Origin of the sequence: Halococcus thailandensis JCM 13552, assembly GCF_000336715.1 — an archaeon.
Lineage (GTDB): Archaea > Halobacteriota > Halobacteria > Halobacteriales > Halococcaceae > Halococcus > Halococcus thailandensis.
Genome location: NZ_AOMF01000174.1, coordinates 56,674 through 170,785, shown reverse-complemented (window position 1 = coordinate 170,785; position 114,112 = coordinate 56,674). Strand labels below are relative to the sequence as shown.

General features: G+C 65.2%; 104 protein-coding genes, 2 tRNA genes and 3 pseudogenes (1 of these 109 cut by a window edge). 55 read left to right on the top strand and 54 right to left on the bottom strand.

Translation table 11 applies throughout. The annotated features are described in order from the left end of the window. Positions 1-164: 164 nt before the first annotated feature. Positions 165-1,037 (top strand): annotated as a pseudogene (locus tag C451_RS18425) (electron transfer flavoprotein subunit beta/FixA family protein). After that, on the top strand, positions 1,034-2,161 hold the full coding sequence (locus C451_RS18420) for an electron transfer flavoprotein subunit alpha/FixB family protein (RefSeq protein ID WP_007742952.1): 1,128 nt from the start codon (positions 1,034-1,036) through the stop codon (positions 2,159-2,161). Before C451_RS18425 ends, C451_RS18420 begins: the two are co-directional and overlap by 4 nt. Before the next feature lie 708 nt (positions 2,162-2,869). Here C451_RS18420 and C451_RS18415 read toward each other — a convergent pair. The 13 genes from C451_RS18415 to C451_RS18355 all read right to left on the bottom strand — a co-directional run bounded on the left by C451_RS18415 (position 2,870) and on the right by C451_RS18355 (position 14,601). After that, complete coding sequence (locus tag C451_RS18415; RefSeq protein WP_007742951.1) at positions 2,870-3,736, bottom strand: universal stress protein; 867 nt, start codon at positions 3,734-3,736, stop codon at positions 2,870-2,872. Between the two features lie 112 nt (positions 3,737-3,848). Beyond that, on the bottom strand, positions 3,849-4,496 hold the full coding sequence (locus tag C451_RS18410; RefSeq protein WP_007742950.1) for a TetR/AcrR family transcriptional regulator: 648 nt from the start codon (positions 4,494-4,496) through the stop codon (positions 3,849-3,851). A 130-nt stretch (positions 4,497-4,626) separates the two neighbouring features. Beyond that, on the bottom strand, positions 4,627-5,715 hold the full coding sequence (locus tag C451_RS18405; protein WP_007742948.1) for a Gfo/Idh/MocA family protein: 1,089 nt from the start codon (positions 5,713-5,715) through the stop codon (positions 4,627-4,629). Positions 5,716-5,779: 64 nt separating this feature from the next. After that, positions 5,780-5,971 carry a hypothetical protein gene (locus C451_RS18400; protein WP_007742947.1) on the bottom strand — a complete coding sequence of 64 codons (192 nt, stop codon included), beginning with the start codon at positions 5,969-5,971 and terminating at the stop codon, positions 5,780-5,782. 1 nt (position 5,972) lies between these two features. Further along, positions 5,973-7,154, bottom strand: coding sequence for an ABC transporter ATP-binding protein (locus C451_RS18395; RefSeq protein ID WP_007742946.1), 1,182 nt, complete (start codon positions 7,152-7,154; stop codon positions 5,973-5,975). A 6-nt stretch (positions 7,155-7,160) separates the two neighbouring features. Continuing rightward, on the bottom strand, positions 7,161-8,096 hold the full coding sequence (locus C451_RS18390; RefSeq protein WP_007742945.1) for a carbohydrate ABC transporter permease: 936 nt from the start codon (positions 8,094-8,096) through the stop codon (positions 7,161-7,163). Between the two features lies 1 nt (position 8,097). Further along, on the bottom strand, positions 8,098-9,078 hold the full coding sequence (locus tag C451_RS18385; RefSeq protein WP_007742944.1) for a carbohydrate ABC transporter permease: 981 nt from the start codon (positions 9,076-9,078) through the stop codon (positions 8,098-8,100). Further along, a complete protein-coding gene (locus tag C451_RS18380; RefSeq protein ID WP_007742943.1) occupies positions 9,078-10,523 on the bottom strand; it encodes a substrate-binding domain-containing protein in 1,446 nt (481 codons plus the stop codon). Before C451_RS18380 ends, C451_RS18385 begins: the two co-directional genes overlap by 1 nt. An 84-nt stretch (positions 10,524-10,607) precedes the next feature. Next, positions 10,608-11,066 carry a universal stress protein gene (locus tag C451_RS18375; RefSeq protein WP_007742942.1) on the bottom strand — a complete coding sequence of 153 codons (459 nt, stop codon included), beginning with the start codon at positions 11,064-11,066 and terminating at the stop codon, positions 10,608-10,610. Between the two features lie 55 nt (positions 11,067-11,121). Next, positions 11,122-11,598: a hypothetical protein gene (locus C451_RS18370; protein ID WP_007742940.1), complete on the bottom strand. Its 477-nt coding sequence runs from the start codon at positions 11,596-11,598 to the stop codon at positions 11,122-11,124. Positions 11,599-11,691: 93 nt separating this feature from the next. Next, positions 11,692-12,351, bottom strand: a complete 660-nt coding sequence (locus C451_RS18365) for a hypothetical protein (RefSeq protein ID WP_007742939.1) — start codon at positions 12,349-12,351, stop codon at positions 11,692-11,694. A 199-nt stretch (positions 12,352-12,550) separates the two neighbouring features. After that, positions 12,551-13,591, bottom strand: a complete 1,041-nt coding sequence (locus C451_RS18360; protein WP_007742938.1) for a dipeptide epimerase — start codon at positions 13,589-13,591, stop codon at positions 12,551-12,553. After that, positions 13,588-14,601: a DUF1611 domain-containing protein gene (locus C451_RS18355; RefSeq protein ID WP_007742937.1), complete on the bottom strand. Its 1,014-nt coding sequence runs from the start codon at positions 14,599-14,601 to the stop codon at positions 13,588-13,590. The genes C451_RS18360 and C451_RS18355 overlap by 4 nt, the downstream gene beginning before the upstream one ends. Before the next feature lie 99 nt (positions 14,602-14,700). On the opposite strand from C451_RS18355, the pseudogene C451_RS23865 reads away from it, so the two are divergent. Next, positions 14,701-15,024, top strand: a pseudogene (locus tag C451_RS23865) (metal-dependent hydrolase); the annotation flags it as partial. A 237-nt stretch (positions 15,025-15,261) separates the two neighbouring features. Here C451_RS23865 and C451_RS18345 read toward each other — a convergent pair. Then, positions 15,262-15,885, bottom strand: a complete 624-nt coding sequence (locus tag C451_RS18345; protein ID WP_049913217.1) for a DUF7282 domain-containing protein — start codon at positions 15,883-15,885, stop codon at positions 15,262-15,264. Between the two features lie 108 nt (positions 15,886-15,993). Here C451_RS18345 and C451_RS18340 point away from each other — a divergent pair, with 108 nt between their 5' ends. Continuing rightward, positions 15,994-17,085: a CNNM domain-containing protein gene (locus C451_RS18340; RefSeq protein ID WP_007742935.1), complete on the top strand. Its 1,092-nt coding sequence runs from the start codon at positions 15,994-15,996 to the stop codon at positions 17,083-17,085. 10 nt (positions 17,086-17,095) lie between these two features. On the opposite strand, the gene C451_RS18335 is transcribed toward C451_RS18340, so the two are convergent. Both C451_RS18335 and C451_RS23015 read right to left on the bottom strand, forming a co-directional pair. Continuing rightward, the gene (locus C451_RS18335; protein ID WP_007742934.1) at positions 17,096-17,569 is read right to left on the bottom strand and encodes a YbaK/EbsC family protein; all 474 of its coding nucleotides are present in this window, start codon (positions 17,567-17,569) and stop codon (positions 17,096-17,098) included. 38 nt (positions 17,570-17,607) lie between these two features. After that, positions 17,608-17,781 (bottom strand): DUF7331 family protein, encoded by a 174-nt coding sequence (locus C451_RS23015; RefSeq protein WP_162832758.1) that lies wholly within the window; start codon positions 17,779-17,781, stop codon positions 17,608-17,610. 148 nt (positions 17,782-17,929) lie between these two features. On the opposite strand from C451_RS23015, the gene C451_RS18325 reads away from it, so the two are divergent. Both C451_RS18325 and C451_RS18320 read left to right on the top strand, forming a co-directional pair. After that, positions 17,930-18,547 carry a DUF7547 family protein gene (locus C451_RS18325; protein ID WP_007742932.1) on the top strand — a complete coding sequence of 206 codons (618 nt, stop codon included), beginning with the start codon at positions 17,930-17,932 and terminating at the stop codon, positions 18,545-18,547. A gap of 54 nt (positions 18,548-18,601) precedes the next feature. Continuing rightward, positions 18,602-19,114, top strand: coding sequence for an HTH domain-containing protein (locus C451_RS18320; RefSeq protein WP_007742931.1), 513 nt, complete (start codon positions 18,602-18,604; stop codon positions 19,112-19,114). On the opposite strand, the gene C451_RS18315 is transcribed toward C451_RS18320, so the two are convergent. From C451_RS18315 to C451_RS18300, 4 genes are read right to left on the bottom strand one after another with little or no spacing between them, the layout of a single operon-like run. Continuing rightward, positions 19,111-19,506: an OB-fold domain-containing protein gene (locus tag C451_RS18315; RefSeq protein WP_007742930.1), complete on the bottom strand. Its 396-nt coding sequence runs from the start codon at positions 19,504-19,506 to the stop codon at positions 19,111-19,113. The genes C451_RS18320 and C451_RS18315 overlap by 4 nt on opposite strands. Beyond that, complete coding sequence (locus C451_RS18310) at positions 19,503-20,660, bottom strand: thiolase family protein (protein ID WP_007742929.1); 1,158 nt, start codon at positions 20,658-20,660, stop codon at positions 19,503-19,505. Before C451_RS18310 ends, C451_RS18315 begins: the two co-directional genes overlap by 4 nt. Positions 20,661-20,703: 43 nt before the next feature. Continuing rightward, positions 20,704-21,021 (bottom strand): hypothetical protein, encoded by a 318-nt coding sequence (locus C451_RS18305; RefSeq protein ID WP_007742925.1) that lies wholly within the window; start codon positions 21,019-21,021, stop codon positions 20,704-20,706. Then, entirely contained in the window at positions 21,021-22,607 is a 1,587-nt protein-coding gene (locus C451_RS18300) for an acyl-CoA carboxylase subunit beta (RefSeq protein WP_007742924.1), read from the bottom strand. Before C451_RS18300 ends, C451_RS18305 begins: the two co-directional genes overlap by 1 nt. Positions 22,608-22,901: 294 nt before the next feature. Between C451_RS18300 and C451_RS18295 the strand changes: the two genes are divergently transcribed. From C451_RS18295 to C451_RS18270, 6 genes are all read left to right on the top strand, one after another. After that, a complete protein-coding gene (locus C451_RS18295; RefSeq protein WP_007742923.1) occupies positions 22,902-24,068 on the top strand; it encodes an alpha-1,4-glucan-protein synthase in 1,167 nt (388 codons plus the stop codon). Positions 24,069-24,182: 114 nt separating this feature from the next. Further along, positions 24,183-24,656: a cupredoxin domain-containing protein gene (locus C451_RS18290; protein ID WP_007742922.1), complete on the top strand. Its 474-nt coding sequence runs from the start codon at positions 24,183-24,185 to the stop codon at positions 24,654-24,656. Positions 24,657-24,794: 138 nt separating this feature from the next. Next, positions 24,795-26,072 (top strand): extracellular solute-binding protein, encoded by a 1,278-nt coding sequence (locus C451_RS18285; protein ID WP_007742921.1) that lies wholly within the window; start codon positions 24,795-24,797, stop codon positions 26,070-26,072. Between the two features lies 1 nt (position 26,073). After that, positions 26,074-27,678: an ABC transporter permease gene (locus tag C451_RS18280; RefSeq protein WP_007742920.1), complete on the top strand. Its 1,605-nt coding sequence runs from the start codon at positions 26,074-26,076 to the stop codon at positions 27,676-27,678. After that, complete coding sequence (locus C451_RS18275; RefSeq protein WP_007742919.1) at positions 27,668-28,831, top strand: ABC transporter ATP-binding protein; 1,164 nt, start codon at positions 27,668-27,670, stop codon at positions 28,829-28,831. The genes C451_RS18280 and C451_RS18275 overlap by 11 nt, the downstream gene beginning before the upstream one ends. Next, the gene (locus tag C451_RS18270) at positions 28,831-30,870 is read left to right on the top strand and encodes an ArnT family glycosyltransferase (protein ID WP_007742917.1); all 2,040 of its coding nucleotides are present in this window, start codon (positions 28,831-28,833) and stop codon (positions 30,868-30,870) included. Before C451_RS18275 ends, C451_RS18270 begins: the two co-directional genes overlap by 1 nt. Here the strand turns inward: C451_RS18270 and C451_RS18265 are convergent, their stop codons facing one another. From C451_RS18265 to C451_RS18255, 3 genes are all read right to left on the bottom strand, one after another. Further along, entirely contained in the window at positions 30,871-31,563 is a 693-nt protein-coding gene (locus C451_RS18265) for a dolichyl-phosphate hexose transferase (RefSeq protein ID WP_007742916.1), read from the bottom strand. It abuts the gene before it with no gap. 48 nt (positions 31,564-31,611) lie between these two features. Next, the gene (locus C451_RS18260; RefSeq protein WP_007742915.1) at positions 31,612-32,697 is read right to left on the bottom strand and encodes a hypothetical protein; all 1,086 of its coding nucleotides are present in this window, start codon (positions 32,695-32,697) and stop codon (positions 31,612-31,614) included. A 121-nt stretch (positions 32,698-32,818) separates the two neighbouring features. Beyond that, positions 32,819-33,100, bottom strand: a complete 282-nt coding sequence (locus tag C451_RS18255) for a transcriptional regulator (RefSeq protein WP_080503562.1) — start codon at positions 33,098-33,100, stop codon at positions 32,819-32,821. Positions 33,101-33,276: 176 nt separating this feature from the next. Here C451_RS18255 and C451_RS18250 point away from each other — a divergent pair, with 176 nt between their 5' ends. After that, positions 33,277-34,407, top strand: coding sequence for a DUF1616 domain-containing protein (locus C451_RS18250; RefSeq protein ID WP_007742913.1), 1,131 nt, complete (start codon positions 33,277-33,279; stop codon positions 34,405-34,407). Next, positions 34,400-35,005, top strand: a complete 606-nt coding sequence (locus tag C451_RS18245) for a metal-dependent hydrolase (RefSeq protein WP_241431257.1) — start codon at positions 34,400-34,402, stop codon at positions 35,003-35,005. Before C451_RS18250 ends, C451_RS18245 begins: the two co-directional genes overlap by 8 nt. Positions 35,006-35,026: 21 nt before the next feature. Here C451_RS18245 and C451_RS18240 read toward each other — a convergent pair whose 3' ends face one another. Further along, complete coding sequence (locus C451_RS18240) at positions 35,027-36,031, bottom strand: GNAT family N-acetyltransferase (protein ID WP_007742911.1); 1,005 nt, start codon at positions 36,029-36,031, stop codon at positions 35,027-35,029. Then, positions 36,028-37,671, bottom strand: coding sequence for an alkaline phosphatase family protein (locus C451_RS18235; protein ID WP_007742910.1), 1,644 nt, complete (start codon positions 37,669-37,671; stop codon positions 36,028-36,030). Before C451_RS18235 ends, C451_RS18240 begins: the two co-directional genes overlap by 4 nt. Before the next feature lie 188 nt (positions 37,672-37,859). Between C451_RS18235 and C451_RS18230 the strand changes: the two genes are divergently transcribed. The 9 genes from C451_RS18230 (at position 37,860) to C451_RS18195 (ending at position 46,641) form a co-directional block, all read left to right on the top strand. Continuing rightward, positions 37,860-39,407, top strand: coding sequence for a flippase (locus tag C451_RS18230; RefSeq protein ID WP_007742901.1), 1,548 nt, complete (start codon positions 37,860-37,862; stop codon positions 39,405-39,407). A gap of 148 nt (positions 39,408-39,555) precedes the next feature. Next, a complete protein-coding gene (locus C451_RS24130) occupies positions 39,556-39,678 on the top strand; it encodes a hypothetical protein (protein WP_275039340.1) in 123 nt (40 codons plus the stop codon). Next, positions 39,675-40,265 (top strand): acyltransferase, encoded by a 591-nt coding sequence (locus C451_RS18225; RefSeq protein WP_007742900.1) that lies wholly within the window; start codon positions 39,675-39,677, stop codon positions 40,263-40,265. Before C451_RS24130 ends, C451_RS18225 begins: the two co-directional genes overlap by 4 nt. Continuing rightward, on the top strand, positions 40,262-41,344 hold the full coding sequence (locus tag C451_RS18220) for a DegT/DnrJ/EryC1/StrS family aminotransferase (protein WP_007742899.1): 1,083 nt from the start codon (positions 40,262-40,264) through the stop codon (positions 41,342-41,344). Before C451_RS18225 ends, C451_RS18220 begins: the two co-directional genes overlap by 4 nt. Further along, positions 41,341-42,312 (top strand): Gfo/Idh/MocA family protein, encoded by a 972-nt coding sequence (locus tag C451_RS18215; protein WP_007742898.1) that lies wholly within the window; start codon positions 41,341-41,343, stop codon positions 42,310-42,312. The genes C451_RS18220 and C451_RS18215 overlap by 4 nt, the downstream gene beginning before the upstream one ends. Continuing rightward, positions 42,309-43,667 carry a nucleotide sugar dehydrogenase gene (locus C451_RS18210; RefSeq protein WP_007742897.1) on the top strand — a complete coding sequence of 453 codons (1,359 nt, stop codon included), beginning with the start codon at positions 42,309-42,311 and terminating at the stop codon, positions 43,665-43,667. The genes C451_RS18215 and C451_RS18210 overlap by 4 nt, the downstream gene beginning before the upstream one ends. Then, a complete protein-coding gene (locus C451_RS18205) occupies positions 43,660-44,697 on the top strand; it encodes a glycosyltransferase (RefSeq protein ID WP_007742896.1) in 1,038 nt (345 codons plus the stop codon). The genes C451_RS18210 and C451_RS18205 overlap by 8 nt, the downstream gene beginning before the upstream one ends. After that, the gene (gene wecB, locus C451_RS18200; RefSeq protein WP_007742895.1) at positions 44,694-45,758 is read left to right on the top strand and encodes a non-hydrolyzing UDP-N-acetylglucosamine 2-epimerase; all 1,065 of its coding nucleotides are present in this window, start codon (positions 44,694-44,696) and stop codon (positions 45,756-45,758) included. Before C451_RS18205 ends, wecB begins: the two co-directional genes overlap by 4 nt. Next, positions 45,751-46,641: a polysaccharide deacetylase family protein gene (locus C451_RS18195; RefSeq protein WP_007742893.1), complete on the top strand. Its 891-nt coding sequence runs from the start codon at positions 45,751-45,753 to the stop codon at positions 46,639-46,641. The genes wecB and C451_RS18195 overlap by 8 nt, the downstream gene beginning before the upstream one ends. Before the next feature lie 21 nt (positions 46,642-46,662). Here the strand turns inward: C451_RS18195 and C451_RS18190 are convergent, their stop codons facing one another. Further along, on the bottom strand, positions 46,663-48,195 hold the full coding sequence (locus tag C451_RS18190) for an aldehyde dehydrogenase family protein (protein ID WP_007742883.1): 1,533 nt from the start codon (positions 48,193-48,195) through the stop codon (positions 46,663-46,665). A gap of 247 nt (positions 48,196-48,442) precedes the next feature. On the opposite strand from C451_RS18190, the gene C451_RS18185 reads away from it, so the two are divergent. Beyond that, on the top strand, positions 48,443-50,170 hold the full coding sequence (locus C451_RS18185) for a carbon starvation CstA family protein (protein ID WP_007742876.1): 1,728 nt from the start codon (positions 48,443-48,445) through the stop codon (positions 50,168-50,170). Positions 50,171-50,196: 26 nt separating this feature from the next. On the opposite strand, the gene C451_RS18180 is transcribed toward C451_RS18185, so the two are convergent. From C451_RS18180 to C451_RS18170, 3 genes are all read right to left on the bottom strand, one after another. Then, positions 50,197-50,778, bottom strand: coding sequence for a hypothetical protein (locus tag C451_RS18180; RefSeq protein WP_007742869.1), 582 nt, complete (start codon positions 50,776-50,778; stop codon positions 50,197-50,199). An 84-nt stretch (positions 50,779-50,862) separates the two neighbouring features. Beyond that, a complete protein-coding gene (locus tag C451_RS18175; protein ID WP_007742868.1) occupies positions 50,863-52,428 on the bottom strand; it encodes a succinic semialdehyde dehydrogenase in 1,566 nt (521 codons plus the stop codon). 57 nt (positions 52,429-52,485) lie between these two features. Further along, positions 52,486-53,283: an RIO1 family regulatory kinase/ATPase domain-containing protein gene (locus tag C451_RS18170; RefSeq protein WP_007742867.1), complete on the bottom strand. Its 798-nt coding sequence runs from the start codon at positions 53,281-53,283 to the stop codon at positions 52,486-52,488. 96 nt (positions 53,284-53,379) lie between these two features. Between C451_RS18170 and C451_RS18165 the strand changes: the two genes are divergently transcribed. Beyond that, positions 53,380-54,519, top strand: a complete 1,140-nt coding sequence (locus tag C451_RS18165; protein WP_007742866.1) for an acyl-CoA dehydrogenase family protein — start codon at positions 53,380-53,382, stop codon at positions 54,517-54,519. 1 nt (position 54,520) lies between these two features. Here C451_RS18165 and C451_RS18160 read toward each other — a convergent pair whose 3' ends face one another. Continuing rightward, positions 54,521-55,042 carry a GNAT family N-acetyltransferase gene (locus tag C451_RS18160; RefSeq protein ID WP_007742865.1) on the bottom strand — a complete coding sequence of 174 codons (522 nt, stop codon included), beginning with the start codon at positions 55,040-55,042 and terminating at the stop codon, positions 54,521-54,523. 112 nt (positions 55,043-55,154) lie between these two features. On the opposite strand from C451_RS18160, the gene C451_RS18155 reads away from it, so the two are divergent. The 3 genes from C451_RS18155 to C451_RS18145 all read left to right on the top strand — a co-directional run bounded on the left by C451_RS18155 (position 55,155) and on the right by C451_RS18145 (position 57,742). Beyond that, positions 55,155-56,129 (top strand): NAD-dependent epimerase/dehydratase family protein, encoded by a 975-nt coding sequence (locus tag C451_RS18155; protein ID WP_049913213.1) that lies wholly within the window; start codon positions 55,155-55,157, stop codon positions 56,127-56,129. A gap of 68 nt (positions 56,130-56,197) precedes the next feature. Continuing rightward, positions 56,198-56,953: an SDR family oxidoreductase gene (locus tag C451_RS18150; RefSeq protein ID WP_007742863.1), complete on the top strand. Its 756-nt coding sequence runs from the start codon at positions 56,198-56,200 to the stop codon at positions 56,951-56,953. A gap of 99 nt (positions 56,954-57,052) precedes the next feature. Next, complete coding sequence (locus tag C451_RS18145; RefSeq protein WP_007742862.1) at positions 57,053-57,742, top strand: sugar phosphate isomerase/epimerase family protein; 690 nt, start codon at positions 57,053-57,055, stop codon at positions 57,740-57,742. Here the strand turns inward: C451_RS18145 and C451_RS18140 are convergent. After that, entirely contained in the window at positions 57,739-59,082 is a 1,344-nt protein-coding gene (locus tag C451_RS18140; RefSeq protein ID WP_007742861.1) for a sulfatase-like hydrolase/transferase, read from the bottom strand. The genes C451_RS18145 and C451_RS18140 overlap by 4 nt on opposite strands. A gap of 95 nt (positions 59,083-59,177) precedes the next feature. Here C451_RS18140 and C451_RS18135 point away from each other — a divergent pair, with 95 nt between their 5' ends. Further along, positions 59,178-60,191 (top strand): NAD(P)-dependent glycerol-1-phosphate dehydrogenase, encoded by a 1,014-nt coding sequence (locus tag C451_RS18135; protein WP_007742860.1) that lies wholly within the window; start codon positions 59,178-59,180, stop codon positions 60,189-60,191. A 39-nt stretch (positions 60,192-60,230) separates the two neighbouring features. On the opposite strand, the gene C451_RS18130 is transcribed toward C451_RS18135, so the two are convergent. After that, entirely contained in the window at positions 60,231-62,192 is a 1,962-nt protein-coding gene (locus C451_RS18130) for an AMP-dependent synthetase/ligase (protein WP_007742858.1), read from the bottom strand. A 620-nt stretch (positions 62,193-62,812) separates the two neighbouring features. On the opposite strand from C451_RS18130, the gene C451_RS18125 reads away from it, so the two are divergent. The 3 genes from C451_RS18125 (at position 62,813) to C451_RS18115 (ending at position 64,190) form a co-directional block, all read left to right on the top strand. Further along, positions 62,813-63,397 (top strand): 2Fe-2S iron-sulfur cluster-binding protein, encoded by a 585-nt coding sequence (locus C451_RS18125; protein WP_007742857.1) that lies wholly within the window; start codon positions 62,813-62,815, stop codon positions 63,395-63,397. Between the two features lie 44 nt (positions 63,398-63,441). Next, positions 63,442-63,514 (top strand) — tRNA-Arg (locus C451_RS18120). 76 nt (positions 63,515-63,590) lie between these two features. Beyond that, positions 63,591-64,190 (top strand): TetR/AcrR family transcriptional regulator, encoded by a 600-nt coding sequence (locus tag C451_RS18115; protein WP_007742856.1) that lies wholly within the window; start codon positions 63,591-63,593, stop codon positions 64,188-64,190. A 169-nt stretch (positions 64,191-64,359) separates the two neighbouring features. Here the strand turns inward: C451_RS18115 and C451_RS18110 are convergent, their stop codons facing one another. Next, positions 64,360-65,559: a hypothetical protein gene (locus C451_RS18110; RefSeq protein WP_049913212.1), complete on the bottom strand. Its 1,200-nt coding sequence runs from the start codon at positions 65,557-65,559 to the stop codon at positions 64,360-64,362. Between the two features lie 177 nt (positions 65,560-65,736). Here C451_RS18110 and C451_RS18105 point away from each other — a divergent pair, with 177 nt between their 5' ends. The 3 genes from C451_RS18105 (at position 65,737) to C451_RS18095 (ending at position 69,110) form a co-directional block, all read left to right on the top strand. Beyond that, positions 65,737-66,900, top strand: a complete 1,164-nt coding sequence (locus C451_RS18105; protein WP_007742854.1) for an enolase C-terminal domain-like protein — start codon at positions 65,737-65,739, stop codon at positions 66,898-66,900. 515 nt (positions 66,901-67,415) lie between these two features. Next, positions 67,416-68,276, top strand: a complete 861-nt coding sequence (locus C451_RS18100) for an MBL fold metallo-hydrolase (RefSeq protein ID WP_007742853.1) — start codon at positions 67,416-67,418, stop codon at positions 68,274-68,276. A 42-nt stretch (positions 68,277-68,318) separates the two neighbouring features. Then, a complete protein-coding gene (locus C451_RS18095; RefSeq protein WP_007742852.1) occupies positions 68,319-69,110 on the top strand; it encodes an SDR family NAD(P)-dependent oxidoreductase in 792 nt (263 codons plus the stop codon). A gap of 107 nt (positions 69,111-69,217) precedes the next feature. Here C451_RS18095 and C451_RS18090 read toward each other — a convergent pair whose 3' ends face one another. Next, positions 69,218-69,412 carry a cold-shock protein gene (locus C451_RS18090; protein WP_004052044.1) on the bottom strand — a complete coding sequence of 65 codons (195 nt, stop codon included), beginning with the start codon at positions 69,410-69,412 and terminating at the stop codon, positions 69,218-69,220. A gap of 608 nt (positions 69,413-70,020) precedes the next feature. Between C451_RS18090 and C451_RS18085 the strand changes: the two are divergent. Both C451_RS18085 and C451_RS18080 read left to right on the top strand, forming a co-directional pair. Beyond that, positions 70,021-70,359 (top strand): annotated as a pseudogene (locus tag C451_RS18085) (selenium-binding protein SBP56-related protein); the annotation flags it as partial. After that, positions 70,360-70,680 (top strand): 2Fe-2S iron-sulfur cluster-binding protein, encoded by a 321-nt coding sequence (locus C451_RS18080; RefSeq protein ID WP_007742849.1) that lies wholly within the window; start codon positions 70,360-70,362, stop codon positions 70,678-70,680. A 95-nt stretch (positions 70,681-70,775) separates the two neighbouring features. Here C451_RS18080 and C451_RS18075 read toward each other — a convergent pair whose 3' ends face one another. The 3 genes from C451_RS18075 to C451_RS18065 form a co-directional block, all read right to left on the bottom strand. Further along, a complete protein-coding gene (locus tag C451_RS18075; protein WP_007742848.1) occupies positions 70,776-71,972 on the bottom strand; it encodes an AI-2E family transporter in 1,197 nt (398 codons plus the stop codon). A gap of 252 nt (positions 71,973-72,224) precedes the next feature. Continuing rightward, positions 72,225-72,299: transfer RNA gene (locus C451_RS18070), tRNA-Glu, on the bottom strand. A gap of 51 nt (positions 72,300-72,350) precedes the next feature. Beyond that, a complete protein-coding gene (locus tag C451_RS18065; protein ID WP_007742843.1) occupies positions 72,351-74,318 on the bottom strand; it encodes a 3-hydroxyacyl-CoA dehydrogenase/enoyl-CoA hydratase family protein in 1,968 nt (655 codons plus the stop codon). 168 nt (positions 74,319-74,486) lie between these two features. On the opposite strand from C451_RS18065, the gene C451_RS18060 reads away from it, so the two are divergent. Next, positions 74,487-75,641 carry an acyl-CoA dehydrogenase family protein gene (locus C451_RS18060; protein WP_007742841.1) on the top strand — a complete coding sequence of 385 codons (1,155 nt, stop codon included), beginning with the start codon at positions 74,487-74,489 and terminating at the stop codon, positions 75,639-75,641. Between the two features lie 367 nt (positions 75,642-76,008). On the opposite strand, the gene C451_RS18055 is transcribed toward C451_RS18060, so the two are convergent. Both C451_RS18055 and C451_RS18050 read right to left on the bottom strand, forming a co-directional pair. After that, positions 76,009-76,806, bottom strand: coding sequence for an enoyl-CoA hydratase/isomerase family protein (locus tag C451_RS18055; protein ID WP_007742835.1), 798 nt, complete (start codon positions 76,804-76,806; stop codon positions 76,009-76,011). After that, positions 76,803-78,407, bottom strand: a complete 1,605-nt coding sequence (locus tag C451_RS18050) for a long-chain-fatty-acid--CoA ligase (protein ID WP_007742834.1) — start codon at positions 78,405-78,407, stop codon at positions 76,803-76,805. The genes C451_RS18055 and C451_RS18050 overlap by 4 nt, the downstream gene beginning before the upstream one ends. Before the next feature lie 166 nt (positions 78,408-78,573). Between C451_RS18050 and C451_RS18045 the strand changes: the two genes are divergently transcribed. Next, complete coding sequence (locus C451_RS18045) at positions 78,574-79,971, top strand: cryptochrome/photolyase family protein (RefSeq protein WP_007742833.1); 1,398 nt, start codon at positions 78,574-78,576, stop codon at positions 79,969-79,971. Here C451_RS18045 and C451_RS18040 read toward each other — a convergent pair whose 3' ends face one another. Further along, complete coding sequence (locus C451_RS18040) at positions 79,972-80,961, bottom strand: TSUP family transporter (protein WP_007742832.1); 990 nt, start codon at positions 80,959-80,961, stop codon at positions 79,972-79,974. Between the two features lie 163 nt (positions 80,962-81,124). Here C451_RS18040 and sod point away from each other — a divergent pair, with 163 nt between their 5' ends. Beyond that, positions 81,125-81,736: a superoxide dismutase gene (gene sod / locus C451_RS18035; RefSeq protein ID WP_007742831.1), complete on the top strand. Its 612-nt coding sequence runs from the start codon at positions 81,125-81,127 to the stop codon at positions 81,734-81,736. Positions 81,737-81,805: 69 nt separating this feature from the next. On the opposite strand, the gene C451_RS18030 is transcribed toward sod, so the two are convergent. Genes C451_RS18030 through aglG form a run of 3 tightly spaced genes read right to left on the bottom strand, consistent with a single transcriptional unit; the run spans position 81,806 to position 84,810 of the window. Continuing rightward, positions 81,806-82,780, bottom strand: a complete 975-nt coding sequence (locus C451_RS18030) for a deoxyhypusine synthase (RefSeq protein WP_007742830.1) — start codon at positions 82,778-82,780, stop codon at positions 81,806-81,808. A 60-nt stretch (positions 82,781-82,840) separates the two neighbouring features. Then, on the bottom strand, positions 82,841-83,866 hold the full coding sequence (locus C451_RS18025; protein WP_007742829.1) for a rhamnosyltransferase WsaF family glycosyltransferase: 1,026 nt from the start codon (positions 83,864-83,866) through the stop codon (positions 82,841-82,843). Beyond that, the gene (gene aglG / locus C451_RS18020) at positions 83,863-84,810 is read right to left on the bottom strand and encodes a glucosyl-dolichyl phosphate glucuronosyltransferase (RefSeq protein WP_007742828.1); all 948 of its coding nucleotides are present in this window, start codon (positions 84,808-84,810) and stop codon (positions 83,863-83,865) included. The genes C451_RS18025 and aglG overlap by 4 nt, the downstream gene beginning before the upstream one ends. Before the next feature lie 113 nt (positions 84,811-84,923). Between aglG and C451_RS18015 the strand changes: the two genes are divergently transcribed. The 5 genes from C451_RS18015 to C451_RS17995 all read left to right on the top strand — a co-directional run bounded on the left by C451_RS18015 (position 84,924) and on the right by C451_RS17995 (position 90,553). Then, positions 84,924-87,968 (top strand): oligosaccharyl transferase, archaeosortase A system-associated, encoded by a 3,045-nt coding sequence (locus C451_RS18015; protein ID WP_007742815.1) that lies wholly within the window; start codon positions 84,924-84,926, stop codon positions 87,966-87,968. Continuing rightward, positions 87,965-88,903, top strand: a complete 939-nt coding sequence (locus C451_RS18010) for a DUF368 domain-containing protein (RefSeq protein WP_007742813.1) — start codon at positions 87,965-87,967, stop codon at positions 88,901-88,903. Before C451_RS18015 ends, C451_RS18010 begins: the two co-directional genes overlap by 4 nt. A 77-nt stretch (positions 88,904-88,980) precedes the next feature. Beyond that, positions 88,981-89,391 carry a hypothetical protein gene (locus C451_RS18005; protein ID WP_007742812.1) on the top strand — a complete coding sequence of 137 codons (411 nt, stop codon included), beginning with the start codon at positions 88,981-88,983 and terminating at the stop codon, positions 89,389-89,391. A gap of 48 nt (positions 89,392-89,439) precedes the next feature. After that, positions 89,440-90,069 carry a transcriptional regulator GfcR gene (gfcR, locus tag C451_RS18000; protein WP_007742811.1) on the top strand — a complete coding sequence of 210 codons (630 nt, stop codon included), beginning with the start codon at positions 89,440-89,442 and terminating at the stop codon, positions 90,067-90,069. Positions 90,070-90,079: 10 nt separating this feature from the next. Beyond that, a complete protein-coding gene (locus C451_RS17995; RefSeq protein WP_007742809.1) occupies positions 90,080-90,553 on the top strand; it encodes a hypothetical protein in 474 nt (157 codons plus the stop codon). 209 nt (positions 90,554-90,762) lie between these two features. On the opposite strand, the gene C451_RS17990 is transcribed toward C451_RS17995, so the two are convergent. The 6 genes from C451_RS17990 to C451_RS17965 all read right to left on the bottom strand — a co-directional run bounded on the left by C451_RS17990 (position 90,763) and on the right by C451_RS17965 (position 97,240). Next, a complete protein-coding gene (locus C451_RS17990) occupies positions 90,763-91,731 on the bottom strand; it encodes a carbohydrate kinase family protein (RefSeq protein WP_007742807.1) in 969 nt (322 codons plus the stop codon). 72 nt (positions 91,732-91,803) lie between these two features. After that, on the bottom strand, positions 91,804-92,643 hold the full coding sequence (locus C451_RS17985; protein WP_007742806.1) for an ABC transporter permease subunit: 840 nt from the start codon (positions 92,641-92,643) through the stop codon (positions 91,804-91,806). Between the two features lie 108 nt (positions 92,644-92,751). Next, entirely contained in the window at positions 92,752-93,756 is a 1,005-nt protein-coding gene (locus C451_RS17980) for a Gfo/Idh/MocA family protein (protein ID WP_007742804.1), read from the bottom strand. A gap of 56 nt (positions 93,757-93,812) precedes the next feature. Beyond that, positions 93,813-94,925: a Gfo/Idh/MocA family protein gene (locus tag C451_RS17975; RefSeq protein ID WP_007742802.1), complete on the bottom strand. Its 1,113-nt coding sequence runs from the start codon at positions 94,923-94,925 to the stop codon at positions 93,813-93,815. A 364-nt stretch (positions 94,926-95,289) separates the two neighbouring features. Beyond that, entirely contained in the window at positions 95,290-95,859 is a 570-nt protein-coding gene (locus C451_RS17970; RefSeq protein WP_007742800.1) for a hypothetical protein, read from the bottom strand. A 418-nt stretch (positions 95,860-96,277) separates the two neighbouring features. Next, positions 96,278-97,240 carry a sugar phosphate isomerase/epimerase family protein gene (locus C451_RS17965; protein WP_007742799.1) on the bottom strand — a complete coding sequence of 321 codons (963 nt, stop codon included), beginning with the start codon at positions 97,238-97,240 and terminating at the stop codon, positions 96,278-96,280. Between the two features lie 119 nt (positions 97,241-97,359). Here C451_RS17965 and C451_RS17960 point away from each other — a divergent pair, with 119 nt between their 5' ends. Then, entirely contained in the window at positions 97,360-97,680 is a 321-nt protein-coding gene (locus tag C451_RS17960) for a DUF5789 family protein (RefSeq protein ID WP_007742798.1), read from the top strand. Here C451_RS17960 and aglJ read toward each other — a convergent pair. Further along, on the bottom strand, positions 97,677-98,711 hold the full coding sequence (gene aglJ, locus C451_RS17955; RefSeq protein WP_007742797.1) for an S-layer glycoprotein N-glycosyltransferase AglJ: 1,035 nt from the start codon (positions 98,709-98,711) through the stop codon (positions 97,677-97,679). The two genes, C451_RS17960 and aglJ, sit on opposite strands and share 4 nt — an antisense overlap. A gap of 260 nt (positions 98,712-98,971) precedes the next feature. On the opposite strand from aglJ, the gene C451_RS17950 reads away from it, so the two are divergent. Next, entirely contained in the window at positions 98,972-99,835 is an 864-nt protein-coding gene (locus C451_RS17950) for a TrmB family transcriptional regulator (protein ID WP_007742792.1), read from the top strand. 26 nt (positions 99,836-99,861) lie between these two features. Then, entirely contained in the window at positions 99,862-101,262 is a 1,401-nt protein-coding gene (locus C451_RS17945) for a sulfatase-like hydrolase/transferase (RefSeq protein WP_049913227.1), read from the top strand. Between the two features lie 15 nt (positions 101,263-101,277). Here the strand turns inward: C451_RS17945 and C451_RS17940 are convergent, their stop codons facing one another. From C451_RS17940 to C451_RS17930, 3 genes are all read right to left on the bottom strand, one after another. Next, entirely contained in the window at positions 101,278-102,219 is a 942-nt protein-coding gene (locus tag C451_RS17940) for a hypothetical protein (RefSeq protein ID WP_049913226.1), read from the bottom strand. 65 nt (positions 102,220-102,284) lie between these two features. Further along, a complete protein-coding gene (locus C451_RS17935) occupies positions 102,285-103,703 on the bottom strand; it encodes an oligosaccharide flippase family protein (protein WP_007742787.1) in 1,419 nt (472 codons plus the stop codon). Between the two features lie 9 nt (positions 103,704-103,712). Next, a complete protein-coding gene (locus tag C451_RS17930; RefSeq protein WP_007742783.1) occupies positions 103,713-105,080 on the bottom strand; it encodes a sulfatase in 1,368 nt (455 codons plus the stop codon). A 101-nt stretch (positions 105,081-105,181) separates the two neighbouring features. Between C451_RS17930 and C451_RS17925 the strand changes: the two genes are divergently transcribed. Then, positions 105,182-106,129 carry a glycosyltransferase family 2 protein gene (locus C451_RS17925; RefSeq protein ID WP_007742782.1) on the top strand — a complete coding sequence of 316 codons (948 nt, stop codon included), beginning with the start codon at positions 105,182-105,184 and terminating at the stop codon, positions 106,127-106,129. 33 nt (positions 106,130-106,162) lie between these two features. On the opposite strand, the gene C451_RS17920 is transcribed toward C451_RS17925, so the two are convergent. Next, on the bottom strand, positions 106,163-107,116 hold the full coding sequence (locus C451_RS17920; RefSeq protein WP_007742781.1) for a sugar kinase: 954 nt from the start codon (positions 107,114-107,116) through the stop codon (positions 106,163-106,165). 83 nt (positions 107,117-107,199) lie between these two features. Between C451_RS17920 and C451_RS17915 the strand changes: the two genes are divergently transcribed. The 6 genes from C451_RS17915 to C451_RS17890 form a co-directional block, all read left to right on the top strand. Continuing rightward, positions 107,200-108,108: a dihydrodipicolinate synthase family protein gene (locus tag C451_RS17915; RefSeq protein WP_007742780.1), complete on the top strand. Its 909-nt coding sequence runs from the start codon at positions 107,200-107,202 to the stop codon at positions 108,106-108,108. A 46-nt stretch (positions 108,109-108,154) separates the two neighbouring features. Continuing rightward, positions 108,155-109,390, top strand: a complete 1,236-nt coding sequence (locus C451_RS17910) for an HAD family hydrolase (RefSeq protein ID WP_007742779.1) — start codon at positions 108,155-108,157, stop codon at positions 109,388-109,390. Between the two features lie 45 nt (positions 109,391-109,435). Beyond that, complete coding sequence (locus C451_RS17905) at positions 109,436-110,674, top strand: mandelate racemase/muconate lactonizing enzyme family protein (protein WP_007742778.1); 1,239 nt, start codon at positions 109,436-109,438, stop codon at positions 110,672-110,674. A 175-nt stretch (positions 110,675-110,849) separates the two neighbouring features. Beyond that, positions 110,850-112,220 (top strand): ABC transporter substrate-binding protein, encoded by a 1,371-nt coding sequence (locus C451_RS17900; protein WP_007742777.1) that lies wholly within the window; start codon positions 110,850-110,852, stop codon positions 112,218-112,220. Beyond that, on the top strand, positions 112,198-113,244 hold the full coding sequence (locus C451_RS17895; protein WP_080503561.1) for a carbohydrate ABC transporter permease: 1,047 nt from the start codon (positions 112,198-112,200) through the stop codon (positions 113,242-113,244). Before C451_RS17900 ends, C451_RS17895 begins: the two co-directional genes overlap by 23 nt. Continuing rightward, positions 113,241-114,112 carry the 5' portion of a carbohydrate ABC transporter permease gene (locus tag C451_RS17890; protein WP_007742775.1) on the top strand. Its footprint extends 64 nt past the window's final position, so the window shows 872 of its 936 coding nt (coding positions 1-872); its start codon is at positions 113,241-113,243; its stop codon lies beyond the right edge, outside the window. The genes C451_RS17895 and C451_RS17890 overlap by 4 nt, the downstream gene beginning before the upstream one ends.

Here is a 114,112-nt window from a genome sequence, read left to right as displayed (position 1 = left end):
CGCAGCAGGACAGCAGTGTGCGAGGATCGGCAGTTGCTGGTACAGTCACCACAACGGGTGGCTCGGCGATGGCGTTTGCATCCGAAATATCGATCGCGAGCGCGCGGACTGCAAGATGTCGCACACACCGGTATCGTTAATAGCAAGAGGAAACGAACGACTGTATGAAGGTTCTGGTGGCAGTGGCGGAGGTGGCCGACGTCGAGGACGAGTTCGAAATCGACGGGCTGGCCATCGACGAGCAGTACCTGAACTNACTACGCCGTCGAGGCGGGCGTCCAGCTCCAGGAAGCGGGCGACGACGTCGAGGTGGTCTCGGTGACGATCGGGCCCGAGCGCGCCGACGAGACCATCCGGATGGCGCTCGCCAAGGGTGTCGATCGCGCCGTCCGCGTCTGGGACGACGAACTCGAAGAAACGGAGTATCTCGACAGCGAGACCAAAGCCGACGTCCTGGCGGCCGTCGTCGAGGACGAACAGCCCGATCTCGTGCTCACTGGCGTCCAATCCGACGACACCGCCTTCGGTGCTACCGGTGTCGCCCTCGCCGAGGAAGTCGGCTTCGAGTGGGCCGCCGTCGTCAACGATCTGGAGTACGAACCCGGCTCCGATACTGCCTCCGTTCATCGCGAACTCGAAGGCGGTGTCGAGGAGTTCACGGATGTGGAACTGCCCGCCGTACTCACGATCCAGACGGGGATCAACGAACCGCGCTACGCCAGCCTGCGCGGGATTCGACAGGCCCAGTCCAAGGAGATCGCCCCCAAAACCCTCGACGAGTTAGGCCTCGACGCCAGCGTCACCAACAGTTCAGTATCGCTCACACAGCTCTACGNCGACAGGCCCAGTCCAAGGAGATCGCCCCCAAAACCCTCGACGAGTTAGGCCTCGACGCCAGCGTCACCAACAGTTCAGTATCGCTCACACAGCTCTACGAGCCCGAGACCGAAAGCGACGCCACCCTCTTCGAGGGTAGTCCCGACGAGGAAGCCGATCAGCTCGCTGAACTCCTCCGCGACGAGGGGGTCGAAGCATGAGCGACGTGCTCGCCGTCGCCGAACACCGCCGCGGCGATCTCCGCGACGTGAGCTTCGAGCTCGTCACTGCCGGGCGCGAACTCGCCGACGCCACCGGTGGTGACCTCCACGTAGCAGTTATCGGTGGCGATGTCGACGGCTTCGCCGAGGAACTGAACCGCGAGGGTGTCGACGCCATTCACACCGTCAGCGAAGGAGAAGAGTTCAACCACGACGTCTACACGCAAACCGTCGAAGCGCTCTACGACGAACTGGCTCCGGAACTGCTCGTGCTTCCCAACACCGTCAANGAGTTCAACCACGACGTCTACACGCAAACCGTCGAAGCGCTCTACGACGAACTGGCTCCGGAACTGCTCGTGCTTCCCAACACCGTCAACGGGCTCGATTACGCACCGGTTGTTGCTAACAGTCTGTCGCTGCCACTCGTCACCGACGCCATCGACGTCGAGTACGGTGATACCCTCTCGGTCACCCGCGAGATGTACGGCTCGAAAGTCGAAACCGTCGTCGAAGTCGACGCCGACCGGGTGGCGCTCACGATCCGCCCCGGCGAGTGGCCACCCGCCGAGGGTACTGGTGAGGCTACGGTCGACGAGTTCGACGTTGATATCGACGAATCGGCCGTCCGATCGACGGTCACGGGCTTCCAAGAGGTCGGCGGCGGTGACGTCGACATCACCGACGCCGACGTGCTCGTGAGTGTCGGCCGCGGTATCGAGGAAGAGGAGAACATCGCGCTCGTCGAAGAACTCGCTGATACCCTCGGCGCGACGCTCTCTTCATCGCGCCCGATCGTCGACAACGGCTGGCTCCCGAAAAACCGACAGGTGGGACAGAGCGGGAAAGTCGTCACTCCTGATGTCTACATCGCCATCGGGATCTCGGGGGCCGTCCAGCACGTCGCCGGCATGAAGGGTGCCGACACCATCGTCGCCATCAACACCGACGCGAGCGCTCCCATCNACGTCGCCGGCATGAAGGGTGCCGACACCATCGTCGCCATCAACACCGACGCGAGCGCTCCCATCTACGATCTCGCCGACTACGGCGTCGTCGACGATCTCTTCGACGTCGTTCCCGCGCTCATCGAAGCCTTCGGTGGCGAACCGCCCGCGCTCTGAAACGAGGGGGCAGCACTGCTATCGGTATTAGCGAGAATCGATCACCGATTGTACGAAGCCATTTTTCCAAGATTGTCCGGATGGCGGTTTTGGCTTACTATCTTCTACCTATTCAGAATATTACTATGACGGTAAACTGTCTGTTCCTGCTTTCGATCGACTATATGGAATGATTTTCGCGTGATAGATACGCTTTCAAGTAGCACGTGATGAGGAGTTGTTTCGTTGATTCGCGCTCGGAAAATCTCCAGCAACTATCCCTGTAGAACAAGTCGTTGGTACGGTGTACGATCCGATGGTGGATAGCATTCTGTGCTGGAATGCGTTGGTTAGACCAATGGCTTGTGAACATGGTGAAGGGCGTTTAGATGGTCTTTCCAGTGTTATTTACCCGGAACGCTGGATTGTAGAGAGACGTAGATCGTGATATACTCGATGGCGTAGAGTCGGGACGATCGACGACCATCAGTCGAAGCGTCCGTGATACCACTACCGATGCGAAGAGAATGATCGTTGAGTGCTCATTGCACAACTGTGACCTCAGTAGTAACAGTAGTCTTACCATATTTGGAAGTAATCAATTTCAGTTAGTATAGGAACTCCTATCGTTGAGTGAGAGGATTCGTGGATAAGAGGAGGCGTACTAAAACAGTACGAAGGAGTTGCTGTCCCCGCGCGATCTCGTCGTAGTCGAATCGGTGCCGGAAGCTATCGGGTCGTGAGCACCGGAACGTCGCTCGTTCTGACCGTGCGAGCGGTCACGCTCCCGACGAGATAGCGTTCGAGTCCGGTTCGCCCGTGCGTGCCCATCGCAACGAGGTCGATCCCCTCGTCGTCGACGTATCGTTCGATCGCACGATAGGGTGTGCTCTGGCCGACGTCGGTGACGACGTCGATCCCGCGATCCTCGGCCGCGTCGGCGATCTCGGCGACTGCTTGCTCGCAATCGCTCTTCCAGGCTTTGACGATCGAGCCAGTATCGTAGGAGCCGGTGATCGAACTCAGATCGACGACCGACAGCGCGTGGACGGTGCCGTCGTAGCGGTCGGCGATCGCCAGTCCGTGCTCGACGGCGGCGGTCGCGGCGTCGCTGCCGTCGGTCGGGATCAGCACGTCACCGTAGTCGGCGTCCTCGTCCGGTGCTGCACGCGTCGTGAAGACGGGAACGTCGCTCGTTCTGACGACGCGCTCGGTGACGCTACCCACGAACACGCGCTGGAGGCCCGTGCGCCCGTGTGTGCCCATCGCGACGAGATCGGCGTCGTGCTCGTCGGCGTGATCGAGGATCGTCCGGTGGGGAATCCCGTGTTCGACGGTCGACTCGAACGGGATGGCGGCGTCGGTCGCGAGCGCTTCGAGCGATCGGAGGTTCTCGGCTGCGCCCTCGTCGAGCGCGTCGCGTTGCTCGTCGGCGAGCGAATCGAGTCCGGCGAAACCGCTGCTCGACGAGCGATCGTCGACGACGCTCAGGAAGCGCAGATCGCTGTCGAACGCGTTCGCGAGCGCCAATGCGTGTCGTGCAGCCGCTTCTGCCCCCTCACTGCCGTCGGTCGGGACCAAGATGGTGTCGTACATCGAACGTTCTCGACGACCGTTTCGCCTGCGGTGGTTAAATCACACGCGTCTCACGGCTGTGTGGAAAATCGTGTCGTGAACGGTACTGACACCGGCATACGGGTGCACCGTATCAATCGGAAGGCGTTTGCTCGGCGAACAGCGTCTCGTCGAGCCGGTCGTCGATCGCTGCACGCGTGGTGTCGAGGATCGTCTCGTCGCCGAGCACCACCAGCTGCAGGCGCGCGCCGTCGATCATCGTCAACAGCAGCGTCGCGATGTAGTCGGGATCGACGGGAGCGAAGACGCCGTCGTCGATCCCACAGTCGATCACGCGCGCGGTCAGCCGGTGGACGTACGCACGATTCCGGCGGAACTGATCGCGGTAGGCCTCGTTGAACGGGGCCTGCGAGCGGAGTTCGAGCATCGCGATCTGGAAGGACTCGTTGTCGTCGGGCCCGTACAGCAGGCTGTCGATCAGCCCGTCGAGCTGTGTCACCGGATCCGTGATCTCGCTGGCCGCGACCCGGTTCTTGAAGTTCTCCAGGAGATAGGCGAGAAACGACGAGAGGAGATCCTCGCGCGAGTCGTAGTGATAGAAGATCAGCGATTTGCTCTTGTCGAACTCGTCGGCGATCGCCTGCACGGAGAGATCGGCCGCCCCATGCGTACGGAGCGCCCGATAGGTCGCCTCCATGATCGCCTCGTTCGCCGTCCCCGAATCCGCCTGCTCCGCAGTGCCGTCCGCCGCGTCGATGTCGTCCGCGTTCGTCTCACTCACTAACTATCTAGTTAACCAGTCGAGCGGTTATAGTTTGTGTCCCACGTATGGCACACGGCGAGAGACAGAGAGCCGATCGTGATTCGTGGATGCTGGCGGAGAGAACGGAAACCGACGCGTCGCGGTCGGATCAGTCGAGCTCGACCGTGGCGTCCTGCGTCCGGTCGAGGCGCACGGCACGACCGGCGTCGGCCGATCGGTAGATGGCGTCGATGACGCGCTGGACGGTCAGCCCCTCGGCGATCGTGTTCCGTTCGGGCGGCGTCCCACTCTCGATACCCTCGATGAACGCAGCCTGTTCGGCCAGCATGTCGTCGTTCGGACGCGTCGTCACCGTCGTATCGGTGAGATGGTCGACACCGGCGTTGCTGCTCTCGTAGATCGTCAGACTGTTCTCGTTGCGGTCGAACAGCGCACCCGCCTCGGTCCCCCGGAGGAGGAACTCGTGGTTGGTCGGGCGGTTGGTCGCCCACGCGGCTTCGAGGCTCACCGTCGCCCCGTCGGCACAACGGATGAACGCGCTCACCGAGTCGTCGACGTTGAACTCCGACGGGCCGAGATCCTCGCCGAGCATTTCGAGATAGGCGTAATCCTCGCGCGAGCCGAACGCCGAGCGCGTCGTCGCCGACACCTCGACGACCTCCGGGAAATCGAGGAAGAACAGGGCGAGATCGATCGCATGGACGCCGATGTCGATCAGCGACCCGCCGCCCGAGGCCGACTGGCTGGTGAACCACGAGCCACGCCCCGGGATGCCGCGCCGGCGGATGTAGTTCGCCTCGACGTGGCGAGGGGTGCCGAAACGTCCCTCCTCCTGAAAGCTCTTGAGCACCTCGACGGGGTTCGAGAAGCGGTTTTTGAACCCCGTCATGACGAACCGCTCGTGCTCCTCGGCGGCGGCAGCGATCGCCTCGGCGCTTTCGAGCGAGTGGGCGACCGGCTTTTCGAGTAAGACGTCCAGCCCCGCGTCGAGCGCCGCGATGGCGTACTCCTCGTGGAAGCGGTTCGGCGTCGCGACGATCACGCCGTCGGCGTCGTCGAACAGGTCGGTGACGTCGGCGTAGGCGGTGGTCGCGTACGAGTCGGCGAAGCGGCTGCGGGCGTCGGGGTCGATATCGCTACCGACGATATCGGCCCCGTTGTCGACGAGTCGGTCGGCGTGAAATCGCCCGATGTTCCCGAGTCCGATGATCCCAATGGTCGGAGAAGAGGAGGGCATATCCACTAGCTACGGGAGCGTACGTTGTAAGAATACCGCTCTCGCCTCGGTTCGGGGGATGGTCTCAGTACAACTGCTCCTCACGCTCCTCGCGTTCGGCCTCCTCTTTCTCCCGCCGTCGCCCGCGCAGATACTGCCGGGTCAACGGGATGAACTTGTTCTTCACGTCGAGGACGAACGACACCAGCCCGTAGGCCCAGAAGACGAACAGCAGCGACATCCCGCCGACGTAGAGCAGTCCGATATCGGTGACCATCTCAATCGTCCGTCTCGGCCCCCGTTCCGGTCGTTCCCTCGGCCTGTGTCGGCTGGACCAGCCCGTGTTCGAGCGCCTGGCCGGTGTCCGTATCGAACAGATGGAGATTCTCGCGGTCGAACACGACGGAGACGCTGTCGCCGGCCTCGATATCCGAAGCCGGATCGACACTCATCTGGAGCTGATCGCCGGCTTCCGGGTCTTCGAGATCGCTTTCGGCGTCCTCGGTGAGCAGGAGATAGACGAAGATCTCGTCGCCCATCGGTTCGAGCACGTCGACGGTCGTCTCGATCTCGGCGGTGGAGTCGGAGACCGAACCGGCCTCCCCGGCGGGATAGATGTCCTCCGGCCTGATGCCAAGCGTGACCGCATCACCCTCGCCGAGCGCCATCGGCCCGACGTCGAACGCGACATCGACGTACTCGGAGTCGAAGCCGTCCGAATCCACCGTGCCCTCGACGAAGTTCATGCTCGGCGAGCCGATGAACCCCGCGACGAAGAGGTTGTCCGGCTCGTTGTAACAGACCAGCGGCGGATCGATCTGCTGGAGTCGGCCGCCATCGATGACCGCGATCCGATCGGACATCGTCATCGCTTCGGCCTGATCGTGGGTGACGTAGATGACGGTCGTATCGAGCTCGCGGTGGATGCGCTGGAGCTCCGTGCGCATGTGCACTCTGAGCTTCGCATCCAGATTCGCCAGCGGCTCGTCCATGAGGAAGACGTCGGGCTCGCGCACCAGCGCGCGGGCGATGGCGACGCGTTGGCGCTGTCCCCCGCTCATCTCGCTGGGCATCCGATCGAGCATCCCCTGCATCTGGACGATCTCGGCGGCGTTCTCGACGCGGCGATCGGTCTCGTCCTGGTCGAAGTTCCGGAGCCGCAGCCCGAACGAGATGTTGTCGTAGACGTCCATGTGCGGGAACAGCGCGATGTTCTGGAACACCATCGCGATCCCGCGGTCCTTCGGCGGCAGATCCGTCACCTCCCGATCGCCGATGTATATCGTCCCCTCGGTGGGTTTCGTGAGACCGGCGACGGTCTCCATCGTCGTCGATTTCCCACAGCCGGAGGGGCCGACGAGCGTGACGAACTCGCCGTCGGGGATCTCGAGATTCATGTCGTCGACCGCGACGACGTCGTCGTACCGTTTCGTGACTCCTTCGAGCGTGACGTTTGCCATGGTTGATCACTCCTTGAGTGCGCCGCTGGTGAGACCGCTGACGATTCGTTCCTGGGCGATCACCACGAGGATCGCCACCGGCAACACGCCGATGATGCTCGCGGCCGCCATCAGGTTGTACGATGCCGCGTACTGGGTTTGATAGCCGAGAATGCCCCAGACGAGCGGGCCCCAGTTCTGTGCCTGACCGTCGGTCATCAGATACGAGAAGAAGAACTCACTGTAGACGTTGATGAAGGTGAGCACGCCCGCGGTCGCCACACCGGGTGCCGACAGCGGGATGATGACGCGGAAGAGCGCCCCCAGTCGGGTCGTGCCCTCGACGCGTGCGGCGTCCTCCAATCCGTCGGGGATCTGGCCGTAGAAGGTGGTGAGGATGAAGATCGACAACGGCATGAACAGCGCGCTGAGCGGCAGGCCGATGCCGATCGGCGAGTTGAACACGAACGGACTGCTCAACCCCAGGATCTCGACGTTGCCCGTGAAGAGCCGGAACAGCGGCAGGAGGAACGCCGCCGGCGGGAAGTAGGAGATGGCGAGCACGAGGATCATCAGGATACCCCGCCCGGGGAAATCCAGCCGGCCGAAGACGTAGCCGACGAGGCTCGCCAGCACGAGGACGACGACCGTGGTCCCAAGCGCGATGACGAAACTGTTGAACAGGTAGACGTGGAACGGCAGCTGCTCGAAGATGGTGATGAACGCCTCGGGGTTGAACCCCGCCGGAAGCAGTCCCGCCTGGTCGACGAGATCCGTCGGGGTGAGCGCGAGTACCAGCAGCCAGTAGAACGGGAACAGCGTCGTGATCAGGAAGAAGATCGTGACGACGTAGAACATCGCCCGATAGGTCCGATCGGGGTTGCGGATCGACTTCTGTACCCAACGGGTGAACGGGCCGGCGTCGTCCTCGTCGCTCGTCTCGCTCGCCTGTGCGCCCGCCATCTCAGACACCCCCCTCCGAACCCTGCCAGTATCTGACGATGTAGACCGAGACGACGATGCCGATGATCGCCGCCGTCACGAACGCCACCGCCGAAGCGGTCCCGTACCGTCGGGTGCTGAAGGTCGTGACGACCAGACAGGACAACGAGGGGACCGTCGTACAGCTCGCCGTCGTCTCGATCAACCCGTAGATCCGCATCGCGGCGATGGTGCGGAACAACATCGCGACCAGCACCGTCGGCAACACCAGCGGGAACGTGATCGTCTTGAACTGCTGCCACTTCGTCGCGCCGGCGACCTTCGCCACGTCGTAGAGGCTGCGATCGACGCTCTGGAGCCCCGCGAGGATCAACAGCGCCATGAACGCGGTGGTCTTCCAGATATCGGCGAGGATGATGATCGGTAGCGCCTCGGCGCTGTTGACCAGCGGCGACGTCGATCCGCCGAGCGCCTCGACGACGGCGACGCCGGGGCCGATCCCCGACCGGAACAGCAGGTAGAACATCATCCCCTGGATGACGATCGGCACCGCCCACGGGATGATGATGGCGACGCGAACCCAGCGCCGGCCCCGGAACTTCTGATCGAGCACCAGTGCCTGACCGAGCCCGATGATCGTCTCGAAGAAGACGCTGACGATGGTGAAGATGAAGGTCACGATGAGCGCGCTCTGGAACGGTGCGCTCGGATCGAAAAACGGCTGTGGCAGCGCCACGGTATCGAGCTGTCCCGTGAGCAGGTTGATGTAGTTCTCCAGCCCGACGAACTCGCCGAGCTGGGCCGCACCGCTGATGCTGTCGGCGAAGAGCGACATCCGGAAGGTGCTCAACAGCGGCCAGAAGGCGATCACCACGAGCAGGAGGAAGGCCGGTGCCAGGAGCAGGTAGGCGAACGCCGTCTCGCTCAGGTTTTCGAGCCAGCGGACCGCGCGTGCATATACGCCGGAGCGTCGGCCGGCCTCGGTCGATCGTTCAGTTGCCATTATTGGTTGTAGTTCTCGATCGCGGCGAGCTGGTCTTTCAGTTCATTCATCGCCCGTTTCGGCGGTTTATCGCCGGAGAGACCCGCGTGGACCTGCTGGGCGATCTGACCGGACTGTTGTGGCCAGACGACGCTCACGGGGCGCGGAATCGCGTTCTCGCCGGCGACGCGCAGCTGTTCGATGTAGTTGCCGACGATCGGCACCTGTTTCGCCTGCCGCGAGTCGAGCACCTTCTGGTTCGGCGGGAGCCAGCCGGTGAGTTCGAACAGTTTGAGCTGGAAGGACGGCTGGGTCATCGCCTCGATGACCTGAAGCGCCTTCTCGCGCTGGTTCGAGTTCGGATTGACGGTCATGTGCCAGCCGCCGAGGGCGGCCACCGGCCCGCCGATGTTCTTGTAGCTCGATTTGTTCTCGGACACGGCATAGGGGATCGGCATCACGCCGAGTTTCTGCGTGCCGAGCGCGTCGTCGGCACCGGCGGTCGCGATCGCGTACGGCCAGTTGCGCAGCGCGACCGCGCTCCCACCGGTGAACGGGCCCAACGAGGAGTCCTCGATCCAGCCGAGCACCGCATTGGGCGAGATCTGCTCGTAGCCGTCCAGGGTATTGGGTGCGTTCGACCCGAAGATGAACGTCCGCACCATCTTCACCGCATCGACGACCGGCTTCTCGCCCACCGTCACCGGCCGCTTGCCGATCGGGCCGAACAGAGTGTCCCGACCGCCGAAGTACGCCCCGCCCCAGCTCGTCATGAACTCGTTGAAGTCACAGCAGGCGAGCCCTTCGTAGAGGTTCCCCTGGAAGGAGAAGCCGTACTGGAGGCCCGCCTGCTGCTTCGTGTCGGCGACGACCTTCGAGAACTTCTTCCAGCGCATCGACTCCGTCGCCCAGTTCTCCTGTTCGGGGTTGTAGCCCGCCTGTTTCACCAGGTCCTTCCGGTAGAGCATCGTCGGGAAGTCAGGGAACAGCGGTACCGCATAGAGGTCGCCGTCGTCGCCTCTGGCGGTCTCGACGCTGGCCTGGAAGTAGTCGTTGTTGACCTTCTTCAGGACGCGCTCGGGCAGGTTGTCGCTGAGGTTGAGCAGCTGGTCGCGGTTGATGAAGTTGAGCGCCCAGCCGTTGTCCATCATCAGGAGGTCGGGATCCTCGAGCCCGGCCGAGAGCCACCGGGTGTACTGCGACTGGCGCGTACCCGTGTTCTGGGGACCGGCGATGACGTCGAGGTAGATGTCCTTCGACAGCCCCGCGTTCCAGAGCGCTTTCCGTATCGCGCCCGCGTTGTCCGCCCCGGTCGAATCGGTCACCCACCGGACGGTGTTCGCATCCGTTTGGCTGCCGCCGGCGATGCACCCGGCGAGCGCGACCGCAGCTCCCGACGCGCCCGCGGTCCGCAGGAAGGTGCGACGGGAGCGCTCACCACCTCCATGTGTGATGGACTCACGCATCGTCCTGAAATGATATTGCACATATACTTATATCTACTGGGGGCATAGGCAAGCAATCGCCGTCAGACGGACGGATCGGGGCCATCACGACGTATCCGCCCGGACGAACGTCACCGGGCAGGGTGCCGAGAGCATCACCGTCTGCGCCGTCGAGCCGAACACCGCCTTCCCGGCCGGCGAGCGCTGCCGCCCACCGACGATGACCATGTCGGCTCCCGACTCCTCGGCCAACCCGACGATGCTCTCGCCGTGGTCGCCGATCGCACCGCCGACGGCGATATCGACGTCCGCCGCTTCGAGCCGCTCGGCGAGTTCGCGAACCGTCGCGTGGCGACCCGCCACCTCCTGTGGCGACACCTCGGTTGCCGTGGGGTCGAACCCCAACCGATCGACGGCGCGCTCGTACTCCGATTCGGTGAAGACGTGACCCAGAACGACCGTCGCCCCGGATGGACCGGCGATGTCGATCGTCTCCGCGGCCAGCCTGTCGACGCGCTCGGCGTCACTCGGTCCGAGCGCCAGGAGAACGGTTTCGAGTGCCATACCCACACATTCACGAGGTCTTACATAGTTCTATGGGCGCGAGCAGCGGCTGGCTTCACTCTTCCTGAGAGTTCCGGCTCGCCACGCCGCCGATCGTCGGCCAGCACCGACGCAGATAGTTGAGCGCCGCAGCGACTGCGACGAGAGCGTACAGGCCGGCAGCGGCGATGACGAAGAAGCCGTACGGGCTGCCGGGACCGCCGACCGTCGCATCGAGATACGACGCCAGAGCGACCCCCCACTGGCCGGCCAGCAGCCCGATCACGGCGATATCGAGCCAACCCGCGAAGACCTCGTCGAGAACGCGCGCGTAGAGCAGGACGACGATCGAGCCGACGAGCAGCGAGGAGCCACTCAGCGTGACCCACTCGGGTGCGCTGCCCATCCCGATCGCCGAGTCGACGAGATAGAGCCGGTAGGCTTCGAGACAGAGGCCGACCGCGAGGCCGACGTAGCCCGACAGCGCCAGCACGTTGGCGAAGGCCGATCGGGAGTCGATGCGTGTGTGGAGATCAGTCGTGTCCTGTGTCATGCGGTATGGTGGCTGCGGGTCGCGTGGATGATCGGTCGCTCGATGCGAAAAAGTGTCCGGACGCGTCGTCCGGGTCGATCGCGGCGGAGTGCGTTACCCGCTGGTGCCGCTGGTGTTGATGTGCCCGGTCGCGTTGGTGGTCCCGGCGTCGTTGTTGAGCGTCACCTCGAACGATCCTGCCGGGTCGGGTGACGTGTCGGTGGCGGTGCCGCTGCCGCTCGCGCTGTTGGCAGTCACCGTCACCTGAAATTTGACGGTTTCCGTGCCGGACGCCCCATCAGTGACACCGCTCGGGAGGTTGGACTGCGTGAGCGCACCGCTGCTCACGAGGCCGATGCCGGCAAGCGAGATATCCGCGATCCCCTCCGAATCGGAGTTCGAGCCACCAGTTCCTTGGACCGAGTAGCTCGAAACACCGGCCGCGTTTCCGTCACTGACACCGGTCAAATTCTCTGCCGAACTGAGAGATCCACCCGATGGTCCAGCCTTGACATCGATGTCGAACCCGGAGATCCCCGAACTGAAACTCGACCACTCGAGTTTGAGTTTAGGCTCGACAGTCACCTCGGTCACGGCATTGTTGTTGGCCGAGATGGAGAGGTTATCAGCTGATATCGGGTTATCACCAACCGCGGCGAGTGCGGGCTGTGAGGAGTACAGCAGGCTGCCGCCGCCGATGAGACCGATACCGGCAGCCACGCCGGCTCCCTTGATGATGCGTCGTCGACTGAGGAACGTGTTGTTGTCGTCCATTTTTTCTGTTTCGTGGACGGGGTCGAATCTCGGGTCGCCCCAATTCACACGACTTTCGTCGTAATTCCTACCGTCCACTAGCTAAAATACTGCCATATCACATAAATCTTTGCACGCTATCGCTACACAGAACTGTATCGAATCACTGGAAGGCAGCCGATAAGAGGCGTTTCGCGACGATTCCGAGCCGTGTGCCTGCTCAATCGATCGCTCGAGCAGTCGTTCCGGATCGTTCGACACCACGGAGATCGATCTCGCCGCCCTCGATCGGCACTCCCTCGTAGGGATCGTCGGCGAGCAGCAGCGAACCGTCGAGATCGGCGTAGTCGAGCAGCGGTGCGAGCTGGCAGGCGGCGGCGATGGCGGCGTTCGACTCGATCATGCAGCCACACATCACCTCCAGCCCGTGGGCGCGCGCCGCGTGGATCATCCGCGTCGCCTCGCGCAGTCCGCCACATTTCATCAGTTTGATGTTGGCGATGTCGGCACGCTCGGCGACATGAGGGATGTCCGCGAGCGTCACGCAGGACTCGTCGGCGGCGATGGGGAGAGGTGAGCGCTCGTGGACGTACTCGAGCCCCGATCCGTTCTCTGCTGGGACGGGCTGTTCGACGAACTCGACGCCGAAATCGGCGAGCATGTCGATGTTGTCGAGCGCTTCGTGGGGCGTCCAGGCCTCGTTGGCGTCGACGCGCAGGCGGACATCGGGGGCGACGTCACGGATCGCGTCGATTATTTCGCGGTCGCGGTCGGTGCCGAGTTTCACTTTCAGCACCGAGTGACCCGCTTCGACCGCGCTCTCGGTCTTCTCGCGCATCCGCTCGGTGCCGTCGAGCCCGATCGTGAAGGAGGTCGCTGGCGTCGTCTCGGGATCGAGTCCCCAGTAGCGATGGAGCGGGACGTCGAGGCGTTTCGTCGCGAGATCGTGGAGCGCGATCGAGACCGCTACGCGCGCAGCCGGGTTGTCCCGAACGGTGTGGGCCATCCGGCGTTCGATACGTTCCAGCGCGTGCGGATCGCCGACTTCCTCGACGACGGCAAGCAGATCGGGAAGGACGGCCTCGACGGTCGCGGCGGTTTCGCCGTAGTGTTCGGAGGGAGCGGCCGCGCCGATACCTTCGTGCTCGCCGTCCGAGATCCGTACGAGCACGTTTTCGGCAGTCTCCTGCGTTCCACGGGAGATGGTGAACGGGTCGGCGAGATCGAGCGTCAGCCGCTCGAAACTCGTTTCGAGACTCACAACAGCGCCTCCAGCAGCTCGTCGCTGCCGAAGCGGATCGGGTCGCTCGCCGGCACGGAGAGCGTCTGTGAGTAGGCATCGACCGCCGAGCGCGCGCCCTCGTCGGTGTCGAGCGATCGGGTGTTGAGCGCGCCCGCGACGACGTCGGCGTCGTGGACCGGACCGGCGAGGTTCTCGTAGAGATCGATATACTCGGGCAGCGCCGGAAGCGGGGTGTCCTCGTAGCCGTGGATCGCCTCGCGGCCCGCCTCGTGACAGAGCACGAGCTCGTCGGGCATCGCGCCGTGGAGGATGCCACAGGTCACCGCCGAGTAGGCCGGGTGGACGATCGAGCCCTGACCCTCGACGAAGAGGTAGTCGTGATCGTTGCCCTTCTCCAGGATCATCTCCTCGACCGCGCCCGCGGTGAAGTCGCTCACGACGCGGTCGATCGGGTTCCCCCAGCCCGCGATCATGATCCCCGTCTGGCCCGTCGGGACGAACGCGGCGTCCGCGCCCCGATCGAGGGCAGCCTCGTAGAGTTCGAGCGTCGCGGTCATCTTCCCGACCGAACAGTCCGTTCCGACTGTGAGAATCACTTCGGCGTCGACCTCGTCGGCGACCCCCTCGCTCACCGTCAGATCGGGCGACGGCTCGCGCACGTCGCGGAGTTCACAGTCGTTCGCCGCGGCGAGTTCGGCGAACTCCTCGTCGTCGTTCAGGAAGTAGTGCAGTCCGGCGGTGACGTCACAGCCACGTTCCAGCGCGGCCCGGACGTCGGGTCGCCACGAGTCGTCGAAGCCGCCGCCGATCGGTGCAATGCCGACGAGCAGTTCGTCGCAGTCGTCGACGTCATCCATCCCGGCGACGATCGGCGCGTCCTGGACATCCGAGAGGTGATCGCTGACGCGCGTGCCGGCGCGGTCGCGATCGAGCACCGCGACGATCTCCTCGTCGGCGTACCGGAGCATGCTGACGGCAGTTTTCGCGTCTTCTGGGAACTTCTCGTGGGCGAGCAGTGCGACGGTCATGTCTCCCGGGAGGGTGAGCGAGGAGTTAAATACCGACCATCCGGGAGCGCGTCGGACGGCTTCGAAGCGGGTAAGGCGGCGACGGCAGTAACGGGATGCATGTGGCCGTGGGGACATCTCGCCGTCGGCTATCTCGTCTACACCGCGCTCTCGCGCTGGCGCTTCGGGAGGGCGCCGAGCGCCGGGGCGGCGGTCGCAGTCGCCGTCGGCACGCAGTTTCCCGATCTCGTCGACAAACCGCTCGCGTGGACGTTTCACGTGTTGCCGAGCGGGCGCTCGTTCGCCCACTCGCTGCTCACGGCGGCCATCGTCTGTACGCTGGTCTATGCCTACGCCCGCCGGCACGGGCTAGCACGACCGGCGCTCGCCTTCGCCGTCGGTTACATCACTCACCCGTTCGCCGACGCGCTGTCGCCGCTGCTCGGCAGCGAATACGCCTACATCCGTTATCTCGGCTGGCCGGTGCTCGACCAGCCCGCATACGACACGAGCATGGGGTTCGCCATCCACCTACTCGACTTCGAGCTCACGCCGTTCGTGGCGTTCGAGTTCCTCCTCGTCGCGCTCGCGGTGCTGGCCTGGCTTGCGCGACGGCCGACCGGGTCTCGGCGCGCTCCGCGGCTGGTATCGCTCGCAACGAAGTGGATCGGAGGGCTGAGGTTACCGCCGACGCCGGATCACGACCGCGGCGAGTACGATCAGCAAGACAACCACGAGCCCGGCGGCGACGATCGGGACGAGACCGATGTCGAGCGCGCTGTCGGGGGTCGTCTCCTCGCGCTCGACAGAGACGACGGCGCTCTCGGTGATCGTCCCCGTCCCCGCGACGTACGGCCCGTCGACGCTCCCGTTCGATCGGACGAAGTCGAAGCGGTCGTTCCCGTTCGAATCGAAGTGTGCCATCGCGGTCAGCGAGCCGTTCGTCCGCAGGCGCGACTGGTTGAACTCGCGCCCGTCAAGCCCGTAGAGCTGCACGCGGACGTCCTGATGCGGGCCAGCACTGAGTTTCTCGGAGACGCCGATGACGCTGCCGACGGTGTCGTTCGCGTCCGTGAGGTTCGCGTCGTGGATCGCCACGAACCCGCCCTCCGAGAGGTTGACGGAGTTGAGTCGAACGGTCGTCCCGTTCGTGGTCTGATCGGTGAAGACCATCGTCGCGTTCGGCGTCCGCACGCCGTCGCCCTGCTGCGGCTGGACCGGCTGGGATTGGGCCGCTGTCGGGGCGATGGCCATTCCCGCAATACAGAGCAGAACGAGACATGCGGCAGCGAGTGTCGATCGCATACGTCGGCGGAGGTCGGCGGCAGGTAAAAACCGTCGGCCCGCGGCGTCGGACGCCGACCACGATAACCGATGAGAAGGGTTTTGAAACTGAGCCGGAAACGCGGGACGATGGTCGATCTCGCGACGGTTCTCCAGCTCGTCGGCGGTCTCGCGCTGTTGTTCTCGAACGGCTTCTTCGTCGTCACCGAGTTCGCCATGACCCGCGTCCGCCAGTTCCCCGAGGAAGAGTTTCGGGGGCAGCGCGGCCTCGAACGCGCCTGGGAGATGACCGAGGAACTCGAGATCTACCTGTCGGGCTGTCAGCTCGGGATCACGATTTCGAGCGTCGGCCTGGGCGTCGTCGCCGAGCCGGCGCTCGCATCGGTGCTCGATCCCGTCGTACGGGCGACCGGGCTCGCGGGGCTGCTCGGCGGCGGCTCGGACGGGCACACCGCCCTCTCGGTGCTGCTCGCGCTCGTCGTCGTCAACCTCCTCCACGTCATCGTGGGTGAACAGGCACCCACCTACTTCGGGATCGAGCGGACGAAACTCGCCGCGCGCTACGGCGCACCGATCCTCTACTGGTGGACGACGACGCTCGGCCCGATCATCCGGTTCGCCGACTGGGTGGCGAAGGGATTGCTCTCGCTGGTCGGCGTGACGATCACCCGGTCGTGGGCCGACGAAGAGGTCGAAGAGGACGAAAGCCCGCCGACCTCGCGGAGCGAACTTCGAAGTAGAATGGGGTCGGTGCTGCACGAGGGATCGCTCACGGCGGAGCGCGAACGCGAGGTGATCAACGCGCTCGCGATCGGCGAGACATCGGTCGCGGAGGTGATGGTCGAGCGCAGCGGCATCGTCGCGCTCTCGACGGCCGAACCGGTCGACGCGAACCTGGAGCTCATGGCCAAGCGCCAGCACACTCGATTCCCGCTCGTGGACATCGATCTGGAGGGGTTCGTCGGCGTCGTCTACACGCCAGCGGTGCTCTCGGACGTCGATGCCCTCCGGAACGGCGAACGCGACCTCGAATCGCTCGCCACCAGTCCGCTGACCGTCCCGTCCGACATCCCCGTCAGCGATCTCATCGACCGCTTTCAAGCGGAGAACCAGGAACTCGCACTCGTCATCGACACGGACGACGAACGGGTGGTCGGCCTCGTGACCGCGACCGACGCCTTCGAGGCTATCGCGGGCGATATCGAGGATCCGCTCGACTGAATCGTCGGAGCTACTCGGCCACGTCGACGGGCCGTGCGTCGGCGAGTTCGCGGAGGCGCTCGGGCGCGATCGGGAAGACGGCCTCCGGCGTGCCCGCGGCGGCCCAGACGGTATCGAACGCCTGGAGCGTTTCGTCGAGATAGACCGGCACGGACGTATCGTGACAGAACGGCGGGACGCCACCGATCGACCAGCCGACGGTCTCACGCACCGCGTCGGCGTCGGCCATTGCGACCGTACTCTCGTCGACGTCACGAACGGTGGCGAGTTTCGCCTCGCTCACGCGATTGGCCCCGCTCGTGACCACGACGACCGGATCAGGGGTCACGAACACGAGTGAACTCGCTATCTGGGCGACGTCGCAGCCGATGGCCGCGGCCGCGGCGCTCGCCGTCCTGGTTCCGTCGGGGAACTCGTGGACATCGACCGCGATGCCGTACTCCTGCTCGGCCCGCTCGGCGAAGGCTGCTGCCCGTCGATGCATGTCGTGCGTGAGAACGAGCGGGCTAAAAACGGTGGTGGCTACCGTGCGTCGGCGATCGGGACCGCACCGCTCGACTGGAGCCACGCCGTGTGCTCGCGCTCGTCGTAGATGACGACTGCGCCGTCCTCGCGCTCGAAGGCGACGAGGCGTTCTTCGCGTGCCGGTACGCTCGCCGAGGTGTCGGAGGGCGACTCCTGTGGGGACGTGCTCATTGGTTTTGGGTAGTGTCGGTTTTCGGTGCCGCTAGTTGCACCGAGGAGCCACATCGTGATAAACGTTGTCACCATATTCGAAATGCTGCCGGAGGTCGGGAACGATACGGGAACCCGACCTTTTCACGCTGGACCCCGAACTGCGGATATGAGCGACGCGCCACGCGACCCCGAACTCGAACGCCTCGCCGAGGACCTCTCGTCGACGCTCGCCGAACTCCAGAACGAACTCGAAAGGCGCGGGCCGCGCGAACCACCACGTGGACCGTTGGGACTTCCCCGCCCGCCGACGCCGGGCGAACTGCTCGACCTCGCCGACGAGTTCGCGATCCCCGCGCTCATCGCGTTCCTCGAAGCGAACGTCCGGGCGCTCGAAGCGTTCCAGGCCGCCCTCCGACTGGCACGCGCCGGCGAGGAGGTCAGCGAGCGCGGGCGCGAGACGCGACGGCAGGGTGAACGCCTCGGCCGCGACGCGCTCGATCGCCTCGACGACGTACTCGACGATCTGCAGGGCGCGCTCGACGGGCGACCACAGGACCCGACCGCGCGCACGCTCGCCGACGAGGCCCGCGCACTCCGCGACGAGATCGATGACCGACTCGCCGAGGGTGATCGCCGTGTGAATCGTTCGACCCACGACAAACGGTCGATCCCCGCTCGCGACGAACGCGACGAATCGGACGACGACGTCGCCATCGACGTCGACGCCGAGCTCGATTCGATCCGCGATGCGGTCGAGAACGACGACGCAGAGGACGCGGAGTAAACGGTCACTGCGGCCACAAGAGTTTATAGTCTCGATTACATCTCTCCGCATGTGATGGAGGGGGCACGATCGCTGCCGGAGGGGAACGTACAGCTCGAACTGTTCGTGCGATCGTCGGTGCCGGCGGTCGCGCGCGATTCGCAGTCGGGGGTCCGCGAGCGGCTCCGACGACTCGACGCCAATGGGGAGGTCGCTGGCGCGACGGTCCGAACGTGGGAGAAGCGGGTACCGATCGACACCGGCTGCTCCGAACGCGAGACACACCACACGCACGCGTCGTTCGACGACTGGGCGCGCAGACACGGCGTCAGCCTCGCCCCGTTTTTCGACACGCGCGAGTGTCACTCGTCGATCACCGGCGAGTCACACACCGCGCTCGTCCTGCCGGTGATGAGCCTCGCCGTCTACGAGGGCGACCGACTCAGCGCCGTCTTCCCGCACGCCGACGAGGACCGCTCGTACACCGTCAGTGAGGCGCTCGATGCGCTCGAAGGTGACGAAACGACGGCGGAATCGGAAGAGTCCGAAAAATCGACGCGCGAGGAACTGCCGGTTGGCGCGCCCTAATCGGCAGGTTCGAACCGATAGCCGTCCCAGTCTTGACTCGCGGGTTCGCGGATTCCAGCTTCGGGATCCCGTAGTTCCTCGGCATAGACGGGCTGCACTTCGTCACCGATCTCGATATCGTTCGTCGTGAGCTGGCCGAGCGCGCGCACCGATTCGTCCTCGATCTCGAACTCGACGATCGCGAGGTGGTTCGGCTCGCGGACGCCGGGCGGCGTGGCGGTGCTCGTCGTCCACGTGACGACCGTCGCGGTGTGCTCGCTCAGATCTATCGTGCCGGTTCGTTCCGTGCCATCGGGGCCGAGCGGGTGTGGCGGGTAGGTGATCGAACCGTCCGCGTAGCGGGCCGCTGCCATCGCCGGCTCGCCAGCGGCGGAATCGCTCTCGCGGCTCATGCGCCCGCCTCCATGATAGTTGTGATGACACAGTTGCCGAACCCACCCACGTTACACGCGAGCCCGACGTCGGCGTCGACCTGTCGCGGGCCAGCCTCGCCGAGCACCTGCTTGTAGATCTCGTAGCCCTGGGCGACGCCGCTCGCGCCGAGGGGATGGCCCTTCGATTTCAACCCACCGGAGGTGTTGATCGGCAGCTCGCCGTCGCACTCGGTTTTCCCCTCCTCGACCAGCTCCCAGGCAGCGCCCTGTTCGGCGAAGTCGAGCCCTTCCATCTGGAGGAATTCGAGGATCGTGAACATGTCGTGGAGTTCGGCCACGTCGATATCCTCGGGGCCGTAGCCACTCATCTCGTAGGCTTCCTTCCCCGATTCGACCACGCCGCCCATCACCGTCGGTTCCGCGCGCTCGTGGACGACGTGGGTGTCGGTCGCGCCGCCGACGCCGCTCACGAGCGCGTACTCGTCGGTGTATTCCTTCGCGACCGATTCCGGACAGAACATCAGCGCCGCGCTCCCGTCGGTGATCGGACAGAAATCGTACAGACGAAGCGGGTCGGCGACGATCGGACTCTCTAACACTGTTTCGAGATCGACTTCTTTCTGAAACTGGGCGTGGGGGTTGTCGACGCCGTTTTCGTGATTCTTGACCGCGACCTTCCCGAGACTCTCGCGTGGCGCGTCGTAGCGGTCAAGGTAGCGCCGCGCGGTCAGCCCAGCGAAACTCGGCAGCGTCACGCCGTGTTTGTACTCGACGGGGTGGGTCAGCGAAGCGATCACGTCGGTGGCCTCGCCCGTCGAGCGATGCGTCATCTTCTCGCCGCCCACCAAGAGCGTCATCTCGCTCGCACCCGAGGCGACCGACTGCCAGGCGGCGTACATGCCTGCGCCCCCGCTCGAAGAAGTCTGATCGACGCGCTGTGTGTAGGCCGGCAGGCAGTCGAGATCGTGTGCCAGCGCGTTCGGGACGCCGGTCTGGCCCTCGAACTCGCCGCTGGCCATGTTCGAGACGTAGAGATGCTCGACGGCGTCGGGCGCGACGCCAGCGTCGTCGAGACAGGCCGCGCCCGCTTCGGCGAGCAGCCCCTGGATCCACGCTTCGCGCTGTCCGAACTGGGTCATCGACGCGCCGATGACGGCCACGTTCGTGCTCATTTCGTCCGGGTCGTCTCCCGCCCCCGTTATGGATGTTTCGACGCTACCGACGGAGCCGCCCCGCCGTCTTCCACTCTTCGCCGTGGGCGACCCCACGGGGTGGCGTCCGCCCGTCGAGGCGGCCAGAGAGCGACCAGCGATCGCAGTGCTCCGATGGTTCCTCGTCGGCGTTCGCAGCGGCCGCGGCGCGATCACGAAGGTGTGCACCGATGGCAACGGCGATGGCCGCGGCCTCGCCGCGGTCGGCGCTCGCGGGCACCGACAGACTCACATCGTCGAGAACAGCCTCGTTCGTGACCGCTTGCTCGTCGTCCGCGTCGTCCACGTCGTCGGTTTCGGCCAGCAGTGATGTCGCTGTCATCAGAGTTGGATGTTGCCGTGGTCTTTCGGCGGTCCGTCGGTGCGCTTGCGATCGAGGACGTCGAGGTCGCGGATGAGCCGTCGACGGGTCTCGTTCGGCTCGATGACGTCGTCGACGTAGCCGCGCTCGGCCGCCGAGTAAGGGTTGGCGAACTCCTCGCGGTACTCGTCCATCAGCGCCTGGCGGGTCGCCTCGGGATCGTCCGCATCGGCGAGCTCGTCCCGATAGAGGACGTCCACCGCCCCGCGCGGACCCATCACGGCGGTCTCCGCGCCGGGCCACGCGTAGTTCGTATCCGCCCCCAAGAGTTTCGAACCCATCACGATGTACGCACCGCCGTAGGCTTTCCGGAGAATTACCGTCGAGAGCGGGACGGTCGCCTCGGCGTAGGCGTAGATCAGCTTCGCGCCGTGGCGGATGATCCCGTTGTGCTCCTGGTCGGTACCGGGCATGAACCCGGGCACGTCGACGAACGTCAGAACGGGGATGTTGAACGAATCACAGAAGCGGACGAACCGTGCACCCTTCTGGCTCGACTCGATGTTGAGCGTGCCGGCGTTGACCGACGGCTGGTTGGCGACGATTCCGACTGGTCGGCCGTCCATGCGCGCGAGCCCGGTCACGAGCGTGCGCGCGAACCCGCCGTGCGTCTCGAAAAAGGAGCCGTCGTCGACGATGTTCCCGATCACGTTCGTCACGTCGTAGGGTTTGCGCGGCGCGTCGGGCACCAGCTCGCCGACCTCGCAGCGCCGGTCGGGATCGTCCCAGGAGTCGACCCGCGGCGGGGCCTCGACGTTGTTCTGCGGGAGATACGAGAGCAGTCGCTTGATGTCGTCGAGCACCTCCTCCTCGGAGGGGGCGGTCCGGTGGGCGACGCCGCTCTCGTTAGCGTGGGCGCTCGCACCGCCGAGTTCCTCCATCGTGATCTGCTCGCCGGTGACCGTCTCGATCACGTCCGGGCCCGTGATCATCATCTGGGCGGTGTCCTCGACCATGAACGTGAAATCGGTCAGCGCCGGCGAGTAGGTCGCCCCGCCGGCACACGGTCCCATGATCGCTGAAATCTGCGGGACGAGCCCGCTCGCCTTCGTGTTTCGCTGGAAGATCTTGGCGAATCCGGTGAGCGAGGCGATCCCCTCCTGAATGCGTGCGCCGCCGGAATCGTTCAGGCCGATGATGGGAACACCGTTCTCGATGGCCTTGTCCATCACCTTGCAGATCTTGTCGGCGACCGCCTCACCGACCGACCCACCCAGGACGGTGAAGTCGTGGGCGAAGACGAACACCGTCCGACCGTCGACCTCGCCGTAACCGGTCACGACGCCGTCACCGGCGTACTTCTTCTCGGCCATGCCGAAGTTCGTCGACTGGTGTTCGACGAACCGGTCGAACTCCTCGAAACTGTCCTCGTCGAGGAGGTAGTCGATGCGTTCGCGGGCGGTCAGCTTGCCCCGATCGTGCTGGGCGTCGATGCGAGCCTGTCCCCCACCAAGTGCCGCCTCGGTGCGGCGTCGCCGCAGCTCCTCGATCGCCGATTCGTCCAGTGCATCGCTCTCGCCGGCGTTGGCGTCGTCTTCGGCCGCCACGCTACCACCCCATGCTGCCGTTGCTGGCGAGAGTTCGGTCGGTCGGAGAGCCCGGTACGGGCCCGACGGTGCGGCCGCTCCCGCGGGACGCGCCGGTGACCACGCAGGTCTGCGTGTCGAGCGTCATGTCTCTGTGTCGTTGCTCTACGTGTAGCTACCTAAATCTGTGCCACGATAGATCACCGTCGCGACTGTGAACGTACCCGAACCATTCGTTACCATTGAATGGTACTGGCGTTATCGGAGCGACAACGACAGACTCTTTAGGCCGTCCTAAAAACACGCGACATCGCAATGACGGCCGACATCTGTGTGATCGTTCCGACGATACGCGAGTTCGAGTGCGTACGAGCCTACGCCGAAAACGCCCGCAAGCACGGCTTCGACACCGACCGTCTCCACGTCGTGCTCGTGACCGAGGACTTCTGTGACACCGAGGCGATGGCGACGATGCTCGACGAACTCGATCTCGCCGGCGAGGTCTTCGACGGCGCTGCCCGCGAGGAGTGGTACGACGAGCAGTCCGTCACGGAGTTCTCGCATCTCGTCCCCGCCGCGAGCCACGCCCAGACGAGTTTCGGGCTGCTCTACTGCTGGGCGAACGGGTTCGAGTATGGAATATTCATCGACGACGACACCCGCCCGCACATGGACGAGGACTTCTTCGGGACGCATCTCGCGAACCTGAACGATGAACACGAGGTCGAGCGCGTCCGCTCGGACGAGCAGTGGGTGAACGTCCTTTACGAGAACGCCGACGAGCACGGTCTCTACCCGCGTGGCTACCCCTACTCGGCGATGGACGAGGAGGTCGAGACCGACCGAACGCGCGTGACGAACGTCGTCGCCTCGCAGGGGCTCTGGACGAACGTGCCCGACCTCGACGCCGCTCGCATCCTCGCCGACGGCGATCTCCACGGCCAGGCCAAGACGCGGCTCTCGGCCGACGACTTCGGCGAGCCGTTCGTCGCCGCGGAGGGGCAGTATCTCACGGTCTGTTCGATGAATCTCGCCTTCCGACGCGAGGTGATCCCGGCGTTCTACCAGCTCCCGATGGACGACAACCCCTGGGACGTCGGCCGGTTCGACGACATCTGGAGCGGCGTCTTCCTCAAGCGCGCCTGCGACGTGCTGGACACGCAGATCATCACCGGTGGGCCGCTCTGTAAGCACAACAAGGCCGAGCGCTCGACGTTCGACGATCTCCGCTCGGAACTCCCCGCGCTCGACGCCAACGAGCGCCTCTGGCGGGCCGTCGACGACGCGGCCGCGGACGCCGATTCGTACGCCGGTGCCTTCGCCGCGATGGCCGACGCACTCGTCGAACGCGACTGGAGCGACTGCGAGAACGGCGAGTTCCTCCCGTACGTCGGCGAGTACATGCACGACTGGCTGGCCTGTCTCGACGCGCTCGATCCGGGCTCGATCGCCGTACCGGCCGCCGCCAGCGCCGACGACTGAACCGGTAGGTATAACAGCTACCACCCACCACCAATTTTTAGGCTGGCCAAAAATAGCCAGTGACAGACAATGAAAGGACACGATTTCGACAGACGGACGGTACTGAAAGGTGGTATGGCAAGCCTCGCCGCGGCGGCCGGACTCGCCGGCTGTACCGGTGGTGCAGAGTCAGGCAACGACAGCGCCAACGGCAGCGGCGGTGCGAACGGGAGCGGCAACGGCAGCGCAAACGGTAGCAACGCCAGCGGAACCCCGGGTGCCTCCGGCGACCGGAAGGTGCGCGTCGTGCTCGACGAGTGGCAGGTGAAACCCGACGCGAAATCGGTGCCGTCGGGGCAGGTGACGTTCAACGCCGTCAACAAGGGCCACGAGGTCCACGAGCTGGTCGTCAGAGAGCGCAGTGACGACGGTGCCTATGAGGAGCTCGACGAGGTCGACGACATCGGCAAGGGCACGAGCAAGAAGCTGCAGATGAAGCTCGAACCCGGCACGTACGAGCTCGCCTGCCTCATCGTCGAGGAAGAGGACGGCGAGACCGAGGATCACTACAAACTCGGCATGCACGAGACGATCGAGGTCACCAACTAACGACGCCGAGCCACGCCATGGGCATCGCGGTTTCATAACCGATACCAGAAACGACATACCGCCAAGCGGCGTCGCTGGGCGCGACGGATCGACCGTGGAACGACAGGGTTTTTAGGCTGTCCTAAATCATATGTTGCAATGACGCGACGCGCTGGTGACGATCCACGGGCGAACGGCTCCGACGATCACGGCGATTCCGGGCTGGGACGGCGACGGTTCCTCCGCACGTCGGCCGTCGTGGCCGGCGGCGCGCTGGTCGCCGGCTGTTCGTCCGGCGACAGCGGGGCCAACGCGAGCGGTGCAAACGGCTCCAACGCGTCGAGCAACGCCAGCGGCGGGGCGAACGGCACCGTCGGCAACGCCTCCGGCAACGCGAGCGCGAACGGCTCGGTCGGCATCACATCGTTCAGAGGGTCGGGCCCGCTCGTCGAAAGTCGCCCGCCGCTGAAGGGGCCGCGCATCGACGATCTCCCCGACCTCTCGGGGACGCTCAGTGTCTATCTCGGCGGCGGCGAGGGCGGACTCTACACCCAGTTCCTCGATCTGCTGCAGAAGATGTATCCGAAGTTCAACGTGAAGCTCCGGACGGCCTCCTCCTCACAGCTCGCGAATACGCTCATCACCGAGGTGGAGAGCGGCTCGCCGAAGGCCGACGTCTTCTGGGCGGTCGATCTCGGTGCGCTCGGCGTCGTCGCCAACAACGATGCGACGATGAAGCTCCCGAAGAAGGTGGTCAAGCCCGTCCCCAAGTCGTTCCACCCGAACGACCAGTGGGTCGGCGTCGCCGGACGCGCACGGAGCGTTCCCTACAACACGAACAAGCTCTCGGCGAACCAGATCCCGAACAAGGTCCAGAAGTTCACCGATGCCAAGAAACTGCAGGGGTCGATGGGCTGGGCACCGACCTACGGGGCCTTCCAGTCGTTCGTCACGGCGATGCGGCTGCTTCGCGGCAAAGAGCAGACCAAACAGTGGCTCACGGGAATGCAAGAACAGGGGATCTCCGAGTATCCCGACGAGTTCCTCGTCTCGAACGCCGTCGCCGACGGCGAGCTCGCGGCCGGCTTCGCCAACCACTACTACTCGCTGCGCGTGCGGGCCGCCCGCCCGAACGCGCCGATCGAGCTCGCGTTCACGAAGGGTGATGCGGGCGCGCTCATCAACGCCGCCGGCGTCGAGGTGATCAAAGGGACCGAGCGCCGCCAGCTCGCCATGGATTTCATCAAACACCTCCTGACCGCCGAGGCTCAGGAGTTCTTCGCCACGCGGACGTTCGCCTACCCGATGATCCCGGGCGTCCCGCCCGTCGGCGGACTGCCGACGATCGACGAGCTCAACCCGCCGGAGCTGGATCTCGCGAAACTCTCGAACCTCGAACCTACCCTGAAACTCATGCGCGAGACCGGAGTGCTCTGAGATGAGTACCCTCGGCGACGGTCGTATCGACATCGATCGCGGGACCGTCCTCAAAGGGGGGTTGCTCGCGCTCGCCGGCGCGATCGCGCTCGCGGTCGTCGCCCCGATCGCGTGGCTCGTCGTCCGCGCGTTCGACATGGGCATCGAGAGTGCGCTCGCGCTGCTGTCGTCGCCCTCGACGGTCCAGATCACGGTCAACAGCGCGCTGCTCGTGGCTGCGGTCACTGCCGGCTCGGTGCTGCTCGGCGTGCCACTCGCGGTGTTGACCGCACGCACCGACCTGCCGTTCCGACGGTTCTGGACCGTTCTGCTGGCGCTCCCGCTCGTCGTTCCGAGCTATATCGGCGCGTTCGCGTTCGTCTCGGCGTTCGGCCCGCGAGGGACGCTCGCCGACCTGCTCGCCCCGTTGGGTGTCGAATCCATTCCAACGATTTACGGGCTGCAAGGTACAGTGTTGGTCCTCACGCTGTTCGTCTATCCATACGTCTTCCTCACCACGCGCGCGGCGCTGCTCTCCTTCGACGCCAGTCAGATCGAGGCCGCGCGAACCCTGAACCACTCCTATCTCGGAGCCTTTCGCCGCATCGTCCTGCCACAGATCGCGCCGGGGATCGCCGCCGGCGCGCTGCTGGTGGGGCTCTACACGCTCTCCGATTTCGGGACGCCGTCGATCATGCATTACGACGTGTTCACACGCATGATCTTCGTCGAGTACAACGCCTTCGGCCGCGGCCGCGCGGCGCTGCTCTCGGTGCTCTTGCTGGGGCTCACCGTCGCCATCCTCGGCATCGAGTCACGCCTCTCGGCCGACGACGGAAACGCCTACGCCGGCGGACGGCGTGGCTACACCATCTCGCTCGGAGCCTGGAAGTGGCCGGCGCTCGCCTTCTGTACGCTGGTCGTCGCGCTCTGTCTGCTCGTCCCGCTCGGCGTGCTGGCGATGTGGCTGTTCCGCGGCGGGCCGGGTTATTCGGCCGGCGGGTTCGCCTTCGAGTGGTCCTACGGTCTGAACTCCGTCGTCGTCGCGGCGCTCGCGGCGCTCGTCGCGACGGTCGCGGCGCTGCCGGTCGGCTATCTCTCGGCGCGGACGGATGGCCCGCTCACGGATCTGTTCGATCGGATGACCTATCTCGGCTACGCCGCACCGGGCGTCGTCGTCGGCTTCGCGCTCGTCTACTTCGGCGTGCGCTATCTGCCGGGGCTCTATCAGACGCTCCCCCTGCTGATCTTCGGCTACGTCGTCCGCTTCATCCCGCAGGCGGTCGGCACCACCCAGTCGTCGGTGCTCCAGGTCGATCGGTCACTGCTCGAAGCTGCGCGCACGCTCGGCCACTCGCCGCTCGCGAGCTTCCGGCGCGTGACGCTCCCGCTGATCGCGCCGGGTGTCGTCGCGGGTGCGGCGCTGGTCTTCCTGACGACGATGAAGGAACTGCCGGCGACGCTCCTGCTGCATCCCTCCGGATTCAAGACGCTCGTCACCTACATCTGGCAGGTCCAAGACGCAGGATATTACGGGGCGGCCGCCGTACCGGCGCTCGTGCTCGTCGCCGTCTCCGGACTCTCGATGCTCGTCATCCTCACACAGGAGGGCGATGATGTCCGGTAAATCCACTCAGGAACCGTATCCCGAAGCCGCCACCGACCGCTCGCGTGGGGCTGACGCGCCCGACAGCGCGCCGGGAAGCGCCGACACCGCCGACGTGGTGCTCGAGCTCGCCGACGCGAGCAAGGAGTTCGGGGCCGAAACGGCAGTGAACGAACTCTCGCTGTCGGTCCGCGAGGGCGAGCTACTGACGCTGCTCGGCCCTTCGGGCTGTGGGAAGACGACGACGCTGCGGTTGATCGCGGGGCTCGAAACCCCGACGGCGGGAACGATCACTCTCGACGACGAGCGCGTCGCCGACGATACTCACTCCGTCGATCCGGAGGATCGCGACGTCGGCATCGTCTTTCAGGACTTCGCGCTGTTCCCGCACATGACCGTCGAGGAGAACATCGCGTTCGGCCTCACCGACGCCGACGGCGATCGAACGGACGAACGCGTGGCCGAGCTGCTCGAACTCGTCGGTCTCGAATCGTTCGGCGAGCGGACGCCCGATCAGCTCTCGGGCGGCCAGCAACAGCGCGTCGCGCTCGCCCGCGCGCTCGCGCCAGAGCCCGACCTCTTGCTGCTCGACGAACCCTTCTCGAACCTCGACGTGCGCCTTCGCGTGCGGATGCGCGAGGAGGTCCGTCGCATCCTGGAGGCGGCGGGCGTCACCGCCGTCTCCGTCACCCACGACCAGGAGGAGGCGCTGTCTATCTCCGATCGCGTCGCCGTGCTCAACGACGGCCGCCTCGAACAGGTCGGCCGTCCCGAGGTCGTCTTCGAGCAGCCCGAATCGCGCTTCGTCGCCGCCTTCCTCGGTCGCGCGGGTTTCCTGTCGGGCAGCGTCGACGAGGCGGGCGTCCACACCGGCATCGGGAGCTTCGAGACGGCGCGCATGCAGGGGCTCACCGACGACTACGCCGGCACCGACATCGACGTGCTCGTGCGGCCGGACGACCTCCGGGCGAACCCTGTGGCGGACGAGGATGCGGGCAACGGACGGGTCGTCCACCGCCAGTACACCGGCTCGTCGTTCGTCTACCGCGTCGAACTCGATACGGGCGACGTGATCCACTGCGAGCACAACCACACGACCGACATCCACCTCGACCAGCGGGTCGCCGTCTCGTTCGTCGCCGACCACCGGCTCGCGTGGTATCCCGCCGAGTGATGGGACAGCTCGGCGAGCGACTCGACGGACGACGGTTCCGACTCGGAGCGCTCGCCCTCGCCCTGATCGGCGGGCTCGCCGTGTGGATCGTCTCGACGGAGCTCTTCCCGTATCTCTCGCTGAACCACGACGAAGGGGTGTATCTCCAGCAAGCTAGCATGCTGCTCGACGGACAGCTGTTCCTCCGGCCGCCGGTCCCCGAATCGTTCCGACCGTGGTTCTTCGTCGGGAGCGAACAGGGGTTCTACCCCAAGTACGCGCCCGTCGCCGCCGCGATGTTCGCGCTCGGCCGGCTCGCGGGCGACTACACGCTCGCGCTCGTCGCCATCGCGGCGGCGAACGTCGCTCTTCTGGCGATCGTCGTCGCCGAAACCTTCCGCCACGAGGGCCGGCAGTTCGCACGTGCGGCAGGATTGCTCGCCGGCGGATTGGTCCTGTTCTCGCCGCTCTTTCTCATCAACTCGTCGACGTTCCTCTCGTACGCGCCGACGACGCTGTGGAACCTGCTGTTCGCCGCGGCGTATCTCCGTGCCGACCGTACTGGGAATCGAGCGCTGGCGGCGGTCGCCGGACTCGCCATCGGCATCGCCTTCTTCTCGCGACCCTACACCGCCGTGTTGTTCGCCACACCGTTCGTCGTCCACGCGCTCTGGACGCTGCGGGATGGCCGTGACGCCGTGATCCGCAACGGTCTGACCGCCGCCGGTGGGCTGCTCGGCGTGGGCGTCGCGCTCGGTTACAACGCCTTCCTCACCGGCGATCCGTTCACCTTCCCGTACGCGGCGTTCGCACCGCTTGACGGCATCGGCTTCGGGAAGCGAGCGATCCTCGGCCACGCCAAGCAGTATACGCCGACGCTCGCGCTGACGGCGAACGCGAAGGTGCTCGCGACGTTCTTCGGCCGGTGGGGGATCGCCGGCGTGCTCGGAACGGCGCTCGCGGCCTGCGGGACGGTGCTCGCGATCGTCGTCCCGCGAAACCGACTGCACGCCCGGACCGCGGTGCTCGCCGGGCTGTTCGTCTCGATCCCCGTCGGCAACGTCCTCTTCTGGGGCAACTTCAACATTCTCGGCGATCTCGAAGAATCAGGAACGGGACTGATCGCCTTCCTAGGGCCGTACTACCACTTCGATCTACTCGTTCCGACAGCGGCGTTCGCGGCGTACGCCGGCCTCCGCGGCGCGCTTCGACTCAGCCGTCTGCTACGAGCACGTTTCGACGCCCGACAGGCGAGCGTCGCGCTCGCGGTCTGTCTGCTCGTCGCGGGCGTGGCGCTGGCGGGCGTGACGGCGAGTGCGGCGAGCGAACCGCTCGAACGCAACGGCAACGTCACCGGCGAGTACGAGCAGGCCTACCAACCCTTCGAGAATCGGAGTCTGGCGAACGCGCTCGTCTTCCTCCCGACGACGTACGGTCGCTGGCTCAGCCATCCGTTCCAGGCGCTGCGCAACGATCCCGGCTTCGGCGGCGACGCGGTCTACGCGCTCGCCGAACGCCAGTTCGCGGTCGTCGACGCCTATCCGAACCGGTCGTACTACCGCTACGTCTACGACGGGTCGTGGAGCCCGACGACCGGTGACGCCTCCGAGGGTGCCCTCCGACCGATCACGGTCCGCTCGGGCGATCGACTCGCGGTCGACGGAGAGTTCGGGATCCCCGGCTCGCCCGAGAGCGTCACGGTGCGCCTCGCGAACGGCGACAATCAGACGTACTACACGACGACGCGCGACAACGGAACGCTCGACCTCCGGCTCGTCGCTGACGAACGCGCTCGACTCCGCGGGGAGATCACGCCGGTCAACGGGAGTTCGATACCGCTCACCGGTGACACGCTCACGCTGTCGGTGTTCGTCGATAGAGGGCCGACCGGCGGGTTCGGCTACCGCGTCGAGCTTCCGTTCGACCGTTCAGGAACTACGATCCGCGCGCTCACGCCCACGAAAGAGGTCTGTCCGACCTATCGCTGTGGCGGCGGACGCGGGGTGGTCAACGGCACCAGCGACGGCGTGTCGATCGACGCGAACCTCACGGCTGCCTGATTACCGACGGCGCTCTTCGAGACCGACGGTGAGTATCGAGCGCGCGATCTCCTTCCCATCCGAGAGCGGGTCGAGCGTCGTCTCGCCGAGGCGCTCGCCGTACTCGATCGGTGTCTCGTGGACGTCGTAACCGCGCGCGAGCGGGCGGACGAGTAGTTCAGCGGAGAGACCGGTGTTCTCGGTCCACTCGATGTCTTCGATCACCTCGCGTCGATAGGCGCGCATTCCGGTCGTCGTGTCGTGGACGCGCTCGCCGAGCAGGAGGCTCGCCAGCACGGCGAAGGCGTGGTTGCCGAGGCGGTTGAACGGCGGCATCGTCGCGGCCCCGTGGTAGAGGCGATCACCACTGACGACGTCCGCGCCGCCGTTGATCGCGTCAAGGAACTCGGGAAGGGCGTCCATCGGATAGGTGCCGTCGCAGTCGGTCGTGACGATCACCGGGCGATCGGCCGCTCGGAGCGCGCGGGCGACGGCGACGCCGTAGCCCTGTGGCTCCTGTTCGATGACGCGCGCGCCGTGCTCACGGGCGATCTCGGCCGTGCAATCGCTCGATCCGTCGACACAGACCGTCTCGGCAGCGCCATCGGTCGCCTCGTCGATCGAATCGAGCACGCTCTCGATGGCGGCTTCTTCGTTGTACGTACCCATCACGACGCTCACGTCGTCGAAATCGTAGGGTTCGAATGTGCTCATCGACGCGGCTTCGCCCCACCCCTACTTGAGTTTTTAGGCTCGCCGAAATCAGCGGCGGCGAGCGAGCGCGACGCCCGCGAGCGCGAGGACGGCGAGCAGCGCGGCACCCGCACCGAATCCGGGCCCGAACGCGTCACTGCTGTCGGTCTGTGTCGGCGAGCTCGTGCCGACCAGTCCGCCGCCGTCGGTCGCGGTGGCTCCGTCGTCGCTCCCGTTGTCGGCGGTCGTGTCATCGTCCTCGGCAGCCGTCGGCGTGTCGGTCGCGGTCTGCGTGTCGGTTGCGGTCGCCGTCTCAGTCGGCGTCGGGCTGTCGGTCGCGGTTTGCGTGTCGGCCGCGGTCGATCCGTCGGTCGTGTCTGTCGTCGCGTTCGCATCCGATCCGTTCGGCGTCGCCGTGAACGTGCTCACGCCGCCGCTACAGCTACCGGGACTGATCTCGACGGGACTGCTCATGTCGAGCTCGGTCGTCGAGCCGTCGCCCGAGCGGACGATCCAGTTGTCGATCTCGTTGTCGCTGGGCGAGCCGCTCCACTCCTCGAAGGGGTAGCGGTCGACCTCGTCGTTGAACGCGATGTCCGCGGTGATCGTGCTGTAGTCCGAACTCCCCAGTCCGCGGAAGGCTGCACCGTCGGTACGCTCGCCGTTCGAGTTCCACTCGATGTGTGCGCCCGTGTCGGTGTACTCGAAGGTGTCGTCACGGTTGGTGTAGTTGTCGTCCTCGACGGCCCACTCGCCATCGGAGGGGAGTCCCGAGATGTCACCCGTGGCGACGAACCCGTACGGCTCGTTGATCTTGTCGTGGAGGAAGACGAGGCTCAGCCCGTCGCTACCGCGATAGACGAACAGCTGGCTCACCTGGTTCTCCTGGATATCGGTGGTGCCGAGCGAACTGTAGTTCGCCTGATCGTCGAGCACCGTGTAGTCGTAGAACTGCTCGACCGTCTGGCTGCCGTCGCCGAGCGGCGTGACCTCCGTACACGTATCGCCCTGCTGGACGATGAACGTCGCGTTCTCCTGGGCCACCGCCGATCCCGGTACGACGGCGAGCGATCCGACGACCATCACCGTGAGCGCAACGGCAGCGAGCCACGATCGCCCGTGCTCGCCCGCCCGCACTCCCGAACGTTCGCTCATAGAACAGGGTGCTCCGTCCATCTATATAAATGGCGCCTGTCCGTCCCGAACGAGGCTCTACTAGTGGGGGCGAACACCGGTCGATCGGCTCTGCTGCCAGCGAGACGGACGATCGGCGGGCTCAGAGCATGTTCTCGGCTTCGAGACGCTCCCAGACGGCTTCGCCCTTCTCGGTGATGCCGTAGACGCGGCCTTTCTTCTGGTCCTCGGAGACGAGCAGCTCGACCATCCCACGCTCGTCGTCGCGCAGTCCCGACAGCGCCCGCGAGACGTGCGCGATGGCAATCCCCTCGTCGGTGGCGATGCGTGACGGCGTCGCCGGCCCCTCGACCAGCCGCGAGAGTACGTCCACGCGGTACTGCGAGCGAATCACGAAACTGATCGTATCCCAGTCCTCCATCATTTAGCTCCCCTGTTCGTTCCCCTATACACTGGAGAACCATAACAAGTGCGTATCAGTTACCTACAACTACGTACGTTTTGATTATCGAAACACGACTCGCTGGTGGGGTCGCGTGACCGCCGGGCGATGGCGAACGAACACACTCAAGAACCCACCCACCCGAGAGGGCGAATACGGTGTCCCGTGATTCACTCTCGGAGAACACGACGGCCGACCGCTACGCCGAGAGCGCCTCGGCCCTCGGCGGGCTGCCGGGCGACCTCCTGCTCGTCGTCGCCTACGCGCTCGTCGGTGGCGGTCTCCTCGTCGTCGGTCTCCCCTCGACGCTGCAGTTCATCGTCGGGATCCCACTCCTGCTGTTCGTCCCTGGCTACACGGTGCTGTCGGCGCTGTTCCCCGGTCGCCCCTCGCGGAACGCGGGCCAGGTGAGTTCGCTATCGGGCATGACGCGGACGTTTTCGAGCCTACGGTCGATCCAACACCGCGGCGTCCGCTGGGGTGAGCGTGTGGCGCTCTCGTTCGGGCTCAGCCTGTTCCTCGTGCCGCTGCTCGCGCTCGTGCTCGATTTCTCCACGCTCCTGTTCGGCACTGACTCGCCCTACCATACGGGACCGATCGTCGCGGTGCTCGTCGGCTTTGCAGTGATCTGTGCCGCCATCGGGTTCGTCCGCCGACTCGGGCTGCCGCGCGACGAGCGTTTCGGCGTGCCGGTCGGCTACTGGATCGACGACTTCGTCGGCGGGCTCACCGGCTCGTCGGTCGACGCACTTCTCAACGTCGTGCTGGTGCTCAGCGTACTCGTCGGCGCTGCGAGCATGACCTACGCGCTCGCGGTGCCACAGGACGGCTCGTCGACGACGAACTTCGCCGTCGGCACGCAGGACGGCTCCGGGGAGTTCACGGTCGGCGACTATCCGCCGAACATGACCGTCGATCAGCCCCAACAGCTCACCGTCCAGCTCCAGAACCACGAGGGCGAACCGGCGAACTACTCGGTGGTGGCCCAGCTCCAGCGCTACGACGGCGAGGAAGTGCTCACGCGGAACACACTCGAGCGGTTCTCGACACAGACCGTCCCGGAGAACCGGACGTGGCAGCGCCAGCACACCGTCACGCCGAACATCGCCGAGAACGACCTGCAGCTCGTCTACCTGCTCTATCAGGGTGATCCACCGCAGAACCCCACCGAGGAGAACGCCTATCGGTCGGTCCATCTCTCGGTGAACGTTTCGGGTGGCGGTGGAGCCGGTAGTGGCGGAACCGGTGCTGGTGGCGGCGGAGCCGGTGGCGGCAACGGGAGTGCCTGACGTGTTCCCCTGGGGTCACGTCGCGGTCGGCTATCTCTGCTACTCGCTGCTCACCCATCTCCGCGGACGCACGCCGACCGGCGCGGCGACGATCGCGCTCGTCGTCGGCACGCAGTTCGCCGACCTCGTCGACAAGCCGCTGTCGTGGTCGTTCGATCTCCTGCCGGCGGGCGTGCTCGCGCACTCGCTCTTTTTCGCACTCCCGTTCTCGGCGCTCGTGCTCGTCGTCGCCCGTCGCCTTTCGTACACACAACTCGCGAGTGCGTTCGTCGTGGGCTATCTCTCGCATCTCCCGGCCGACGTACTGCCCTCGCTCGCAACCGGCGACCCCTCCTACTGGCCGCTGTTCTGGCCCGCGATGGCTCGCCCGGGCGTCGACGTCTCGGACCCGATCGTCGGCCCCGGAGCCGGTGCGGGACTGCTCGAAAACGCTGCCTACTACATGAGCGACTTCCTGCCGATGCTGTTCAGTCCCATCGGCGTGGCGTACGTCCTGTTCATGGTCGGCGTCGTCGCCCTCTGGCTTTACGACGGGCGTCCCGGTATCGGGATCATCGGGCGTGCCCTCGGCCGGGTGACGGGTCGAAGCTCGCACTGAGGAACATCAGCGACGACGCAATCAGCGAAGAGTCGTATAGGCCGCTCGCGCGAGTCGCATGGTCGTGCCGGCGCGCTCGGCCTCGTGATACGTTCTGAGATCGGGATCGAACTTCGCCTTGTATTTGTTGAGCCGGCGCGAATCCGCACCGACGAGATCGTACGAGTCAATGTCGCGCTCCATCGCGTCTCGCATGATCCACCAGTCGACGTGATCGTTGACGGGGATGGCGGCGTCGTGTTTCGCGCCACCTTGCCAGCGGTGGATCGTGCCCTCGTCTTCGAGCGTGATCATCCCGCCGGCGAATCGGCCGTCGATCCGGCAGACGTACGCGCGCAGGCAGCCCTCCGGCAGGCGCTCGCGCAGGTCAAGGACGAACCCTGGCGTGACGCCGTAGGACTTGTCCTGTGCCTCGTACCGGCGATAGATCTGGGTGACGATGCGCCGGATCGCCCGCTCGCCGCCCTCCTCGATGGTGCAGTTTTCGGGAACTCCGTCGCGGACGTTGCTCCGCGCGTCGCTGCTGAACCGTTTCAACAGTTCGTCCGCGCCGATCGAGAGATCCACAGTGTACGTGTGGCCGAGCGACGCCGCCAGTTCGTTCCATTCGAGCGGGCGGAGATCCGTGTACCGATAGTCACTGCGGACGTGGGTGTAGCGCGGTCCGACATGCTCGTCGACCCACTCGATGCAGCCGTCGACGAACCGCTGATGACGGCGCTCGCGCTTTCGCTGTTTCAGCTTTCCCATGTTCAGCAGCGCCGGCCCGAGATACGGAACCAGGAGATCGGGCGGTGGCGAGAAGGCCATCGGCACCCCCAGTCGCTCGACGGCGAAGATCGGGAAGATCCCCACCGGCTCCTGCCCCTTGAACCCGATCAGGGGGTGCAGATCGGCGTCGGCGTGTGCCGCGAGCGCCGCGAGACTCCCCTGTCGATGGAAGGGGTTCGACTGCGGCGAGCGCTCCACGTAGCTGTTCCACTTGTCCAGATCGTCGTCGGTCGCGCTGCGTATCTCGATGCTCATTCCATATACCCCAGATCCGAGAGTCGGTCCTCGACTGCCTGTTCGTCGGTCGTCTCGCGCGCCTGTCCGTCGTACTCCGGATAGGTCCGCTCACCGGTCGATTCGACGATATCCAGCACTCCGCCATCCATGTGGTCGCCGCGCGGGAGTCCGAGCGACGCGAGCACGGTCGGCGCGACATCGAACAGATGTGCGTCCGCGAGCGATCCGTCGCTATCGATGCCCGCACCCGTCGCGGCGATCATCCCGTCGCGTTTGTGGTTGTAGGGCTCGGTCGGCGGGCCGAACGTCTCTCCACGCAACTGCGTCGAGAGGAACTGGTCGAAATCACGGGGGACGAGAACGATATCGACCGCATCCTCGGCCTCCGAGCCGTGGAAGTAGTCCTCGCGGGGGGCGACGTCGTCGAACGCCGGCTTTCCGTCGGGCGTTTCGAGGGCGGCGAGGCGATCGATGAGTTCCGTCCGGACTTCTTCGTACTCGTCGGCCGGAACGACGCCGTCGGGTTCGCGCCCGGCGACGTTCAGTCGGACGCCACACTCGATATGTGAGCGTGCGTACGCCGTCGAGGCGGGGAAATCCACCCGCTCGGTGCCGGCACGAACCATCGCCTTGGGTGCGTGGGCGACGACGAACTCGGCGAGCCCGAGACGGTCGAGCACGGCGTTGATCCGCTGGCTCGTGATACCCACGCGCGTCAGCCCGCCCATCGCCTTTTCGAGCAGCGCGTCGGTGCCGCTCTCGCTTTCCTCGTCGTCGAAGAACTGCTCGTCGCGGAGCACGTCCCACGAGGGCATCCCGCCGCCACGGGCTGTCTCGACGTAGCCCTCGTCGCGCAGGAGGGAGTTCACGCGCACATCGTAGCCGCTGTATTTTCCGATGCCGTGATCGCTGGCGACGATGACGGTGTCGGGATCGCAGGCATCGAGGATCTCGCCGACCTGCTCGTCGACGGCCTCGTAGACCGCCTGGAGCGCGGCGAAATCGCCGGGACACTCGTGGAAGACGGTGTCCGTCGTCTGGAACTGGACGAAACCGAACGCCGGCGAGAAGCGATCGGAGAGATAGCGGAAGGCCTCGCCGCGCATCCGCGTCACCGTCCGATACTCGTCGATCTTTTCTTCAGTAGTCGCCTCCCTACCGCCGGTGTGGCGCGGATAGACCCGGTACGCCCCGAGTTCCTCGCGGACGTCGTCGAGCAGTCCGTCAGGATGGCAGGTCGGCGAATCGGGCGCGACGTAGCCCGGGATCAACGCGCCGTCGAATTCCTTGGGTGGGTGGGTGACGGGCACGTTGACGACGACGGACGATTTCCCCTCGTCGTCGAGCAGTTCCCAGAGTGCGTGCTCGCGCACGTCGGTCGCGTTCACCACGTCCCAGTCGTAGCCCGAGTAGTCGAGAAAGCCGAAGACGCCGTGGTTGCCGGGGTTCGTCCCCGTGTAGAGCGAGGGCCACGCGCTCGCGGTCCACGGCGGCAGCTGCGATTCGAGCGGGCCGCTCGCGCCGTCCGCGAGGATTCCCTCCAGCGCCGGCAGCTCGGCCCCGCGCTTGTCGAGGCGGTCGAACACCGGCCCGCAGGCCGCATCCAGCCCGACGAGCAGCGTCTCCAGCCCCGATCCGGGGCGACGTTCGTCGTCCATTCGGTGGTGGTAGTCGGTGCGGCGGCCGTGAATCTACCGATGCACGGCGCGGCCGCCCGAGGCGAGAACGAAAGGCTGTTTGGCAGTGCTGGAGTCGGACTGACGTAATGAGTCCCTCCGTACAGTTCACGCGTCGCTCCCGATCGAGATCGGCGCGACCGACATCGGCGGCCTCCGACGGGTACTGAATGGCGAACGAACAGTCGGCGGCCGAGGAGTCGAACCTCTCGTCGCTGGTGTCGAGTGCGAGCCTCATGCTGATCGGCAGTCTACTGGGCGCGTTTTCGAAACTGTTCGAACAGGTGCTGCTCGGTCGCGTGCTCTCCCAGCCCGCGTTCGACGCGTTCAGCAAGGGGTTCTCGATACTGATGCTTAGCTCGACGATCGCGCTCGTCGGCTTCAACGAGGGGATCCCACGCTTCATGTCCCGGTTCGACGACGAGCGCGACGTGCGCGGCGTCTGGGTGACGGGCATCGTCATCGCGGGACTCGCCGGGATCGTCATCGCCGGCGGGCTGATCGCCGGCGGCGACTGGGTGCGGCGCGTGTTCTTCGGTGCCGATTCACCGCCGCTGCTGGTCACATTGTTCGCGATAGCGATCCCGCTCGTCGTCGGGCTGCGCGTCGCCGTTGGCGCGATCCGTGGCCACGAGAACACCATCTACCGGACCTACGCGTACGATCTGCTCTACAACGGCCTGCGCGTCGGCATCCTCCTCGTCCTGCTGTTCGGGATGGGGATGGGCGTGCTCGCGGCGGGCTATGCCTACGTCGCCGCGGCGGTAGTCGCCCTCGTCGTTGCACACATCCTGCTCAACCGACTGCTCTCGCTCCGGGGCCCCTTCCGGACGCACGCGGGCGCGATGGTTCGGTTTTCCCTTCCGCTCGTGGTCGCCTCGGCGGTTTCCTCGATCCTCTCGCAGGTAGACACGCTGATGCTCGGCGCACTCGCGTCGGCCCCGAACGCTGCCGGCATCTACAACTACGGCTATCCGCTCGCGGCCGGGCTACCCGTGATCCTCTCGGTGTTCGGTTTCCTCTATCTCCCGCTGGCCTCACGCCTCGACGACGATAGCAACCGTGAAGAGGTCGATCGCATCTACAAGATCACGACCAAGTGGATCTATATCGTCGCCTTCCCGCTCTTTCTGACGTTCGTCGCCTTCTCCGGCGACGTCGTCGAGATCGTCTTCGACGTGACCGATCCGCGCTCGTCGGCGGCGCTCGCGATCCTCTCGATCGGTTTCTTCACCAGCGCGGCCAACGGGCGGTGTCAGGACACGCTCTCGGCGTTCGGCTACACGACGTATATCCTCGTGGTGAACACCGCTGCAGCCGTGCTCAACATCGTTCTCAACGTCGTGCTCGTGCCGTCGTACGGCGTCGTCGGTGCGGCGCTGGCCTCGGCGCTCTCGTTTTTCTCGCTCAACGCCATCGCCATGCTGGTGCTCTGGCGGCTGTCGGGCATCTCGCCGTTCTCGCGATCGACCGTCAAGACGTTCGTCCTCCTGCCGCTCGTCCTCTTCCCACTCGCGTTCGGGCTGTCGAACGTCGTGGAGCTGTCGGTCGTCACGCTGCCGCTGTTCGCCATCGGTGCCGGCCTCGTCGCGGTGGCGCTGGTCGCCGTCACTGGTTGTCTCCAGGCCGAAGACGAGATCCCGATCGAACAGATCGAGGAGCGCCTCGGCATCCGCGTGCCCGTGATCCGCCGCTACATCCCCTCGCGCCGCGAGTGATCGGCGGCCGGTCACGGATGACGGACGTCAGACGGATAGGCTGCGATTTTCGTCGGATGGGAAAACACATATGTGAGAACGAAGTGTACCTCAATGAGATCGAACACGACCAGTCATTCAATCGCTTCGCTCCACCCACCTCCATCGAATGACAGACCATATCACAGACGACACGACCGCTGAAGACGGCCGCGCCGCCGGGACGGACCCCGTAACCCGCTCGTCCGACGGCACGACGGCCGGCCGACCGACGCCCGGAGATCCCCGATGAGCGACGAGACGCGCGCACGCCTCGGTGCGAACAGTTCCGTCGACGACGGCGCGACCGTCGGCTACGTCCACGACGCCGACGCCCCGCCCGCCGTGATCGGCGACGATGCGACGATCCGTGACGGCACCATCGTCTACGCCGACAGCTCGATCGGCGACGAGTTCACCACCGGTCACAACGCCGTCGTTCGCGAGAACACGATCGTCGGCGACGACGTGCTCGTCGGCACCGACACCACCATCGACGGCTCGTCGACGATCGGCTCACACGTCAGCCTCCAGACCGGGGTGTACGTTCCGACCGAGACGACGATCGGCGATCGGGTGTTCGTCGGACCGCGCGCGGTGCTCACGAACGATCCACACCCTCTGCGCCGCGAGGCGGAGCTCGTCGGCCCGACGCTCGAAGACGACGTCTCGATCGGCGCGAACGCGACGCTGCTGCCGGACGTCACCGTCAGTGAAGGCGCGTTCGTCGCCGCCGGCGCGGTCGTCACGGAGGACGTCCCGCCGGAGACGCTGGCGGTCGGCGTCCCTGCACGCCACGAACCACTGCCGAAAGACCTCACAGGAGCCAACCAACTATGATTCCGATAGCCGACCCGGAACTCGGCGAGCGCGAGAAGGAACGTGTCGTGGACGTTCTCGACAGTGGCCAGTTCGCCGACGGCCCCGAAGTACGCGCCTTCGAGGAGGAGTTCGCCGACTTCTGCGGTGCTGCCCACGGCGTGGCGACGACCAACGGGACGACCGCGCTCCACACGGCCGTCGAGGCGCTCGGTCTCGGGCCGGGCGACACCGTGGTGACGACGCCGTTCTCGATGATCGCCAGCGCGAACGCCATCCGGCTGGCGGGTGCCGAACCGGTCTTCGCCGACATCGATCCCGAAACCTACACGATCGACCCCCACGCCGTCGAGGAAATCGTCCGCGAGCGCGACGTCGACGCGATCATGCCCGTCCATCTCTACGGGTTGCCGGCCACGATGGATCACCTGCTGGAGATCGCCGACGAACACGATCTCCTCGTGATCGAGGACGCCGCACAGGCCCACGGTGCCGAATTCGACGGCGAGCGCGTCGGCTCGTTCGGCGACGCGGCCTGTTTCTCGTTCTATCCGACGAAGAACATGACCACCGGCGAGGGCGGGATGGTACTCACCGACGACGCGGACGTCGCCGAACGCGCGGCGAGCTTCGTCAACCACGGCCGCGACCCCGATGGCGACAGCTACGAACACAACACCGTCGGCCAGAACTACCGCATGACGAGTGTGCTCGCGGCCATCGGCCGTGTCCAGCTCGATCGGTTGCCGAAGTACAACGAGACACGGCGTGCGAACGCCGAGCGGCTCACCGACGAGCTGCCCGACGTCATCGACACGCCCGTCGAACCCGACGGGCGACGCCACGTCTACCACCAGTACACCGTCCGGAGCGAACACCGCGACGCGCTCGACGCGGCGCTCGACGCGGCCGACATCGACAGCGGGATCTACTATCCGATCCCGATCCACGAACAGCCGGCCTACCGCGATGTCGAGCGCTCGCTGCCGGTCGCCGAGCGCGCGAGCCGAGAGGTCCTCTCGCTACCGGTACATCCAAACCTCTCCCCATCGGACATCACGGACATCGTGAACGCTATCGCCACGGAGGTGGTCGAGTGAGTACAGCGCCGACGCGGGTCGGCGTTATCGGCGTCGGCAGCATGGGCCAGAACCATGCGCGCGTCTACGCCGAACTCCCGGACGTCGAGCTCGTGGGCGTCGCCGATACCGACGCCGACCGGGCGCGTGAGATCGCCGCGAGCCACGGCACCCAGGCGCGTTCGCGGGCGGAACTGCTCGATCACGCCGACGCGGTCTCGATCGCGGTGCCGACGGCCCACCACGCCGATCTCGCCCGCGAGTGCATCGAGGCGGACGTCGACGTGCTCGTCGAGAAGCCGTTCGTCGCCGATCCGGAGACCGGCCGAGAGCTCGCCGATCTGGCACACGATCGCGATGCCGTCATCCAGGTCGGCCACATCGAGCGGTTCAACCCGGCCGTGCGCGCCGTCGCCGAGATCCTCGACGAACAGGAGATCATCGCGATCGACGCCCAGCGACTCGGTTCGCCGCGCGAGCGCACCATCGCGGACAACGCCGTGATGGACCTGATGATCCACGACATCGACGTGGTGCTCTCGCTCATCGGCGAGGACGTCACGACGGTGAACGCCCTCGGTGCCGAGGAGAACCGCTATATCGACGCTCAGCTGCGCTTCGACGGCGGCGTCGTCGCCAGCCTCACCGCGAGTCGCGTCACCCAGAAGAAGATCAGACAGCTCTCGATCACGACCCACGAGTGCTGGATCGCCGTCGACTACATCGATCGCTCGGTCGCCATCCACCGCCACTCGCTGCCCGAATACGTCGAGCGAAAGAGTGGGATGCACTACCGCCACGAGGGTGTCGTCGAACGGCCGATGGTCGACAGCGGCGAGCCGCTGAAGGAGGAGCTGGCCTCGTTCGTCGACTGCGTTCGCGAGCGGACGACGCCGCTCGTGACCGCCGAGGACGGCCTCCGCGCGCTGTCGGTCGCCCGCCGGATCGACCGGCTGGCCGACGATCGCATGGAGGCAGAGGTTCGATGAGTCGTGCCGAGTCCGTCGCGCCCTACGGCGGCGCACGCGAGCGCACGCGTGAAGCGTTTCGTGACGGGGAGATCCCCGTCGGAGTGTACGGGCTCGGGAAGATGGGGCTGCCGCTGGCGGCGGCGTACGCCGAGGTCTGTGGCAACGTCGTCGGTGCGGACGCCGACGAGGCGGTCGTCGACGGGATCGAGCGCGGCGAGTGCCACGTCGAGGGCGAACCGGGTCTCGACGCACTCGTCGAACGGCTCGTCGCGGACGACGCGCTCCGTGCGACCGACAACCGCACGGCGGCCGCGGAAGCGTCGGTCCACGTCGTCATCGTCCCGACGCGACTCACCGAGGGAAACGATCCCGACATTTCGATCCTCGAATCCGTCGTCCGGGACGTCGCCTCGGGGCTGTCGGCGGGCGATCTCGTCGTCGTCGAGTGTACGGTACCGCCCAAGACCTGTCGGGAGGTCGTCACACCCCTGCTCGAAGCCGAGAGCGATCTCTCGGCCGGCGAGTTCGGCGTCGCCTTCTGTCCCGAGCGCACGTCGAGCGGGCGCGCGCTCGAGGACATCAGGGGTGCCTACCCGAAAGTCGTCGGCGGGATCGACGACGAGAGCACGCAGGCGGCCCACACCATCTACGAACAGCTCAACGCGAAGGGCGTCATCACCGTCGCGGACGCGACGACGGCCGAAGCGGTCAAACTGTTCGAAGGAGTCTATCGCGACGTGAACATCGCCCTCGCCAACGAGCTGGCCCGGTTCACCGACGAACTCGGGATCGACGTGCGCGAGGCGATCGCGACCGCCAACACCCAGCCGTTCTGTGAGATCCACGACCCCGGCGCGGGCGTCGGCGGTCACTGTATCCCCTACTACCCCTACTTCCTCGCCAACGATCGCGCCGAGGACGCGCCGTTGCTCCGGACGGCACGCGCGGTCAACGACAGCATGCCGGAATTCACGGTGCGGAAACTTCACGAGGAGTTCGAAGCCGAGGGCCGCTCTCTGGACGAGACGACGGTGCTCGTGCTGGGTGTCGCCTACCGGCCCGGCGTCGCCGAGACCGCCGCGACGCCCGCCGGCCCCATCATCGACGGACTCGCGGCCGCCGGGGCCGACGTGCTCTGTGCGGACCCGCTGATCGACGATTTCAATGAGTTCGACGCGACGCCCGTCTCCATCGATGGGCTCACCGATCGCGCGATCGACGGCGTCGTCATGGTGACGCCACACGAACAGTTCGAGCGGATCGACTGGCAGGCCTTCCCCTCGCCGCTGGTCGTCGTCGATGGGCGCGGAGCGCTTGATTTATCAGACACCCCACACAGGGTGTATACGATAGGGAGCGGTCGCGATGTATAACGACAAGCGCGTGGGCGTGGTCATACCAGCTCACAACGAGGAGGCGTTCGTCGGGCGGGTCATCGAGACCCTGCCGGCGTACGTCGATCGCGTCTACGCCGTCGACGACTGCTCGACCGACGACACCTGGGCGGAGATCCAACGCCACGCCGAGCGCGCCAACCGCAACCGTCGAGAGACGACGACGCTCGCCGACGGCGGCGCGACCTTCGAGGGTGTCGTCGAGCCGATCCATCACGAGACCAACCACGGCCGCGGCGGGGCAACCAAGACCGGCTATCGCCACGCCCTCGACGACGATATCGACGTCGTGGCGGTGATGGACGCCGACGGACAGATGAACCCCGACATGCTCGCGCGCATCGTCGAGCCGGTCGCGGAGGGCTGGGCCGACTACGCGAAGGGGACGCGCCTGCTCCACCGCGACCGCAAGCAGATGTCGAACTGGCGGTTTTTCGGTAACTCGTTGCTCACCTACCTCACCAAGATTTCGAGCGGCTACTGGGGGATGAGCGATCCACAGAACGGCTTTACGGCGATCTCGGGCGACGCGCTCGCGCGCATCGACATCGACGGTCTGTACGACGATTACGGCTTTCTGAACGACATGCTCACGACGCTCAACATCCATCAGTGTCGCGTTGCCGACGTCTCCCACCCGGCGGTCTACGGCGAGGAACAGAGCGGGATTCGCTACTCGTCGTTCGTGCCGCGGCTCTCGGTGCTGCTCGCGCGGAACTTCGTCCGCCGACTGGTGGCCCGCTACGTGATCCACGATTTCCACCCGCTCATCCTGCTCTATTCGGCCGGCATCGCCAGTACGATCGTGGGCGCGCTCGGCGGACTGTTCACGCTCGGGACGCTGATCGACAGCGGAGTGGGGTTCGTCCAGGGCGCGCTCTCCCTGCTGTTGCTCATCGTCGGCGTGATCGCGATCGCGGTCGGAATGGCCTACGATCTGGAGACGAACGAGGGGCTGCGCGTGCCACAGTACGAGGGAACGGGCCATGCCGACCGGGAGGGACGATGAAGGTCGTCTCGCTCGTCGGCGCGCGCCCACAGTTCATCAAAGCCTTCCCCGTCTCGCGTGCACTCGCCGATCGCCACGAGGAGGTGCTCGTCCACACCGGCCAACACTACAGCGAGGCGATGTCGGAGGTGTTCTTCGAGGAGCTCGCCATTCCGACACCCGAGTACAATCTCGGCGTCGGCTCCGGCACGCACGGCCAGCAGACCGGCGAGATGGTGACGCGCTTCGGCGAACTCGTCGAGCGCGAGGAGCCCGACGCGATCGTCGTCTACGGCGACACCAACTCCACGCTCGCGGGTGCGCTCGTGACCGCCAAGACCGACGCTCCCCTCGCCCACGTCGAGGCCGGCCTGCGGAGTCACAACGACGCGATGCCCGAGGAGACCAACCGCATCCTCACCGATCACGTCTCCGACCTCCTGTTCGCGCCGACCGAGCGCGGCGTCACGAACCTCGAAACGGAGGGGATCGAGAACGTCCATCTGACCGGCGACGTGATGTACGACGCCATCCTCTGGGCGCGCACCCGCGCGGCCGATCACTCGACGGTGCTCGACGACCACGACCTCACCGCCGGCGAGTACGTCCTCGCGACCGTCCACCGCGCCGGCAACACCGACGATCGTGAGCGCCTCGCGGCGATCATGCGCGCGCTCGGCGCGGCCGATCGTGAGGTGGTCCTCCCGATCCATCCGCGGACGGCCGACTGCCTCGAGACCTACGGGCTCCGCGAGACGGTCGAGCAGCAGTTGACGGTGATCGAACCGCAGGGCTATCTCGACTTCGTCCGCCTGCTCGACGGGGCCGAGCGCGTCGCCACCGACTCCGGCGGCGTGCAGAAGGAGGCGTTCTTCCTCGATACGCCCTGTGTGACCCTGCGCGAGGAGACCGAGTGGGTCGAGACCGTCGACGCCGGCTGGAACACGCTGGTGGGAGCAGACGAGGCGGCGATCGAGCGCGAACTCCACCGGGAGATCACGCTGCCGGAAAAGCCCGAACTCTACGGCGACGGCGACGCCGCCGAACGGATGGTCGCGCTGCTCGAAGAGACCGATGGCTGAGTTCGCACTCTGTCTCACCCACGACGTCGACCGGCCGTACAAGAGCTATCAGGCGATTTCTGACGCGCTGGTCGAGCGCGATCCCTCGCGACTCGCAGGGCTCGCACCCCAGATCAACCCCTACTGGCAGTTCGACTCGCTGATGGAACTCGAGGACGAGTTCGGCGTGCGCTCGGCGTTCTACTTCCTCTCCGAGCGCGGGCTGCGAAACCGTTCCCTCGGGAAATGGCTGCGCCCGCGCTACTGGATCGAACATCTCGGGCGCTACGACGTGTCGGCTCCGCGAATGGCGAGGGTCATCGAGGAGCTCGACGCGGGCGGCTGGGAGGTGGGTCTCCACGGCTCCTACGACTCCTACGATGACCGCGAGCGCCTCGTGACGGAGAAGGAGATGGTCGAACGTGTGCTTGGCCACCCGGTGAAAGGGGGCCGTCAGCACTTCCTCAACCGTGTGCCCGCGACGTGGGACCACCACCGGACGATCGGGCTCTCCTACGACAGTTCGCTCGGATCGAGCACCGAGTACGGGTTCACCCACGGCTACGACCCCATCCACCCGTTCGGCGACGATTTTACCGTCTTTCCGCTGACACTGATGGAGGTCGCGTTGTTCGAACAGCACGACAGCGCCGACGGGGCCTGGGAAGCCTGCGAACGACTACTCACGGAGGCCGCCGCGAACGACGCGGTGATGACCGTACTCTGGCATCCGCGCTATCTGAGCGACGACTTCCCGGGCTACCGGACGCTCTACCGACGGCTCATCGAGCGCGCGCTGGAGCTGGATGCATGGATCGGCCCGCCGGCGGAGTGCCACGGCCGACTCGTCGAGGACGGAGACGATATCGCCGCACTCGATGCAGCCGCGGACACTGCCGACTGACGAAAAAATCGAACCGCTGTCTCAGTCGTCCTTCGTCGTGATGTCGGCCGAGAGACCCTGTGCCATCTGGATCCCCTCGGCGTTGTTGAGCGTCCAGGCGGTACGCTCGGTGACGGCCTCGATGATCTCGCGCGCGCTCGGGTAGCCGTTGCCCGACTTCTTCACGCCGCCGAACGGGAGTTGGATCTCCGCGCCGATACACGGGAGATTGCCGTAGGCGAGCCCGATCTCGGCGTTGTCGCGGAAGTAGTTGATCTCGTGGTAGTTCTCGGAGATGATGGCTCCGGCGAGCCCGTACTCGGTGTCGTTGTGGATCTCGACCGCTTTCTCGATGTCGCCCGAGTAGGGCATGAGCGCGACGTGCGGGCCGAACACTTCTTCGTGAGTGACGCGGAGGTCGGCCTCGGGATCGGCCTCGTAGACGAACGGGCCGACCCAGACGCCGTCCTCGTGGCCCTCAGGGATCTCGCTCTCGTCGAGTTCCGTGCGATCGACGAGCACGTCGACGTCCTCGTCGTAGGCGAGGTCGTTGTAGTCGGTGACTTTGTCCTTGTGTTCGTCCTCGATGAGCGGCCCCATGAACGTGTTCTCGTCCAGAGGGTCGCCGACGGCGACGTCCTCGGCGATGTCGACGAACTGCTCCTTGAACTCGTCGTAGATATCCTCGTGGACGATGATCCGCTCGGAGGAGACACAGCGCTGGCCCGTCGTCTTGAACGAGCTCATCACCGCCGAGTGGACGGCCGTCTCCATGTCGGCCTCGTCGGTGATCACGATGCCGTTCTTCCCGCCCATCTCGCAGGCTGCGAGCTTGCCCGCCTCGCCGCCGACTTTCCCACTGATCTCGTGGCCGACCTCGGCCGACCCGGTGAACAGCACGGTCTGAACGCGGTCGTCGTCGACGATCGCCTCGCCGGCGTCGCCGTAGCCCTGCACCATGTTGAACACGCCGTCGGGGATGCCGGTCTCCGCGAACATCTCGGCGATGACCTGGCCACACCACGGTGTCTGTTCGGCTGGTTTCCAGACGACAGTGTTCCCCTCGACCAGCGAGACGGCCATGTGCCAGAAGGGAATGGCGACCGGGAAGTTCCACGGCGTGATACAGCCGATCACGCCGCGGGGTTTGCGGCGCATGTAGGCGTCCTTGCCGGCGATTTCCGAGGGAACGACGTCACCGTGGGGGTGGCGGGCGTCGCCGGCGGCCCACTCGACCATGTCCCACGCCTCGTTGACGTCGGCTTTCCCCTCGGAGATCTCCTTGCCACACTCCTTGGAGACGATCTCGCCGAGCTCCTCGTGGCGCTCCTTGAGCTCGTGGTAGATCTCCCAGAGATACTCCGCGCGGTCTGTGTAGGAGAGCCCGGCCCACTCCTCGAAGGCGTCGTCGGCGGCCGCGAGCGCACGGTCGACGTCCGCGTCCGTGCCGCGCTGGAACTCGCCGAGGCTCTCGCCCGTCGCGGGATTGGTGCTCTCGAAAGTCTCTGCGCCGTCGCCGTCGATCCATTCGCCGTCGACGTAGTGTTGGGACGGCTCGCTGAGCTGTTGACTCATCTCGGCAAGAATTGCGACCGCCGGGTACAAAAACGTCGCGCTGTCGGAGTGTGTCACCCACCAGCAGGACACGATCGAGCAGCATGCGGTCGTTGACGACGTCAGTACAGACGGACGGTCGAACGACGTTCGCGAGACCACGTTCGGACCCGACCCCGGATAGAGAGTTGTGCACTGTCACACACTATACTATCGAACAGTGTATGGAAACCCTTATCATGAAAGTTGAGTAGTGTACCGTGCACATATGGTTGCACTCATCGGATTGGTCGTCGGCGTACTCGTCCTGTTCAGCGTGGGCTATATCGGCTATTCACGCTATCTCGCCCAATTTATTGGGCTCGACGAGGACGCCGAGACACCGGCACACAAGTACGAGGACGGACAGGAGTACGTTCCGGCGAAGAAACCCGTCCTCCTCGGTCATCACTTCTCGAGTATTGCAGGCGGCGCACCGATCGTCGGCCCGATCACCGCAGGCCTCCTCTGGGGCTGGCTGCCGGCCGTTCTCTGGATCGCCATCGGCAACCCACTGATGGGCGCGGTCCACGACTTCGTCTCGCTCTCGGGCAGTCTCCGCCACGAGGGCCGCTCGATCGGCTCGATCATCGGCGAGTACGTCGGCGAGGAGAGCAAGGATCTCCTGCTCTGGTTCGCCTTCCTCACGATCATCCTCGTCGTCGCCGTGTTCGCCTACGTCGTCGGACTGGTGTTTCAGGAGTATCCGAGCGCCGCGACCGCGAGCATGCTCTACATCGCGCTCGCGCTCGTCTTCGGCGTCTATCTCTACCAGTTCGATCTCCCCTTCGTCCCCGGCACCGTGCTGTTCGTGGCGCTGACGTTCGCCAGCGTCTTCGTCGGACTCCGCTTTCCGATTCAGCTTACACAGACCCAGTGGATCCCGATCGTTCTGGTCTACTCGTTCATCGCGAGCGTGCTGCCCGTCTGGACGCTACTGCAACCGCGTGACTACCTCTCGTCGTTCCTGCTGTACGCCGGCGTCGGCGGCGCGCTGGTCGCGATCATCGTCGGCACGGTGCTCGGCAGCGCGAACGAAGCGCTCGTGACGAACATCCCCGCGTTCACCGGCTTCGGCGGCAACAGCACGCTCGGGGCGTCCAGCCCGCTGTTCCCGATGCTGTTCGTCACGATCGCCTGTGGAACCATCAGCGGCTTTCACGCGCTCGTCTCGTCGGGGACGACCGCGAAACAGTTGAACAAGGAAACCGACGCCCGCCTGATCGGCTACGGCGGGATGCTCGGTGAGGGACTGCTCGCCACCGTCGCGCTGTCGGCGGTCGCGGTCGTGGGCGTCACCGCGGCCGACGCGACCGGCGGCGTCGGGCTCGCGCTCCCGAAGTTCGCGGGTGGCGGTGGCGTGATCCTGAGTAGCCTCGGGATCCCGGCGAGCTTCGGCGCACCGTTCATGGCGCTCGTGATGGTGAGTTTCCTGCTCACTTCGACCGACACCGCGCTCCGGCTCGGCCGCTATCTCTTCGAGGAAATCGTCGGCACGCCCGAAACGACGACCCAGGAGGTGGCTTCGAACCGCTACGCCAACAGCGCTGTCCAGTGTGCGGTCGCCTACGTTCTGATCGCGTCAGGCACGTGGACGCCGCTCTGGCAGCTCTTCGGCAGTGCGAACCAGCTACTCGCCGCGCTTGCGCTGCTCACCGCGACGGTCTGGCTGGCGAACTGGGACGATAGCAAACAGCTCGTCTCGACCGGGGTGCCGATGGTGTTGATGTCGGTCGTGACGGTCTGTGCGCTCGTCTATCTCGAGTTCTATCAGAACCTCTATCAGGGGCTGATCCTCGGCAACGCGGAGACGGCAGCGTGGTCGCTCGGCCTCCAGATCGTCATCGGGACGATCCTCCTCGTGCTCGCGATGGCGCTGTTCCGGCAGGGTCTCGGCAACATCCGGGACGTCCGCGGGCAGAACGTCACCGCTGCCGACGGCGGCACCGACCAGTAGTCGATCCGTTTTTCGCTATCGATCGATCAGTCGAAGATCGCGTCCGCGAGCCGGCCGAAGAGACCACGATCGCGGGTGACGGGCGGTGTCCACGTCCGAAACGCCGCGGCGACGTCGGCCTTTTCGCTCGCGGCGAGTTCCTCGGAGCGTGGAGCAACGACGACGAGATTCACCTCGTAGTGGCCGTAGTAGCCGTACTTGAGCAGCGTTCGGTCGCGGAACCCCGCGACGCGGTCGGCGACCGCTTCCGGGATCGTCGGGGCGACGAAGACGAACGTGAAGTCGGTGCTGTAGTGGCGCTCGTCGGCCTCGATCCAGTCGTCGGCGAGAGTATGTCCGAGATCGATCGCCGTGTCGAGGGTTTCGGCGTCGATCGCGTCGATCCAGCGAACGAAGAGATGTTCGTCCGAGTCGTGTCGGGCGTAGGAGACCGTCGGATGGAGGAAATACTTCTCGCGTTCGAGCGTGAGCCGGCCGTACAGCGTCCACGTCGTGTCCCCGACCGCTCGATCGCGTTCGAGGTCGTAGGAGTTTTCGAGCCGCTCGGCGACCCGTTCGAGATAGTCCGTCTGGACGGGTCGGGACGGTTCGGTGTCGGCGTCAGCCATCGAGTGCGTGTAGCCGTGCTCCGGGGTTGCCCGTTTCGTTTCTCGCTGGATCGGGCAACGAGTTAGTGGGTCGGATGAATCCAGCTATCGAAGCCCAGGAATCCGCTTCAGCACGCGCATCGCGGCCGTCATCCCCGCAGTGTAGAGCTCCTCGGGAACGCCGGCCGGGGCGGCGATCGGTGCGAGGCGCTGTTCGGCCACCGTCTGTGCATCGGTGTATTTGCGAATTCCCTCGCGGCCGTGTCGCCGGCCGAGCCCCGACTCCTTCATCCCACCCATCGGCGCGTCGGTCGAGGCCCACGTCGCCACGTAGCCCTCGTTGATGTTGACGGTGCCACACTCGATCCGGCGAGCGACCGCGTGGCCGAGATCGGAATCCTCGGTCCAGATGCTCGCGTTCAGCCCGCGCTCGGAGTCGTTCGCCAGTTCGATGGCCTCGCTCACCTCGTCGAACTCGTGGATGGCGACGACGGGGCCGAAGGTCTCCTCGCTCGCCACGGTCATCTCGTCGGTGACGTCGGTGAGCACTGTCGGTTCGTAGAAATACGGGCCGACGTCGGGCCGTGCCTCGCCACCCGTGAGCACCGTCGCCCCCTTCTCACGGGCGTCCTCGACGTGGGATTCGACCTTCTCCAGCTGGTCGGCCGAGGCCAGCGATCCGACATCGGACTCGTAATCGAGGCTCGTTCCGAGTTCGAGCTCGTCGACCGCATCGACGAACCGTCGCTCGAACGCCTCGCGGACGCCCGACTGGACGTAGAACCGTTCGAGCGAGATACAGAGCTGGCCAGCGTTGGTGAACGCGCCGCGGATCGCACCCTCGACGGTTTTTCCGAGGTCGGCGTCGTCGAACACGAGAAGCGGGTTCTTCCCACCGAGCTCCATCGAGCAGTCGATCAGGTTCGCTCCAGCTTGTTCGGCGACCGTCCGACCCGTTTCCGTACTCCCCGTGAACATCAGGTAGTCCGAGTTCTCGATGAGCGGCGTACCGATCTCCGAGCCGCGGCCAGTGACGATCTGGAAGACGTCGTCGGGAAGGCCGGCCTCGCGGAGTAGCGAGACGGCGCGCAGTGCGGTGAACGGCGTCTCCTTCGCGGGTTTGAGCACGACGGCGTTGCCGGCGAGCAGCGCCGGAATCGCGTCCGAGACCGCGAGCGTGAGGGGGTAGTTCCACGGTGAGATGATGCCGACGACGCCCTTCGGATGGTGGTGTTCGACGGTCTTCGTCAGCAGCGGGATCGCGCCAGCGCGCCGGCGTGACTGGATGTGTTCGTCGCCGTGATAGGCGTAGTACCGGCTCGTGATGGCGATATCGAGTAGCTCCTCGTAGGCTGCGCGCCGGCTCTTGCCGCTCTCGCGCTGGACGAGATCGAGCAGTTCCGCTTGCTCGTCGAGCACGAGATCGTGATAGCGCTCGACGACGGCTGCGCGCTCGTCGAACGAGCGGTCGGCCCAGGAGGCCTGTGCGTCGGCGGCGCGTTCGGTGGCCACGCGCACGTCCGCCGCGGTGTGGGCGGGCACCGTGCCGAGCTCGTCGCCGGTGTCGGGTGCTTCGACGGCGATCGACTCGCGATCCCCTGCATCCGCCGGGAGCTGGCCGAGTAGATCGGCGAACTCGCTGGGCGGTCGCCGTGTCGTGGTCTCTGCCATACCCCGTTCAGGGGCGACGCTCGGGTATAGCTGTTCCCGGTCATGACCGGGACGGAACTACGCCGCGCGCTTTTCGATCTCGGCACGGAGAACGGCGGCGTCGAAGTCGTGGTCGGGACGCACGCCGACGAAATCGACGAACTCGCGGGCGGCGAGCAGCTCCTCGATACTGTACCGCTCGCTGGCGACGTCGACTGCCGCCCGCCCGCCGAGAGTCGGTTCGAGCACCGCGAGCGCACACGCGAGATCGTACGAACGGGCGTCGACGGAGGCGTCCTCGCGTACGCTCGTCGCATCGATGAAGTACAGTTCGCCGTCGGCGACGAGGACGTTTTCGGCCTGGAGATCACCGTGGCCGAACCCCGCCGCGTGCATCCGCGCGAGCGACGCGACGAGATCCGGCGCGATCGCCGCCGTCTCCGCCGGCGAGAGCTCCGCGAGCGTGCGGAACGCGGGCAGATATTCGAGGACGACCACGCCGAGATCGCCGTGCCCGAACGCCTCGATCGGCTCGGGCGCGTTGACGCCGATCTCGCGGATGCGGCGGGTGGCGGCGAGTTCGTGTTCGGCCATTTCCAGGGGACTGTCGAGGCGCTCGAAGAAGCCCTCGGTGCCGCTCGAAAACATCCCGAGGTTTCGTCCGGCGGTGAACAGCGCGTGGACCAGCGCGTTCTGTGGGCTGATGATCTTGACGAACCAGCGGTCGTCGACGACGCAGGGCGTCGAGAGCCAGTTGTCGCCGTCGAGGAAGTTCACGTGGACGGTCGACTGCCCGTACCGGGCCGCGACCTCCCGACAGACGGCTTCGAGGCGCGACCACTCGACGCGACCGCGGACGAATCGACGGACTGCCACGGCCGAACTCGGACACGGGCGCGTAAAACCCTCGCGTCCGGTGATCACCAATGATCGTTGCCGAGGGTTTTATCCCCCCGCCGTCGTAGTGGCGGTATGAATTTCGACCTGCCCGACGAGCACCGGATGATGCGCGACACGGTCCGGGAGTTCTGCGAGGAGGAGATCACTCCGCTCGCCCAGGAGATCGAGGACGAACACCGCTTCCCCGCCGAGGTGTTCGACGAACTGGGCAAACTCGACGTGATGGGCGTTCCGATCAGCGAGGAGTACGGTGGCCTCGGCGGCGATCAGCTCATGTACTCGCTCGTCACCGAGGAGCTCGGGCGCGTCTCGGGATCGATCGGGCTCTCGTACGCCGCCCACGTCTCGCTGGCCTCCAAGCCGCTCGAACTGTTCGGCACGCACGAGCAGAAGGAGAAGTGGCTCCGCCCGCTGGCCGAGGGCGAACAGATGGGCGGCTGGGCGCTCACCGAACCCAGCAGCGGCAGCGACGCCAGCGACATGGACACCCGCGCGGAGAAAGACGGCGACGAGTACGTCCTCAACGGCACCAAACAGTTCATCACGAACGCGAGCGAGGCCGGCTCCGTACTCGTCAAAGCCGTCACCGATCCCGGTGCGGGCTACGGCGGGATCTCGACGTTCATCGTCGACCCGGACGACGACGGCTTCGAGGTCACGACGATCTGGGACAAGATGGGGCTCAACGCCTCGCCGACGTGTGAGATCCAACTCGACGATGTCCGACTCCCCGAGGATCGCCTCTTGGGGGCGGAGGGTGAGGGCTGGGAGCAGACGAAGAAGACGCTCGACGGCGGACGCATCTCGATCGCGGCGCTCTCGGTCGGGCTGGCACAGGGGGCCTACGAGGCGGCGAAATCGTACGCCACCGAGCGCGAGCAGTTCGGTCAGTCGATTTCGGAGTTCGACGCCGTGCGGAACACGATCGTCGACATGGATCGGAAGATCGAGCGCGCACGCCTCCTCACGCGAAAGGCCGCGACGACCTACGACGCCGGCGCCGACGTCGGCCGCCTGAGCGCGCTGGCGAAACTCGACGCGAGCGAGATCAGCCGCGAGGTCGCCGAGGACGCCGTCCAGGTGCTCGGCGGCTACGGCTACACGACCGACTTCGCGCCACAGCGGTTCTACCGCGACGCCAAACTGATGGAGATCGGCGAGGGAACATCGGAGATCCAGCATCTCGTCATCGGGCGCGAGCTCGGCCTCTGACTCACGCGTACTCGTCGACCAGCAGACCGTAGCGGTGGACGTCGACGAACTCGCCGTCGACGAACGCCTCCCTCCTGAGAACGCCTTCCTCGACGAAACCGACCTTTTCGAGCACGCGCCGCGAGCCCGCGTTGAAGGCGAAGGCATGAGCGACGATCTTGTTGAACCGGCGCTGGTCGAAGCCATATTCGACGAGCAGGTCGGTCGCTTCGGTCGCGTAGCCCTCACCCCAGGCGTCGGGCGTCAGCCAGTAGCCGATCTCCGCACAGCCCCACGACTCCATCACGTCCGAGAGACCGATCGTACCGACCGGCTCGCCGTCGACACAGACGAGCAGCGAGACACCGTCCTCGTTGGCGTTCTCGATCCACTCCTCCTCGTCGCTCTCGCTCACCGGTCCGAACGACCCGATCGGGCGGCGCACCCGCGGGTCGTTCATGTTGCGCTGGAGGAACTCGACGTCCTCCTCCGCGGGCGTTCTGAGCGCGATCGCCTCGCCGTCGAGAAAGACCGGGCCGGGCATACCCGACACATTTCGTCCGGCAGTATCAGTGTTCCGTGCACCCGCCGGCCTGACGAACGAGCACCATCGCCGATTCCCGACGACTTTTGTCCCGGCCACGAGTGGCTCCGGCATGAACGCACTCGTCATCGGCGGCACGCGGTTCATCGGCCGCCACACCGTCACCGAACTGCTCGACAGCGGGTACGGAGTCACGGTGTTCAATCGCGGCACCCACGACAATCCCTTCGGCGAGCACGTCGAACACGTCGAGGGCGATCGCACCGAGAGGGCCGATCTCGAACGCGCCGCCGAGCGCGATCCCGACGTCGTCGTCGACTGCGTGGCTTACCACCCCGGCGAGGTTCGGACGGCGATCGAGCTGTTCGACGACAGCCGGTACGTCGTGATCTCGAGCGGTGCGGCCTACGGGAGCGAGGAAATCCCCAAACGCGAGGGCGAGACCGCCCTCCACGACTGCACCGCCGAGCAGGCGACCGACGACTCACAGGAGACCTACGGCCCGCGAAAGGCCGAAATCGACCGCGTCGTGAGCGACGCCGCTGCCCACGGTGTGGAAGCGATGAGCGTACGCCCGCCGGTGGTCTACGGCCCGCACGACTACACCGAACGGTTCGACTACTGGCTCGATCGGGTCGACAACCACGACCGCGTGCTGGTGCCCGGCGACGGCGACTGTCTGCGCCACCTCGTCTTCGTCGAGGACGTGGCCCGTGCGCTCCGGATCGTCGCCGAGGAGGGCACCCCCGGCGCGGCGTACAACGTCGGCGACCGCCGACTGCCGATCCTCTCGGAGTGGATCGAACTCGTGGCCGACGCGCTCGACACCGAGGTCGATATCGTGACCGCGAACGAGCGCGAACTCGCTGCCGCCGATCTGGCGCTCGACGACTTCCCGCTGTATCGCTCGTACCCACACGTGCTCGATACCCATCGGCTCTCGGCGCTCGGCTGGGAGGCAACACCGATCGAGGAAGCGCTCGCCCGAACGGTCGACGAGCACCGCGCGAGCGATCGGACTGGCCGCGAGAACGGTCCCGACCGCGAGGCCGAAGAGCGCGTGCTCTCGGTGCTCGACACGCTCTGAGGGGAAGAGGGAGGGGAAAGAGACAGAGCCGGGGACAGCTTCATTCGCCCGCCGCGTGTGCTTCGGCCATGGACGATGCGACCGGCGAACTCGACGGAACGGTGGCGCTCGTCACGGGCGCGTCCTCGGGCATCGGCGCGGCCACGGCCGAAACGCTCGCGGCGGCGGGAGCCGACGTCGCGCTCGCTGCACGGCGGGCCGATCGTCTCGAAACGCTCGCAACGGCGATCGAGAACGACGGTGGCACGGCGCTGGCGATACCCACGGACGTCACCGACAGGGCGGCCGTCGAGGAGATGATCGCGCGGACGACCGAGGCGTTCGGCGGGATCGACGCGCTCGTCAACAACGCCGGGGTGATGCTGCCCGCACCGGTCGAACGTGCCGACCGCGACGACTGGCGGCAAATGGTCGAGGTCAACCTGCTCGGGACGATGACCGTCACGCGCGCCGCACTCCCCGCGCTCCGGGCGGGCGACGGTGGCCACGTCGTCGCCCTCTCGTCCGACGCCATTCAGAGCCCGAGCGCACGTTTCGGCGCGTACGCGGCCACGAAGGCGGGCGTCGTGGCGTTCGCCGACTCGCTCCGCGCCGAGGTCGCCGACGACGGCGTTCGCGTGACCGTCGTCGAACCCGGCGTGACCGACACCGAACTCCCGGACCGGATCACGGACGAGGGAACGAAGGCGGACGTCGAAACGCTCGTCGCGTCGATGCGCGCACTCGATGGCGAGGATGTCGCGGCGGCCGTTCAGTACGCGCTCACGCGGCCAGCACACGTGAGCGTCGATCAGCTGACCGTCCGGCCGACCGATGCGGGGTAACGGTCGTGGCAAAAATGTCGGTACCCATATGTAAATAGGGAAATAGCCCTTTCCACTGCAAGTGGTGAGGATAGGGCGATCGGACTAGTATGATGGACAATGTTGATTGCTGGCAAGTGCCCGCCGGAACCGGACGCGCTCGCCGCTGCGGCCGACCGGGGGTTCGAGGCGGTGGAACTGTACCTCGAACGCCACCACCTCGAACCGGTCGAGGAGACGATCGACGCCGTCACCAGCAGCGACGTCCGGATCGTATCGGTACACACGCCACACGTCCCGCTGGCCGAGCGGGAGTATCTCGACCGGACGGACCGGCTCGCGACGGCGTGCGACGCGTACGTCGTCTTCCACTCGCGCTTCGTCAACCACGTCGACACGGCCGACGTCGAGGCGCTCGATCTGCGATCGCCGTATGGCTACGAGAACAAGACCGGCGTGAGCGCCCGCCACCTGCGTCACATGGTCCTCCGACCGGGCCACGACCTCGTTCTCGACGTCGCCCACCTGTTCATGGCCGAGCGGGAGTACCTCGACGAACTGGAGTCGCTCCTCGTGGAGTACGGCGATCGGATCGAGGTGATCCATCTCTGCGATTCGACACCCGTCCAGGACGGACTGGCGTTCGGCGCGGGCGACATCGACATGACGGCGACCGCACGGCTGCTCGACCGTCACTTCGAGGGGATCGTCGTGCTCGAAGTGATGCCCGACGACCAACGGGCGGCGCTCGAAGCGTTCGCCGCGACGCAGTCGAACGACCTCTCGCGGATGATCGCCATCGGCGACTAAGCGTAGCCGAGCTGTTCGAGCTGCCGGCGCGTCGCTTCCGAGACCCCCCGCTCGGAGCGCGCGTCGCGCCGGTCGATGTCCGTGCGGAGCTCGGCGAGACGATCCCGGAGCGCACTCTCGTCGGCGTCACCGACGATACGAAAGCCGTCGTTCGTCTCGTAGCCGTAGGACGAACCGGCCGCAATGCCGAACAGTTCCTCGTCGAATCGGGTCGGATCGTAGCCGAGTCGCTCGACTTTCTCCCGGTTGCGGGGGTTCGGCCCGAGATATTCCACGAGGCAGTCCCGCGGGGTCGGATCCGCGGTGACGGTCGGGCCGCTGAGGTCGAGCAGTCCGTTCCCCCGTGATTCGCCCCCGATTCCCGCGAGATCGAGCAGCGTCCGGTGGACGTCGAGCAGGCTGATCGGCTCGGTGCGGGTCGCGTCGTCGATGCCGTCCCCGGAGATCACGCAGGGGACGTGTGCGAGTTCGGGATACACCCCATAGGAGTGCTGCCAGACGTCGTGCTCGCCGAACAGTTCGCCGTGATCGGAGATAGTAACGACGACGTCGAAATCGTCCAGGAGTTCTTCGTGCATCTCCCGGTACACGTCAGAGAGGTAGCGCACGCTGTCGTCGTAGGCTTGCTTGAGCACGGCGGGATCGGTATCGGGGCCGTCGCCGGCGGTCGCGACGAGGCCGTTGTACTCGGTCGCCGTCTCGTACGGTTCGTCGATCTCTGCGGTCCGGTAGCTCTCGGGCGGGGTATGCGGCATGTGCGCGTCCATCAGGTTGACGAACAGGAACTCGTGGTCGCCGACGTCGGTTCGTCGGACGTAGTCGAGTGCCGCCCGACTCTCGTGGCCCGGCGGTTCGTCGACGCGATCGAGTGCGACGCGCGCCCCGCGCACGAGCGATGGCCACGTCTCGTAGGATTCGGTGAGACAGTCCCAGCCCGCCCGTGCGTACGCGGCCGGTCCCTGAGGCTCGTCGGCGAACGCTTCCCAATCGAAGACGTCGCCCGAGAGCGCGCGGAACTTCCACGTGCCGGTGTACTCGTCGAAGCCGCGATCGAAGCCGAACGGTCTGGCGAGGATGATGTTGCTGGCGAACGCACGCGTCGTGTAACCGGCCTCGCCGAGTTGCTCCGCGATCACGGGCTCCGGACAGTCGAGCGACTGGTTATCGACGTGGACGCCGAGCTCGCTCGGGTACTTCCCGGCGAACAGCGAGGCGTGCACCGGAACCGTCCAGTGGCTCGTCGCCCACGCGTTCGTGAACCTGATCCCCGACAGCCAGTCGAACCGTTCGCGGAAGGTATCGAAGCGCAGCGTGTCCATCACGACGAGTGCGACGTTCATCGGCGGTGCTACCCGCGGGGTACGTATGACTGTTCGCCGGGCGAGAGCCGGCAGCGGAGGACAAACGGTTTGCCGACCCGGCGGCGAGAGGGGCCATGTTCGACAAGACCACGTGGATCCGGCTGCCGCGCAACGTCGTGGTCGGCCACGGCGTGCTCCCGCGGGCGACCGAGGCCATAGCCGAACTCCACCTGACTGGCGATCCCCTCGTCGTGACCAGTCCGACGGCCCGCGAGGTCGCCGGCGAGCGCGTCGTCGACGATTTCGCCGCGAACGGGATGGAGCCGGCGACGGTCGTCGTCGAGCAAGCGAGTTTCGAGGCCGTCGAGCGCGTCATCGAGACCGCCCGCGCCGAGGAAGCAGGCTTTCTCGTCGGCGTCGGCGGCGGCAAACCGATCGACATCGCGAAGATGGCGAGCGACTCGCTCGACATGGGGTTCGTCTCCGTGCCGACGGCCGCGAGCCACGACGGCATCGTCTCCGGGCGCGGGTCGGTCCCCGAGGGCGACTCGCGCCACAGCGTGGCCGCCGAGCCACCCCTCGCCGTCGTCGCCGACACCGAGATCATCGCCGACGCGCCCTGGGAGCTCACCACCGCCGGCTGTGCCGACATCATCTCGAACTATACTGCCGTCCGCGACTGGCAGCTCGCCCACCGCCTCCAAAACGTGGAATACTCGGAGTACGCTGGTGCGCTGAGTCGGATGACCGCCGAGATGCTCGTCGACAACGCCGATTCGATCAAGCGCGGGCTGGAGGAGTCGGCCTGGGTCGTCGTCAAGGCACTCGTCTCTTCGGGGGTGGCGATGTCGATCGCCGGCTCCTCGCGGCCGGCCAGCGGGGCCGAACACCTCTTTTCCCATCAGCTCGACCGAATCGCCCCCGGCGCGGCACTGCACGGTCATCAGGTCGGTGTGGGCTCGATCCTGACGGAGTATCTCCACAGCGGTGAGGAAGGTAGATGGACGAACATCCGCGACTGTCTCTTATACACATCTCTGAGCGNCGCCATCAGAGATGTGTATAAGAGACAGATCCTCGGCAACGGGATGAACGAGAGCGCCGCCCGCGAACTCGCCACGACGACGGGCGTCATCGACCGGGCGTAGACCGCTTGCCGGCTTTTCCACCGATCCAATCGGGGCCCGCTAATCGTCGGCCGCTGGCTGCTCGGCGGCGTAGATGTGGTCGATCCGATCGGCGAAGCGAGTTCTGATATTGCGGCGCTTTTTCTTCAACGACGGCGTGAGAAGGTCGTTCTCGGGCGTCCACGCGGTCGGGACGAGTTCGAAACGCTTGATCTGCTCGTGGGGCTCCAACTCCTCGTTGACGTTCTCGACGTGTGCGTCGACCCATTCGCGAGCGTTCTCGTCGCGACAGAGTGCCGCGCGCTCGCTCGGCAGTTCGACGTTCTTCCGGGCGGCCCACGCGCGCAGTCCCTCGAAGTTCGGGACCACCAGAGCGCTCACGAACTTCTCGTCGTCGCCGAGCACCATCGCCTGTTCGACCCGCTCGGAGGTGGCGAAGGCGTCCTCGATCGGCCCGGGGGCGACGTTCTTCCCCGTCGAGAGCACCAGCAGCTGTTTCAGCCGCTCGTGATAGACGAAATAGCCATCCACATCACGTTCGACGATGTCGCCGGTCCGCAGCCAGCCGTCGTCCTCGAAGTCAGCGTCCGTCTCCTCGGGATTCTCCCAATACCCATCAGTAACGTTCGGCCCACGGACGAGGAGCTCGCCGACATCGCCATCGCGGTCGTACTGATCGGCCGGCAGGACCGACGCGTCGAGTCTCGTCTCGACACCGGTGAGCGCCGGGCCGAGCGTGCCGGGTTTCGGTGCCTCGGGCGGGTTGACCGAGACGACGGGTGCGGCCTCGGTGAGCCCGTAGCCCTCGTAGATCGGCAGATCCATCCCGTCGAACAGTCTGGCGAGTTCGGGCGAGAGGCTGCCGCCGCCGCTGATGAAGAACTCGATGTTGCCGCCCATCGCCTCCTTCACGGTGCTGTAGACGAGGCGATCGGCGAGCGCGCGCTCGAAGCGAAGCGTCCGGCCCGGGTCGTCCCGACGGCTGGTGCGCTTTGCCGCCGCGACCGCGCGCTCGAAGATCCGGCGTCTGATCGCCGAGTCGGCGTCCTCGCGCATCGAGTCGAAGATGCGTTCGTAGATGCGCGGGACGCTGGTTGCCGTCGTCGGCTGGACGGTTCGAATGTCCTCGGCCACCGTGTCGGCGCTCTCGGCGTAGGCGACGGTCGCACCGCTCGCGAACAGGAAGAAGTGGCCCGCGAGGCGCTCGAAGACGTGTGCGAGCGGGAGGAAAGAGAGCGCGACCGTCTCGCGACCCACCGAAGGGAGGTCTGCAGACTTGTCGGGACGATCGCCGAAGCGCTTTCTGAGCTGATTGATGTTCGCACGGAAGTTCCGGTGTGTCATCCTGACGCCCTTGGGCTTGCCCGTTGTACCGGAGGTGTAGATGAGGCTCGCCAGGTCGTCGGAGGTACGCTCGCTCAGCCAGCGCTCGTAGGCCGCGCGGTCGAAGGCCTGTTCGCCGCGCTCGTAGACCTCCGAGATCGTGAACACGCCGTCACGGTCGGTCGAAATATCGTCCAAAACGACGACGAATTCGAGGTCGAGTGCGTCCTCGACGTCGAGCACGCGTTCGAGTCGGTCGCGGCTGTCGACGATCACACCGGTGGCACCGGGATCGTCGAGGAGATACTCCACCTGTCGCGGCGAGGATTCCTTGTACACCGTCGTGACGACAGCGCCAGCGGCCAGCAGGGCGAAATCGGCCTGTGCCCACTCCATGCGCGACGCGGAGAAGATCCCAATTCTGTCGTCGCTCTCGACACCGAGATCGCGGAAACCGGCCGCGAGCGAGCGGACGATCGACTGGAGTTCCTCGTAGCTGAGCGTCACGTACTCGCCGGGGTCGGCGCGTCTGATGACGGTCCCAGCGAGCGAGCGCTCGTGGACGCCGCCCTTGTATCGCTGAGCCGGGCGGTCGGCGTTGCGGGTCGCGCTCCGCTCGAACAGTCGCGGGATGGTGTCGGTGCCGATGACTTCGTCGGTGTGGTCGCGCTCGGCCGCGCGCCAATCCCCGTCGCTCATGGTCGTTGATGTCACGCAGCGACCATAGCTGTTGGCCCGGACACAGGCGGTGAGATTTGACGACGAGGGTGGCGATCGCGCGGCGGTGGCGGTGCGGCCGCCGGACGGCTGCGGTGCTGTGGCGGTACGGACCTGGCGGATGAAGGGCGAGGCACGACCGGCGGGAGTGCCGAGGGCTTCGGCGGTGCCGTGCGGGACGGTTGCGGAGCGGAGCCGTGTCCGCGCAAGCGAAGTGAGCGCGGTTCACGAGAGACGTAGTTCGAGACGCCTTTGGCGTCTCGTCATTGTCGAGCAAAGCTCGACTTGCAGTCAGAACGCATCACGTTCTGACGACATCACGAGAGAGTTCCGCTCTCTCGAACGACTTCGCGTCTCTCTGGCTCTCGTTCACTCCCTGCGGTCGTTCACGAAAACACTGCGATCGAGGGCGTCGACCGAATGAGCGGAAATTTTTGGTCCAGATTTTGCAAGGATTTGAGCGCTGCGAGGCGGCTCCACCGCCTCGGCCCGTGCGAGCGGGCCCTGGCCCGCGAGCAGACGCCACCGGCGCGCACCCCCGCAGCAAAAAGGTGGATGCGGGGAATCAATAGGTAGTTAAACCGCCCTTCCATACGCCGGATATGGTCGAGGCATTCGGGCTGTCGATAGGCGTTCTGCTGGTGCTGATGACGGTGGTGTTGCATCTCTCCTCGGGCACCGAGCGCCCCATCCCTGACGACGTCTCGCAGTCGGTTCTCGAACGGCGTGCCGAGAGCGTTCCGGACACGAACTTCCCCGAGCCGATGAACCGGTCGATCGGTGGCGGTGGGGCACCGGCCGGAGCGATCGGCGGCGAGGGTGGTGCCGAGGGTGAACTCGCCGAGAGCGAGGAGGCCGAGGAGTCCGAGAGTCCGGCCGCCATCCCGGACGACGAGGCCGAGGTGTACGAGGTCGAGTACGAGAAGGAAGGCGAGACGCTCGAAGTGCCCGAAAACCAGACGCTGCTCGAAGCCGGCGAGGAGCAGGGCTGGGACCTTCCCTACGCCTGCCGTGCGGGCCAGTGTCTCTCCTGTGGCGGCCACGTCGCCGACGGCCCCTCCGAGGACTATCTCACCCACGATGGTCAGGAGATGCTCAGCGAGGACGAAGTCGGCGACGGCTACACGCTGACCTGTGTCGCCTACCCGACGTCCGACATGACGCTCGAAACGAACGAAACGCCCTGAGCTATCACAACGCCTAAAGCACCGACCTCCCTCTCCTGTTCTGTGGGCGCGTAGCTCAGTGGATAGAGTTCTTGGTTCCGGACCAAGACGTCGCGGGTTCAAATCCCGTCGCGCCCGTGAGTGAGACGAAGTGATGAGCGAACCGACACGCGGAGCGATGCGTTTTTCCATCTTGACTGAATAGTTAGTTACTATGAGTGCGGACACCGCCCGCAACGAGACACAGATCGATATCATGGAGGCGACGTACCGAGCCCTCTGTGAGCACGGGTACGCCGACCTCACGATCCAGGCGATCGCCGACGAGTTCGACAAGAGCAAATCGCTGCTCTACTACCACTACGACACGAAAGACGAGATCCTCATCGCGTTTCTCTCGTATCTGCTCGACCAGTTCTCCATCGAGGACGCGATCGACAGGGACGAGAGCCCGGACGAACAGCTGTGGACGCTCGTCGACGAATTTCTCCCGGAGTCGCCGCCGGACGAACATCGGGAGTTCCAGCTTGCGCTGTTCGAGCTGCGCTCGCGGGCACTCTCGAAGGCGGCCTACCGCGAGCAGTTCACCCGCGTCGACCGGCTCATCCACGATGCGTTCGTCGACGTGCTCACCGCCGGCATCGACGACGGGAGCTTCCGCGAGATCGGTGTCGAGGAGACGGCCACGCTGCTGGTGTCGACGGTCACCGGCGCGATGTTACGCCGCGTGACGACCGACGACGACGTAACCGCCGCCCGCGAGGCCGTCGTCGATCTCGTCGAGTCACGGCTCATCGCCGACGGAGAGGACTGATCGATCGAGGGCGGGCGACGCGCTCTCTTCTTCATCGTTCGGGCGCGGGTGCTGTTCGTTTCTATATTCGAGTTGCTCGTCGTGAGCCAGTGCTGGTTCATCCGAACGGTAGCCACTTCGTCGTCAACAGCAGCCGAACTGCTCGGGTGTAAGAAGTATCGTCCGCGAGTTACGCGGGCGCGGTCGCGGGTTCGGGCTGGGGTTCGTCGGGCCGGTCGGTGGCACGGACGAGCAGCCCCGTCAGGACGGCGACGCTGGCGACGAAAAACAGCGAGCCGATCGACGAGGAGGGGTCGCCAAAGAGGAGATAGATCGGCGCGCCGGCCGACGGGCCAAGTACGACGACGGCGATCTGCGAGAGCGCCGGCCCGCAGCAACAGCACGCCTGCGGGGCGGCGATGCCGGCGATTCCCGCGCCCGTCTGGGAAGTCCCGCTACCGGACTGGAAGGCGAAGAGTGCCGCGTTCAACCCGATGAGTGTGCCGAACAGGGTGACGAGGAGCACCGTTCCGACTGAGACTACCCCGCCGATCGGCACGTCGGGATACCAGAACTCGACGGCCGGCCACATCACCAGCGGGTCGGCCACCGGCAGCACGGAGACGATCTGCTCCGAGAGCGACACGCCGGTGCCGTCGTCGGGGATCAGATAGAGCATGCCCGACGAGAACGCGAAGAAGAGCACCGAAAGTCCGCCGACGGCGATCCCGAACCGCCGGGCCGTCCGGTCGGCGAGGAGCTGACGGATCAGACCGCCGGCGTCCCGATAGAGGACGTAGCCGAGCCCGACGACGAGGCCGAGAACGATGAGATAGCCCAGCGAGTTCGTCTCGGTGTAGAGCCCGAACGCCGACAGGCCGGGATAGGCGACCCACAGCCCCAGCAGGACGCCGAGACCGGCGAATCGGGGTTGCCGGGACCAGCGGAACTGGCCGACGAGCACGCTCGCGAGCATGATTCCCCCGCCCACGAGCAGCATCAGCGGGGCGTGGATCGCCCGTGGGACGATCGGCTGAGCGGTCAGCCACTCGTAGGGCGAGAGCTGGACGATCCAGATCGCGCCGAAGATCCCCACCACGAGACCGACGATAGTGCCGTGAAGACGATAGCGGGCCGCTGCCGGCCGCAGGCGATGCAGATACTGACTGGCGACGACGATCCCGAGACCGACGACGAGCGGGACGAGCCCGAACCACTGTTCGAGTCTGAACCCGTTGACGGTGACGGTCCCGCCGTGGGCGGAGGCGACCGGCATGGAGCCGAGCCCGGCGACGAGGAGGACGGCCGTGAGCATGGCGCGCCCGAGACGCCGGCTTCCGAGACGGCCGTCCGACCGATCCGTGGCTGTGCGGTCCGTGCTGGAAGTCATTGTTCGGGGGTTGTGTCGGCCGCCATATACGGCCACCGGTTCGACGGACGGGCCAGTGAACGCGGCGCTGACACGTGATCATCGAGATCGGCGGATCGACGAGATCGAGGAGTGCCGACAGCGAAAAGCCGAATGACACAGATGGGTTTTTCTATCACGGTTGTGTAGCGGGCCGTCATGCCGCCGGAAATCACGCGCATCGAAACGACGGAGTTCAGCTACACGCTCTCCGACGTCGGCTCGGACCCAGGGTTCAACCTCGTCTACGAGCCCGGAGAGACCACCGAACGTCGGCTGTTCAGCATTCGTGTCCACACCGACGGGGATCTCACCGGCGAGTTCGTCGGCGGCAACTCGCCGGCGTTCGCCCAGTTCCACGAGGTCGCCGACTATCTCATCGGCAAGAACCCGCTCCGACGCGAGCGCCACTGGTCGGAGATGAAACGCGCGCTCCGAAAATACGACCGCATGGGGATCGGCCCGGTGGACATCGCGCTCTGGGATCTCGCCGGCAAACACTACGGCGCATCCATCGCCGAACTGCTCGGCCAGTATCGCGAGCGCCTGCCCGCCTACGCTTCGACCTACCACGCCGACGATAACGGAGGGTTGGACTCGCCGGAGGCCTACGCCGACTTCGCCGAGCAGTGCGAGGAGATGGGCTACGGCGGGTTCAAAATTCATGGCTGGGGCGGCAGCGACGAACGCCGGGACATCGCTCGTGAGGTCGAGACCGTCCGTGCGGTCGGCCAGCGCGTGCCCGGGATGGATCTGATGATCGATCCGGCCTGCGAGTACGAGACCTTCGGCGACGCGCTGAAGGTGGGCCGCGCGTGCGACGAACAGGAGTTCCTCTGGTACGAGGACCCGTTCCGTGACGGCGGCATCTCCCAGCACGCCCACCGGAAGCTTCGCCAGCAGCTCGACACGCCGATCCTCCAGACCGAACACGTCCGCGGGCTCGAATCGCACACTGACTTCGTCGACCGCGAGGCGACCGACTTCGTCCGCGCCGATCCCGAGTACGACGCGGGCATCACCGGCGCGATGAAGATCGCCCACATGGCCGAGGGCCACGGTCTCGACGTGGAGATCCACTCGCCAGGGCCGGCTCAGCGCCACTGTATGGCCGGGATGCGCAACGCGAACTACTACGAGATGGCGCTCGTCCACCCCGACTGTCAGAACACCGCCCCGCCGATCTACGAGGAGTACGATGACCAGCTCGATTCGATCGACAGCGATGGCACGGTCCCGGTTCCCGACGGACCAGGCCTCGGGGTCGAGTACGACTGGGAGTTCATCGACGAGCACAAAGCCGGCGGACGGACCTACGAATAGGTCGAATTCGGGCGAGCAATCGTATTTTCGGATGTGCCGATGGAAGCGGATCTCCTAACGACGAATCCTGACTCAAATGAGGGACCGCAACTGCCCCGCACCGCCCACTTCCCCAGCCGATTCGCTCACTCCCTTCGGTCGTTCACTCATCCACCGTCAGAACTCCGTCCTGACGAGCCTGCACTCGCCGTGCTCGTGCAGACCTCGCACAGTATTCGCGCTCGGTGCTCACTTCGCTCACGGGTCGTTCCTCCCCGTTCGCATCGAGGTCGTTCGAGAGAGCTTCGCTCTCTCGTGATGTCGTCAGAACGTGATGCGTTCTGACTGCAAGTCGAGCTTTGCTCGACAATGACGAGACGCCGCAGGCGTCTCGAATCACACTCACTACGTTCGTGCCTCGCACCGTTCACACACGACCGCGAGCGCGCGCCGACCGCAGCGGACCACGGGTGGCGCGGACGATCGACGAGAGCCGGCCGGCAGTATATTAGCATCGAGGGCGAAGCCTGCGCGGTATGGTACACTCGACGTGGGGCGACTGGTTCGTACAGGACGAGATCGAGGCCGCCGACCCGGACGGGCTCGCGGTCTGGTATCTCGGCTGTAATGGCTACGTCCTCCGCACCGCCGAAACGACGATCTACCTCGATCCGTATCTCGGCGACGGCTCGCCGCCGCGCACGATCCGGATGATTCCCGTGCCGATGGACCCCGCCGACGCCACGCTCTGTGACGCCGTCCTCGTCACCCACGAGCATATCGACCACATGCATCCGCCCTCCCACCGCGCGCTCGTCGAGGACTGCGGCGGCGACCTCTACACGCCCGCGGCCTCCCAGGACGCGCCGAACTACGACGGTGACGTCGAGGCTCCCTCAGCCGAGACCGTCGCGCCCGGTGACGACCTCACCGTCGGCGATCTCTCGATCCACGTCCGCGGCGCGAACGATCCGGATGCCGAGGAGCCTGTGACCTACGTCGTCGAACACGAATCGGGCACCTTCTTCGCAGCGGGCGATTCACGGCCGGCCGACGAGTTTTCCGACATCGCCGACGAATTCGACATCGATCTCGGCGTGCTCGCCTACGGTACCGTCGGAAATATCTTCCACACGGAGGACAGTCCGCCGGAGACCTACCCGACCGACTGGTACAACGACGGCGAGCAAGTCGTCGAGGCGGCGAACCAGCTCGATCTCGATCGCTTGATGCCCGTGCACTGGGACATGTGGAAGGGCGTCGGCTCCGATCCGAAGATCGTCCACGAGCACGCGGCCTCCTACGAGCACCCGCGCGTCGTCGAGATCGTCTCCATCGGCGATCGCGTGGACGTCGGCGAACCGGGCGTCGTGCAGTTGCAGGACCGCCGCGAGTAGCGCCGGCAGCGGATTTAAGGGGTCGACGTGCGAGCAGGAGCTATGGGAACGGCGACCTTCGATTACAGCGACGAGACCGTGATCGTCACCGGCGGCAGCGCGGGTATCGGGCGCGCCATCGCGCTCGGATTCGGACGCGCGGGCGCGACGGTGATCGTCGCCGACGTGCGCGAGGAGCCAAAGATGGACGGGGAGAGCGTTCCGACCCACCAACTGATCTCGGAATCGGGCAACACTGGCGAGTACGTCGAGACGGACGTCTCGGATCCGGACGAACTCGAATCGGTCGTCGAGGCCGCTCGCGAGTTCGGCGGTGTGGACGTGATGGTGAACAACGCCGGCATCCAGCACTCGGAGGCCTTCCTCGACGTCGACGAAGAGGACTTCGACCGGCTTCACGAGACGAACCCGAAGGGCGTGTTCTTCGGGACGCAGGCCGCCGCACAGGATATGATCGATCGCGACGAACCGGGGAGCATCGTCAACACCGCCTCGATCTCCTCGTGGGTCGCTCAGCACGGGCAGGTCCAGTACGACTCGACCAAGGGGGCGATCAAGATGATCACCAAGGGCACGGCGCTCGAACTCGCCGAGCACGACATCCGGGTGAACGCGATCGCGCCCGGTCAGATCGCCACCGAGTTCACCGAGGGCTGGTCCGACGAGGCCCAGGAAGCTGCCGGCGACGAGGGCGGGTTCATCAAACCCGTTCCGCTCGGGCGGGCCGGCCATCCCGACGACAACGCCGGCGCGGCCCTGTTCCTCGCCAGCGAGAACGCCGCCTACATCACCGGCCAGCTCCTGTTCGTCGACGGCGGCTGGACGGCGATCTGAGCGGTTCGATTTTCCACTGGATTCCGCGATTGGGATGGCCGTCGCTCGGCTTCGAGCTACACGTAAAAATCGATGGTTCGTCGTTCGTCTGCGTCCGCTGAGCGGCGTTACTGTCGGGTAACGTTGGTCGCTCGCGGTCCTTTGTCAGCCTGTTCGATGTCGAATTCGACTTCGGTGTCCTCTTCGAGGTCCGGGCCGCCGATGTCCTCCATATGGAAGAAAACGTCCTCCTCGGAGTCCTCAGTGTCGATAAAGCCGTAACCGCCCGTGTCGTTGAAGAAGTCGACCGTACCAGTTGCCATTGCAAGCAGACCCAACGCCCATCCGGGGATAAGGGTTGTGCGAGGGGCGGTATCACGGACCCGGAGCGTGCGTACCGTGGATCGTCCGGCCGTGGACCGTCTCGGAGTCATCGATGGATCGGGTGACGAGTGCGAATCCGAACCGATCGGAACTCGGAGCGATTCCAAGGGGTCATGACGACGGTCCCCACAGGACGCCGAACGTTCATACCGTACGAAATCGTAACCGAACCATGGCGACAGTGACCTGCGAGGAATGCGGGAACGAGACTGAGTACGACGAGATGGATAGCTCGGATCAGGTGCCGTGTACGCACTGCAACAACGTCATCGACGTCTGATTCTCGCCGGCCGTTTTTCGGCTGTATTCGGACTCGTGTGCTTCGCTCCAGCTAATCGTGAACGTACCGATTGCCGCGAGAGACAGTGCTCGAGTCAGCCACGATCGACGCAGGAAATGGATGTTAAATTATAAATTTAGGTCGACATCTGCACGGATGTCCGCGACATCCTTAATCGATCATCAGGAGATGCCCGACCAAATATGTGGGTTGGTACCATCAAGCACTTATTATCATATCGATGGTACTGCTCGTCACAAGTAGCGACGATTCGTGGATCGGATCTGGGCCGGCGGCAACTTCGGCGACCGACAGTCGATCCAGGGCACGGAGATCCGCGGTGCGCCACAGATGCTCCAGCTCAGCCGCGACGGCCGCCGGCTCTACTGGACCACATCACTGTTTTCGTCGTGGGACAACCAGTTCTACCCCGACATCGCCGACGAGGGCTCGCTGATGATGAAAGCCGACGTCTATCCCGGGGAGGGACGCATGGAGCTCGACGAGGAGTTCCTCGTCGACTTCGGCGACGCACCCGGTGGCCCGGCACGCGCCCACGAGATCCGCTGGCCCGGCGGCGACTGCACGAGCGATGTCTGGCAGTAGATGGTCACCCACGAGGTGACGCTCGACTGGCGCGACGGCCCAATCCGGACGATCACGGTCGCTGCCGACGAAACCGTCATCGAAGCCGCCCGACGGACGGAGCAGACGCTTCCCTATGGCTGTCTGTACGGAGCCTGCGGCACCTGTACGGGTCGACTGATCGCGGGCGATCTCGTCCATACCGAACGAGCGCGTGCGCTAAAACCACACCACAGCACCGAGGGCTACATCCTGCTCTGTATCGCGAAGCCACGATCGGACTGTCACGTCGAGGTCGGGGCGACGGTGCAGGCGGAACTCGTGTCGAACCCCTGGAAATGAGGTACGTGTGAAGAGTGGAACTGGAAGGTCTGGCGGAGAGAATTGTGCAGTACGCATGAGACGACCCACGGTCGTCGCTGTTTTTCAGCCAACCGTCAGTCGGTGGTCGTATCGTCGTTTTCGGGCGACGTATCGGTCGTCTCTCCGGTAGGAGCCTCATGTGCGGACTGTGGGTCGGTTCCGACGCCTTCACCGAGCGAAACGTCCGGAGTGAGTTCCTCGCCGTGGACCAGTTCGGGGAGGATGATCCGAATCGCTTCGAGCATGACGATGAACACGATCGGTAAGAGGAAAAATCCGTACCAGCCGAACAGGATCGGCCCCAGGATGTAGCCGAACATCAACACCAGCATATCGAGCTGTCGACCAGTGATATACGGCTGCAGGAACGTCTGTGGGAGGATATCCAGAATCAAGAAGTACGCTACCAACGCCCCGCCGACGAACAGGAAACTCCCGCCCGAACGCACCGCTTGAGACCCGAGATAGGCGACGATCGGCAGGTAGATCACCTTGCCGACGACGATCGGTATGAGACTGGCGATGCCGGTTAGAACCCCCAACACGAGTACCATCGGCACGTGGAGTGCTTCGGGAGCGAGCAGGTTCGTCACCTCGTAGGTGCCCACCGCGATGACCGACATCGCGACGACGAACAGGAGATTGCCGAAGAACACCGATTCCAGATCCTCGTCGACCGCGATGGCATACGCATACGCGGTGGTATCACGACCGCCGAACAGCTCGCGGAATCCGCGCGAGAGAGCCACATCGTTCTGTAACAGGAAAAACGAAAGCGCGACGACGAGCCCCAAGAAAACGATACCGCCTCCAACTGCTCCGAGGACCTGTCCTCCGAGTTGAACCACGGTTTGAAGCGTCTGCTGGGGTTGGCTGATGAACTGGGTTGGATCGCGGAGCAGCGTAGTGACGGTTTCGCGCTGAGCAGCCGGGAGCGCACTGAGGTCGACGAGCCCAAACGTCGCTGGGCCACCGGTACCGATCGCTTGCTGGAGCTGCTGGAAGAGATTGAAACCGACGTAGCCGATGAGCAGCAGGATCGGAACCACGACCACCAGAACGGTGATGCCCGCTGCAATGCTGTCCGATTCAACCGTCCGCCGCAGACGTCGGTTGACCGGACGGGTCGCGTAGTAGCCGAAGACGCCGAGCACGATCATACCGACGAACGAGTACGCGAGAAACGCTGCGACGATAGTGAGCAGTCCGATGAACAGCCACCAGCCGAGCCGTCTACGGTCGGACAGGGGGCCGAGAATTCTCTCAGACATCCTCCCGAAACGTATCGCCAGCCAGCGGGAAACGGTTGTGCCTGCACGCGCTGATAATGGTTTCCGGAGCCCATTTTGTCGGATCCGACCCATCGGGAGCGCCCTCTCGTTCGCCGACAGGGAATGGACGGAACGGTTCGGGTGTGCGGAGCACGTCTGTGGATCCATCAGTAGTGCTCGCTATCGCTGCGCGCGACTGGCCTGCTCGAATCCGCTCCTCAAGCGCTCTTCGTCACGTCGTTCGCAGAAGAGTGCTCGGTCGGGGATTCGAACCCCGGTCATCGGCTCGAAAGGCCGAAATGATTGGCCGGACTACACCAACCGAGCGAACGCATCCGTTCGTTCCCGATACCGCCTGTTAAGCGTTCCGTTCCGTGGTTACTTCCCCTCGAATTCGGGGTCTGAGTCACCCATGAACGCCGTGACGCCCTCCATCAGGTCGTCGGTGTTGAGCAGGTGGCCGAACGCCTGGGATTCGATCTCGAGGCCGGCCTCGGTGTCCTCCCAGCCGCGCAGCATGGCGCGCTTGGTGAACTCCTGGGCGATCGGTGGCCCGCCCGCGAGATCGGCAGCGAGATCGTGGGCGTGTTCCTCGAGTTCGCCGTTGTCGACGACCTCGGTGAGGAAGCCGTAGTCGGCGATCTCGGCGGCGTCGTAGGTGTCGGCCGTGAGGATGATCTCCTTCGCACGACCCTCGCCGACGATATGCTGGAGGCGCTGGGTGCCGCCCCAACCGGGGAGGAGGCCGAGATCGAGTTCGGGCTGGCCGAACGACGACCGCTCGGAGGCCACCCGGAGGTCGGCACACATCGCGAGCTCCATCCCGCCGCCGAGACAGTGGCCGTCGATGCCCGCGACGACCGGCATCGGACATTCCTCCAGTTTGCCGAAGGTTTCCTTCCCCTTGCGCGAGAGTTCGATCCCGTCGAGCGGGTCGGCGTTCGCCGCCATCGACTGGACGTCCGCACCGGCGGAGAAGGCGTCGTCGCCGGCACCGACGAGCAACACCGCGCGCACGTCATCGTCGTCCTCGAGCACGTCGATCGCGGTGTCGAGCTCGTCGAGGATCTGCGGGTTGATCGTGTTCATCCGATGGGGGCGGTCGATGACGATCCTCCCCACCATGTCGCCGGGATGCTCGATGCGGATGCTCTCGAACTCGACGCCCTCTTCCTCGTCGTCGCTCCCGTAGAACCCCTCGTCGGTGTGCGCTTCGAGCGCGTCGGCGGGTTCGTAGCGCGCCGCGCCGGTTTCCTCGTGGAGTTCGTCGAGCGTCTCGTAGAGCGAGTCGAGACCCGCGCTGTCGGCGAGTTTAGCGGGGCCCTCGGGGAACCCAGCGCCGAGCATGACCGCCTCGTCGATGTCGTCGACGGGCGCGACGTCGTTGCCGACGAGTTTGGCGACTTCGTTGGCCATCACGGCCAGCAGCCTGGCTTCGATCTCCTCGCTGCCGGCGTCCGTGGGAATATCCGCACCGTCGCCGTCCTCGTAGTCGTAGAACCCCTTGCCAGTCTTCTTGCCCAGCTCCTCGGCCTCGACTTTCTCTTCGAGCAACGGGCACGGCTCGTAGGCGTCGCCGAGCGTCTCGTGCATGTATTCGAGCACGTGGAAACCGACGTCGATGCCCACCTGATCGGCGAGTTCGAAGCTCCCCATCGGCAGCCCCAGTTCGAACGTCGTGGTGCTGTCGACCTCGGCCATCGTCGCCACGTCGTCCTCGACGAGCCACGCCGCCTCGTTCATCAGCGGGACCAAGACTCTGTTGACGATGAAGCCCGGACTGTCCTTGCGAACGCGGACAGGGGTCTTGCCGAACTCCTCGGCGAGCGCCTCGACGGTGTCGAGCGTCTCGTCGCTGGTGTGCTCGCCCGAGATGACCTCGACGAGCTGCATTCTGACTGGTGGGTTGAAGAAATGCATCCCACAGAACCGCTCGGGTCGTTCGGTGACTTCCGCGAGATCGGTGATCGATAGCGACGAGGTGTTCGTCGCGAACAGGGCGTCCTCCGGCGCGTACTGCTCGACCTCGCCGTAGACGTCCTGTTTGATCTCCATCTTCTCGGGGACGACCTCGATGATGACGTCCGTTCCCGAGACCGTCTCCTCCAGATCGACCAGCGGCGTTACGCGGTCGAGAGCGGCGTCGGCCTCCTCCTCGGACAGCTGGTCTTTCTCTTCGAGCTTGCCGACGCTCCATTCGAGCTGGTCGTAGCCGTTTTCAACTAACTCCTCGTTGATGTCACGCAGACGGACTTCGTAGCCCGCGAGCGCGGCGACCTCGGCGATGCCGTGGCCCATGTTCCCGGCACCGAGCACCGCGATCGTGTCGATCTCGTCGACGTTCATGATTCATCGTTAGAACTCACCGACGGGGCTTCAACGTTTCTGTCCCCCACAGCATTCTCCTCGAACGTCCACCGATCCCGGCCGAGCGACCGCCCTCCTGCAGAAACGTCTCGTGAGTTCATTCCAGATTACGAACTTATTTGGTATGGGGATGTGTAACGAACGTCTATGGACTACGAGCTGTCCGACGAGCAGAAACAGATCCGCGACGAGGTGCGCCGCTTCGCCGAAAACGAGATCGCCCCGATCGCGAGCGAGTACGACAAAGCGGAGAAGTACCCCCACGATCTCATCGAGACCGCCGGCGAGATGGGCATGCTCGGCGCGACCATCCCCGCCGAGTACGGCGGCGCAGGCTATTCGACGCTGGAGACGGCGATCATCTCCGAGGAGCTGTTCGCCGTCGATCCGGGCATCGGCCTCTGCGTGGCGAGCACCGGCTTCGGAGCCGAGGCGATCATCGCGGCCGGCACCGACGAACAGAAAGAGGAGTATCTGCCACCGATCGCGAGCGGCGACGCGATCATGGGCGCGGCCATCTCCGAACCCGACACCGGCTCCGACGTCTCCTCGGTCTCGACCCGCGCGGAAAAGGACGGGGACGAGTGGGTGATCAACGGCAACAAGATGTGGATCACCAACGGCTCCGTGGGTGACTACTTCGTCGTGCTTTGCAAGACCGATCCCGACGCCGAGGGCCGATATAATGGTTTCTCGCAGATCATCGTCGAGTCCGATCGGGACGGGTTCACCGCCGAGAAGATCACGGGGAAACTCGGCATTCGTGCCTCCGACACCGCCGAACTCCTCCTCGACGACGTGCGCGTGCCCGAGGAGAACCTCGTCGGCACGCAGGGCGCGGGCTTCCTCCAACAGATGCAGTTCTTCGACGCGACCCGAACGGGGGTGGCCGCCCAGGGCGTCGGCATCGCCAAGGGTGCGCTCGAACGCGCGCTCGACTACGCTCAAGAGCGCGAGCAGTTCGGCCGATCCATCGGCCAGTTCCAGGCCATCCAGCACAAACTCGCCGAGATGCACACTCAGATCGAGGCCGCCCGCCAGCTCACCTACAAATCCGCCTGGAGCGTCGACAACAAGAACGAACAGCTGACCACGCTCGCCTCGATGGCTAAAGAGTACGCCTCGCGCGTCGCCGTCGAGGTCGCCGACGAAGCCGTCCAGATCCACGGCGGTGCCGGCTACGTCGACGACTTCGACGTCGAACGGTTCTACCGCGACGCCAAGATCACCCAGATCTACGAGGGTACCAGCGAAATCCAGAAGAACGTCATCGCGCGCGAACTGCTCGGCGAAGGCTTCTAAACGGACCTTTTTACTGCGTCCCCGTTCGCTCGCTGCGCTCGCTCAGGGTCCTTGCAAAAAGCTACGCTAAAAACTCCCGCTCGCTCCCTCGCTACGCTCGGTCACTCCCGGCGAACCGCGCTCGTTCCACTTGCGCGGACACAAACGACTCACCACCACCGCACAGCACCGCCGAAGCCCTCGGCGCGCGCTCACTTCGTTCGCTACTCGCTCCTTCCAGTCGCTCGCGCGTGGTTCGAAACGGCGAAGCCGTTTCGTCATCACGAAAGGCACTCCGTGCCTTTCGAACGACCTCGCCCTTCATCCACCAGGGCCGCACCGCTACCGCAAACCGCGACCGCCGGCCGCGGCCGGCGGCCACCGCCAGCTATCGCCCCTCGAAATCGGGTTCCTCACCGGCCATGAACGATTCCGCACCCTCACGGTGATCGTCGCTCTCGAAGACGGCGGCCTGTGCGGCGGCCTCGTTCTCCATCGCCTGATCGAGCGAGCTCTCGAACCCCTGCCGGACGAGCCGTTTCGAGGTGCGCAGTGCCACGGTCGGTCCGGTAGCGATCTGTTCCACGAACTCGTCGGCGCGCTCGTCGAACTCGTCGTCGGGATAGACGTGGTTGAACAGTCCCAGTTCTTCGGCGCGCTCGGCCTCGACGAGTTCGCCGGTCATCACGAGCTCTTGAGCCGTGTTCGCGCCGACGATCCGTGGCAGGAGATAGGAGGTGCCCGAATCGACTGCCAGCCCCACCTGTCGGAAGCCGAAACTGATCCCGGATTCGGCACTCGCCAACAGGACGTCACACGCGATGGCGAGGTTCGCGCCCGCGCCGAAGGCGATCCCGTCGATCTTCGCCACCACGGGGAGATCGAACTCCGCGACGCGCTTGACCGCCCGGCTGGTCTCCTGGCTGATGTGACGGACAGCCTCGTCGAGCGCCACGTCGCCCGCGAGCCGCTCGGCCATCGCGTTCACGTCGCCGCCCGCGGAGAAGGCCCCGCCAGCGCCCTCGATCACCAGACAGCGCGCGTCGCTGCCCTCCAACTCTGCAAGCGCGTCGATGATGCCGGACGAGATCTCCTCGGTGAGCGCGTTGCGCACCGACGGTCGATTCAGCGTCAGCGTCGCCACGCCATCCTCGACGGCGACCAGCACCGCATCGTCGTCGCTCATTCGGCCACCTCCTCGCCCTCTTCGCCCTCGGCACCCGCCGCATCCTCCTCGTGCTCGCGGAGTTCGAACTTCTGGACCTTCCCGGTGGTCGTCCGCGGCAGTTCGTCGACGAACGCGACCTCGCGCGGGTGTTTGTACTCCGCGAGCCGTTCGAGACAAAACTCTCTGATCTCGTCTTCTGTCACAGCCGCGTCCGGCGTCGGAACCACGAACGCCTTCACCGTCTCGCCACGGCGCTCGTCGGGGATGCCGACGACTGCGGCATCGGCCACGTCGGGATGTTCGAACAGCAGCTCCTCGACCTCGCGCGGATAGACGTTGTAGCCACCCGTCACGATCATGTGCTTCTCCCGATCGACGATGTAGAAGTAGTCGTCCTCGTCCCAGTAGCCGATATCGCCCGTCTGGAACCATCGCTTTCCGTCTTGTTCGGTGAACACTTCCTCGTTGGCTGCCGGCCGGTCGTGATACCCCTTCATCACATTGGGCCCGGCGACGACGAGCTCGCCCGTGATCGCGTCGAGATCTGTCTCGCTCTCGTCGACTGGCCCCTCAGGAACCCGTTCGACCGGCTCGAAGTCGGTATCGACGATCATCGCATCGACACCGTCGAGAGTGCGCCCGATCGAGCCGACCCGGCGGGCATCGGGCATGTTGAAGTGTGTGACGGGTGAGGTCTCGGTCAGCCCGTAGCCCTCGTAGAGCGGGAGCTCGAACCGCTCCTCGAACCGACGCAGCACCTCGATCGGCAGGCTGCTCCCGCCGGAGTTGACGAATCGCAGCGTCGAGAGATCGAACTCGTCGGCCTCGGGCTGGTTGACGAGATCGTTGTACATCGCCGGCACGCCCTGCATGATCGTCAGTTCCTCGTTCTCGATGAGCGAGAGCGCCGTCTGCGCGTCCCATTCAGGCAGCGGGTAGTAGGCCGCCCCCGAGAACAGCGCGGCGTTCATCGTGACGGTCATCCCGTAGATGTGAAAGAGCGGGAGCACGCCGATCGAGCGGTCCCCGACGCCCGTCCCGTCGGGAGCGAGATCGGCGGCCATTCGCGCGTTCGAGGCGAGATTGCGGTGGGTGAGCAGCACGCCCTTCGGCTGGCCCGTGGTGCCCGAGGTGTACGGCTGACAGACCACGTCGTCATCCGCTCGCTCGACGACGGAGGGCTCACCCTCGCCGAGGAACTCCTCGAACGCGATCGACTCGTCGGCATCGCCACCGACGCTCACCACGGTCTCGACGGCCGTCTCTTCGCGTACCGATCCGACGACGGGAACGAGATCGGCGAGCGTGACGACCAGTTCGGCACCGCTGTCCGAGAGGAGATGGCCGATCTCGCGGGACTTGTACTGGGGGTTCATCGGGACGACGACCGCGCCGGCCCTGAGCGCACCGTGGAAGGCGACGACGTACTGCGGGAGGTTCGGGAGATAGATGCCGACTCGATCGCCGGGGTCGATGCCCGCCGCGTCGAGACCGGCGGCGAACTGTCCTGTCTGGGACCAGAACGCCTCGTAGCTCAGTTCCTGTCCGTCGTACGCTATCGCCGTCGCCTCGGGATGGTTCTCGACCGTCGACGCGACGTCCGTCACGAGATTCGTCATGGATTCCCATGTGTGGATGCACGCCACGTTTTAAAGGGTTGCCCCTCGAACAACCAATAGTTCCGAATGTACGCAGTTCAGTTACCAACGGTAGCTTTCCGGTGGTCCGGCGACGAACGGTGACGAACAGGACAACCGCTTAGGACGATCCACCCATTGGACCAGTATGCGCATCCACTGGCATCGCCGCGATCTCCGGGCGGCGGACAACCGCGCGCTCGCGGCGGCCGCCGAGGACGGCCCCGTCCTCCCTGTCTTCGTCTTCGATCCCGACGTGCTCCAGTACGCGAGCCCGCCACGGGTCGCGTTCCTGCTCGCGGCGCTCGATTCCCTCCAGAAGTCCTACCGTGAGCGGGGCAGCGATCTCTACACCGTCGAGGGCGACCCCGCCGAGGTGCTCCCCGAGATCGCCGACGAACACGGTGTCGGCGAGCTGTTCTGGAACCACGACTACACGGGCCTCGCACGGGAGCGCGACGAGCGGGTTCGGGAAGCGCTCGACGAGGCGGGCATCGCTCACGAGGCGTTCCACGACGCACTCCACCACGAGCCGGGCACCATCACGACCAACGACGGCGATCCCTACTCGGTGTTTTCGTACTTCGGCGACAAATGGCTCGACCGAGAGAAGGAGGAGCCATACCCCGACCCCGGCGGGGACGCACTCGCCGACGTCGAGAACGAGGCGCTGCCGACGATCGAGGACCTCGGCTTCGACGAACCGGCTGCGGAGATCCCGGATGCGGGCACCGAGGCGGCCCGCGACCGACTCGACGCGTTCTGTAACGACGGGATAGCTGAGTACGACGAGGGTCGCGAGTATCCCGCCGACGAGGGTACGTCTCGCCTTTCGCAGGACCTCAACTACGGCACGATCGGCGTCCGGGAGGTCACGAAGCGGGTCGGTGAGATGAGAGAGGACGCCGACGAGGACGAGCGCGACGGGATCGACGCCTACCGCCGGGAGTTGGCTTTTGGCGAGTTCTTCGCACACGTCCTGTTCTACAATCCGGAACTCGTCGTCGAGAACTACAAGAGCTACGAGAACCCGATCGACTGGCGCGAGGACGACGGGGAATTTCAGGCCTGGAAGGAGGGGACGACCGGCTATCCGATCGTCGACGCCGGCATGCGCCAGCTCCGCGAGGAGGCGTACATGCACAACCGCGTGCGGATGATCGTCGCCTCGTTCCTGACGAAGGACCTCATGCTCGACTGGCGAGAGGGCTACGCCCACTTCCGCGAGCGCCTCGTCGATCACGACACCGCCAACGACAACGGCAACTGGCAGTGGGCGGCCTCGACGGGGACGGACGCCCAGCCCTACTTCCGGGTGTTCAACCCGATGACCCAGGGCGAGAAGTACGATCCCGACGCCGACTACATCAAAACCTACGTCCCGGAGCTCGACGACACCGATCCGGAGACGATCCACTCCTGGAACGAACTGAGCGACGAGGAGCGCGAATCGGCCGCACCCGACTACCCGGCACCGATCTGTGAGCACGGCGAGCGCCGCGAGGAAGCCATCGAAATGTTCGAGCGCGCCCGTGGCGAGGGGTAGTCAGAGCACCTGCGCGAAGAGAATGGCGACGAGCACCAGCGCGTAGCCGGGGACGAGATACTGGAGCGCGCGGTTCGGGAGCGTTCGGACGGTGTAGGGCGCGAGGATCGCCGCGAGGAACCCGCCGGCGAACACCGACGGCAGCAGCATGAGATTGATCTCGACGCCGGCGGCCGTGATGCCGAAGAAGGTGGCGATGCCGGCCAGCGAGACGATCCCTTCGGCGGCGGAGGTGATCGCGGTCGCGCTCTTCTCGTAGACTCCGGAGATGATCTCGCCGAGCGTGATCACGGGGCCGTAGCCGCTGCCGGCGATCCCCTTGTTCAATCCGGCGAAGACGGCGAAGCCGATCAGCAGTCGGGGGCGGTAGTCGGTCGCCGAGCCGACGTACTTCTGGACGATCGTGACCGAGGCGATCAACAGCACGACGACGCCGACGTAGCTCTTGATGTACACGTCCGGGATCGAGAACTGGAAGTAGGTCAGAACGACGGAGACGACGACCGCGAGCACGCCGACGCCGACGATGATCCCGAGCACGCGCGTCGCCTCGACCGCCGAGTCGTTGTCGAGGCCGAACTCGACGTTCTGGAACTCGTTGTGGAAGAGCCCGGAGACGATGCCGGTGGCTGCCTCCGAGAGGAGAAGCACGGGCGTCACCGCGAGCGGGTCGTAGCCGAGAACGAACAGGAGCGCCCCGATCGTCGCGCCGAACCCCATCCCGGAGGCCGAATCCAGCGTCTCGAAGACGAACGCCGAGACGACGATGACCGGGACGAACAGACCGACCGAGTCGGCCGAGTCGGGCGTGAACTGTGGCACGACGAACGCAGTGAGGAGCCAGAGCGATATCGCGTACACGACCAGTGCGATCCCGATACGTCGCCAGTTGGCCCGGTCGAGTCGGAGGCGGTCGCCGAGCGGGAGTGCATCGAGCTCCCGTGCGAGCGCGCCGATCCGCCCGTCCGAACCAGGTTGTTCGTCAGACATTGGTTATCGATCGGTTTTCGATCGATGAAGGAAATACGATCGCCTCCAACAGTATTTGCAGTCATCTATGACGCTGCCGGCGACCGATTCGTGCCTATTGGTACCAGCCGCCCCTCAACATTTAACAGAGGTCCACCCGTGTCATAGCGTGGAGGAGAGACCAATGTCCGAACGATCCAATCCGGAGCTTCCACCGCTCCCGTACGACTACGACGCCCTCGAACCGCACATCTCCGAGCAGGTGCTCAACTGGCACCACGACACCCACCATCAGGGGTACGTCAACGGTCTCGACAGCGCCGAAGAGACCCTCGCGGAGAACCGCGAGTCCGGCGACTACTCCTCGACGGGTGGCGCGCTCGGCGACGTGACCCACAACGGTAGTGGACACTATCTCCACACCATGTTCTGGGAGAACATGAGTCCGAACGGCGGCGGCGAACCCTCCGGGGAGCTCGCCGACCGCATCGAGGAGGACTTCGGCTCCTACGAGGGCTGGAAGGGCGAGTTCGAGGCCGCCGCGTCGGCTGCCTCGGGCTGGGCGCTCCTGATCTACGACCCGGTTGCCGACCAGCTGCGCAACGTAGCCGTCGACAACCACGACGAGGGCGCGCTCTGGGGCGCTCATCCCGTGCTCGCGCTCGACGTCTGGGAACACTCGTACTACTACGACTACGGTCCCGACCGCGGTAGCTTCATCGACGCCTTCTTCGAGGTCGTCGACTGGGACGCTGCCGAGGACAACTACCAGAAGACCGTATCGAACCACGAGTAAACCCCCTCAGTTCACGATTTTTTTGACGTCCACCCGATAGTCACAACACCCTCTCGACAGCGACGTTCGTCAGTCCTCGAAGAACGCGCTGGCGACCAGCAGCGGGAAGACGAGCGTCGCCTCGGCCTGAATCTGCGTGTAGTTGCGCTCGTCGTCCTTGATCTTCCCCCACGAGACGGCCTCGGTCGGCGGCGCGCCCGACAGCGAGCCGTCGCCCTCCATCCCCGTCGAGATGTAGATAGCGTAGTCCGCCCCGCCCCGGAAGAGGTTCGTCATGATCGCGTGGTGTTTCGGAACGCCGTCGCCCACGGCGATCAGACCAGTCGTGTCGGCATCCATCCCGCCCTCGATGAGCGTCTCGTAGTCGTCGAGCAGCGCGATGTCCACGTCGGGATCGTAGCTCTGACGATAGTAGTAGAGGAAGTTACCGACCTCGGCGTCGGTGAGCGCCGGACAGTAGACGGGCACGTCGTTGTCGCTGGCCTGTTTGAGCACCGAGTTCTCGTCGTCGAGGGTGGCCCCGAGTTCGCGGGCGAACGCCGTCGGTGTCCGGGTTTTCTCCTCGGCGAAGAAATCGTCGAAGAAGTCGTAGAGATACTCCTCCAGCCACACGTACCGATTCGAGGGGACGAAGATGTTGCCGAGCCGGTTGATACCCTGCTCGCGCAGCGCCGCCTCGTCGGCGTTCCACGACCCCATCTTGAACGGTTTCTGGGTCTTGATGACGTCCTCGGTCAGCGCGCCCGAGGTGGTGATGAGCACGTCGACGTAGCCCTCGCGGACGAGCGCCGCGACGACCTCTCGCAGTCCCGAGGAGACGATGTTCGAGGTGCAGGTGAGGTAGGTCGTCGCGTCGGCCTCCTGCATCCGTTCGGCGATGTCGATGGCCTCGGCGAGCGCCGTCGCCTGGAACCCCGTCGTCGCGTAGCTCGCGAGCAGCTCCTTGAAATCCACACCGTCACGGAACTCGTAGCCGTGCACGTCGGGCGTATCGAGCGATTCGTCGCTGCCCGGCACGACGTTCTCGTGTGAGTCGTCGTCCATACGTCGAGAGGGGCGCGAGCGCGTTTGAATCGCTCGGGATCGACTCGTCGTGCCGCCCGATTACTCACCCAAAACGTCGGTGAGAACCTCTCGATAGGTATTAGCAACCCGTTCGTAATCGAAGCGGCTGGCGTACTCGCGGAACGCCTCGTCGTCCTCCCGCTCGCCAGCGCGCTCGATCGCGGCGGCGATGTCCGGGGGACGAGGCTCACAGAACGCCGCGTACTCCCCGAATCGTGCTTCGGCACGACCGCGTGCCTGCACCACCGAGAGCCCCGCCGCGGCGTATTCGAGAACCTTGAGCGTGTGAGGATCGTCGACCAGCGAGACGCCGACGTCGGCGGCGTGGAGATAGCCCGGGATCGACTCGTGGGGCACCGTTCCGAGAAAGACGACGTTCTCGTGTTCGCCAGCAACGCGCTCGACGGCCGACGCGAGCGATCCCGTTCCAAGTACGACCAGCGTCCAGTCATCGAGACGATCCATCGCCGCAAGCAGCTCCTCGACGTGATAGATCGGTTCGAGACCACCGACGTAGATCGCCAGTTGTTCGTCGGCATCGACGCCCGCGGCGTGGAGTCGATCGCGTGCAGCCCCGACGATATCAGGATCGGGGTTCGCGAAGCGCTCGTAGCTCACCCCGAGGTCGGTTTTGGTCGTTTCGCGGGCGTAGCGCGAGACCCGTTCTCGCTCCTCGTCGTAGACGTAGAGGGTGTGATCAGCCAATCGAAAGGCGGCGTTCTCGGCGGCTCGCACCGCGAGCGAGAGCGGTCGTCCGTGTGTGTCGGCGAACTGCCGAATGGGATCGATGTGATCGACGACGAGCGGTGTGCCAAGGAGTTTCAGCAGCGCGCCCGCGAACGCACCGGAGCGGGTCGTGCCGAGAACCGCGTCGTATCTATCATGCTCGCGCAACGACTGGAGAACGGTTCGCGGCGTCGTGCCTCGAAGCGTCACGTCGAACCCACTGGCTTCGAGTTGGTCGGCGATGCGGCGGCGACCGACGCTGATGTCGGCCGGCTTGTCGGGCGTGAGCCAGAGCACTCGCAGGTCGTCGCGCTCGCTGGTCGTCTCGTCCGCGCTCATCGGTCGAACTCGTCGGGCGGGCTGAGGACACCGTAACAGTAGCCGAGCCCGACTAAACTGGTGAACGCGACGAGCGAGATCAGTTGGAGCAGCTTCCCGGCGGTCGGTTCGTGGGACAGCTCTCGGAGCCGGCTGGGGAGGAAGTCGGTGAGCAATCGGCCGAGAAACGCGCTCTCCTCGCCGGTCGAATCGGGAACGAGTCCCTCCATCGCCCGCTTGGAGTAGCCTTGCCAGAACGCGCGGTCGGCGAGCCAGCGCGGTTTCGTCCGGTAGTCGAAGACCTTGTGTGCGACCTCGGCGGCCGGCACGTAGTGGACTCCCTCGCCGTACTCTTCATCGAGGCGGGCACAGAGTTCGGTCTCGCCACCCTGGAGGTTCCTGTCACCTTTCCGTCCGCCGATCGCCGGGTCGAACCCGCCGAGGCTCGTAAAGGTCTCGCGGCGAAAGGAGATGTTCGACCCGAACGTGTTCCTGACTTCCCCCTCGCGCTTCTCGTCGCCGCCCGGCCCGAATCCGCGGTGGGTGACGCCGACGAGCCAGTAGAACTCCGCAGGGAGGAAGGACGGCTTGCCGGCGACCCACTCGGGCACCATCCGCCCACCGACCGCGAGCGCGTCTTCGTCCTCGTAGGCCGCGACGAGTCGCTCGATCCATCTGGGGTGGGCGCGCGCGTCGTCGTCGAGAAAGGCGACGACGTCGCCGGAGGCGAGCTCCGCGCCCGTGTTCCGGCTTTCGAGCAGGCCGCGGTTCTCGTCGTTGAGATGGATCAGGACGTCGTCGTGGCTCCCGTAGGTCTCGCGGACGCGCTCTGCGAGCGCCGGCGTGCCGTCGACAACGACCACGAGTTCGGTGGGATGGCTCTGGGCGAGCACGCTGTCGGCCGCGTCGCGAAAGCGTCCGAACGACGCCTCGTCGTAAGTACAGAGCACGACTGAGACCCGCATGTCGCTCTCTGTGAGAGGTCGGCGGATAGCTGTTTCCGTTCGTCGTCGCGTCCGTCAGCGGCTCGTGTGACGTTTCACAAGCCTTATGCGCACTTTGTGACTGGATACGGCCAATGAGTCAACGCAGGGAGCAGCTCGCCGAACGGCTCCCGGATTTCGGGCCGCTGCTCGACCGGGTCGAAGGGCTGTACCATATCCCTCTGCTGCTCGCGCTCGCCGGATTCATGCTCTGGATCCGCGTTCGCAACTGGCGGAACTTCCTCGTCGGCGGGCAGGTCTACTTCAGCGGCAACGACGCGTGGTATCACCTTCGACAGGTCCGCTACGTCGTCAGACACTGGCCGCAGACGATGCCGTTCGACCCGTGGACGAGCTTTCCGACCGGGACGAGCGTCGGCCAGTTCGGCACGCTCTACGACCAGCTCGTCGCCACCGTCGCGCTGATCGTCGGCGGTGGCAGTCCGTCCGAGCAGACGACGGCGCTCGTCCTCCTGTTCGCACCGGCCGTCATCGGGACGCTCGTCGCGATCCCCACCTACTATCTCGGTAAGCGCTTCGGCGGCCGGTTCGGCGGCGTCGTCGGCGTCGCGATCCTCGCGCTCTCGCCGAGCACGTTCCTCAGTCGCTCCGTCGCGGGTTTTTCGGACCATCACGCCGCCGAGGTGCTCTTTCAGGTGCTCGCGGTCGCGGCGATCGTCATCGCGCTCGCGGTCGCCGAGCGCGAGAAACCCGTCTACGAGCAGTTCGTCGAACGCGATCTCGCGAACCTGCGCCGGCCGCTCGGCTGGGGCGTTCTCGCCGGCATCGCCATCGTGCTCTACGTCTGGGCGTGGCCGCCCGGCCTCCTGCTCGTGGGGATCTTCGGACTCTTCTTGCTCGTCGTGCTCCCGATCGAGTATCTCCGCGGCGAGAGTCCCGAACACGTCGCCATCGTGAGTGCGGTCGCGCTCACGGTCGCGGGCATCGGCTTCCTGATCTCGTTCAACACCGTCGAGGTGAGCGTGACGAACTTCTCGCTGCTCCATCCGGCGATGGCCTTCGCGGGTGCGATCGGCTGTGTGTTCATGTCGTGGCTCGCGCGCAAGCTCGAAGCGCGCGACCTGCCGCGGCTCTACTACCCCGGCGTGATCCTCGGTCTCTTCGTGCTCGGCGCGCTCGTGATGGCGATCGCACTGCCCGATCTGTTCTCGTTTTTCGTCAGCCAGCTCGAACGCGTCGTCGGCTTCGGCTCGAGCGCGACCTCGCTGACGGTCGCCGAGGCGATCCCGCCGCGCAACCCCGGACAGTTCCTCCTCGGCTCCTATCGGCTGGCGCTGGTGACGGCGATCGCCGGCGCAGCGGTGATGGTCCTTCGGCTCGCCCTCGGACGCAGCCGCGAGCGTGCCGGCATCCTGTTCGTCCTCATCTGGGCCGTGCTCATGACCGCCGCGACGCTGACCCAGCAGCGGTTCAACTACTATCTCATCGTTCCCGTCGCCGTTCTCAATGCGTACTTCGTCGGACAGGTGCTGCAGTACGTGGGTTCGACCAAGGCGCGCTCCAGTCTCCGCAATCTACAGGCGTATCAGGTGCTCTCGGTGCTCGCGGTCGTTCTCCTCATCACCGCACCGCTCGCCATCGGCGGTAGCGCGAGTGCGACGGCCGCGGGGGACTACGCCGACCAGCAATCCGGCGTCGGTCAGGGCATCACCGGCTGGGATAGCAGCCTCAACTGGATGGCGAACAACACACCCGCCGAGGGGACCTACGGCGGCGGCAACGAGTCGATGGACTACTACGGCGAGTACGAGCGAACGGACGACTTCGACTATCCCGACGGAGCCTACGGCGTGCTCTCGTGGTGGGACTACGGCCACTGGATCACGACGCTCGGCGAGCGGATCCCGACGGCCAACCCGTTCCAGCAGAACGCCGGACAGGCGGCGAACTTCCTGCTCGCTCCCAATGCGTCGCGGGCAAGCGAGATCGCACGCACCAAGGACGGCCAGGGCGTGCGCTACGTGATGGTCGACTGGAAGCAGGCCGATCCGGCCGGCGGGGCGCTGTACAGCGTGCCGTTCACGTGGTACAACGACGGCCCGCTGTCGATCTACGACGATCTGACGCCGATCGCCAGCCAGTCGAGCGGTCAGCAACAGCCCACGACGGCGTTCCTGGCCTACGAGCAGCGCCACTACGAGACGATGCGCACGCGGCTGTACACCTACCACGGCAGCGCGGTCGAGCAGAAACCCGTCGTGCTCGACTACGAGAGCCCACAGCGGCTGTCGAACGGGAGTCTCCGGAGCGCGTTCACACCATCTGGCAACGAGAGCGCGGTCAAGCGCTTCGACAACATGTCCGCCGCACGCCAGTTCGTCCAGGAGGACGGCACCGCCCAGATCGGCGGCGTCGGCAGCTATCCCCAGGAGCGTGTGCCGGCGCTCGAACAGTACCGATTGGTCCACGCGAGCCAGGAGAACGCCATCGGCAGCGCGGGCGGTCCCGGACCGCTCTACCGGAGCGCGCTCCAGCGCCTCCAGACGACCGGCCTGAACGCCACCGAACTGTTCGAGACCCCGACGAACTGGGTCAAGACGTTCGAGCGCGTCGACGGGGCGACCGTCGAGGGAGAGGGACCGCCGAACAGCACGGTCGAAGCGACCGTCGAGATGCGAATGCCGACCACGAATGACACGACGTTCAACTACACACAGCAGGCCACGACGAACGCACAAGGCGAGTTCACCATGACGCTGCCGTACTCGACGACCGGCTACGAGCAGTGGGGCACCGAGAAGGGCGCGACGAACGTCTCGGTGCAGGCGACCGGCCCGTACAGCTTCCGGACACCCGTGACGGGCACGGACGGGAACGCCAGCCGGTGGACGGCGACCGCCGACGTGCCCGAGGGTGCGGTCATCGGCCGCACGAACGAGACCGTCTCGGTCGACCTCAGCGAGACGTCGGTCTCGGCACCGGCGAGCACGAACGATTCCGGCAACACGACGACCGGAAACGCCTCGGGCGGCAACGCAACAGCCGGCAACACTTCGGCATCGACGAACGCCTCGTCGAGGACGACGAACACCTCGACGACCGGGAACGGCTCGGCGAGCGCGCTGGCGGCTCCCAAGGCCGGTGTGTCGGCTCAGGCACGAGTGGGGGTAGACGGATGAACGGCGGCCGCGAGCTGCTCACGGTTTATCTGAAGGGGATCTTCATGGGCGCTGCCGACGCGGTGCCGGGGGTCTCCGGCGGGACGATCGCGCTCATCACCGGTATCTACGAGCGGCTCATCCAGGCTATCACGAGCCTCGATCCGCGCGCGCTGCGCTATCTCCCGCGACTTCACCGTCGACGCGGCCGCGCCGAGTTCCGGACGGCGCTCGTCGCGATGGACATCCCCTTCCTGCTCGCGCTCGGGCTGGGGATCGTCACGGCCATCGTGACCGTCGCGCGGCTCGTCCACATCGCCCAGCGAGCCTATCCCGGCCCGCTGTTCGCGTTCTTCTTCGGGCTGATCGCGGCAAGCGCGATCGTCCTCGCCGACCAGGTGTCGCTCGATACCACTCGGCGGATCGTGGTCGCGGTCGTCGGGTTCATGTTCGCCTTTCTCGTCTCCGGCGAAGTGAGCAGCGCCGTGCCGAATTCGCCGCTGTTCGTCTTCGTCGCGGGCGCGATCGCTATCGCAGGGATGATCCTGCCCGGCGTCTCCGGCGCGTTCTTCCTGCTGTTGCTCGGCCAGTACACCTACCTGACCGAGACACTCACCGAGTTCACGAACGCGCTCGCCGCGCTGGCCACCGGCGGAAGCCTCGCGGCGCTCGTCGAACCGGGCATCGTCGTCGTCGCGTTCGGCGTCGGAGCCCTGATCGGCCTGTTCTCGATCGCCTACGCCATTCGATGGGCGCTCGCGAACTACCGTGAGGCCACCCTCACCTTCCTCGTGAGTCTGATGGTCGGCGCACTCAGGCTGCCCGCGATCAAGGTGCTGAACAACACCCCGGATACGACGCCGATGGCGATCGGCAGCGTCCTCGCGGTCGCGATCGCCGGCGGCGCGCTCGTCGTGCTCGTCGATCGGTTCACCGAAGACATCGAGTTCGCCTAGGGTATTAGCCCGCCGGCAGGTGCAGGCAGAACCCCGACGATGCTGTCGTGTGTCTGAAGCAAGTGGAGAGGATAGAAATGAGTCCACTGCCAGAGGACGTGCAACCGCCGTCCGGCTGGGTCTGCAAGCGCATCGATGCGGACGAACTCGTCTTCGCACACGGCGCGGGCGGGCTGGAGGTCGAGGCAACGTGTGTCGACGGAACACAGCCGCTCCCGTTCGAGCTGACGCAGTGTTGGGAGGTCACCTGTCGTCTGCGTGCCGGGGAGTCGTCGAGCGAGTGCTCGATCGGGCGAGTGACGACGCGCGCGGCGGCCGTCGAGGCGCTGCGGTCGTGCATGGAGCATGTGAACCGCCTCGTTCGACGGGACGGGTCGACCGACACGCTCACCCCGGGTGCCATCGCCGGCGAGATCGATCTCCGCGGTGAGATCCCGTCGCCGACATCGGGCCGTGACACGACCCACCGAACGACGCTGCGGCACTGACGAAACCGACGGACAACACCTATTACCGGCCGGGGGCAACCCCCGGCGATGAAGAACGTCGACGACCTCATCGAGAGCGCGAACGAGCTGGCGGGTCAGGGTCTCTCGAACGGCGAAATCGCCGACGAGCTGAACGTCTCCCGCGAGACGGCGAGCTGGCTGGTCGACCGCGGCGAGGGGAGCGACACGACCACCCAGGAGTCGTCGTCGGACGCGCTCGAAGACATCCACGTCGACTGGAGCGCGCTCGGGCGCGATAGCACCCGTCTCGCCGACGTCGGCCACGCGATGGCGGATCTCCTCGGCGGCGAGGACGTCGATCTCGTCGTCGGGATCGAGAAAGCCGGCACGCCGCTGGCGACGACCGTGGCGCTCGAACTCGATGCGGATCTCGCGGCGTACGCACCCCGGAAACACCAGTGGGAGGAGGGCGACATCGACGATCTGAGCGGGAGCTTCTCGCGGAACTTCGCCGAGATCCGTGGCCGGGACTGCTACGTGATCGACGATACCATCACCAGCGGCACGACGATGACCGAGACGATCGACGCCATCACCGCGGAGGGTGGCAGCCCGGTCGGCTGTGGCGTGCTGGTCGACAAACGCGGCGTCGAGGAGCTGGAGGGCGTTCCGGTGAAGTCGCTGCTCCAGGTCATCCGCGTGAGCCGCGAGGAGTAGTCGCCGACGGATGCGCCGGCGTGGAACGGACGGGTCCACCGAACGGCGCAAGGCCGGACCGCGCACGACACGAAAGGAGGGAACCGAGCGCTGGATCGAGGGTGTTTTCTTCGGTCTCGCAGAGGTCGTCGTCTTCGGCTTGCCGACGCTGCTGGCGCTGCTCGATGCGCCGTTCGACGCCGAGTCGAAGTTCGCCGCGCTGGTCGCCGTCACGACGCTGTCGCTCACCATCGGCACGATCCGCTGGAGCGCGTCGTTCGACTGGCCATCGTTGAGCTACGGGACGGCTCTCGTCCGTCTCGTCTATCACAGCCTGGCCATCGCGCTCGCGGCCGTCGGCGGCGCTGCGGTCGGCGTGGTCGCCGACTCGACGGTCGGCTCGCTCGTCGTCGCGGCGCTCCTCTCGATCGGTGCCGTTCGGCTGTTTTCCCGGCTGGTCGCCGTGCTCGAACGGCTGCCGCCGTGGTGGCAGTGGGGCCAGTAGTTCAGAAGCCGGCCATCCCTCGTGAACGTCCACGACAGAAATATCGATAGAACATAATATTCAAGTCCGAGTAAATCCTTTGTTCGAATATGGACTGGCAACACCGCAGGGATCGCACGAGAGCCGAGGAGAAGAACGACGAACCAACGTCGGGAACGAGCTGGTGGTTCGTCGCCGGCGCGGTTCCCGGCGCGTAGACCGACACACCGCTACGAGTTTCGACCGCCCTTTTCCGAACGATCACGGAACGCAGCCACTGCTTCGCGATCGGGTAGCGCGGCGATCGCCCCCTGTTCGGTCGTCGTCAGCGCGGCGACGGCGTTGGCGAACGCGAGCGTCTCGTCGAGCGGTTCGCCGTTCGCGAGTCCGTATAGCACTCCTGCGAGAAAAGCGTCGCCTGCACCTGTCGTGTCGGTCGGTTCGACAGCGTAGCCCCCGTGATCGTACTCGGCGGGTCCCCACGGTGCGTCCTCGCTGGCGACGACACGCGCCCCGTCCGCTCCGCAAGTCGAGACGACGGTGTGTGGCCCGGCATCAAGTAGTGCGTCGGGCGATTCGTAGTCGAAGCGCGTGCTCACGAGGTCCTCGTCCGAAACCTTGCAGATATCGGTGAACGTGAGTACCTTGCTGAGCACCCGTTCGTAGGTCGCCGCATCGGGCCAGAGCTCCGGTCGCCTGTTCGGATCGAGGACGATCGTACAGCCGTGCTCGTGCGCACGCTCGGCGAAGTCGAGCAGTCGCGTGCGCGTGGGCTCGTTCGCGAACGCGACGCCGCCCAGAACGACCCACGAGATAGTTCTGAGTGCGTCGTCCTTGACGACGCTGGGGTCGATATGCTGATCGGCGGTCGCGGTGCGATAGAACTCGAAATTCCGGTCGGCATTGGCGTCGTGAGAGACGAACGCGAGCGTCGTCCGATGCTCCTCATCGCGAGTGAGGAACCGTTCGGGGATCCTCTCGGCGGCAAGCGTGTCGGCGAGGAATTCGCCAAAGGCGTCGGTCGAGAGGTTCGAGAGGAACCACGGCCGCTCGTCGAGGCGCGCGAGCGCGATGGCGACGTTCGCCGGTGCGCCGCCCGCCCGCCGGCTGAACATCTCGACGTCTTGGAGCGGCCCCGATCGGTCGGGCAGGAAATCGACGAGTGCCTCGCCGGCGACGAGAACGTCGGGATCGGGCATACCCGATCGTGTCGGCGGGAGCTATTTGAACGTCGCCCACCGCTGGTGTGGTCGCTCGTTCGAGATCGTAGTTCATTCCAAGTCAGCTCGACTGAACGACCAGTAGCCGAGCGCCAACGGAACCAGGGTCCAGAAGCCGAGCACCACGAAGCCGTACCAGTCGACCCAGAAGCTCGTCTCCAGATAGGGGAACATCGTGATCGAGCTGACGTCGGGGATGACTGCGATCGTCGCGTGGGCGAACGCCGTTGACGGGTTCAGATACTTGAGCAACGACACCCACGCCGGGAGCGATCCCGGCTGGACCACGTAACCGACGAAGACGACCTGAAGCAGCGTCACGGCCGCGTCCCACAGCAGCAGGAACGTCGCGTACACCGTGGCTGCGCCGGCGAGCGCCCGATATCTCGAGTTCGTGCTCGCGGAGAACCCGATCGCGATCGAGATGCAGACCGCCGCGTAGAGCATCGAGAGCAGCGTGTACGCCACGAACTCGCTGAGCGCGAAGGAGTCGTACGAGAGCACGGCGACGAGGGCGGCACAGCCGTAGCCGATCGCGATCGCGACCGTCACGACGGCGGTCCGACCGACGAGCTTTCCGACGAACACCTCCCGTCGCGTGTTCGGCAGTCCGAGGAGGAGTTTGATGCTGCCGCTCGCGCGCTCGCCGGCGATCGCCCCGTAGCCGACGACGAGGGCGATCAGCGGGACGAAAAAGACCGACGGCTGTCGCATGCTGTTCAGCAGCGCCAGCGTGCTACGATCGCCGGCGGCGGTCTGATAGAGGTTCGGGATCCACTGGATGGCCGCGAAGAAGACGCCGAAGGCCACGAACAGCGCGACGAGCCCGACGAACGTGTACGAACGACCGGCATCCAGAAACTCCTTCTTGGTGACGGCGACGACGCTCATTCTCCTGTCGTCGTTTCAACTTCTTATTAATGCTACCGGTTTCGTCGTTCGTCTTATCGCCTCTCCATTGAAAACGGTCGATTCACGCTGGTTCCGCCGACTCGACGGTCAGTCGAGATCGACGCCGACCCACTCGCCGGCGCGCGCGGACTCGTAGGCGGCTTCGGTGACGGCGGTGACACGCAGCGCGTCGTGGACGGTTGCAGGCGGTGTGCTCCCCTCCTCGATGGTCGTGAGGAACGCCTCGGCCTTGTTCACCTGCTCGTCGTGGTCGATGTAGGGCACGTGTTCGGTGTTCGCGGTGTCGATATCGGTGACGCTACGGGGCTCCCACTGGCGACCGTCGAGCGAGACCGCGCCCTCGTCGTTCCAGAGGTGGATGTGCTCGCGGACGCAGGGGAGATCGCCCGAAACGGAGACGTTCGCGGTCGCGCCGTTCGCGAACTCGATCAATACCGTGGCCTCGCTGTCGACGCGCCGTTCGTCGTCGACGAACTCCATGCGCGAGAAGACGGCCGTCGGCTCCAGTCCCGAGGTCCAGAGCAGTCCGTCGAGCAGGTGGCTCCCCGTATCGTAGAGCATGCCGCCGCCCGAGAGATCGGGATCCGTCCGCCAGGTGTCGGTGAACCGGGGCAGCCAGTCCTGGGTGATCTCGGCGGTGATCCACGTTGGTTCGGAATCCGCGAACCGCTCACGTGCGGAGATAAAGGCCGGGTTGAGATGGCGCTGGTAGCCGACCATCAGCGTGCGATTGGTCGCTGCAACGCGCTCGGCGATCTCCTTCGCGTGGCCGAGATCGGTCGCCAGCGGCTTGTCACAGAAGACGTGCAGATTGGCGTCGAGCCCCGCCATGATCTGCTCGTAGTGGAGCGTGTGCGGCGTGCCGACGAGGATCGCGTCGAGCGACGCGTCCGCGATCATCTCCTCGTAGTCCTCGTAGAGCGCTTCCGATGGAACCGAGAACCGCTCGGCGGCGGTCGCGCGTCTGTCGGCGTCGATCTCGGTGATCGCCGTCACTATCGATTGCGGATGGTGATGGAACTGGCCGCCGACGGTCGTCCCGATGTAGCCGGTGCCGATGAGTCCCACGCGGAGTGGCTGGTCGTTCGTCATCGTCGAAACAAACCGTGAGCCGCGGATAAGCGTACTGTCGCCGGCAGAGCCGCCCGTTATTCGACCTCGACCCACTCGCCGCGCTCGTCGCTACGCTCGATGGCCCCGAGCACGCGCTGGACCTCGCAGGCCGTCGCGAACGACGGTTCGTAGGGTTCGCCCTCGGCGACCGCCGAGAGAAACTCGTAGTCCTCGTGGACGAACGTGTGCTCCCAGCCGAGGACGTGTCCCGGCGGCCACCAGTGCTCGACGTAGGGGTCGGTCTCGTCGGTCACCAGAACGGTCTCGTAGCCCCTGTCGCCCTCCCGGAGCAACTCCAGTTCGTTCAGCCGTTCGAGCGAGAACTTCAGACTGCCTTCCGAGCCGTGGATCGCGATGGTGTGATCGTTCTTGTGGCCGCTCGCCATCCGCGAGGCCTCGAAGGTGCCCATCACCCCACCCGCGAATTCGGCCTGTGCCGAGTAGGCGTCGTCGACAGTCACGGGCCGGCTCTCGTCGCCTCCTTCCACGGGTCGCTCCTCGATGAACGTCTCCAGGTGGCCGCTGACGTGCTCGATGTCGCCAGCTTGCTCGCCGACCAGAAAGCGCGCGAGATCGATCGTGTGCGCGCCCAGATCACCGAGTGCGCCGCTGCCCGCGAGTTCTTCGTCCATGCGCCACGTCCACGGGTCCTCGGGGTCGGCCCCCCAGTCCTGGAGATACCGCCCGCGCACGTGGCGGATCTCGCCGAGCTCGCCCGCGTCGATCAGGTTCTTCGCGTACTGGATGGCCGGCACGAACCGGTAGTTGAACGCACAGCCGGCGATCGCGTCGCTCTCGGCAGCCGCCTCGGCCATCCGCTCTGCGTCTGCCACCGTGGGCGCGAGCGGTTTCTCGCAGAACACGGGCACGTCGGCGTCGAGCGCCGCGATCGACGGCTCGGGATGGAGATGGTTCGGCCCGAGGTTGTAGAAGACGTCCACCTCGTCGATGGCGGCCTCCCGATCGGTCTCCGTGTTGGCGAAGCCGAACCGATCCGCGGCAGCCGCCAGCGCGTCCTCGTCGCGCCCGACGAGCGTGTGGCGCTCGATGGCCGGCGCGTCGTCGAAGAACATCGGGAGGCGCGCGAAGGCGTTCGAGTGGGCCCTGCCCATAAACCGATAGCCGAGCACGCCGATCTTTAGTGCCATATTGGGCGTACAGTCGAGGGCGTCTTAGGTTTCGGGGTAAGTGTTCAGCGCCAGTCAGCGAGTGACGGACAACAACTATGATGCTTTCATATGCGTCTCCATCCCTCATCTCGACAAACTATAAAAATAATTTTATTTTATATATTATTTATAATAAAGTATATTTAGGTTGATTATTGTTCTATAAATTTGTATGTTGATGAGTGGCACCGTGTATGAGGTCCAAAAGTCGCACCATCGTGCGCTCAGTGTCCTCATCGGATGAACGTCACAGTCTATACTTGGAGCGAATCGTAGTCACAATATCGTCTCCCAGCGGCTTCATGCGTAACCGCACCCTCCGATCGCCACAAGGATCATAATATTAGTTGGTAATCAGACCCAGACTAGAATATTCAGATTCTAGCGCTTCCAAATTTTTCGGCTCACCACGTTTGGTGCTGAATTTCCAGTTACCCCCATCCTTTGTATCATATACCACAAATTTCCCCGAGTGGAGATCGCTGTCTGGGACTACATAGTAGTCTTCTGATTGAGGTCCAAGGAAAAGATGAATCAGATCACCCCGATCCTCAAGATTATGATTGACTTCCCAGGAACCTCCGAAGAATTCAAAATCACAATGATAGTGGATCCAAACTATCTTTTTCCCCTTGCGAGTTTTGACTTTCCAGGCGCTGCGCTTGATTTTCTCTACGTTTAGTACTTGCTCGTCTTCTTTGAGAGATTTGATGAACCTCTCCTTGCGATCATGTGCACTCATGGTGTTGGAGTTTCCGTTATCTCCTTCTTCGTCATTGTCTTTGTCGAGTAATTCTTCGTGCCCTGCATCGCGAATTAGTTTTTGAAGTACTTCATCAAGGGTATCGAATGTACCTCCAAGTTCATTGAGTGTGTCGAAGGTCTCATCTGAGATTTCTAGAGTTTTTCTCATAACTCTAGAGTAGCCAAATACTTCCAGAGATATAAACCTCTAGGCTAGAGACGAAGTGAAATAGTGTTAGAACCGTCCCCCTCTCCGGATACGATCGAATTCACGGATGCTAACCCAGTACATCGGATGAATTCTCACTAATAGGATACGCCCCTAATTATACGCCGTACACGAGTTCGAGCGCAAGCAGAGTCATGACCACATCTAAAGGATGCAAAATTAGCGCAACCTCATCTTCCAGCAGTTCTAGTGTTCGCATCCATATCACGGTACCTCACGGTCCCTGTCGGGACCAAAGGCAACCGCTTGCCCTCATGAGGAGCACGCGACACTGGCAGGATAGGTTGGCCCTAGTCGTGAAACGACGACCACAGAACCATCACGGCTGTGGCGTGTCTAAAGCATCATCAACTATGGACTACTCCGCCCAGTAGGCGTCGCCGGGCGTGGTCGCGAACACCGCCCGCGAGAGTACGTCGACGGCCTTCTCCAGGCCCTCGCGCGAACTCGTCAGCGAGTCCTCGTGTTCGATCGAGAGCGCGCCGTCGTAGCCGACCATTCTGAGCGTCGAGACGACCTCCTTCCAGTGGGATTCGCCGTGGCCGTAGCCCACGGTTCTGAACAGCCACGAGCGCTCCGCCTCCTCGGTGTAGGGTGTCGTGTCGAGATAGCCCTTGACGTCGGCGTTGGCCTCGTAGAGTCCGGTATCTTTCGCGTGAACGTGGTGGATCGCCTCGCCGAGATAGCGGATCGCGCGCGGCACGTCGATGCCCTGCCAGTAGAGATGCGAGGGGTCGAAGTTCGCACCGATGCGCTCGTTGGTGGCCTCGCGCAGTCGCTCCATCCCCGTCGGCTCGTAGACGAGCATGTTCGGATGCATCTCGATGGCGATGTCGACTCCCTGCTCGTCGGCGAATGCGGCGAGTTCCGTCCAGTAGTCCTCGGCGACCTCCCACTGGTAATCGTGGGCCTCCTTGTGCTCGGCCGGCCACGGGGCGGTGATCCAGTTGGGCACCTCGTCGTTCGGTCCACCGGCGGGCAGCCCCGAGAAGGTCGTGACGGTGTCGACGCCCAGCTGGGCGGCGAGTTCGATCGCCTCTCGGAGTTCGGTGTCGGCCGCGGCGGCGCGCTCGTCGTCGGGATGGAGCGGGTTGTTGTGCGTCGCGAGCGCGCTCACCCGGAGATCGTGCTCGTCGAGTCGTTCCTGCAACTCGTCCTGGGCCGCCTCGTCGTCGAGATACTCCTCGCGCACGAGATGGTCGTCGCCGGGGTTGCCGCCACAGCCCAGTTCGACGGTGTCGACGTCGAGATCGCCGAGATAGGCGAGCGTTTCGTCGAGCGGCTGGTCGCCGAGGGGTACGGTGAGCACGCCAACGTCCATACGAACGGTTCCCGGTGGCGGGCGAATAAACCTTCACCCTGTCTCCCCACCGACCGACGAACGGGATCGACGAGCGTTCGTGCCGCAGGTTTTTCGTTGCTCGGTCGTTACGCCCCGTCATGGGTGTCAGACCGCCGCAGGACGACGCCGACGAGCCGGAGAGCCTCGCGTTCGGCATCGCCGCGCTCGCCGAGCGCCTCGACCGCGCCGACGTCTCCTATCCCATCGGCTCGGCGGAACTGGTCCGCGTGCTCGACGACCCCGAGATCCCCTGTGACCCCGCCGGCAACGGGCTGGCGCTCTCGACGGCGCTCGATCGCGCGGACCAGGAACGGTTCGACTCCGCGGACGAACTACACGACGCGCTCCATCCGGTGTTCGAGCGCCACCGCCGCTCGGCCTCCACCGGGATTCTGGGACGGCTCCGCTCGCTCTTCTAGTCGCGTTCGCCCGCCCGCCCGCTCACGCGCTCGCGCCGGTCGTCCACGCGAGCGCGCTCGGCTCGCGGCTCGTCGTCGGCCGCCGATCGCGAATCGTTCCGCACGTTTTCGACGAGCCCCTCGAACCGGCGCGTCTGCTCGCGATTGATCGCGAGGATCATGTCCGAGAGCACGCCGAACATCACCAGCTGGACGCCGACGATGACCGCGAAGGCCGCCGCGACCGCGAGCACCTCGTGGGAGATACGAAGCGTGAGCCACTCGACGAGGACGTAGGCGGCCAGAACCGCACCGACGAACCCCGAGAGTGCGCCGGCGCTCCCGAAATAGAACAGGGGGTTGTTCGTCTTGGCCAGGCGATAGAGCGTGAGCAGGATGCGCGCGCCGTCGCGCACGGGCCGGAGGTTCGTCTCCGACTCGGCGGGCCGGGCGCGGTAGGTGATCGGAACGACCTGCGTGGGGATGCCGTGTTTGACGCACTCGACGGCGAGTTCGGTCTCGATGCCGAACCCCTCGGCCGTCGGTCGGCACCGCTCGAACGACTCGCGAGTGAACGCGCGATAGCCGCTGAGAACGTCGCCGACGTCGCGACCGTGGACGGTGCGGAAGGCACGGTTGATGAGTCGATTTCCCACCCCGTTAAACCGCGTCATCGCACCGTCGGCCATGTCGGCGTACCGATCGCCGATGACGTGGTCGGCCTCGCCAGTGAGAAGCGGGTCGAGCAACGCCTTGGCATCGGCCGGACGGTAGGTGCCGTCGCCGTCGAGCATCAGAACGTAGGGGGCCGTCGAGTGCGCGACGCCCTCGCGGACGGCTTGGCCCTTGCCGCCGCCCTTCCCGTGACCGGACTGTTCGATGACGCGTGCGCCGTGCTCGCGGGCGAGTTCCCGCGTGCCGTCGGTCGAGTGACCGTCGACGACGAGCACGTTCGAAAAGCCGCGCTCGACGAAACCGTCGACGACGCCCCCGATGGTCGCGGCCTCGTCGAAGGTAGGGATCAGAACGCAAACGTCACCGCGATCGGCCATTGACGGCTCTGGTCGGGCCACGCGCAAAACCCTTTGGCACTCACGTCGCGTCCCGACCGCTCACTCCTCGTCGCGCTGTTCGCTCAGATGCTCCCAGATCTCGGTGCAGCCACAGCCGTCCGGGACGTCCGCGAGATGATCGTCGTCGGTTGACGTGTCCGTTTCCATAGTTACTCGCTCTCCGAGTAACTCGTGACGCCGGGACGTTAAATAGCTTTCCCCGACGGCGCGTTTACAACCCCGCCCGCCGGAGGGCGACCATGAGCGATCCAACCGGAACTCTCGACAGAGTCGGCCTCACCGAGTACGAAGAACGGGCACTGACGGAGCTGTTCACACTAGGACGGACGACCGCCCCGACGCTCGCCGAGAGCACGGACATCCCCAAAGCCCGCATCTATGGCGTTCTCGACGCGCTCGCCGATCGAGGGTTCGTGAAGGTGATCCCCGAACGACCGAAGCGCTACCAGCCCCAATCGCCCGAGACGATCCTCGAGCGCGCCGTCGAGAACCGACGCCAGGAGTACGAGGGGTTTCGTGCCGACCTCGACGAACACCGCGCGGCCTTTCTGGAGGAGTTCGAGCCGCGCTACGAGCGCGCGAGCGAAGACGTGACCCCTACCGAGGAGCTGTTCTCGGTCGTCGACGTCGGCGAACCCAGCGAGTCCGCGACCCGGCGGCTCTACCACGAGGCCGACGAGCAGCTCCGGATCATCTCCAAGAGCATCGAATATCTCGACACCGTCGCACCGGCGCTAGCCGACGCCGTCGAGCGCGATATCGACATCGCGGTACTGCTGCTCCATCCCGAGCAGCTCGACGCCGACAACGCCGCGATCCAGGCCGATCTCGTCGATCGCATCGAGAGCGAGTATCCAGCCGTCGGCGTGCGATTCAGCACCGAGAAACTGCCGTGGCGGGGGACGCTTGCCGATCCGAGCATGGACTACGAGAGCGGGCGGGCAATTCTCCTCGTCGAGGAGAAGGACGTCCCGCTGTCGATGCGACAGGCCGCGCTCACCGAGAACGGTTCCTTTGTGGCAGGGCTCAAGCGCTACTTCGACCTGATCTGGGAGCACGAGAGCGTCGCCGACTATCCGAAGTCGAGCGTGGAGAAAGAGTAATACAGAGCCGGACGATAGCGATGGTGATGAACGTCGCGCTGGTGGTGTTGGATACACTCCGATACGATGCGTTTCAGCGCCATTTCGACTGGCTATCGGGAATACGGTTCGAGAACATGTGGGCGACCGGAAGATGGACGGTTCCCGTGCATGCATCGTTGTTCACCGGGAAATACCCGAGCGAGATCGGCGTTCACGCTGGGAACACGACACTCGACTGTTCGGAGCCAACGCTGGCCGAGACTCTCAGCGAATCCGGCCACACGACGCGTGGATTCTCGAACAACGTCAACATCACTCCCCCCTTTGCGTTCGACCGTGGTTTTGATTCCTTCGACGGCGGGTGGCGAGTACAGAACCTCGACACAGACACCTTCGACTGGGAAACGTTCGTCACGGAAACACGCAACCGCGGGCCATGGCGATATCTCACCGGGCTTCGGCGTTGTGTCACCGAAGACTGTGCGACATGGCCGTCGATAAAACGTGGTGCGTTGCTCAAACTACGGGATCTCGGTATTTCCCAACAGCCCGACGACGATGGTGCGAGTGAAACGCTCGAGTTCGTTCGGGAGACCTCCTTCGGTAGCGACGAGTTCCTCTTCGTCAACCTAATGGAGGCTCATTGGCCATACGAACCACCCGAATCGTATCGACGGTCCGATAGCGATTCATTACAGGACGGTGATAGCTACAACGGTCTCGCCGCAACTCTTGGCGAGGGCCCACCCATCGATTCCGTACTCTTGGAGCGGGCTTACGACGATAGTGTCCGTTATCTCGCCGATATTTACGAAGAGATCTTTTCGGTGCTTCGTGAGGATTTCGACTACGTCATCACGCTCAGCGATCATGGAGAGATGTTCGGTGAACACGGCGTCTGGCAGCATGCATATGGAGTGTATCCACCCCTCACACACGTACCGTGCATCATCTCGGGGGAGGGTGTTCCCGACCAGCAGTGTACCGTGCCAACTAGCATTCTCGACGTTCACCAGACGGTACTGGCACTGATGGAGGTGAACGCTCCATCGGATGGCCGAGCTCTGCCGACCGAATCGGTCGACGAATGGGAAGTCAAACAATCTGATAGTGCTACCGACGAGCCGTACGCTTGTTTCGCGGAACACCACGGTATCAACCGCCGAAGCGCTGCACGAGTCGCCGCCGACGGTGGAGACCCATCGGAGGCCGATCACGAACTGGCCGGCGTCGCAACGGCATCGGGATACGGATACGAAACACCAGACGGTCTCTCGATAGCAGAGATCGTCGGTGAGAGAGGTGACGAGTGTACGGCCAGTGCGGAGAGGTTCCGGAACCATCTTGCAACCCATCGCGAACGAATTCAACGTCGCGCCGTTGAGGAAACCACCACAACATCGTCCGTAGTTCAGCAACGGCTCGAATCGCTCGGATACGCGTAGATGATGTCGTCTATATTACGTACCTTCGTCTGCATAGCCGAGTGCTTCGAGTCGCTCGGCAACCGTTTCGTCGGACGGTTCCGCATCAGTCGTTGAATCCACATCTGGATCGCGCGTCCGGTGATCGGTCGCGCTTGTCACGAACCATGGAACGTTCCGGAGGACGTTCAGGGGAACGTTCGGGTGGCCATAGATACCCCACTCACCCTTGGCGTTACCGTGGTCTGCGGTGATAGCGACGCGCTCGGCATCGAGGTTTTCGAGAAGAATCGCCACGTCGTCGAGTACATAGCGGAGGTTTTCCACGTATGCCAGCCAAACGTCGCGTTCGGTGAATTCTCCCCGACGTAAGCCCTGCCACGCATGCTCGGACCCGTCGAGCCAATCGTCGAGACCGACCCCGTTCATAAGCGGTGCAGGAACGGAAGGGAAGTGTGGCTGCATGTAATGAACGAGAAGACGGTCATCAGTTCCGACTTTCTCACGGCCAGCGACGATAGCGCGGTCCGTCACCGAACGTGCGAGTACTGTTCCGCGAGTTTCGTCCCATGCATCACGCCAGACTGGATCGATTTTTCGAAAATCAGCATCGTCGAAAAACCGTTGGGAATGTGGGTTCGCAGTAACCTGCACGGTCCGTTCCATCTCCTTGCGGTATTCCTCGGTGAACGTCCGCTCCATCCACTCGTAGGAAGTCGAGCCAGGCGAGCGGTGGGTGCTCGGGGTGTCGAGGAACTCGTATTCGTGGGCGATTCCGTGGAGAACGTCGGCGCGACAGCCGTCGAGGATCACGAGCGTGTCCCACGAGCGGTCGTAAATGTTGACGCCGGGGTCGGCGAAGCGGTCGGCCCGGCGGAGCGCGCCGATCCACAGTTCATAGGCACTCGCGCAGACGCCAGCCATTCCATCGCTCTCGACCCGCGCTCCGGTTTCGGCGAGCCAGTCGGCGAACGTCATCGTTCGGAAGACCGCGTCGCAGCGCCAAACCCCTTCGGCTTTCACCACACCATCGGTATCGACGGTTATCCCACAGCCGGCAGGTTCCGCCGGACGGTCGCCCGAAAGCGCCGCGAGAGAGCGGTGAGCGTGGCGAAATACGTCCCACCGCCGACGGCGACCAGCACGACCGTCCACGCGACGCCTGCACCGGCGAACCCGCGCGCGACGAAAACGACGACACCCATCGCGACGGCGGCGAGCACCTGGTTCGCCAGTTCGCCGATCGGAATCGGGATCGTGACGTACTGCTGGAGATACCAGTACGAGAGTACCAGTCCGACCGTCGCCGAGGTCGCGGTGGCGACGGCCGCGCCGAGCCAGCCGACAAGCGCGACGAGAGTCACGTTGAGCACGAGGTTGGTGACGACGAAGGTGACGTTGACCCGGAATGCGCTGTCGGGTCGGTCGATCGCCGCGAGCACGTTCGTGAACTGTGACTGGTAGACGTAGAGCAGTCTGGCGGCCACGAGCACGAGCAGGATCGTGTAGCCGCGGGTGAACTCCGCACCGTAGATGGCGAGCACGCGCCGGCCGACGACCACACAGCCGACGAGGCCCGGAATTACGAACAGACCGGAGTAGGCCACCGCGTCGTCGATGAGCCCCTCGATGCCGTCCTCGCCGGCGCTCGACAGTTTACTGATCGCCGGGAACAGCGTCGTGCTGACCGACGCGCCGAACACCGCGAGCACCGACGCGAGATTCCAGGCGACTTCGTAGACGCCGATCTGGCCCGACGAGATCGCGAAGGCGGGGATCGCGAGCACCAGCGTGTCCATCGAGGAGAAGGTGCGCGATTCGATGCCCGAGAACCAGGAGTATTTGGCGTACTCCAGCAGGCTCCGGAGTTGCTCGCGGGTCGGGAGTCGAGGAGGGATGGCGAGCAGCGAGAGGCCGACGAGAGCCGTCAGCAGTTCGGCGACGACGTAGCCGCCCAGCAACCAGCCGACGGTCCCGAAACCGGCCGCCACGACGCCGATCTGGAGCGCACCGCGGGCGGTGCGGTCGAACGGGCCGAGCAGCGAGGAGAGCGCCACTCGATGGCGGCCTTCGAGCGCCGCGCGCACCTGCCAGAGGAGCAGCCCCGTCGCGAGCAGCGCGAGCAGTCCGAACGCCGCGTCGGTTCTGAGGTACTCGTTGAGTGGCTCGCGAAAGACGAGCACACCGCTGGCGAGCACGACGAACGCGGCCAGCTGAACGGCGAGGCCCGCGCCGAAGAACGCCCCCTCCGATTCCCCCTCGCTCACGCGCTTGCGGACGGCCATCTGAATACCCTGCCCGCCGAGTACCTTCAGCCAGACCAGCACGGAGACCACCAGGAAGTAGTTGCCGAGCACCGCATCGCCGAGTTCGCGCGCGAGATAGACGGTGACGACGAAGCCGAATACGGAAGTGGCGACCTGCGAGAGGAAGTTGACGATCGACGTCTGGCCGATACGCATCGCTACCGCTCACTCCGCGTAGCCGAGATCGCGGAGGCGTTTCTTGGTACTCTCGTCCATCTCCACGGTTCGGAGCTCGTCGGCGCTCGCCGCGATCCGCTCTCGATGGTCGTCGAGTACGCCGCGAAGCCGCTCGCATACCTCTGGATGACCGTCGGCGACGTTCTCGTATTCACCGGGGTCGGCCGTGAGGTCGTAGAGCACGTTCCCGTCCCCGCGCTCGATGTACTTCCAGCGCCGGTCGCGGTAGGCAAAGCGGCGCTCGCCGCCGCCACGGTTGCCGTCGGCCCAGTCGCCGACGACGTGCTCGCGCGGCCAATCGCCCTCGCCGTCGAGCAGCGGGCGGAGACTGTGGCCGACGAACGACTCTGCCTGTTCGCCGCCCGCGTACTCGACGATCGTCGGCGTGACGTCGGCTAGCCCGACCAGTTCGTCGTGGGTGGTCGCCGAGCCATCGCCCCCGACGTCGACGATCAGTGGGACGTGGAGCATCTCGTCGTGGAAGGTCTGCGTGTGGCTGTAGCCGCCGTGCTCGCCGAACGCCTCGCCGTGATCGGCGGTGACGATCACCATCGTGTCGTCGCCCCAGGTCTCCCGAACGTGCTCGATCAATCGACCGATCTCCGTGTCAGTGAAGCGAATCTCGGCGTCGTAGAGGTCGATCAGTGTCTCGCGTTCGTCGTCGGTGATTTCGTCGGGGGCCTCGATCATCTTCCGGCGGAGCCTGATCGCCTCGCGTTCGGGGACGAGATCGACGCCGAGCGCGCGCTGGTGGCGCTCGGGCGGGCGGTAGGGATGGTGGACGTCCATGTAGTGCGTCCAGAGGAATCGAGGGCCATCGCACTCGCTCTCGGCCCAGTCGATGGCCCTCTCGGTGATCTCGTCGGCCCGGACGTAGGCCGACCCGACGTTGATGCCGGCCTCCTTCTCGGCCGTGTCGACCGCTCTCGACAGAACGCCGTAGAGCCAGCCGTCCTCATCGAGGCGCTCCTCGACGGCTCCTTTCAGTCGGGCTGCCGGCGACGGGTCGCTCTTCGAGTCGAAGAAGGTGTCGAACCCACGCGAGTAACCGAACTCCGCCGAGAGGTAGAGGTTCGAGTGGAAGCCCCCCGCCCGGTAGGCGGCGGGGAGCGCCTCGGTGACGAGGGTTCGGTTCTCGGAGAGGCGCTCGTAGCCACCGTACATGAGCGCGGTCGACGAGGTGAGAATCGAGGGAAACGAGGCCCGTGTCGCGCAGGCGTGGGCGAAGGCACTCGTGAACCGATGGCCGTTCGCCGCGAGTCGATCGACGCACGGCGTCGTCTCCCGCTCGTAGCCGGCCGCCGAGAGGTGATCGGCGCGGAGCGAATCGACGGTGATGAGCAGCACGTCCCGCATTCGCTTCCGTGTCCTCACCACGTCGGTTAGTACCTTTCCGTCGCCGACGCTCGCCGAGCCGACTCCGAACGTTCAAGCGAGTCGCCCGACCAGGGACGGCGATGCGCGATCCAGCGGTCTCGCTACCCGAATCGCTCCAGGGAGGCGAGGGACCGCTCGTGTCGGTGATCGTCCCGACCTACGGCGACAGCGAGTATCTCGATCCGGCGCTCGAATCAATTGTCGCCCAGACCCACGAGAACATCGAGATAATCGTCGTCGATAGCTCCGATGTGTCCTGGCTACGCGAACTCGCCACCCGCGTCGACGGTTTTACGTACCTGTTCCAGGAGCCCAGCGGCCTCGCAGCGGCGCGCAATCGCGGGCTCGACGCTGCCACCGGGGAACTGATCGCCTTTCTCGATGCCGACGATCGCTGGCTGCCCGAGAAACTCGACCGACAGCTCGCAGCCGTCGCCGATGGTGCCGACGTCGTCTATTCGGACGTCTACCTCGTCGAAAATGGTGAAAAACGCCGGCAGTCCGCACTGCCAGTCCACGATCCCGACAGCCACCACATCGATTTCCTCTACGAGGGCGGAGTGCCGATGCCGACCGTGCTCGCCCGCCGGGACTGTTTCGTCGACGAGCGCTTCGACGAGCGCCTGCCGGTTGCCGAGGATCGCCACCTCTGGGCGCGACTATTCGCTCGCTACCGACCCGCGCGCGTGGCCGAACCGCTCGCGTGCTACACCCGCCGGGAAGGATCGATGAGCTCCGATCTCGAACTGATGTACGAGACCGAACTGACGGTGATCGCGGATCTCGCCGACCGACTGCCCGTTCTCACAGCCCACCGTGCGGCGCTCGAACGTAAGGCACGGTACAAGTACGGCAAGCGACTGCTGCGCGCCGGCAGGAGTTCGGAGGCACGGCACGAACTCCGGCAGGCAGTCGTCACCGGCGAGCGCGACCCACGTGCGCTCGCGCTCCTCGCGGTTGCGTACGCACCGGCCGGTCACGCACGGCTGCTGGAACTGCTCGAACGACTCCAGGAAATCCGCCGATAGCTGTCGGCGACGATTTCGAACGAAACGGCGCAGCTACCGGTGCAGCGCCTCGCGCTCGCCGAGGAACACGTCGAGTTCACGCTTGGTCGGGAGTCCCTCGACGTCGCCGGTCACAGTGGTGGCGAACGCGCCGACGGCGTTGGCACGCTTCGTCGCTTCGACCGCATCGAGTCCGCGAAGGCGGCCATCCAGGAAACCGGCGGCGAACCCGTCGCCCGCGCCGATCGGATCGACGACGCGCTCGACCTCGTAGCCCGGTACGCGGGTCGCCTCACCGTCGTCGACGAGCGCACCCTCGGCACCGAGTTTGACGACCGCGATGGTAGCCCCTCGATCACGACACGCGTTCGCGATCTCGTCGGGTGCGTCGGTGTCGAACAGTGTCCGTCCCTCTTCGATGCCAGGAAGGACGATGTCACTTTTTTCGACGAGCGCGAGTAGCGTTCGTCGCATCTCCTCGTCGCTCTCCCAGAGCTTGTGGCGGATGTTCGGATCGAACGATATCGTCGTCCCTGCCTCGCGTGCGCATTCGACGGCTGCGAGAGTCGCCTCACGGCAGGAGTCGCTCAGTGCGGGCGTGATACCAGTGAGATGGAGATAGTCGGCCCCCGCGATGGCGTCGGCGGGAAGGTCGTCGGGCGTCATCGTACTTGCGGCCGAGCCGTGGCGGTAGTAGTAGACCGAGGTCTCGCCGAGCGCGCGGCGCTCCTTGAACATGATCCCCGTCGGCGCGTCGTCGGTGAACTCGACGGTTGAAGTATCGACGCCTTCGCCGCGGACGAACGAGTTGATGTAGTTGCCGTGTGGATCCGCGCCGAGTGTGCTGTGCCAGGTCACGTCGTTGCCGAGCCGCGAGAGGGCGATCGCGACGTTGCTCTCGGCACCGCCGAGGCTCTTCTTGAACGTCTGCTGGTGTTTCGTCGGCCCCGGCTCGTCGGGGCTGAACAGCACCATCGTTTCGCCGAGCGTGAGCACGTCCGGTGTCATGAATCGACCTACGGGGGCGGCACGGTAGGCGTTGCGGAATCCGTTCTCTGAACGTTTATGATGATACACCGAGAACGGGCAGCATGAGCCACGACGCGACCGCGAACGACGATCCGCTCGATCTCGGCGGTGTCATCCCGCCGATGGTGACGGCCTTCCACGAGAACGAATCGGTCGATTACGAGACGACGGCCGCCCACGCCCGATTCGTCGTCGATCGGGGTGTCCACGGTGTCTTTCCGTTGGGAACGAACGGCGAGTTCGCCCTGCTCGACGGCGACGAACAGGCCGGCGTCGTCGAGGCGGTCGTCGACGAGGTCGGCGGCGAGGTGCCGGTCATCGCGGGCGTCGGCGCGCCGAGCACGTACCACACGGTCGACCGCGCCGAGCGCGCCGCGAATGCCGGTGCGGACGGGCTCGTCGTCGTCACACCCTACTACTTCCCGCTCGACGAGACGGGTGCGGTCGAACACTACCGCCGCGTCGCCGAGGCCACCGAACTCCCGATCTACGTCTACCACATCCCCTCGAAGACCGGGAACGCGCTCAGCTACGCGACGCTCGACGCGCTCGCCGGGATCGACGGGCTCGTCGGCGTCAAAGACTCGAGCAAGGACGTCCCCTGGCTCAGTCGCGCCATCGACGACCATCCCGAGCTCGTCTTCCTCGCGGGCTCGGACTCGCTGCAGTTCCCCGGCCGACTCGTCGGCTGTACCGGCGGCGTGAGCGCGGTGGCGAACGCACTGCCCGAACTGCTGGTCGATCTCCACGAGTCGTACACCGCGAGCGATATCGAACACGCACGCGAGTGCCAGAGTACCCTCTATCGGGTGCGCGACGCGTTCAAGGGTGGGCCATATCTCGCCGGCGTGAAGGCTGCACTCTCGCTGCGTGGGTTCGACGCCGGCCCGCTACGGAGCCCGCTCCGCAGGATGGACGACGAGGAGCGATCGGCGCTCGAAGCCACCATCCGCGCCGAAGATCTGCTCTGAATCGGGCGGGCGAACACGCTTATGCGCTCGGCTCCCCCGGTCGGACATGGACCGGTACGATCTCCTCTACGAGCTCTACGAGTCGTTCGACACCGACGGCCTGCGCGACCACCAGCGGTTCATCGGCGTCTTCCCACCGGTCGATTCCCGCGTCGCGCTCGAAGGCTATCAGGAGATCGCCACCGAACTCGACGGGCGAAAGGACGAGATCCGCGACGCGTTCCAGTACGGCGAGACGCTCGCGGATATCGCCGCCCACGCCAGCCGCGAGGAGGCGTTCACCGCGCTCGATCTCCTGACCAAACACGACCGCGGGGTGAACGTCCTCGTGCTCGACGTCGACGAGACCCTCAGATCCGCTGGTGGCACCGACAACGAGATCCCGCGCGAGACGCTCCACTACCTGACCGAACTCCACGAGGCGGGCATCCCGGTCGTCATCTGCACCGGCCAGACCCTGGAGAACGTGAAGGGGTTCGCTATCCAAGGACTCGGCAGCGAGCTCGTCCATTCGGGAAGCCTCAGCATCGTCTATGAAGCCGGCACCGGCGTGTTCACGCCCGGTCACGGTTCGGAGACGAAGAAGTTGCTCTACGAGCGCCTCGACGAGCGAATCCAAGACGTCTTCTACGCGCTGCGCTCGCGCGTATTGCCCGAGGCCCCCGACAGGATTCGAGAGGGCTGTCACCTCCAGGGCAACGAGTTCAACGTCACCCTGAAACCGAACGCCGAGACCGGCAGTCCGGAGGCCGAGGAGATCATCGACCGAGCGCTCTGCTATCTCGTCGATCTGCTCGGGACGGTCGTGGCGGAGGGAACCGACAGCGAGGAGGGAAGCGAGTGGGCACGGGCGTTCTACGCCGCAGCCGATCCCGAGATCCGTGGTGTGCTCGAACGACGTGACCGACTATCCGAACGCGATCCCGACGAGATGCCGGCGTCGCTGTCGGACGCCTTCGAGCGCATCGACGTCGCCTACTACGAGGCCGACGCCGCCGAGGTCGGCAGTCTGGAACTGAACAAGGTCGCCGGCGTCGAGGCGGCTTTCGACGTGCTCGGCGTCGACGACCCGTTCGCGCTCGTGATGGGTGACTCGAAGTCCGACCTGCGCGTGATGGAGTGGGTCGCCGACGGGAAGGGGATCGCCGCCGCACCCGAACACGCCTCGCGGGCCGTGCTCGACCACGTCATCAGAACCGACGAACTCGTCTACGACCGCGGTGAAGCCGCCGCCGTCCTGCGGATCGTCTCGGCACTCAACCGACTGGCGACGCTCGACTAATCCGGTACGACATCGTTTTATTAGAATGCGAGTAAACATCGAATCATGGGGATCGACTACGCCGACCTGCACGACCCGAACGCCGAATACACGATGCGTGAGCTCTCGTCGGAGACGATGGGCGTGCGGGCCAAACGCGGCGGCGGGCGCGACGTCGAGATCACCGACGTGCAGACGACGATGGTCGACGGCAACTTCCCGTGGACGCTGGTGCGAGTGTACACCGACGCGGGCATCGTCGGCACGGGCGAGGCCTACTGGGGTGCCGGCGTGCCCGAGATCATCGCCCGGATGACACCGTTCGTCGTCGGCGAGAACCCGCTCGACATCGATCGGCTGTTCGAGCATCTCGTCCAGAAGATGTCCGGCGAGGGCTCGATCGGCGGGACGGTCATCACGGCCATCTCGGGCATCGAGATCGCGCTGCACGATCTCGCGGGTAAGATCCTGGAACTGCCCGCCTACCAGCTGTTGGGCGGGAAATACCGCGACTCGGTGCGCGTCTACTGTGACTGTCACGCGGGCGAAGAGGAAGACCCGCAGGCGAACGCCGACGAGGCCGAGCGCGTCGTCGAGGAACTGGGCTACGACGCGCTCAAGTTCGATCTCGACGTCCCCTCGGGCCACGAGAAGGACAAGGCCAACCGCCACCTCCGGAACGAGGAGATCGATCACAAAGCCGAGATCGTTCGGGCGGTGACCGAGCGCCTCGACGGGCGGGCCGACGCGGCCTTCGACTGCCACTGGGCCTTCACCGGAGGGAGCGCCAAACGCATCGCGCGGGCGATCGAGGATTTCGATGTGTGGTGGCTCGAAGACCCCGTCCCGCCGGAGAACCACGACGTCCAGCGCGAGGTCACGCGCGGGACGACCACCCCCATCGCCGCCGGCGAGAACGTCTATCGCAAGCACGGCTACCGTCGGCTCCTCGAAGAACAGGCCGTCGACGTCGTCGCGCCCGACCTCCCCAAGATGGGCGGGATGCGCGAGACCAGAAAAGTCGCCGACATGGCCGACAGCTACTACGTGCCGGTGGCGATGCACAACGTCGCCTCACCCATCGGGACGATGGCGAGCGCCCACGTCGGCGCGGCCATCCCCAACTCGCTGGCCGTCGAGTACCACTCCTATCAGCTCGGCTGGTGGGCGGATCTCGTCGAGGAGTCGGTCATCCAGGAGGGCGCGATCGAGATCCCCGAGCAGCCGGGGCTCGGGCTGACGCTCGATATGGATGCCGTCGCCGAGCATATGGTCGACGGTGAGGAGCTGTTCGACGAAGCGTAGCCGCATCGAGCTCGTGGAACTCCGTTCCACGGCGTTCGACCGAACGAGCGAAGTCGAGCCAGCGGCTACTCAGCTCCCGAAAAATTTCCCGAATCGAGCCTGAAACCGAAAGCGGGCGGTCCGTTCGATCCGTCGAAAAGTATATGATGGTTCGTTACGCCGTTTGAGGCGAACGATGTCTGACTCCGAATCGAACTACTCTCGGCGGACGTATCTGAAGGGCACCGCTGCGGCGAGCGCCGGCGCGATGGTCGGTCTCGCCGGCTGTGTCGGTGGCGGTGGCGGCGGTGGGAACGGCAGCGGTGGAAACAACAGCAGCGGTGGCGGCTCGTCCGGTGGCGGTGGCGAGCTGCAGGTCCTCCACGGCTGGACCGGCGGCGACGGCAAGAAAGCCATCAACAACCTCATCGAGAAGTTCGAGGAGGCCCATTCCGACGTCGACACGAACTTCCAGGCCATCGGCGGCGGCGGCAACACCAATCTCGATACGACCATCTCGAACCGTGCACAGAACGGCAACCTCCCCAGCTCGTGGGCCGACTGGCCCGGCAACAACCTCGTCCAGTTCACCAGCGCCGGGCTTCTCGGCGACATCAGCGACGACGTCTGGACCAAGGACCTCAAGCAGAACTACACGAAGGAGGCCAAACAGTACTCACAGGTCGGTGAAAGTTCGAAATCCGTCGGCTCGGGGCCGTACGTTGCGGTACCGATCGGCTCCCACCGGATGAACGACCTCTTCTACAACGTCTCCGTCGTCGAGGAAGCGGGTGTCGACCCGACGAGCTTCTCGAAACCGAGCGATCTGACGGCCGCACTCAAAAAGGTCGAGCAGAACACCGACGCCGTCGGTCTCGCACAGGGGCTCGAAGCGCCGTTCACGACGCTCCAGCTCTGGGAAGTCGTCATGCAGGGGCAGGCCGGCTATCAGGCGTTCATGGACTACATCAACGGCGAGGGCGACGAGAAGGCGGTACGAAAGGCGTTCCAGACCGTCCAGAACTACTACGACCACATCAACGACGACGCGTCGAGCATCGGCTTCACGCAGGCCAATCAGAAGTTCATGAGCGGTGACGCGGCCTTCGTCCACAACGGCAACTGGGTCGCCGGCTCCTATCGCAACCAGGACGACTTCGAGTACGAAAAGGACTGGAACAACGTCACCTTCCCCGGTACCGACGACATGTACGGGATGCATCTCGACTCGTTCCCGTTCCCCGCCGACGGGCCCGCTCCCGAGGCCGCAAAGACCTGGCTCTCCTACCTGGGCACGACCGAAGCACAGGTCGCGTTCAACCAGTACAAAGGGTCGATTCCCCCGCGGACCGATGCCCCTACGGATAAGTTCGGTCCGTATCTCACCAAGACGATCAAGGAGTACAGCGAGGTCTCGCAGAAACCGCCGACGATCGCCCACGGGCTCGCCGTGCTGCCCGATGTCCACTCGGATATCGACGGCGTGATCACCAACGAGTTCCTCGGCTCGGGGAACCTCGACTCCGCAACCAAGGGGATGCTCGATGCCGTCTCCGGATCGAACTGACGTGGGACGGTCGATCCGATCACGGCTGAGCGACCTTCGTACCCGACTCGTGGGCGACACCGGCGACGACGAGAGCCCGGTTCGCACCGACGGCGGGGCGACCGTGAGCCGTGGCTCGGCCGGCACAGGCCTGTCGGATCGACTGCGATCGCTTCGCAACAGCCGATTCGTCGGCTCGCTGCCGTTCTGGCTCCCGCCGTTCTTGCTGATGGGGCTGTTCGTCTACGGGGCGATCGGCTGGAACTTCCTCATCTCGCTGACGGATATGGAGGGCTTTGGTGATCCGGACTACTCCGCGCTCGATTTCCAGCAGTACGCCGAACTGTTCGGTAGTGAGGCGTTCATCAACGCCGCGCGCAACACGTTCGTCCTGCTGGTCGCGTTCACGGTCCTCTGTCTCGTGCTCGGGCTGGTGCTCGCGATCCTGCTCGATCGGACGCTTCGATTGCAGAACACGTTCCGGCTGGTGTATCTGCTGCCGTTCAGCCTCTCGTTCGTCGTGACCGCCCAGCTCTGGGCGTGGATGTACGACATCGACAACGGCATCATTAACTCGGTGCTGAGCCTCGGCGGACTCCGCCCGGACTGGATCGGCAACCCACAGCTCGTGCTCGGAGCGGTCATCTTCGCGCTGGTCTGGCAGTTCAGCGGCTACGCGATGGTGGTCTTTCTCGCCGGATTGCAGGCGATCCCGGACGAACACTTCGAGGCGGCGCGCATCGACGGCGCGAGCACGATCACGATGTACTGGCGAGTCATCATCCCCCAGCTCAGGGGCTCGGTCATCAGCGCGCTCGTCGTGCTGATGATCGGTGCGCTCAAAGCGTTCGACTTCCTGTACGCGCTGTTCGGCCAGTACCGTCCTGCTGCGGGAGCCGACATCCTCGCCACGCTGATGGTTCGTGAAGCGTACTCGAATCAGCACTGGGCGTACGGCTCGGCGATCGCGATCGTGCTCTACGTCCTCGCGTTGCTCGTCGTCATCCCGTATCTCTACAGTCAGTACCGCAGGGGTGCACTATGAGTCAGGAAACCGTTACAGCCGACGCGACCGACGGCGAATCGTCGACGAGTGATCTGCGCGATGCGATCGGCGGGAAACGAATCCTCCTGTACGCAGTGCTCGCGCTCATCGCCGTCTACTTCCTCATACCCCTCGAAGCAGGGCTCGTCACGTCGTTCAAGACCAACGAGGCAGTCATCAACACCGCGCCGTATCTCCCGCCCGGACCGGACGGGTTCACCCTCCAAAACTGGGCGGAGGCGCTCGATACCCTCTCGTCGGGGTTGGTCAACAGCCTGGTGATGACGATCCCGGCGACGGTGCTCGGCGCGCTGTTCGGGAGTCTCGCGGCCTACGGGCTGACACAGATCAGCTGGAAAGGGCAGATCCCGATCTTCGCGCTGTTCGTCGCCGGCGTGTTCATCCCGTATCAGGCCGTGCTGGTGCCGCTGTCACAGTTCTGGTCGATGATTCCGCTCGAAACGGCGCTGTCGCCGCTGTGGGCGCTGCCGTTGCTCGAACCGTATCACGCGGATCTCATCGAACTGATCGTGACCCACACCGCCTACGGCATCCCCATCAGTACGGTGCTGTTCAGGGGCTACTACATGGGCCTCTCCGACGAGATGGTCGAGGCGGCGCGTCTCGACGGCGCTGGCGTCTTCGAGATCTACCGCCGGATCGTCCTCCCGCTGTCTGGGCCGATGTTCGCGGTGGTGTTGATCTACCAGTTCACACAGATCTGGAACGAACTGCTGTTCGCGCTGATCCTCGTCGGCGGCACGGGACCATCGGCTCCGGTGACGCTCTCGCTCGTGGGACTGGGGACGAGCCTCGAAGGCGTCGACTTCGGGTTGCGGATGGCCGGCGCGTTCCTGACCGCACTGCC

Excerpts from the sequence above, each read along its gene's own strand:
- C451_RS17940 (WP_049913226.1), bottom strand. The coding sequence starts at position 102,219 with ATGACGTTCGCCGACTGGCTCGCCGAAACCGGAGCGCGGGTCGAGAGC.
- C451_RS18155 (WP_049913213.1), top strand. The coding sequence starts at position 55,155 with ATGAACGCACTCGTCATCGGCGGCACGCGGTTCATCGGCCGCCACACC.
- C451_RS17985 (WP_007742806.1), bottom strand. The coding sequence starts at position 92,643 with ATGAGCGTCGTCGCCGTCACCAAGAAGGAGTTTCTGGATGCCGGTCGT.
- C451_RS17945 (WP_049913227.1), top strand. The coding sequence starts at position 99,862 with ATGAACGTCGCGCTGGTGGTGTTGGATACACTCCGATACGATGCGTTT.
- C451_RS18160 (WP_007742865.1), bottom strand. The coding sequence starts at position 55,042 with ATGCCCGGCCCGGTCTTTCTCGACGGCGAGGCGATCGCGCTCAGAACG.
- C451_RS18205 (WP_007742896.1), top strand. The coding sequence starts at position 43,660 with ATGTATAACGACAAGCGCGTGGGCGTGGTCATACCAGCTCACAACGAG.
- C451_RS18240 (WP_007742911.1), bottom strand. The coding sequence starts at position 36,031 with ATGAGCATCGAGATACGCAGCGCGACCGACGACGATCTGGACAAGTGG.
- C451_RS18235 (WP_007742910.1), bottom strand. The coding sequence starts at position 37,671 with ATGGACGACGAACGTCGCCCCGGATCGGGGCTGGAGACGCTGCTCGTC.
- C451_RS18395 (WP_007742946.1), bottom strand. The coding sequence starts at position 7,154 with ATGGCAAACGTCACGCTCGAAGGAGTCACGAAACGGTACGACGACGTC.
- C451_RS18365 (WP_007742939.1), bottom strand. The coding sequence starts at position 12,351 with ATGGACGACAACAACACGTTCCTCAGTCGACGACGCATCATCAAGGGA.
- C451_RS18305 (WP_007742925.1), bottom strand. The coding sequence starts at position 21,021 with ATGACAGCGACATCACTGCTGGCCGAAACCGACGACGTGGACGACGCG.
- gfcR (WP_007742811.1), top strand. The coding sequence starts at position 89,440 with ATGAAGAACGTCGACGACCTCATCGAGAGCGCGAACGAGCTGGCGGGT.
- C451_RS18370 (WP_007742940.1), bottom strand. The coding sequence starts at position 11,598 with ATGACACAGGACACGACTGATCTCCACACACGCATCGACTCCCGATCG.
- C451_RS17980 (WP_007742804.1), bottom strand. The coding sequence starts at position 93,756 with ATGACGAACGACCAGCCACTCCGCGTGGGACTCATCGGCACCGGCTAC.
- wecB (WP_007742895.1), top strand. The coding sequence starts at position 44,694 with ATGAAGGTCGTCTCGCTCGTCGGCGCGCGCCCACAGTTCATCAAAGCC.
- C451_RS18355 (WP_007742937.1), bottom strand. The coding sequence starts at position 14,601 with ATGACCGTCGCACTGCTCGCCCACGAGAAGTTCCCAGAAGACGCGAAA.
- C451_RS23015 (WP_162832758.1), bottom strand. The coding sequence starts at position 17,781 with ATGAGCACGTCCCCACAGGAGTCGCCCTCCGACACCTCGGCGAGCGTA.
- C451_RS17900 (WP_007742777.1), top strand. The coding sequence starts at position 110,850 with ATGTCTGACTCCGAATCGAACTACTCTCGGCGGACGTATCTGAAGGGC.
- C451_RS17935 (WP_007742787.1), bottom strand. The coding sequence starts at position 103,703 with ATGCGTATCGGCCAGACGTCGATCGTCAACTTCCTCTCGCAGGTCGCC.
- aglJ (WP_007742797.1), bottom strand. The coding sequence starts at position 98,711 with ATGGCCGATCGCGGTGACGTTTGCGTTCTGATCCCTACCTTCGACGAG.
- C451_RS17915 (WP_007742780.1), top strand. The coding sequence starts at position 107,200 with ATGAGCCACGACGCGACCGCGAACGACGATCCGCTCGATCTCGGCGGT.
- C451_RS18400 (WP_007742947.1), bottom strand. The coding sequence starts at position 5,971 with ATGGTCACCGATATCGGACTGCTCTACGTCGGCGGGATGTCGCTGCTG.
- C451_RS18375 (WP_007742942.1), bottom strand. The coding sequence starts at position 11,066 with ATGGCACTCGAAACCGTTCTCCTGGCGCTCGGACCGAGTGACGCCGAG.
- C451_RS18270 (WP_007742917.1), top strand. The coding sequence starts at position 28,831 with ATGGGACAGCTCGGCGAGCGACTCGACGGACGACGGTTCCGACTCGGA.
- C451_RS17995 (WP_007742809.1), top strand. The coding sequence starts at position 90,080 with ATGCGCCGGCGTGGAACGGACGGGTCCACCGAACGGCGCAAGGCCGGA.
- C451_RS18065 (WP_007742843.1), bottom strand. The coding sequence starts at position 74,318 with ATGAACGTCGACGAGATCGACACGATCGCGGTGCTCGGTGCCGGGAAC.
- C451_RS17920 (WP_007742781.1), bottom strand. The coding sequence starts at position 107,116 with ATGACACCGGACGTGCTCACGCTCGGCGAAACGATGGTGCTGTTCAGC.
- C451_RS18255 (WP_080503562.1), bottom strand. The coding sequence starts at position 33,100 with ATGATGGAGGACTGGGATACGATCAGTTTCGTGATTCGCTCGCAGTAC.
- C451_RS18260 (WP_007742915.1), bottom strand. The coding sequence starts at position 32,697 with ATGAGCGAACGTTCGGGAGTGCGGGCGGGCGAGCACGGGCGATCGTGG.
- C451_RS18325 (WP_007742932.1), top strand. The coding sequence starts at position 17,930 with ATGAGCGACGCGCCACGCGACCCCGAACTCGAACGCCTCGCCGAGGAC.
- C451_RS18275 (WP_007742919.1), top strand. The coding sequence starts at position 27,668 with ATGTCCGGTAAATCCACTCAGGAACCGTATCCCGAAGCCGCCACCGAC.
- C451_RS18345 (WP_049913217.1), bottom strand. The coding sequence starts at position 15,885 with ATGCGATCGACACTCGCTGCCGCATGTCTCGTTCTGCTCTGTATTGCG.
- C451_RS17905 (WP_007742778.1), top strand. The coding sequence starts at position 109,436 with ATGGGGATCGACTACGCCGACCTGCACGACCCGAACGCCGAATACACG.
- C451_RS18145 (WP_007742862.1), top strand. The coding sequence starts at position 57,053 with ATGTTGATTGCTGGCAAGTGCCCGCCGGAACCGGACGCGCTCGCCGCT.
- C451_RS17960 (WP_007742798.1), top strand. The coding sequence starts at position 97,360 with ATGGGTGTCAGACCGCCGCAGGACGACGCCGACGAGCCGGAGAGCCTC.
- C451_RS18230 (WP_007742901.1), top strand. The coding sequence starts at position 37,860 with ATGGCGAACGAACAGTCGGCGGCCGAGGAGTCGAACCTCTCGTCGCTG.
- C451_RS18045 (WP_007742833.1), top strand. The coding sequence starts at position 78,574 with ATGCGCATCCACTGGCATCGCCGCGATCTCCGGGCGGCGGACAACCGC.
- C451_RS18055 (WP_007742835.1), bottom strand. The coding sequence starts at position 76,806 with ATGAGCGACGACGATGCGGTGCTGGTCGCCGTCGAGGATGGCGTGGCG.
- C451_RS18285 (WP_007742921.1), top strand. The coding sequence starts at position 24,795 with ATGACGCGACGCGCTGGTGACGATCCACGGGCGAACGGCTCCGACGAT.
- C451_RS18100 (WP_007742853.1), top strand. The coding sequence starts at position 67,416 with ATGGTACACTCGACGTGGGGCGACTGGTTCGTACAGGACGAGATCGAG.
- C451_RS17895 (WP_080503561.1), top strand. The coding sequence starts at position 112,198 with ATGCCGTCTCCGGATCGAACTGACGTGGGACGGTCGATCCGATCACGG.
- C451_RS18175 (WP_007742868.1), bottom strand. The coding sequence starts at position 52,428 with ATGGCAGAGACCACGACACGGCGACCGCCCAGCGAGTTCGCCGATCTA.
- C451_RS18315 (WP_007742930.1), bottom strand. The coding sequence starts at position 19,506 with ATGAGCCGCGAGAGCGATTCCGCCGCTGGCGAGCCGGCGATGGCAGCG.
- C451_RS18220 (WP_007742899.1), top strand. The coding sequence starts at position 40,262 with ATGATTCCGATAGCCGACCCGGAACTCGGCGAGCGCGAGAAGGAACGT.
- C451_RS18140 (WP_007742861.1), bottom strand. The coding sequence starts at position 59,082 with ATGAACGTCGCACTCGTCGTGATGGACACGCTGCGCTTCGATACCTTC.
- C451_RS17925 (WP_007742782.1), top strand. The coding sequence starts at position 105,182 with ATGCGCGATCCAGCGGTCTCGCTACCCGAATCGCTCCAGGGAGGCGAG.
- C451_RS17975 (WP_007742802.1), bottom strand. The coding sequence starts at position 94,925 with ATGGCACTAAAGATCGGCGTGCTCGGCTATCGGTTTATGGGCAGGGCC.
- C451_RS18335 (WP_007742934.1), bottom strand. The coding sequence starts at position 17,569 with ATGCATCGACGGGCAGCAGCCTTCGCCGAGCGGGCCGAGCAGGAGTAC.
- C451_RS18105 (WP_007742854.1), top strand. The coding sequence starts at position 65,737 with ATGCCGCCGGAAATCACGCGCATCGAAACGACGGAGTTCAGCTACACG.
- C451_RS18130 (WP_007742858.1), bottom strand. The coding sequence starts at position 62,192 with ATGAGCGACGGGGATTGGCGCGCGGCCGAGCGCGACCACACCGACGAA.
- C451_RS18340 (WP_007742935.1), top strand. The coding sequence starts at position 15,994 with ATGGTCGATCTCGCGACGGTTCTCCAGCTCGTCGGCGGTCTCGCGCTG.
- C451_RS18380 (WP_007742943.1), bottom strand. The coding sequence starts at position 10,523 with ATGCGTGAGTCCATCACACATGGAGGTGGTGAGCGCTCCCGTCGCACC.
- C451_RS18040 (WP_007742832.1), bottom strand. The coding sequence starts at position 80,961 with ATGTCTGACGAACAACCTGGTTCGGACGGGCGGATCGGCGCGCTCGCA.
- C451_RS18320 (WP_007742931.1), top strand. The coding sequence starts at position 18,602 with ATGGAGGGGGCACGATCGCTGCCGGAGGGGAACGTACAGCTCGAACTG.
- C451_RS24130 (WP_275039340.1), top strand. The coding sequence starts at position 39,556 with ATGACAGACCATATCACAGACGACACGACCGCTGAAGACGGCCGCGCC.
- C451_RS18405 (WP_007742948.1), bottom strand. The coding sequence starts at position 5,715 with ATGCCCTCCTCTTCTCCGACCATTGGGATCATCGGACTCGGGAACATC.
- C451_RS18150 (WP_007742863.1), top strand. The coding sequence starts at position 56,198 with ATGGACGATGCGACCGGCGAACTCGACGGAACGGTGGCGCTCGTCACG.
- C451_RS18110 (WP_049913212.1), bottom strand. The coding sequence starts at position 65,559 with ATGACTTCCAGCACGGACCGCACAGCCACGGATCGGTCGGACGGCCGT.
- sod (WP_007742831.1), top strand. The coding sequence starts at position 81,125 with ATGTCCGAACGATCCAATCCGGAGCTTCCACCGCTCCCGTACGACTAC.
- C451_RS18185 (WP_007742876.1), top strand. The coding sequence starts at position 48,443 with ATGGTTGCACTCATCGGATTGGTCGTCGGCGTACTCGTCCTGTTCAGC.
- C451_RS18195 (WP_007742893.1), top strand. The coding sequence starts at position 45,751 with ATGGCTGAGTTCGCACTCTGTCTCACCCACGACGTCGACCGGCCGTAC.
- C451_RS18090 (WP_004052044.1), bottom strand. The coding sequence starts at position 69,412 with ATGGCAACTGGTACGGTCGACTTCTTCAACGACACGGGCGGTTACGGC.
- C451_RS18295 (WP_007742923.1), top strand. The coding sequence starts at position 22,902 with ATGACGGCCGACATCTGTGTGATCGTTCCGACGATACGCGAGTTCGAG.
- aglG (WP_007742828.1), bottom strand. The coding sequence starts at position 84,810 with ATGCGGGTCTCAGTCGTGCTCTGTACTTACGACGAGGCGTCGTTCGGA.
- C451_RS18025 (WP_007742829.1), bottom strand. The coding sequence starts at position 83,866 with ATGAGCGCGGACGAGACGACCAGCGAGCGCGACGACCTGCGAGTGCTC.
- C451_RS17930 (WP_007742783.1), bottom strand. The coding sequence starts at position 105,080 with ATGCGGGACGTGCTGCTCATCACCGTCGATTCGCTCCGCGCCGATCAC.
- C451_RS18115 (WP_007742856.1), top strand. The coding sequence starts at position 63,591 with ATGAGTGCGGACACCGCCCGCAACGAGACACAGATCGATATCATGGAG.
- C451_RS17970 (WP_007742800.1), bottom strand. The coding sequence starts at position 95,859 with ATGAGAAAAACTCTAGAAATCTCAGATGAGACCTTCGACACACTCAAT.
- C451_RS17950 (WP_007742792.1), top strand. The coding sequence starts at position 98,972 with ATGAGCGATCCAACCGGAACTCTCGACAGAGTCGGCCTCACCGAGTAC.
- C451_RS18165 (WP_007742866.1), top strand. The coding sequence starts at position 53,380 with ATGAATTTCGACCTGCCCGACGAGCACCGGATGATGCGCGACACGGTC.
- C451_RS18005 (WP_007742812.1), top strand. The coding sequence starts at position 88,981 with ATGAGTCCACTGCCAGAGGACGTGCAACCGCCGTCCGGCTGGGTCTGC.
- C451_RS17910 (WP_007742779.1), top strand. The coding sequence starts at position 108,155 with ATGGACCGGTACGATCTCCTCTACGAGCTCTACGAGTCGTTCGACACC.
- C451_RS18060 (WP_007742841.1), top strand. The coding sequence starts at position 74,487 with ATGGACTACGAGCTGTCCGACGAGCAGAAACAGATCCGCGACGAGGTG.
- C451_RS18180 (WP_007742869.1), bottom strand. The coding sequence starts at position 50,778 with ATGGCTGACGCCGACACCGAACCGTCCCGACCCGTCCAGACGGACTAT.
- C451_RS18080 (WP_007742849.1), top strand. The coding sequence starts at position 70,360 with ATGGTCACCCACGAGGTGACGCTCGACTGGCGCGACGGCCCAATCCGG.
- C451_RS18095 (WP_007742852.1), top strand. The coding sequence starts at position 68,319 with ATGGGAACGGCGACCTTCGATTACAGCGACGAGACCGTGATCGTCACC.
- C451_RS18415 (WP_007742951.1), bottom strand. The coding sequence starts at position 3,736 with ATGTACGACACCATCTTGGTCCCGACCGACGGCAGTGAGGGGGCAGAA.
- C451_RS17965 (WP_007742799.1), bottom strand. The coding sequence starts at position 97,240 with ATGGACGTTGGCGTGCTCACCGTACCCCTCGGCGACCAGCCGCTCGAC.
- C451_RS18385 (WP_007742944.1), bottom strand. The coding sequence starts at position 9,078 with ATGGCAACTGAACGATCGACCGAGGCCGGCCGACGCTCCGGCGTATAT.
- C451_RS18190 (WP_007742883.1), bottom strand. The coding sequence starts at position 48,195 with ATGAGTCAACAGCTCAGCGAGCCGTCCCAACACTACGTCGACGGCGAA.
- C451_RS18265 (WP_007742916.1), bottom strand. The coding sequence starts at position 31,563 with ATGAGCACATTCGAACCCTACGATTTCGACGACGTGAGCGTCGTGATG.
- C451_RS18075 (WP_007742848.1), bottom strand. The coding sequence starts at position 71,972 with ATGTCTGAGAGAATTCTCGGCCCCCTGTCCGACCGTAGACGGCTCGGC.
- C451_RS18290 (WP_007742922.1), top strand. The coding sequence starts at position 24,183 with ATGGCAAGCCTCGCCGCGGCGGCCGGACTCGCCGGCTGTACCGGTGGT.
- C451_RS18030 (WP_007742830.1), bottom strand. The coding sequence starts at position 82,780 with ATGGACGACGACTCACACGAGAACGTCGTGCCGGGCAGCGACGAATCG.
- C451_RS18210 (WP_007742897.1), top strand. The coding sequence starts at position 42,309 with ATGAGTCGTGCCGAGTCCGTCGCGCCCTACGGCGGCGCACGCGAGCGC.
- C451_RS18125 (WP_007742857.1), top strand. The coding sequence starts at position 62,813 with ATGGTCGAGGCATTCGGGCTGTCGATAGGCGTTCTGCTGGTGCTGATG.
- C451_RS18010 (WP_007742813.1), top strand. The coding sequence starts at position 87,965 with ATGAACGGCGGCCGCGAGCTGCTCACGGTTTATCTGAAGGGGATCTTC.
- C451_RS18280 (WP_007742920.1), top strand. The coding sequence starts at position 26,074 with ATGAGTACCCTCGGCGACGGTCGTATCGACATCGATCGCGGGACCGTC.
- C451_RS18390 (WP_007742945.1), bottom strand. The coding sequence starts at position 8,096 with ATGGCGGGCGCACAGGCGAGCGAGACGAGCGACGAGGACGACGCCGGC.
- C451_RS18225 (WP_007742900.1), top strand. The coding sequence starts at position 39,675 with ATGAGCGACGAGACGCGCGCACGCCTCGGTGCGAACAGTTCCGTCGAC.
- C451_RS18310 (WP_007742929.1), bottom strand. The coding sequence starts at position 20,660 with ATGAGCACGAACGTGGCCGTCATCGGCGCGTCGATGACCCAGTTCGGA.
- C451_RS18050 (WP_007742834.1), bottom strand. The coding sequence starts at position 78,407 with ATGACGAATCTCGTGACGGACGTCGCGTCGACGGTCGAGAACCATCCC.
- C451_RS17990 (WP_007742807.1), bottom strand. The coding sequence starts at position 91,731 with ATGCCCGATCCCGACGTTCTCGTCGCCGGCGAGGCACTCGTCGATTTC.
- C451_RS18015 (WP_007742815.1), top strand. The coding sequence starts at position 84,924 with ATGAGTCAACGCAGGGAGCAGCTCGCCGAACGGCTCCCGGATTTCGGG.